This window comes from Roseovarius faecimaris (genome assembly GCF_009762325.1).
Classification (GTDB): Bacteria; Pseudomonadota; Alphaproteobacteria; order Rhodobacterales; family Rhodobacteraceae; genus Roseovarius; species Roseovarius faecimaris.
The window spans coordinates 2724072-2838777 of the sequence record NZ_CP034348.1; the positions used below are offsets into that span (position 1 = coordinate 2724072).

Below are 114706 nucleotides of genomic sequence, written 5' to 3' on the forward strand. Positions count from 1 at the left end.
GTAGGTCTCGGCATTCGCGGGGTCGAGCTGCGCCAACTCTTCGGCAATAGCGTCCAGCCAGACCCGCGCATTCGACGGGTCAAGCCACGCGTGGGTGTCATTGGCACCGTCATGGGCGTGCCCGTGATCATGGCCATGCCCGTGGTCGTCTTCCTCTGCGTGTTTGTCATGATCATGGCCTGCGTCATGGGCATGATCCTTGTCATGCGCGTGATCGTCATGGCCATGGTCCTCCTCATGGCCATGGTCCTCGTCATGGGCGTGATCGTCATGGCCGTGCTCTGCGTCATGCCCGTGCGCATCCTCATGCTCATGGCCCTCATGACCCTCGTGGCCCATCTGTCCGGCAATCTCAAAAGCCACGCCGTCGCGCCAGGGCAGAAGCTGCGTGCCCGGCACCTGCATCAGCGTCAGCCGCGCCGCGTCCTCAGCCACCGCGTCGAGCGCCTCTTCCAGCCAGGGGGCCAACTCCGGCCCCATCCACACGATCAGTTCGGCCTCCTGCAGGGCCCGTGCTTCGGAGGGGCGCATCGCGTGATGATGCGGCGAGGCATCCTGCGGCAGGATCAGGGCCGGCTCTCCCACCCCTTGCATCACCCGTGCGACCAGAGCATGTACCGGGGCAATATCCGCCGCCACATCCGGTGTCTCGGCGCGCGCCGCCGGGCTCATCCCGATACCAAGAACAACCGCACATGCAAAAACTGCCCTGATCATGTCATACCCTCTGCTCAGCCAGAATCATCTGCGCTGTTGCTATATGTTACTTTATAACATATCAACCCCGAGGACTCACCTGCCGGAGGCCCGCCATGGATCCGATCGGATTTGACCAGCACGACCACAAAAGTTGCATCACCAGCGGCCTCAGCGCGGTGGATCGCTATTGCGACGCGCGCGGGCTGCAGTTTACGCCCGTGCGGCGGCGGGTGCTCGAAATCCTGTTGCAGGAACACCGCGCCATGGGGGCCTATGACATCCTCGACATCCTGCGCGCCGAGGATCTGGGCTCGCAGCCGCCGGTGGCCTACCGCGCGCTCGACTTCCTCGTGCGGCATGGGTTTGCGCACAAGATCGAGCGGCTCAATGCCTTCATCGCCTGTGCGCATATGGGCCAGGATCACACCCCGGCCTTCCTGATCTGCCGAGGCTGCGATGCAGTTGCCGAAGCCCATGCCGACCCTGCAGGCGGGATGCTGGGCCGCGCCGCCGCCGAAAGCGGCTTTGCCATAGAACAAGCCGTGGTCGAGGCCCTTGGCCTCTGTCCCTCCTGCCAGGAAAAGGCCGCATGAGACTGATCGAAACAGAGGCCATGTCGGTCCAACTGGGCGGCCAGCGCGTCCTGCATCATGTGGATTTTCACATCGACCGGGGCGAGATCGTGACCATCGTCGGCCCCAACGGGTCGGGCAAATCCACGCTCTTGCGCGCCCTGATCGGCGCGGTTGCTATCGAGGGCCGACTGACCCGGGCACCGGGGCTCAGAATCGGCTATGTGCCGCAACAATTGCATATCGACCCCACCCTGCCCATCTCGGTGCATCGTTTCATGGGCCTGCCCCGCCGTCACAACCGCGCCCAGATCGACAACGCACTTGACCATGCGGGCCTGCCGCATCTGCGCGACCGGCAGATGACAGAGCTCTCGGGGGGGCAGTTTCAGCGCGTGCTGCTGGCGCGCGCCCTGATCGACGCGCCCGATCTTCTGATCCTCGACGAGGCCACGCAGGGGCTCGATCAGCCCGGCTCGGCGGCGTTTTACCGCCAGATCGAAGAGGTCCGCCGCGAGATGGGCTGCGCCGTACTGATGGTCAGCCACGAGCTGCATGTGGTGATGTCAGCCTCTGACCGGGTCATCTGCCTCAATGGCCATGTCTGTTGCGAAGGACAGCCCGAGCTTGTGGCCTCCGCCCCCGAATACCGCGCCCTGTTTGGCTCGGGCACACAAGGGGCGCTGGCGCTCTACCGGCATGATCATGACCACGATCACGCCCATCATGGCCACGGCTGCGCGCATGATCCGCTGCGGGAGACCCACGAAGATGCTTGATGATTTCCTGATCCGCGCTGCGCTGGCGGGGCTGGGCGTGGCGCTGGCCGCGGCCCCTCTGGGCTGTTTCGTGGTCTGGCGGCGGATGGCCTATTTCGGTGATGCCACGGCGCATGCCTCGATCCTCGGCGTGGCGCTGGCACTGGGGTTTTCGGTGTCGGTCTTCGCAGGCGCGCTCGGCGTGGCGCTCTTGATGGCGCTGACCGTCTCGGCGCTGTCGGGGCGCGGCTATGCGATGGACACTTTGCTGGGGGTGCTGGCACATTCCGCGCTCGCCTTCGGACTGGTGGCGGTGGCGCTGATCGACGGGATCCGCATTGACCTCATGGCCTATCTCTTTGGCGATATCCTGACCGTCAGCCGCACCGACCTTGCGGTGATCTGGGGCGGATCGGCACTGGTTCTGGGCGGGCTCGCCTGGCGCTGGCAGGCGCTGCTGACCGCAACGCTCAGCCCCGATCTGGCCCATGCCAGCGGGATCGACCCCAAGCGCGAGCAACTCGTGCTGACCGTGGCCCTGGCCGTTGTTGTTGCCGTGGCGATCAAGGTGGTGGGGGTGCTGCTGATCGCGGCCCTGCTGATCATCCCCGCCGCTGCCGCGCGGCCGCTGGCCAACACGCCTGAGCGGATGGCGGGCATCGCCGCAGGCATCGCGGCCTCCTCGGCGCTGCTGGGGGTGTGGCTCTCCTATCTTCAGGATACGCCAACCGGACCAACGATCGTATGCTGCGCCGCCGCGGCCTTCGCCTTTACCAGCGTTCTGAAGGCCGTGGGCGTCGCACGCTAAGCCTGCCAGGCGCGCTGATCGGGGATATGCAGGCGCAGCCGGTCGCCCAGGGCCAATGGGCCCGGGCGCTCGACCCAGGCGGTCACGCCGCGCTTGCCCTTCGCCGCCGGAAGAAACGCCTTGCCGTGGCCGGGCTTGTCCTTCTCGATCTCCTTGGCCGGATAGACACAAGGCCGGTTCTGCATGTCGATCACAAGGCAGGTCCCCGCCTCGTTCTGAAGCCGCGATGACGGCGGCACATGGCTGAAGTCGGGAATGCCCTCGATCACCAGCGTGGCCCCCAGCCATTCCGGGTCCAGCGCGTCAAGCCCGATCTCATCGGCGATCTCCTGCAATTCCTCGGCTGACAGCACCGAGAACTGGCGCACATTGGCGATTTCGGTGCCTTCGGGATACTGCGTCTTGACCCGCACACAAGAGGCGCGCGTGCGCCCCGAATGCAGCTCGCCTTCGATCCCCTCAAAGCTCAGATCAACCGACTGCAAGGCCTCCGAGCGGATATCGTCCCGGCCCGGAGCGACCCGGCCCAGCCAGGTGACGGTGGCATAATGATCGGTGGGTTTCAGCGCGGGCATGACCTGTCTCCAATGGGATAAACTGCAATGCGCCCACTGTCCGGCAGGCAGGCGGATGGGTCAATCCACTTTCCGTGATCGGGCGATCACCGGCGGGAATGGGTCAGATTGTCAGGGTAAAGAACATCCGCCGGAACGGGAACAGAACCGAGCCATCCTCGCGTACCGGATAGGCCGTGCGCATGACCTCTTCGTAGCGGGCAATCAGCTCGGCCTTTTCATCCGGTTCCAGCGCCTGCAGGATCGGACGGGCATACGTGCTCTCGGTATAGCGGCGCACCGGATGGCTCCCGGGTTCGGCCATGAGGCGCTGATAATACTCGGTCTCCCACAGGCGGAACTGACCCATCGGCGCGAGAAGCTCATCGTATTTCACCGGGGCCATGACCCCAGGCGTGCCCATCTTCTCGACCCGTCCCGGGAACATCTCCTCGACCAGGGTCAGCCAGACCCGGTGCGACGGCGCCTTGTTCTGATGCGGCATCTGCACGGCAAGCGTGCCCCCTTTGCCCAGCATCCGGGCCAGCTTGGGCAAAAGCTGTTCATGATGGCCAACCCAATGCAGCACGGCATTGGAGAAGATCAGACCCGGTGCGCGGCGCGGGTGCCAGTTGTCGATATCGGCCTGTTGCAGGGCGGAATATCCCTTGACCTGCCGGGCCTTCGCCAGCATCGCCGGTGAGGCATCCACCCCGACCAGCTCGCGCCCGCCCGCCCGTGCAGACAAGGCCTGAGCCAGCGCGCCGTTACCACAGCCCAGATCGACGATATCGCCCGCGCCCATCTGGCTGACCGCGTTGAGCAGGTCGAGCCCCGGGCGCAGGCGCAGGTCATGAAACCGGGCATAGGCGCTCGGGTTCCAGTCCCCGGATCTGACGGCTGTCCCGCTCACGCCGAGGGCTCGGGCTCCGGGCCGCCCTCTCCGAGGCCGGGATTGGATTTCGGCTTGGTCTTCGGAATCGCGGTGAGCGAGGGCGTATCGACCTTCTCGGGCGTACCCGCGTCGTTGCCGTCATCCTCTTCCGGCGGCTCTCCCCGGATCACGCGCTCGATCTCCTCGCCGGTCAGCGTCTCATACTCCAAGAGCCCCTGCGCCAGACGTTCCCAGTCGTCCTTGCGGTCCTCAAGGATCTTGTAGGCGCTCGCATAGGCCTCGTCGATCAGGCGCTTGACCTCTTCCTCGATCAGCTCCTTCGTGTGGGCCGAAATCGAGAAACCACCGGCGGCATTGCCCATATAACCTTCATGGGCCTGCTCATAATCGACATTGCCCACCTTGTCGGACATGCCCCAGCGCAGCACCATCGCGCGCGCCAGCCCGCTGGCCTGCTGAATGTCACCGGCAGGGCCGTTCGAGACGTCATCAGGCCCGTATTTCAGGATTTCTGCCGCCTTGCCCGCCATGGTCATGGCCAGCTTTTCCTCGCACTCGGATTTGTGCCAGTTCAGACGGTCGATCTCGGGCAGGCTGACCACCATCCCCAGCGCACCACCGCGCGGGATGATCGTGGCCTTGTAGACCGGGTCGCATTTGGGAAGGGTCAGACCCACGATGGCATGGCCCGCCTCGTGATAGGCGGTTTTTTCCTTCTGATCGTCGGTCAGCACCATCGAGCGGCGCTCGGCCCCCATCATGACCTTGTCCTTGGCATTCTCGAAGTCTTCCATCGTGACAAAGCGGCGGCCGACGCGGGCGGCCATCAGTGCGGCCTCATTCACCAGGTTCGCCAGATCCGCACCAGAGAAGCCGGGCGAGCCGCGGGCGATGATCCGCAGGTCCACATCCGGACCCAGCGGGGTCTTGCGGGCGTGCACACCAAGGATTTTCTCGCGGCCCTTGATATCGGGGTTCGGCACCGTGACCTGACGGTCAAACCGGCCCGGACGCAGCAGCGCGGGATCAAGCACATCCTTGCGGTTGGTGGCCGCGATGATGATCACGCCCTCATTCGCCTCGAACCCGTCCATTTCGACCAGAAGCTGGTTCAGCGTCTGCTCGCGCTCGTCATTGCCGCCGCCATAGCCGGCACCCCGGTGACGGCCCACGGCGTCGATCTCGTCGATAAAAACGATACACGGCGCGTTCTTCTTGGCCTGTTCGAACATGTCGCGCACACGGGACGCCCCGACACCTACGAACATTTCCACAAAGTCCGAGCCGGAAATGGTGAAGAACGGCACCCCCGCCTCGCCTGCAATCGCACGCGCCAGCAGGGTCTTACCAGTACCCGGAGGGCCGACAAGCAGCGCGCCCTTGGGGATCTTGCCACCAAGGCGGCTGAATTTCTGCGGGTTGCGGAGAAACTCGACGATCTCCTCCAGTTCTTCCTTGGCCTCGTCGATGCCCGCCACGTCGTCAAAGGTCACGCGGCCATGTTTCTCGGTCAGCATCTTGGCCTTGGATTTGCCAAAGCCCATCGCGCCGCCCCGGCCCCCGCCCTGCATGCGGTTCATGAAGTAGATCCACACACCGATCAGCAGCAGGAAGGGCAGCAGGCTCAACAGGAAGGTCTGGAAGCCCGATTGCTCCTGGCTTTCGGCGCTGACAGGCACGCCTTTTTCGATCAGCATCGGGGTCAGTTCGGCATCTTCGGGCTTGATGGTCACATAGTCCTTGCCATCCGAGCCGCGAAAGCGAACGCTTTCACCATCGATCGTGACCTGTTCGATATTGCCGGCATCCACCTGCTCGACAAAGTCGGAATATTTCACCGTCTGGCTTTGCAACGTGTTGCCCGACCCTGAAAACAGGTTGAACAGTGCCAGAATCAACAGGAACAGAACCAGCCAGAAGGCGAGATTGCGTGCGTTACCCAAGGAAAGTCTCCCATGACATCGGTCGGTGTTGCGTCTAACACAACGCCCTTGGCTCTTAAATAGAGATCATACCTCGTACTTCAATGCGATAATAGTGTGGCGGTAAAGCTGTCTTCCTCGCGCAATAATGTGGCAGACCATCCATTTGCCAGCCCGGCAAGCGGCGCTGCGATCAATTCCGTGCCCCGCCACACCGCGGGGCTGGCGATCAGGCTGGCAGACGGTCGGCCCGTTTCCTTGCGGTCCGGGCAGAGCGGCAGACCCGCCTCGCCCAGGGCCCCGATGTGCAGATCGTCCTGATGCGGCCCGTGCAACTGCCACCGACCGTCCCAGATCTCCGAGGTCGCGCAACGCGTCTCCGCCACCGCCTTCCACTCGCGGCAGATGCGCAAATGGGATGCGCGCGACAGGATAGAGCAGCCCTGCAAGGTCCGGTCCTTACCGTCACGGGCCTGTTCGATCAGATCACTCATGGCGGACCCGCGTGGCGGATATCCCTCATTCCCCACCCAGTTCAACGCGGCCAGCAGCAGCGCCCGCAAAATCTCGCCGGGCTGATCAAAAAGTGCGTCGCGCGCGAGCACCACATCGCCAGCATCGAATTGCACGATATCTTCAGCGGCCTTGCAGGCGCAGTTTCTCAGGGCCTCATCGGCCTCCCGCAGATTGCACGCCACGCTGGCCAGCGTCCCGGCGGAGATGCCAAGCGGTGCAAGCTCTTTCAGAATGGCCCGCGCGCGGGTGCGGTCATAGGCAGGGTCGTCATTTGTCGGGTCCTCAACCCAGTCCACACCGCGCCCGGTCAGCAGATCACGCAGCGACATACGGCTGACCGAAAGCAGCGGCCGGTGAAAGGTGACCCCGTCCACCACCCGGCGGGCCGTCATGGCCGACAAACCGCTCAGCCCGGCCTCTCGCGACAGGCGCATCAGAAAGGTCTCGGCCAGGTCGTCCGATGTGTGGCCCAGGGCGATATCGGATAACCGATGCTCCTTCGCCCATTGCGCGAGGGCCGCATATCGCCCGCGCCGGGCCATATCCATCACATTGCCCGCCTGGTCCGAAATCTCGATTCGCAGGGTGTTATGCGGCAGGTCGAGCCCGGCACACACCCGCGCGACCGCCTCGGCTTCCTGCGCGGCCTCGGGCCGAAGCCCGTGATCCACGGTCACCGCGCGCAACGCCGGGCCACCGGCCAACGCCCAGTCGTGCAGCAACGTCAGAAGACCCAGTGAATCGCTGCCCCCCGAGACAGCAACGCCAAGGCATTGAGGCATGTCAGGCGCAAAATGCGCCGCGATCTGTTGAAAGGCAGGCGTTGCGCCGCCGCTCACGGACATCCCAGGTTTTGCCGCGCCGATTGTGCTTCCAGCACCGCGTCAGAGCCCGGAAAACGCACCCCGACCTCGCTCAGCGTCACACAGGCTTCTTCGGTCTGACCCAACTGGCCCAGCGCACGGCCCAGATTATAAAGCGCATCGGCGGCCATCGGCCCCTCTGGCGCCGCACTGAACACATCGAGATAGGCCCGCGCGGCACCTGTCAGATCGCCCGCCCCTTCCAGGGCATCGCCGCGCATGATGCCGGCCTGATCGGTCAGCGGTCCGCCGGGGTAATTCGCACGGAATGCCGCAAACATCTCAGCCGCTTCGGCCCAGTTGCCCGCCGCCAGCGCCTCTTCGGCGCGATCAAAGTCGGCTTTCTCACCCACGGCCATCTCGACCGCCGGATCATCGGAGGGCTGCGTGATCGGCAACGCGCCTTCGCTGACCTCGACACCGCCCAGCGTCGTGCCCTCGCTCAACTGGCCGATGTCGCAATTGGCCTCCAGCTCACACAGGCGAAACTCCAGATCGCCGATCCGGTTGCTGCCATCCTTCACCACGCGGGCGATCCGCAGCTCCAGCTCCTCGGTCTTGGCGGTCAGCCGCGCCAGCTCGCTTTCGATCGTGTTGACCCGGTCGAGAAGGCTTTGGCCACCGGTCGCTGTGCCAGCTCCCCCCGTTGTGGACAGCTCGCGGTTAAGCTTCTGGACCTCAACGTAAAGCACCGACAGTTCCTGCCGGATATCGGCCAGCGTTTCGGTGGATTGCGCCGCCACCGCGACAGGCATGGCAACAAGGGCAATCACAAGACAGATAAAGCGGCGCATGATCGTCATTCCCGGCTTAGCTGGACGGGACGACCGAAACCACCGTCACGGCGCGGCGGTTTTTGGCATAGCAGCTTTCCTCGCTGCAGATCTCGATCGGCCGTTCCTTGCCATAGCTGACCACCTTGATCCGGTTGCCCGCCACACCGCGGCTGATCAGATAGTCCTGCACCGCCGCCGCCCGGCGCGCGCCCAGCGCAAGGTTGTACTGCCGCGTGCCCTGCTCGTCCGCGTGGCCTTCGATCAGTGCGTTATACTCCGGGTTGTTGGTCAGCCAGCTCGATTGCCCGTCAAGCGTTGCGCGGCCCGTCGGGCTCAGGGTGGACTGGTCCACCTCGAACAGCACCCGGTCACCCACGGTCTGCTGGAAATAAAGCGGTGATTTCGGATCCTGCGCCGAGCCCGGCACGATGCCCGCGTTGCTCCCGTTCAGGGTCACGTCGTTGGTGTCGTCGAACCGGCCTGCATTGGAACAGGCCGCAAGCGCCAGACCGGCGCTCAGGATCACGGCTTTGCTGAGAAGTTTCATGGTTTTGCCCCACTCATTGAATTTGGTTCTTGGTGTTGTCACATGCTCTGATGTCGTTCTATCACAGCCATCCCGACCATGCTCAAAAAAATATTAACCCGTCAGTTCTGCAAGGGCGACCAGGCCGGATCGCTCGCCCCGGTCGAGGTTGGCACCTGCCGCAGGTTACGCCCGGTGATGTCGACCGAATAAAGGCTGGCCCGGCCCTGCGCGCCCTGCGTCTCGCGGGTAAACATGATCACCCGACCGTTCGGAGCCCAGGTTGGCCCCTCATCGAGGAACGACGCGGTCAGAAGCCGCTCTTCGCTGCCATCCACGCGCATCACGCCGATATGGAACCGGCCCTTGGATTGCTTGGTAAAGGCGATGAGATCCCCGCGCGGCGACCACACCGGCGTGCCATAGCGGCCCTGCCCCTGGCTGATGCGCCGCGCCTCGCCGCCGCCAGCACTCATGATATAAAGCTGCGGAACACCTGACCGGTCGCTCTCAAACACGATCTGGCTGCCATCGGGGCTGAAACTTGGCGCGGTCTCGATCGAGGGCGTCACCGTCAGCCGCTCCGGCGCACCGCCGTCGATGGTCATGCGGTAGAGGTCCGTGTTGCCGCCCCGGGTCAGCGAATAGACCACCGTGCGCCCATCGGGGGCAAAGCGCGGGGCAAAGCTCATCGTGCCGTCCTGCGTGTCCAGCGCGCGTCGGCCAACCGAGGCCACATCCAGCACGTAAATCTTGGGAAAACCCGTCTCATAGCTTGTGTACAGCACCCGGTCGCCCGTGGGCGAGAAGCGCGGCGCCAGCACCAGCGACGAGCTGTCGGTCAGATACTGCACATTCGCGCCGTCATAATCCATGATCGCCAGACGCTTCTGGCGCGCGTCCTTCGGCCCGCTCTCGGCGACAAATACCACCCGGCTGTCGAAATACCCGCCCTCACCGGTGATCCGGGAATAGACCTGATCGGCCACCTTATGCGCGATCCGCCTCCAGCCGTCCTGCGTGCCCACCAATTGCAGCCCCTGGCCCAGCTCCTGCCCGGCAAAAACGTCATAAATACGGAACCGCACCACCAGCTTGCCCGCGTCATCCACGCTCACCGCGCCGCTGATCAGCGCCTGGGCGTTGATCGCCTTCCAGTCGGCATATTGCACCGGGCTGGAGAAGCTGGTGATCGTGCTGATGAAGGCATCCTTGGGGATCTCGCGAAAGAGGCCGGTGCCGGTCAGATCGTCCGAAATCACACGGGCGATTTTTTGCCCAAACTCGGCCCCGGCACTGTCATCCGACACAAAATCGGGCACCGCAAAAGGCAATGGCTCGATCACGCCTTCGGTGATCTCAATCCTCAGAGGGCCACTCTCCTGCGCCGCAGCAGGGCCAAAAAAGGCCGCGCCCCAAAGGGTTAGGGCAACAAGGAGAGTCAGTACACGTACCATCATTTGATCCTCATTTTCTCAGGATTGAAGGTCATTTCAATATCGCGCCAGTGATCGAACTTGTCGCGGGGAAGATTGAAGCCTGAAGACCCGCAACGGATAATCGCCCGCCGCGCGGCCTCAAAGGCCTGCCGGGCCGCCGTGCCGCTGCCGCCTTCCGACCCGATCATGCGGATCGTGCCGATATTGGGCTTGCCGTCCTCGGCCATCTGAACGCTCACCACCACAGTGGTCTGCAACGCCTCGGAACTGAGCGACCCCACGTTCCAGCATTTCTCCACCGCGACCCGGAGCGCATCCTTCTCGCCGGCGGTCAACGGCGGTCCGCTGGGCGCGCGCTGCGTCTCGCCGCCGCTGTTGCCCAGCGCCTCGGCCAGCGCGTCATTGACGGCGGTATCGGGTTGACTGCTCTCGGCGGGCTCTTCGGTTGGCTGCGGGCGGCTGGGCCGTGTCTTGGGCCGGACCGAACGCGTCGGGGCGGACTGCGCCGGCTCTTCGGCCTCGGTCACGATCTCGGTGGTGGCCTCTTCCTCGGCGCTCTGCTCGGTCTCCTCGCGGGGTATCTCCGCGGCCTCGTCCGGCGCGGTCTCGGGTTGGGTCACGTCGTCAATGCGCACATCCGGCTCGGGCTGGGCCACGGGCTCGGGCGCCACACGCTCTGCCGGGCGCGGCTGCGGGCGCACGGCGTCATCGGGCAAAAGCACCGCCACATCTTCCGACGGCGGCTCCAGCACGGGCGGATCATCCGACACCTCCGCCTCGGGCAGTGGCGCCGGTTCTGTCACCTCGGGCGTGTCGTCCACCGTGGCAGGCTCGGCCACTTCGGGCTCCACCTGCTCGGGGGCTGTGTCGGGTGTGGCGGCAATATCGGGGGTCTCTTCCTCGGGTTCAGGCGCTTCGGGCGTCACGATCTCCGAGGTCGCCTCAGGGCTTTGCTGCGGCGCGATCAGGGCGGCATATTCCTCGGACGAAATCGCCGTCACCTCGGTCACCTCGAACGGCAGCGGCTCGGCGGTGAAGACACCGCCAAGAATCGCCCAGCCGATCAGGCCGATATGGCCCGCGCCCGAGATATACTGCCCTGTATTCATCGCCTCCGGCTCAGCCGTCCTGCTCGTCGAGCGACGGCCCGCCGGTATCCGTCACCAACCCGATATTGGAGAACCCACCGCGGTTGAGCGCGCCCATCACCTGCATCACATCCGCATAGGGCACAGCCCCGTCGGCGCGCAGGAACACCCGGCTCCCCTCTCGCTCGGCGGCAATGGCGCGCAGCCGGTTCACCAGCTCGTCGCGGGCCACTTCGGTGGTCTGGATCATCACCACGCCGTCGGCGGTCACCGTCACGGTCAGCGGCTCTTCCTGCTCACCGGGCAGGGCGTTGGCTGCCGTCTTGGGCAGCTCGACCGGCACGCCCACCGTCATCAGCGGCGCGGCCACCATGAAAATGATCAGAAGCACAAGCATCACATCCACGAAGGGCGTGACGTTGATCTCCGACATCGGGCGGCTGCGGCCCCGACCCCTGCGGCGTCGGCTGCCTCCGTCCGATTTCTGAACGACACCGGCCCCCATCGCTCAGCTGTCCAACTGGCGGCTGAGGATCGTCGCGAACTCATCGGCAAAGGCCTCATAACCTGCCACGATCCGGTCCGCATCCGAGCTCAGCTTGTTGTAGAAAACCACCGCCGGGATCGCCGCAAGAAGGCCCAGGCCCGTGGCCAGAAGCGCCTCGGCGATGCCGGGTGCGACCACGGCAAGGTTGGTGCTTTGCTGCTCGGCGATCTCGATAAAGGCATTCATGATGCCCCAGACCGTCCCGAAGAGACCCACGAACGGCGCGGTGGAGCCGATTGTCGCCAGAACGGTCAGCCCGCTTTGCAGGCTCTCGCTTTCCTTCGCGATCGCCACATCCATCGACCGGTCGATCCGCGCCGTGGCCCCGGCGATCAGCCCGCCATCCTGCCGGTGACTGCGCCGCCATTCCATCATGCCCGCCGCAAACACCTTCTCAGACTGCCCGTCCGGATCGGGGCCGATCACGTCGAACAGCTCGTCCAGCGGCTCACCCGACCAGAACTTGCGGTCGAACACCTCGGCCTCACGCCGCGCTGCGCGGTAGACGATGAGCTTCTGAATGATGATCGACCAGCCCCAGAACGAGGCCACGGTCAGCATGATCATCACGAGTTTCACGATAAGGGTGGCGCGCTGAAATAGTGCCCACAGGGAGTAATCAAACTCCTGCGCCAGTGCCAGGGTTTCTGCTTCCATCTGCCTGCTCTTTTTGTGTTGGCCGGTGCGTTGCGGCCTTAATTGTAGGCAAAATAGCCTATTTAAAGGGGGAAAGCCAACATGAACCGCATCAGGGCAGCGAAAAACGCGTGCCTAGTGGACCATCTGGCGGATATTCGCCGGTAGGCGTACCGGCTGACCGGCTGCATTCAGACACACGATGGTAACAACCGCGCTGAACAGCAGCTGCCCGTCGCGGTGCAGTTCCTGCTCCATCACCAGACGCGCGCCACTCACGCTTTGCGTCCGCGTGGTCACGCTCAGCCGGTCGTCAAACCGCGCCGACGCGTGATAATCGGCCTCCACCCGGCGCACGGCGAACACCACGCCATCGTCGTCGCGCATGGCGTTCTGATCAATCCCCAACTGGCGCACCCAGTCGCTGCGCGCACGCTCTATGTATTTGAGGTAATTGGCATAATAGACAATGCCTGCCATATCGGTGTCTTCATAATAGACGCGGATGTCGAACTGGTGGCTCATAGGAAGACCCTACTGCGCGCGCATCGCGGGTGGCAAGCGCCGGAATGTGAGTATTTTGACCAGGAAGAAGCGGGGGTCAGCCGTTCGGAATGCAGGTGAAGGGATAACTCGCCAGGTCGGAATAGAGCGGGCCCTCGGGTGTCAGCTGCGAGGCATAAAGGCCCAGATGGCACGGAAAGAAAGGCGGCGCGCTAAACCCCGAGGCCGTGTTGAGAAATGCCGCAACACCGGATGCAAGGCCATCGGGTTGCTGATGCGGCAGCCGCGCGAGGGTGATATGCGGGCGGAAGCGTTCGCGCGGCAGATCGATCCCGGCACGGCGCACGCATGTGTGGACAGCGGCGCGCAGATCGACCAGCGGTTTGGTCTTGTCCAGCGCCGCAAAGATCAGGCGCGGCCTGCGCCCGCCAAACGCATCCAGCCCGGTGATGCGCAGCTCGGGCGCAGGCATGGCGATCTCCGACAGCGCCTCATGCAGTGCCTCAAGCCGCGTCTCGGGCTGATCGTCGAGAAAGGCGAGCGTCACATGCATGTTCTCGGAGGGCACATGGCGCCCATAGCGCAGCCCTGCCTGCACCTCTTCCAGCGCGTCGCGTACCTCTTCGGGCAAGGCGAGTGCCACAAAGGCCCGCATCACTTCAGCCGGTCCCAGAAGATTTCCAGATGCTTGTTGACGATCTCCTGATAGCGCCCGCTCTCGCGCAGCGCCTCAAGCCCGGCATTGATGCGATAGAGATGCGTCGTGCCACGCCAATGGGTCTTGGAAATGACCACATACAGGTTCTCGCGGCTCAGCGGCCGGTCGATGGGAACAACGCGACCGCGCAACCCCATAGTCACGATCTTGGTCGCCCCCAGAAAGACATTGACCGTCACCGCATCCACCTCGCCCTGCATCAGCGCCTCAAAGCAGGCCTCGGGGCTGTCGGGCTGTACCAGCGTGATCTTGCCTTCGGATAACCAGCGGCGATCCGCACGGTCCAGATCATGGGTGAAATACCCCGCCGGACGGCAGAGCGTTCGGCCCGGAATATCGGCATCGCTGTCATAGACCAGCGCGCTGTCCTCGCGCTTGAACAGCATGATCGGCAAATCCATCAGCGGCTCGGAAAAGTGAAACCGGGCGCAAAGCTCGTTTTCGGGCAGCTCTGTGCAATCCGGTTTCAGCCAGGGAAAGCCCATGTCATAGGTCTTGTCATCCAGAAGCGGAAACAGGTGCTGCCCCCAGTCACCCTCCCAGACCACCTCGTAGGGCACCGGCGACGGGCTGAGCTCAAGTGCGGCATTCACCAGCTCCGTCACCATGCCCTCCCCGGGCCAGCTTTTGTCGACAAAGGGCGCGTAATTCCCGCCGGTCAGCAGCACCATCCCGGCACCGGCCTGCCTGAGCGGCGTCGCATCCGGCTCCGCATGGTCCGCCGGGCAGGGAATATAGACATCCAGACCGGGCGCGAGGCTGTCGATCCCGCCCAGAGCATCCTGGTTGGAATAGTAGATCAACGTCCACTTCTCGCGGTCCTCGTAATGCTGCTCGGCAATGGAAAAAAGCGTATCGCCCGGCTGCACCTTGTAGGTGACATCGCAAAGCGCCAGCACCGCGCCGGGCCAGAGCAGACACATAAACGCCGCGATGCCAGATGCCACACGCATCAGAACTCTGCCCAGACGCGGGTCATATGGGTATCGATGATGTGTTGATAGACGCCGTTCTGCTTGATTGCGCGCAGCCCCTCATTGATCATGGTCAGTAGCGCATCCGCGTCCGGGTGGGTCTTGTGCACGAGCACATGCAACCCCTCGATGGCCAGCGGACGCGGCGCCACCTGCACCTTGTCCTTCAGGCCCAGATCCCTGATCGCCGCTCGTCCCGTGAATTCGTTAAGCACAACGCCATCCACCTCGCCCGCCACCAGCATCGCAAAGCAATCGGCCACCGCAACCGGCTGTTTCAGCACCACCTGCCCCTCCGAGAGCCAGCGCCGGTCCGGCCGGTCAAGCTGATGCGTGGCATAGCCCGCGGGACGGCACAGCGTCCTGCCGCGCATATCCGCATCCTCGTCATAACGCATCGGTGTCGCGCTGGAGACAAACAGGATCATCAGCATTTCAAACATCGGATCGGAAAACAGAAAATTGGCGCAGCGATACTCCTCCGGCGTGCTTTCGCAATCGGGCCGGATCCAGGGAAACCCCATATCCAGAAGCGCATTCGACAAAAGCGGCTCCAGATGAGAGCCCCATCCCTCAACCCAGTGGATCGCGTACCCCTGTGGCGGGTCCGCCTGCCTCATCGCTGCATTGACCACATCGGCGAGAATACCGCCATTGGGCAGATCCCTGTCGGTGAAGGGGGCATAATCCGACGCGGTCATCAGGTTGATCCTGCTCCGGGTCGCGGCGGTGCCGGGCTCGACTGTCAATGCCGCGCTGGTGGCGGTGACATTGCTCAGCGTGACGCCCCCGTCCAGCCCCGCCGGACGCCCGTCGATACAGCCCAGCCACAGGCGCATCCCGGCATGGATCCGATCCGGATCCTCACCGATCGCAGCAAGGTTGTTGGCATGGATCGCCGTCCACATCCCCGCGTTCTTGTAAAGCCGGTCCGCAATGAGCGAGAGGCTCTCGCCGCGCTTCACGGTATAGCTGCCACCACAGCCCTGCGCGGCCACGGGTGCTGCCAGACACGCCAGAACAGCAAAAATCAGGCCAGAAACGGTATGGCGCATACGTGTACCCCCAACATGTAGGGGGACTAAGGCCAAACTTGCCCTTTCGGTCAAGATCAGCGGCAAAGAAAAATGTGGATAACTTGGCCCCTGCGCGGCCGATTGCGGCAGCGGCGGAAAGGATCACAAGCTGCCGAGCGCCTGAACCCGGGCATAAAGGCGCAGCGCCTGGGATGCCTCCTGCGACATCGGTGGCAGGACGGGATCATACGCCGCGCGGATCACGTTTCCGATATCGGGGCGCAGGATCACCGGGCCACTTCCCGGCACCACGGCCAGCGGCGAGCTGTCGCGAAAGGCCATGTCCGACCATAGCAGGATGGTCTGAACGCTCTGGCTCAGGGCAAGGGTCTCGGCCGGTACCGCGCTCAGCTCTGCATCCATCCGCAGAAACACAAACGCCGCCTTGATCGCCCCGTCCTCGTCAAAGCGGAAAATCCGGTACTGATTGGCCTCCGCCGCTTTCAGCCTGTCCACCAGCGGCCCGAGATCGGGGATCAGCCGGTCGAGATCGGGCAGTTCGGTCAACTCGTCCCATTCGCGGAAGAAAAAGAGCATCAGGTTCGCACCCAGCTCCGGATCGGTTTCAGCCATGCTGTGCGATGCCAGCGCCACAACCGCCTCGATCGCGCCCTTGACGATCTCCAACGTGGCATCGTCGACGCCAAAGACGATCGGCGCAATCGGACGGCCCCAGCGGGCAAAGAGGAAATCGCCATCGGCACGGGTGAAGAGGGCTTCGATGTCGTCAGGGGTCATGTCACGGCTCCGGATGATCTGTGCGGCGGTATTGGACCAAGCAGACGCTCAGGTCCAGAGCACAGAAAATTCGTACGAATTTTCTCATCCCAAGATTTTTCGTACGAAAAATCTCACCCTTCCCCGCACGAATGTCGGCACTCACCCTTCGAAGAGATCGCTCTGCGGGGTCGGCCCCGGAGCGGCCAGCCCCAGATGCTGCCAGCCCCGCTGCGCCAGCATCCGCCCGCGTGGCGTGCGCTGGATCAGCCCCTGTTGCAACAGGAACGGCTCGATCACTTCCTCCAGCGCGTCCCGGCTTTCGCTGAGCGCCGCGCTCAGCGTCTCGATCCCGACCGGACCGCCCTGATACGCCTCCGCAATGAGCCGCAAATACCGCCGATCCGCCCCGTCGAGCCCCAGATGATCCACACCCAGCCGTGTCAGCGCGTTGTCGGCCAGCGCCTGCGTGATACGCCCGTCGCCTTCGACCACCGCGAAATCCACCACCCGCCGCAGCAAACGGCCCGCGATCCGCGGCGTGCCTCGTGATCGGCGCGCAATCTCCATCGCGCCCGCCTCCTCCGCCGGGGCCTGCATCAGCGCGGCATTGCGCGTGACAATCTCGTGCAACTCCTCGACCGTATAGAATTGCAGCCGGGTCGGTATGCCGAACCGGTCCCGCAGAGGCGTCGTCAGCAGGCCCAGCCGCGTCGTCGCTCCCACCAGAGTGAAGGGCTGCAACTCGATCCTCACCGTGCGCGCGGCAGGGCCCTCACCTATCACCAGATCAAGCTCGAAATCCTCAAGCGCCGGGTAAAGCACCTCCTCCACTGCCGGGTTCAGGCGGTGGATCTCGTCGATGAACAGAACATCATGTCGTTCCAGATTGGTCAGGATCGCAGCCAGATCCCCGGCCTTGGCCAGCACCGGCCCCGACGTCATGCGAAAGCCAACCCCAAGCTCGCGTGCCACGATCTGCGCCAATGTCGTCTTGCCCAGCCCTGGCGGGCCATGAAACAACGTGTGATCCATCGCCTCGCCACGCTGCCGCGCGGACTGGATGAACACCCGCAGGTTGGCCCGTGCCTCGGCCTGCCCGATGAAATCGTCCAGTGTCTGCGGCCGCAAGGCGCGATCGGCATCCTCGGGCAGCGGCTCCGGGCGCAGGGTGGGATCCGAACCAACCATCCCCTAGCCTTTCGGTGCCAGAAGTTTCAACGCGGCCCGGATCAGCCCACCCGTGTCGGCCTCGGGTGCCTCGCCCGCCGCCTGTGCGACCGCTCCCGCCGCCTCGCCCGGGGCGTATCCCAGATTGGTCAGCGCCGAAAGCGCCTCGGCCTGCGCGCTTGCGTTGCCCGGCGCTGCGGCCTGCGCCGGAACGGTCACAGGCTCAACCACTTCCGCGGCGCCGCTATCGTGAAGGGGTGCGGGGGTGGCGCCCATGGCCATCACCTCCGGTGCCTTGTCCTTCAGTTCCATCACCACGCGCTGCGCCGTCTTGGGACCAATCCCCTTGGCCGCCTTTACCGCGTTCCAGTCGCCCAATGCAATCGCGCGGCCCACCCCGTCGGGGCCCAGCGTGCCCAGGATCGCCAGGGACGCCTTCGCCCCGACCCCGTTGATCGACATCAGCAGACGGTGCCATTCCTTCTCGGTCAATGTGGTGAAGCCGAAAAGCTGCAGATTGTCCTCGCGCACCAGAAGGTCGGTATAAAGCGCCGTATGCTCCCCAATTCCGGGCAAGGCGGCCAGAGTGCGCTCTGAGCAATAGACCAGATACCCCACGCCGCGCACGTCGATCAGCACGTGATCGGACGCGCGATAGTCAATCCGTCCGGCGATACGGCCAATCATGCGCGCACCTGCCGCGCCGCTGTCACCTGCGGCGCGCGTGCGTGATGCGCGTGACAGATCGCAATAGCCAGCGCATCGGCCGCATCCGGCCCGGCCAGGTCCACCCCCGGCAACTGCACCTTGACCATATGCATCACCTGGGCCTTGTCCGCATGGCCCACGCCAACGACGGTTTTCTTGACCTTGTTCGGGGCATACTCCCCCACCTCCAGCCCGAATTGCGCAGGCACCAGCATGGCAATCCCGCGCGCCTGACCAAGCTTGAGCGTGGCCACGCCATCCTTGTTGACGAAGGTCTGTTCCACCGCGGCCATATCCGGCGCAAACCGGGTGAACACATCGCTCAGTTGCTGATGCAGGCGCAAGAGCCGCTCGGCCAAGCTGCCATCGCCCGAGGCACAGACCCCGTTTGCCACATGGCTGAGCCGGTTCCCGGAGATCTCCAGAACCCCCCATCCGAGGTATCGAAGCCCCGGGTCAATCCCGATCACCCGCATGTCCTGGCCCTGCTCGTTTCGCCCTTTTGCACATGGCTAGCACGAAACAAGAACAAACGCCAAGCAGAATGCGCCGACTTCAGGCCCCGCGCCTGTGGCAGATGCGCCACGCAGAACCGGTCCAAACGGGGAGGTGCGCCCGCTCAAATCCCATAAAAACATTGTTTTACAATAAGTTGCATAATTTGATCAGATATGCAATCGCTGCATAGTGGCTATGCGAAAATCTCTCCTTGTCAGGTTTCAGCCGCCCTCCTATCTGCCGCCTCAGAGAACGAAACGCGCAACTTCGCACCACTTGAAGGAATTCGAACTATGGCAGTCACAGACTTCGCCCGCAGCGCCGTCGCACCGGCTGGCCTTTTCGCCGGTCTGTTCGGCAAAATCGCAACCGTCTACACCGCATGGGCCACCGAGCGCCAGACCCGCGCTGCCCTGTCGCGCCTGTCGGACCGTGAACTGGAAGATATCGGCCTGTGCCGTGGCGACATCGATTTCGTGGCGCGCAGCCTCTGAACCGGAATACGCTGCGGCGATATCCGGCCCGGCCGGATGTGGCTGACGGACACGAAAAAGCCCTGCATCATACACTGATGCAGGGCTTTTGTTTTCCTGAGACCGTGATCGTTACTTCACAAAGGGACGGATCTGCTGCGCGATCGTCTGGCTTACCGCGTCGGGCTGCATGATGAAGGCCCCGGCTTGCTCCACGACCGACCCCTGAGAGAGCTGGGCCAGCCGCGTCTCGAATGTGCCTTCGCCCAGATGGGCCAGGATCACACCCTTGAACAAGAAGAAACCGAGAACCAGAAACGCGAGGCCTTTGATCGGGAACCCGCCTTCGCGGCGTTTCGGACGGAAGACGATCAGACCATCTTTGCCAACCTTACTGACATAGCCTTCAGCCAGGCGCTCCCGCTTCTCGCCAATCGACTTAAGGCGACGTTCAAATGTCTGGACGTTTGCCATCGCAGCGTTCCTTTCAACCCGGCCCCCACCGCGTTTCAATAAGGGGTAGGCATGAATTGTGGCGAAACTTAGGCAGGCGCCTCAAATTTGCTGCTTTTCATTTATTTTCAGACGGTTCTTTGCAGACTAAGCGTCGTCCAGTCACCAATCTCATCGCGACACGTCAGATTGTTTCCGGCACGTGTATAATGCTCAATCACCTCATCGGCCTGATCATTCAGAATCCCCGACAGAATCAATCTGCCGCCCGCCGCCAGATGCGTCGTGACATCCTCGGCCAGCAGAATCAGCGGCCCCTTGAGGATATTGGCGAAAATCAGATCATAGGGCGCCGCGGCATCCAGGTCAGGGTGGTCGAACCCTGCCGCCTCCAGGCAGTGCACCCGCCCGCTCAGCCCATTGGCCGCCACATTCGCCTGCGCCACCTCCACCGCGACCTCGTCAATGTCACTGGCGAGGATGCGCGCAGGCCAGACCCGCGCCGCCGCCATGGCCAGCACCGCGGTGCCGCAGCCCAGATCAAGCACCGTGCCCGCCTCGAACCCCTCCCCGATCATCCGGTCAAGCGCGCGCAGGCACCCCAGCGTCGTGCCATGATGACCGGTGCCAAAGGCCATCGAGGCTTCGATCAGAAGCGGCTCGGCCCCATCGGGCACCTTCTCCGCATCATGGCTCCCATAAACAAAGAAACGCCCCGCCTCGACCGGGGTCAGCTCGCGCTTGACATGCGCCACCCAGTCGGTTTCGGGCAGTTGCGAGACGACAAATCCGCGGGCCTCATAAAGCGCGGCCAGAAGCGCGAGCCCCGCCTCGTCCGGGGGGGCTTCGAAATAGCCGCCCACTTCCCAAAGGCCCGAGCCATCTTCCAGCTCGAACACCCCGACCCCTGTGGGCTCGGGCACCAGCCGCTCCATGGCGGCACCAAGCGCCTCGGCCGCCTCCTTGCCGATCAGCGTGGTCAGAGCAGTGAATGTAGGCATGGACGTTCCTTTATTTGGTCATTGAAACCCTGTTCTATTTGGTGCCAGATAGACTGGCAACGAGTGTTTGGTGTACGAGTGACAGGTCCCTCCAAAGGAAGTCGCCTCAGAAAGCAGGCATTCGTTCGGGCGGAGGGGGCTCTTGCGTCCTCCGCCTTTTTCGGCACCGGACAGGACCGCCTGAAACGGCCTATTCGGCAGGTGCAGGCACGAACCGGCTGAAGACGGTTTCATTGCCCGGCTCCGGGTGGCGCGGGATCATCAGCGCCAGCGTCAGCGAGATCACCGCCATTCCCGCCGCAAGGAAGAACACCGCCGCAGGCGACACCAGCCAGAGATAGCCAAGCAATGCAGGCAAGAAGACCGCCGCGATATGATTGATCGTAAAGGCCACGGCGGCGGTCGGGGCAATATCGCCCGGATCGGCAATCTTCTGGAAATAAGTCTTGAGCGCCAGTGCCAGCGCAAAGAGCATGTGGTCGATCACATAGAGCGTCGCGGCCAGCAGCACGCCCCAGCCGAAATAATAGAGACCGCCGTAAGCAAGGAACACGATCGCCAGCCCGATATATTCAAAGGCCAGCGTGTTGCGCTCACCAAAAACGAACACCGCCCGCCCCATCAGCGGGGCAAAGATCATGTTGGCCACAAGGTTGATCAGATAAAGGGCCGTGACCTCATGCACCTCGAAGCCGAACTTCTCGACCATCATGAACCCGGCAAAAACCACGAAAATCTGCCGCCGCGCGCCCGACATGAATTGAAGCGCATAATAGAGCCAGTAGCGCCGACGCAGGATCATCTTCTTGATTTGCGGGTTCGGAGCCTCGAATTGCGGATAGGCGGCAAGGCAGAAAAGAGCAACCAGCGCCGTGAACCCGCCAGAGGCGAGATAGACCATGTTATAGGTCAGTCCCAGGCTCTCCCACGTCAGTACGATCAGCAGGTAAACCACGAGTGTCGCCCCTGACCCCGCGGCAATCAACCATCCGAGCGTCTGCGGCGCACGGGCCTTGTCGATCCATTGCAGCTGCAGTGACTGGTTGACCGTCTCGTAATAGTGAAACCCGATCGAGCTGAGCATGGTGATGGTCAGAATACCGCCCATGGTGGGAAACCAGGCGGTGATCGCCGTCGCCACGCCCAGGAGCACCAGAGAGACCAGCCCGAGCACCTGCTCGCGCATGAAGATGATGATGGCGATGACCCCCACGGCGAGGAATCCGGGGATTTCCCGCACTGTATGCAGCCAGCCGATATCTGAGCCGTCGAAGCCCGCGACCTCGATGGTGAAATTGTTCAGCAGCGCCGACCAGGTGGAAAAGGCGACGGGCATCGCCATGGCCATAAGGAACAAAAGCGTCACCGGCCTGCGCCAGAACGGCTGGGTGTGGGCGTCGGCAAGATGAACGATGCGGGTCATGAAACCGGTCTACGCCCGTCGCAGGGAAATGGCGAGAAAGAACACGCGCCCTGCGGCCAAGAAAATTCGTACGAATTTTCTCCGTTAAAGATTTTTCGTACGAAAAATCTCAAACCAGCGCATCAGAAGAAACTCTGCGGATCAATATCGACTGTCAGCCGCACCTGTGTCGGCACCCGCACCTGTCCGATCCAGGCCACCACCGCACCTTGCAGGGCCACGCCCTTGGGCGCCTTGACCAGAAGCCGCACCCGATGGCGCCCTCGGATCCGGGCAATCGGCGCAGGTGCCGGGCCAAAGACCTGCGCACCCGCCTGCCGGAGCGGCGCATCCCGCCGCGCCAGCTCATTCCCCAGATCAAACACCTGCTGCATGTCAGGGCTGCTCAGGATGATCCCCGCCATGCGCCCGTAGGGCGGCACCCCGGCATGCCGCCGCTCCTCGGCCTCGGCCCGCCAGAAGCCCTCTTCATCGCCTGACAGAATAGCCCGGATCACCGGGTGCTCGGGCTGAAAGCTCTGCAGCATCGCAACACCCGCCTTCTCGGCCCGTCCGGCACGCCCCGCCACCTGCCGCATCAGTTGAAAGGTCCGTTCCGCGCCCCTCAAATCGGACCCTTGCAGGCCCAGATCGGCATCGATCACGCCAACCAGCGTGAGCAGCGGAAAATTATGCCCCTTGGCCACCAGTTGCGTGCCGATGATGATATCGGCCCCGCCCCCGGCGATCTGTACGATTTGCTCTTTCAAGGCCCTCGCGGTGCCGAACATATCCGAGGACAGCGTCGCGATCCGTGCCTCAGGAAACAGTTCCGCCGCCTCCTCGGCCAGCCGCTCCACCCCCGGACCCACGGCGGCCAGCCGGCCCTCTGCATCGCAAGATGGGCAGGTCTCGGGCATGGGGGCGGTCTCGCCGCATTGATGGCACATCAGCCGCTTCAGGAACCGGTGTTCCACCATCCGCGCATCGCAATGGGCACAGCCGATCTGATGCCCGCAGGCCCGGCACAGCGTCACCGGCGCATAGCCCCGCCGATTGAGGAACAAGAGCGCCTGCTCGCCCTTCTCAAGCCTGTCCGTCACCGCCCGCTGCAGGCTCGGCGAAATCCAGCGGTTCGAGGGCAGGCTTTCGGCGCGCATGTCGATGGCGCGCAGCTCCGGCAGTACCGCCGCGCCAAAGCGCGTCGGCAGATCGAGCCGTGCATATTTCCCCGCTTCGGCATTGCTCCAGCTTTCCAGGCTCGGCGTGGCCGAGGCCAGCACCACCTGCGCGCCGCAGATCGACGCGCGCAGCACCGCCATGTCGCGCGCATTGTAGAGCACCCCGTCCTCCTGCTTGTAGGAGGTGTCATGCTCCTCATCGACCACGATCAGCCCGAGGTCCTGAAACGGCAGGAACAGCGCCGAGCGCGCGCCCACCACCACCTGCGCCTCTCCCTGCCCGACCATTTTCCAGGTGCGGCGGCGTTCGGTCATGGTCACGCCGGAATGCCATTCGGCGGGGCGCGCGCCGAACCGGGCCTGCAACCGGGTCAGAAACTCTGCCGTCAGCGCGATCTCCGGCAGCAGCACCAGCGCCTGCCGACCCCGGCGCAGGCAGGCCGCCACCGCCTCCAGATAGACCTCCGTTTTGCCTGAACCGGTCACACCCCGCAGCAACGTTGTGCCATAGCTGTCCTGGCCGATGGCCTCGGCCAGCCGCGCCACCGCCGCGCCCTGCTCCTCGGTCAGTTCCTTGCCGGGCCGGTCCGGGTCAAGCCGCGCAAACGGCAGGTCGCGCGGGCTGTCCTCTTCGGCCACAACGCCCTGCGCCACCAGCCCCTTGACCACCGACGACGATACGCCCGCCTCCTCGCTCAGCTCCTTCAGGGTAAAGGCCAGCCCGCCATAGGCCTCCAGCACCTCCAGCACCTTCCGGCGCGCCGCGGTCTCGCGGTCCGGCTCCCGCTGCCCCAGCCGGTACACCTTGCGCATCGATGGCGGGTCGCTCAGCCCCGGCGCGCGGGTGGCCAGCCGCAGCATCGCAGGCAACGGGGTCAGCGTGTATTGCGCCGCCCGGATCAGGAAGCTCTGCATTTCCTCGCGCATCGGGGCCACGTCCAGCACCCGGATGATGCTGCGCGCCTTCTTGAGGTCAAAGCCGCCTTCGCCCGGCCCCCACACCACACCCAGCACCTTGCGCGGTCCCAGCGGCACCTCGACAAACGCGCCCATGTGGCAGCCGCCTTCAGGCGCCCGGTAATCCAGCGTGCCATCCAGCGGCTGCGTGGTCAGCACGGCCACCAGCTCGCCTTGATCGAAAAAGGGCGGCAATGCGGACAAGGGGGCGCAAGCTCCTCACTCGGGGGGTTTCTCAGGGTTGCTCTATGGGGTAAACGCTTGGAGGACAAACGCCAACCCGAGCCAGGATGCTGCCCCATGAAATTTTTTGTTGATACCGCCGAAGTCGATGAAATCGCCGAGCTGAATGACCTCGGCATGGTGGACGGGGTCACGACGAACCCGTCGCTGATCATGAAATCGGGCCGCGATATCCTCGAGGTGACCAAGGAAATCGCGGATATGGTCGATGGCCCGGTCTCGGCCGAGGTGGTGGCCACCGACGCTGACGCCATGATCGCCGAGGGCCGCAAACTGGCCAAGATCGCCGACAATATCGCCGTCAAGGTGCCGCTTACCTGGGACGGGCTGAAGGCGTGTAACGTGCTGACGAACGAGGGCAACATGGTCAACGTGACGCTCTGCTTCTCGGCCAACCAGGCGCTGCTGGCGGCCAAGGCGGGGGCCACATTCATCTCGCCCTTTATCGGACGTCTCGATGACATCAACCTCGACGGGATGGAGCTGATCTCGGATATCCGCCAGATCTACGACAATTACGGGTTCGAGACGCAAATCCTCGCCGCCTCGATTCGCACGGTCAACCACGCGTTCCAGTCGGCCATGATCGGCGCGGATGTGATGACCGCCCCGCCCAAGGTGATCAAGCAGATGGCAAGCCATGTGCTGACCGACAAGGGCCTTGAGGCGTTCCTCGCGGATTGGGAAAAGACCGGTCAGAAAATCCTTTAAGGCCGCATTGGCCGGGCGTCGCGGGCGCGTGCACCCGGCCACTGGCCACAGCCATCCGCCACCGCCGGACATGCGCGGGGTTTTGGCATCAACGCGGCCGACGGCCACGGGCGCGGACCGTGCGCATGTTGTCCAGCCGGTCCCTCGACCGGGTCAGCCCTTGGCAAGAAAGTCCGGCAGATCGTCCATGCCCACAACGTGGCAATAGATCATGTTGATGATCTCCAGCTCTTTTTCGTGCAACGCCATCGTTGCCGCCGCGCAGGCATCATGCACAACCACCACGCCGAAGCTTTCATCGGCCAGCGACCGCACCGTCGAGCTGACACACTGGTCGGTAAAAATGCCCGACACGATCACGTCCGTGATGCCGATATTATGCAGCATCAGGCGCAGATTGGTGCCGGTCAGCGCGCTGTCAGTGGTTTTGGTCACCACGATCTCATCGCCCTGCGGCGAGAGCTGCGGCACGAGCTGGCTGTCCTCGCGGTCCTTGGGCAGAAGCAGATAGTTGAACCCCGGCTTTTTCTGGCTGAGTGACCGGTCGCGGCCATCCTGGGTCTGACAGGCGATACGGGCAAAGATGACCTCGATCCCCTCGGCGCGGGCCCAGTCGAGCAGCTTTGCATTGTTCGGAATGACCGTGTTGTTCATCCGGTCATAGAAGGGCTGCCAGCGCGCGGCCTCGGCCGGATCCTCGTCAGGCTCCAGATAGGTGTTCTGGATATCGATAACCAGAAGGGCCGTGCGTTTCGGCTCCAGCACGATATCGTCCGGATCCTCGGCGGTCTCGTAATAGAAGCTGCGAAAGGCTTTCTTCCAGTCACTCATGATGCTCTCCTATGCGCCGATCCTGTCCATCCAGGCCTGCCCCAGCCGCGCCGTGGTGGCGGCGAAACCGGGGGCCAGCTCCTGTGGCTCAGGCGCTTCGATATGGCTGCCGATCCAGGCCAGAAGCGCCATGCGCCGCAACATCACGAACGTGTCGATCTCGGCCTCTTCCTCGGCGCTCATTTCCCGCACGGTGCGGTAGCCGCGCACCCAGGCCGCCTTGAGGTCGGGTATGCGCGGATCGTCCTCGATAAAACTGATGGCCGCGGCGAAGTCGTAGAGAAACCAGCCCCAACCGCAATCGTCGAAATCGATCAGGCGGGTGCCATTGCTGTCAATCAGAAGGTTGGCCAGCCGCATATCCGCATGGATCAGGTTGAACCGGTCGCTGGCCTTGCCAAACGCCCCGAGCCGCGCGCGAATGGTGGCCTCCACCTTTTCCAGCGTGGGGCGCACGCTGTCATCCACCTCCGGCGCGTCGCGCCAGTCCCCCCATGTGGGCGCCTCGCCAAAGACCGCGTCGACATCCCAGGTCAGCCGTTCGAAATTGTCGGGCTTCTGCCAGCGCAGCACATGCTCGTGACAGCGCGCGGCAATCGCGCCCAGCTCTTCATAGCCATCGGTCATATCGCCGCTTTCGTCCGGCGCTTCGCCCTCGACGAAATGGAACAGGACCATGTAACGCGGATCAGGCAGACCCTCGACATGCGCCTGCTGGATCGGATCGCCATTCTTGCCGATATAATAGCCGGGCGTCGTCACGACCTGTTCGGCATCCAGCGCCTGAAGCCAGTCCAGCTCGCATTCGATGGCGCGGTGCGAATGATAGTTTTCCCGGTGCACGCGCAGGACGGATTTGTGTCCGCCCGGCGCCTCGACCAGATAGGTCGCATTTTCCGACACGTTGATCAGGCGCGCCCGGGCCCCATCGGGCAGATCCCAAAGGGACAGGGACTGGTTCGCCAGTGTCTCCAGATACCCGAGCAACTCCTCCAGCGGCATATCGCTTCCGGCCATGATCTTCTCCTGCGCTGGTCTTCAGATTTCCTCGATCGCCTCAAGCGATTCCGGGATGATCTGCCCGCCATCCACGACGATCTGCTGACCGGTTATATAAGCGGCTTCGTCCGAGGCGAAAAACAGCGCCGCATTGCCGATATCCTCGACATCGCCCAGACGCTTGAGCGGAATCGAGGCCGCCATCGTGTCCAGATATTCCTGGCCAAGATCCTGCAGGCCCTCGGTATAGATATTGCCGGGCATCACGGCGTTGATCGTGGTGTTGTAGCGCGACAATTCCATCGCGGCGGTCTTGAGGAACCCAAGCTGGCCCGACTTCGACGCACCATAGTGGGACCACCCCGGAAAGCCCGTCACCGGCCCGGTGATCGACGAGGTCAGCACCACGCGGCCCTTGCCCGCCTTCTCGAAATGCGGGATCGACGCCTTCACGCACAGGAACGAGGATTTCAGGTTGGTGGCCATCACCTGATCCCATTCGGCGGGGTCCATATCGACCATCTTGGTCTGCGGAAACGCCCCGGCATTGGCGCACATCACATCCAGCCCCCCCTGCGCTTCGGCGGTGCTGTCCACCATCGCCTTGACCGACGCCCAGTCGGACACATCACAGGTTTCATAACGCACATCGCCGTCGATCTCGCTGGCGGCGGCTTTCAGGTCGGCTTCGTTCCGGGCGGCGATGGTCACCTTTGCCCCTTGCCGCGCGAACACCGTCGCGATGCCCCGGCCGATACCTTTGGAGCCGCCGGTGACGATGACGCTTTTGCCTTTGAGGGATGTAAGCATGGTGAAGTCCTCCGTGTTTTGATCTTGTGTTCCGTCTCGTGTTCAGTTCTGTGCCGCGCGGCTTTCCCGGTTCGCCCGGATCAGCCAGGCCACCGACAGGGCAATGAGGATCAGCAGGAAGGATCCCACGACCGACATCACGCCCAGCGTCGGCACAAGCGGCGAGTAGCCCGACACCATCTTGGCATAAAGCCATTCAGGCAGGGTACTGTCGGCGCCGGTGGTAAAAAGCGACAGCGGGAAATTGCCCCAACTCAGCAGGAAGGCAAAAAGCCCCGCCGACACCAGCCCGGGCGCCAGCAACGGCAGGGTGATCTCGCGCAGGATGGTCCAGGTCCCCGCCCCCATGTCACGCGCGGCCTCTTCGAGGGCCGGATCGAAACTATAGGCGCGGATGGCCACGATCAGCGTGGCAATCGGCGCGATCCAGACCAGATGCGCCACCACGGCGGTTTTCCAGCTAGGGATAATGCCAAGCGAGTTGAACCACATCAGAAGCGCCAACCCCAGCACCGTCTGCGGAAAGAAGATCGGCAACAGGATCAGTTTCTGGAACGTGGTCCGATACCGCCACTGATAGCGCGCAAAGGCCAGCGCGCCGAAAAACGCGATCACGACCGAGATGATGGTGACAAGCACGGCCACCGACAGCGACGTGGTCAGAAGCTCACGCACCGTCGAGCTTTCCAGCGCCTCGCCATACCATTTGGTCGAATACCGCTTGATCGGAAAACTCAAGTACCGCGCGCGCGACACCGAGGCGAAAGCAACCGATACCAATGGCAGGTAAAGAAAGAAGATGACCAGGATGCCATAGACATAAAGGGCGATACGGGTCGAACGCGAGGTGGGCATCAGCGCTTCCTCCCCATGATCGCGTCAAGATCGACCTTGCTCACACCAAACAGCGCAAGCCCCCCGATAATGACGATCAGGATCATCGACAGGGCCGACCCCAGCGGCCAGTTCTGCCCGAAGGTAAAGGCCGTTTCGATGTCATCGGCAATCGCGATCACCGCCTGCCCGCCAAGGATCTTGGATTCCGCCAGCGCCCCGGCGGCCAGCACGAAGCTCAGCAACGATCCCACGACAATCCCCGGCGCGGCCAGCGGCACCTCGATCTGCCAGAGCACCTGCCAGCGCGTTGCGCCCAGATCATAGGCCGCCTGCCGCGTGTCGTCGGGCACCATCGCGATGCCCTGCGCCAACGGGAACAGCATGAAGGGCAGATACACATAGACCAGCCCGAAAATGATGATCCCGACGCCATATAGCGGGCTGTCAAATCCGACGCCTGTCCAGGCGCGGAAATGGCCCTCGATCAGCCCGCCCTTCATCAGGGTCAGCACCCAGCCGAACAGGCGAATGTTCTCAGAGACAAAAAGGCTCATCACCACGGCGATGGTCAGCACCAGCGTGAACCGGCCAAAGACCTTGGCCATGCCATAGGCCAGGGGCCAGCTGATCAGCAGCAAGATGGCGGTGGAGGCCAGCGCCATCCCCAGCGACCACAGAAGCGACTTGTAATAGCCCTGCTTGAAAAACACCGAATAGGCCGAGAAATCCGGCATATTGGCCAGCGAAAACACCTTGGCCGGCATGATCGAGAACAGCGCCACCACCGCCATCGGCGCCAGAAACGAGGCGATCAGCACCACCGCCAGCGGCAGCGAGGAAAGAAAGCCGAGCTTGCGGTCCAGCGTGTTCATGCCGCATCCCCGATGAAATGGGTGACATCCGCGTTGAAACCGACGGCGACCGTATCGCCTTCATGCGCGTTCAGCCGGTCTTCGCGCAGCTTTTCAACCGTGACCATCCCCGAGGGGGTCTCAAGCTCGTACTGAATGCGCGATCCCAGCGCATATTCGCCATGCAGCTTGCCCGACAGGGTGAAGTCATAGTTTTCACCGGGGGCGGCAAAGCGCACATATTCAGGCCGGACCATCAACAGGCCATGTTGCCCCTGCGCCAGCGCATCCAGCCGGGTCCCCTCCCGGATCGTCAGGATATCGCTCGACAGCGCCCCAGACCCATCCGCGCTGAGTTCAAACAGGTTCACCTCGCCCATGAATTCAGCCACGAAGCGGCTGACAGGACGGCCATAGATTTCGTCCGCCACCGCGATCTGCTCGAACCGGCCATCCTTCATGATGGCGATCCGGTCCGACATCACCATCGCCTCTTCCAGCGAATGGGTGATGTAGACAAAGGTCTTGCCGGTGCGGGCGTGCAGGTCCTTCAGCTCCTTCTCCAGCGTCTTGCGCAGGCGGTAATCGAGCGCGGAAAGCGGCTCGTCGAAGAACAGGATTTCAGGATCAAACGCCAGCGCGCGGGCCAGCGCCACGCGCTGCCGCTCCCCGCCGGAACATTGCGAGATGCGTTTGTCATAATAGTCCCTCGGCAGGCGCAGCAGGTCCAGCAACTCCAGCGCCCGGGTCCGCCGCGCCGAGGGGTCTTCCTTGCGCAGCTTCAGGGGAAATTCGATATTCTGCCCAACCGACATATGCGGAAACAGGGCCAGCGACTGAAACACCATGCAGGTGGGCCGCAGGTTGGCCGGGGTCTGGTCGATCCGGTCGCCATTCAGAAGAATCTGGCCCGACGTGACGTCGTCCATGCCCACAAGCAGACGGATCAGCGTGGATTTGCCGCTGCCCGACGGCCCCACGATGGTAAAAAACTCGCCTTCGTTGATCTCCAGATCAATATTGTCCAGAGCGGTGAAATCGCCGAATTTCTTGACGATCGACTGAAGGCGCAAAAGGGCCTGTCCTGACATTCCCATCCCCAATGGCTTGAAGGTCTTTGTGGGACAGCCCCGGGCGCATTACCGCCCGGGGCCATCGGTCTTACGAACGACGCGCTTGCGTATAGATGTCGATCAGCGTGTCGTAGGAGGCGACCACCTGATAATCGAGCGAGCGGGCCATTTCCTCGGCCAGGCTGTCCATCTGGATGGCATCAAGCTCTTCAGAGTCGAACTTGCTCATCACGGCATCAGTGCCCATCTGCGTCACCGGGTTATAGGTGCCTTCGGTAAAGGCCACCGCCTTGGAAATTTCCGGATCCTGCACGAATTCCAGGAAATCCTCGGCCAGGCTGCTGGGATCGGGGTTGTTCACGACCGATGTCAGCTCGACCCAGACAACACCGCCCTTGCCGTCAACCGGCCCGGAATTGGGCGTGATGCCGCGCACATTCGTCGCCCCATCATAGCGTGCGGGCGACGCGGTGTAGGTGCCGCCGGTGAAATAGGCGTCGATCTCGCCATTGATCAGCGCGGTGTTCATCGCCACCAGATCGTCCGTCAGCAGTTTCGCCCCGCCAAAGATCGCGTTTGCGGTTTCGGTGAACTTGCCAATGTCGTCGCCCTCAACCGGCGCGAACGGGTTCAGCCCGGCGGTCAGGCACATGTGAATGACGTTCCAGTTGTCATAGGTCAGCACGCCAAACCGGTCCTTCATCGCCGGATCAAGGAACAGGTTCCAGCCCTGATCCTCGGCCATCTCGCGGCTGATCACGTCGGTGTTCACCACAAAGCTGAAGGGCCCATAGCGCTGCGGCATCCCGATCAGCTCGCCATCATCCGCAAAGGACAGCGGGTAATTCGCGAACTCCGGCAGCATCTTGTCGAAATAGGGCATGAACCGCTCTTTGTTCAGCGGCTTGATCAGCCCCTCGGGATACAGCTGATCGCGCGCCCAGGGCTGGTTCACGTTGATCAGATCCCAAACCGAGGTCTCGCCCGCGCGCAGCTTGTTGATCATGTCGGGATCGGACGTGCCGCTTTCGGCGCGCACGGTCGCGTCGGGATTGGCGCTCCGGAAGGGGCCAAGCACCTCGTCCGAGTTATAGCCTTCCCAGCACAGGATGTTCATCCGGTCCGCCCGCATCGCAAAGGCGGGGCTCAGCGGTCCTGCGGCAGCCAGACCCGCGAGCGCTGCGGTGCGGCCGACAAATTGCCGTCTGTTCAGTCTTGAAGTCATTTTCTTTCTCCTGTCGGTTTCGCGGGGGATGGACCCCCTTGGTTATTGCGCCCTGTTCAGGCAGAGCGGCCTTTGATTTTGCTCAAGGTTTCGGTGATCCTGTCCCTCGCGATTTCCATGTCCTTCACCGTCCCGGACATGAAAATCCGCCCCGACGCGCCCATCATCTGCACATCGTTGATCGTCGCGTTGGGGGCGGCTTTCTCCGCCTCGTTCGCCGCGACGCAGGCAAAGAGCGCGGGGGTCATCTCATAGATGAGCAACGCGACACCGGGCACCAGGATCGACCCGTCGCGCGACCGGTTCAGAATGATCGCATGCTGATCCGAGAGGTCCTCGATAATGTCGTGAAACAGGATCTTCGGGGCAAGCTGGTCGCTGGGTTTCGCCTTGATCCCCTTCAGGATCGCCTGCCCCGCCGCATCCAGATCGGCCATGTCGTCGGCATGCAGCTCCAGCAGGCCAAACTGGCGCTCTGTAAACAGGATGCCCGGCTCCATGTCCGGCGCCACCTTGAGCGCCAGATCGGTGATCCGGTGGATCGAGAGCGCCGGCGCCACCTCGATGATCAGCGAATTCTGGCCCCGGAACGGCGGATAGGCCCGCGCACGGGTGGGCGAGGACAGCCAGGCCGCGAATTGCGGCTGCAGATCCTCGATCGGCAGATAGACCCTCAGTTCCGTCATGTCCGGTGCAACCCCCACCTGCTTGCGGACCGCATCACTTTACAGCAGCCGCCGAAAAATGCTTGCCCAAATCGGCATGCGGGCGCGGAATAACGTGCACGGCCGTCACTTCGCCTATTTGTGAGGCAGCTTCCGCCCCCGCTTCGGTCGCGGCCTTGACCGCGCCCACATCGCCTTTGACGATGACCGAGACCAGCCCGCCGCCAACTTCGTTGCGCGCGACGATCTCGACATTGGCCGCCTTCACCATCGCGTCCGCGGCGGAAAGGGCAGGCACATAACCCTTGGTTTCGATCATTCCGATTGCTTGGTTAGCCATGAGTTTTATCCTTCATGAGTTATTTTCGGGATTTCGTTGGTGTTTCTTCATCGATGGAACCGATGATCAGTGCGTCGATGGGTGCGGTCTTGCCTGTAAAATAGGCAGCCGCGACCGACCCTTGGGTGATCAGAACCGCCTCGCCGGTATTGCAGCCCAACGGATCGTAGGCCACGAGATGCCCACCGCCATCGGTTTCCACCTCGAGCAACGCACCGCCAGGCACCGAATCCACCCGGCGCGAGGACCAGATCTTGCCGATGACTCGACCCTTAATCATGTCTCACTCCTTTCGATCCGTATGCCCCTGCGCCGCGCTTCGTCGCGCGCCAGAGGGGTCAGCCGGGATGTTTTGCCCAATCTGAGCGTCCGCGTACCGCCGGTCAGCGCGGCGATGTCGCGCTCGGTCACGAGCGGTTTGTCCAGAACGTCCGGCGCCTGCCGCGCGGGGGCCGTCACGATCGGGCCGCCCACCGGCCTGTAGGCCTCCAACTCGAAGCTGATCTCGCCGCGCGCCACCCGCGCCGCAAAACCGGGATCCGACGCACGGGCAACCAGATCCTGGGCAAATCGCGTCAGATCCGCGCCCGACGTGATGCGCACCCGCTCGCAGCTTGGCACATTCGCGGCTGGATTTTCCCGGCTGAGCGCAGCGATTTCCTCGCGCAGGATTGCGCGTATTTCGTCCCGTAGGCCCGACATTACACAGCCCCTGCATCACGAAGCGCGCTTTCAGCCGCGTTTCTGGCATTGCGCACATCGGCCTCGGTCCCGGCCAGATAAAGCCGTCCGTTGGCGCCGATCATGCGCATGTCGATCAGTTTCACATCCGCCTCTTTTTCCGCCTCGTTGCAGGCCAGAATGGCATAGGCGGCGGACTGGCATTCCAGCAGATAGATGCTGTCGCCGCCCAGAACCATCGAACCGAGCTTGTTTCGGTTCATCAGGAACGCGTGCTGGTCATCCACATTGGTCACAAGCTTGGAGGCAAGGATCTTTGGCGGCGCGACATCGTCCATTGTCTTGCCCAGGGCTTCGAGAATGGCCTGAGCACCGGAATGCACCTCCGCCGTCGAATGGGAATGAAACTGAAGCGTTCCGAACTGGCGCTCCACCACCAGAAGACCGGCGCGCACATCGGCGCTCTTGAGCACGATATCGGTCAGCGCCTCCACATCGAGGCCCGGTGCGATCTCGACGATCTGCGCGGCCATGCGCAGGCGCGGCAACGTTCCCCGCATCCAGGTCGCGATATAGGCCAGGGTCTGCGGCTGAAGCTGGTCGATAAAGATCGACGCCCGAAGATCCGTCATCAGACTTCTCCTTTCAGGCTGCGCAGCTCTTCCAGGATCAGACGCCGCAATTCATCGCGGGTGACATCGCCGGTGCCGCCTGTTTGCGGCGGCGGCGCCTGGACCTGCGTGGGCGTAGAGGGACGGTCCGACGACACCCGACTCAGGTCGACCCCGGCAAGATCGGCGGGCGCCTCCTTGGCATAGGCAATGCGCGTCCAGTGCACGAGGTGCTGCGGCCCCACATTTTCGCCAATCGACGACCGGCCCGCAAAGCCGGTGCCGATAGTGAAGGTCGGCGGCAGATGGGTCTCGAACCCCGCCGCGCCTTGCGAACAGGGCGCATTGACCACCACACGATACACCGGCATGTCCTGCGAGAACTCCACCAGGCGCGTACTGTCCTCGCCATGAAACGCTGCGGAATGGCCCGCGCCCCGGCGGGTCGTGTGCTTGGCGAAGGTCACCGCCTGTTCGAAATCCACCGCCGCCGTCAGGGTCAGCACCGGACAGAGTTTTTCACGGAACAGCAAATCGTCCTGTCCCGGCGTCGCAACGACGGGGACAAGCACCTTGGTGGAGGGGCTGACGCGAATGCCCGCCCGCTCGGCGATCCACTGCGCGCTCTTGCCGATCGCCTCCAGGGTAAAGCCATCGCCGCCAAACAGGTATTCGCGCAGCCGGTCGGTATCGGCCTCGTTGCACACATGCGCCCCGGCCGAGCGCAGCGCGCGCTCCATGTTGCCCCGGTTCGACTCCAGCGTGACGACGACGCTTTCATTGGTGCACAGCACCGAATTGTCAAAGCTCTTGCTCTCCACCAGGCATTTGGCCGCCGCATCCACCCGGGCCGACGGATCGACATAGGCCACCGCGTTGCCGGGCCCGACACCCAATGCCGGGTTGCCCGAGGAATAGGCCGCCCGCACCATCGCGGTGCCGCCGGTTGCGATGATCACATTGATCCGGTCCGACGACATGATGTCCTGCACCAGCGGGATCGACGGTTCCTCAACGCATTGGATCAGCCCCGAGGGCGCGCCCGCCGCCTCGGCCGCCGCCGCCAGATGTTGCGCCGCCTGCGCCGACACCTTCTTGGCCGCCGGATGCGGGCTGATCACGATGGCATTGCGGCTCAGCACCGCCAGCATGGCCTTGTAATATACGGTCGCCACCGGGTTGGTCGCCGGGGCCAGCGCGAACACCACACCGGCGGGCTTGGGCAGCTCGATGATCTTGCGCGCCGCGTCGATGCGCGGCGTCACCAGGTCCATATCGCGGTAGTAATCCAGCAGCTCATGGGTGCAGAGCCGGTTTTTCAGCGCCTTGTGCTCAACCACGCCATAGCCGGTTTCACTCACCGCCAGATCGGCGAACTCGCCCGCCCGGTCATACCCGGCCTTCGCCACCGCCTCGGCAATGGCCAGCACCGCCTCGCGGCTGAAACTCTTGTAATACCGCGCGGCCCAGGCGGCACGGCCCACCTTCATCCGGGCGCTCGACAGGGCCCGGTCGGGCACCGCAAGGCGCGGCGCGTCAAATGTCATATGTTCGCTCATGCTGCCCGCCGCCCCGATTTGAGAAGTTGACGGGCGCGCGGCATGGCGGCGTCAAACCGGTCCATGATCTCCTGGCAGGTATCCACATCCAGAACCACGCCCGGCTTGAATTGCAGCACCCGCTTGTCGAGCGACGAGAAGATCGCCCAGACGCCGTTTTCATACAGCGCCCGCGATACCGCCACGGCCCCTTCGGGATGGTCGAACTCCAGCCCCAGCACCACGCCCCGCTGGCGCACGCCGACGAAAATGTCGGAATGCCGGGCCATCATCTCCTGCATGCTCCGGGCGAAATACTCGGCCACGAAATGCACGTTCGAAATCACCTCGGGCCGTTGCAGCATCTCCATCACGTGATGGCCCACCAGACAGCCCAGCTCGGCCCCGCCCGAGGTCGAGATATGCGCCGCCCCGTCCTCGACCAGCCATTGACCGCATTCTTCCGTCACCAGGCAGGCGCTGATCGGATAGATACCGCCGCCCAGCCCCTTGCCGCACACAAAGATATCCGGCTGCAGCCCATAGCCCTGCCAGCCCCACATCACCCCGGTGCGCATCAGCCCGGTCTGCACCTCGTCCGAGATGAACTTGGCCCCGTATTTGTGGCACAGATCCTGACAGGTCTTCAGATACCCCTCCTCCGGCATGGGAAAACCATAGGTGGCCGGGATCGTCTCGATGATAAAGGCCGCAACGTCGCCGCCCTTCAGCACCTGCTCCAGCGCATCTGCGTCATTGAACGGCACCTGCACGAACTCATCCGGCTTGTCGGCCAGGAAGATCTTGGAAAACCGCTCGTCCCCGGTGGCGACCGACAGGCCCGAATGGCCGTGATAACCCTTGATGATCGACACGATCTTCTTGCGCTTGGTGGCATAACGCGCGGTCTTCAGCGCAATCTCCACCGCCTCCGCTCCGCCAGCGCCGAAAATGGCGTATTTCGTGTGCGGCGCGGTTTTGACCAGCTGCTCGGCAAAGGCCGCGCGGGCCACGGACGGGAACCAGTGATTGCCCATGTCAAAATAATCGAGGCCGGATTTCAGCACGTCGACAAGCTCGGGATGACGGTGGCCGAAATTGTAGGTGCCGCCGTTCAGATGCAGATCGATCAGCCGCTTGCCGGACATGTCATAGAGGAAATACCCCTCGCGCCGGTCAATCACCATCGGCGTACCGGCCTCGGTCCAGAAACTGACCTTGCCGGGGTTCCAGTATTCCGCCGCCTTCTGCATCAGCGACTCTTTCGAGTCGAAGGAAAAGTAACCGTAGTTGAACACGTGATTCCCCTTTGAAGCTGTTTAAATGCTACTCCATAATTTTTGCCTTACAACATTTTTTGTGGGACTTCGGGCAATTTTTTGTCGGAACTTCCGCTAAAATGGGTATACTTCCCAAAAAAGAGGCAACTCGAAAACGAAAATGTCTAAGAAAACTCAACGCCATGACCGGATATTGAGTGTGCTCGACGTCAATCCGTCGATTCGCGTGAATGAACTGGCAGACGAGTTGGGCGTCTCAACCGAAACCGTGCGGCGGGATCTGTCCGAACTGGACGAGACCGGCCGCATCAAACGCACCTATGGCGGTGCCGTCCTGACGAAAACATTCGAGCCTGCGCTTGCCGAACGCCTCAAGCTGCATATCGCGGCGCGCGAGGCCATCGCGAAACTGGCGGTAGAGCGTATCGGCGACGCCAACAGCCTGTTCGTCGGCGGCGGCGCGACGCTTCTGCATTTCGCCCGCGCCCTGCGCCAGATCGACCGCAAGATCACCGTTCTGACCCCGTCTTTCTCGATCGCGACCGAGCTGTCCACCAATCCGCTGATCGAGGTGATGACACTCCCCGGTATCGTGGAGCCCGCCGAAGGCATGGTCTTTGGCGGCGAAACACTCAAATTCATCGCGAAGTTCCGCACCCCCGTGACCGTGGTCGGGGCCTCGGGCGTGGACAGCCGCGGAGTAAGCGAGGCCCTGCTGAACGCGGCCCAGGTCTATGCGGCGATGATCGACAGCGCCGACGAAACGCTGGTACTGGCGGATAACTCCAAATTCGGCACCCGCTCACTGCAACAGATCACCACGCTCAAGCAAAACCTGTGCCTCGTGACCGAAAGGCCCCCGGACCCGCTGATCCGGCAGGCCGTCCAAACCAGCGGCGCCGAGCTGCTTTACCCGCAATCCACCAGACAACATTAGCCTGACGGGAGCTGAAACGCATGAGCCAGAGTTACGATGCAAACCGGTGGAAGCGTTTCGACGATTGGGATGCGCGGGCGCTGAGATTGGACAAGTTCGCGGTGGAAGACCCGGAAAACGGGTTTTCGGCCTTCCGCGGTGCCGCCGATCCGAAGCCGGGGCTGGGCATCAAAGGCGGCAAGGTCACGTCGATGGACGGCGTCGCCGCCAGGGATTTCGACCTGATCGACGCTTTCATCGCCACCTATCACATCGACCCCGACATCGCCGAAGAGGCGATGGCCATCCCCTCGGAACAGCTCGCCCGGATGCTGGTGGACATGAACGTGCCGCGCACCGAACTTACCCGCCTCGCCCGTGGGCTGACCCCCGCCAAGCTGGCCGAAACGGTGGCCCAGCTCAACGCGATGGAGCTGTCCTTTGCCTATTCCAAGATGCGCGCCCGGCAAAGCCCGGGCAATCAGGCCCATGTGACCAACGCCAAGGACGATCCGCTGCAACTGGCCGCCGATGCCGCCATCGCCGTGGCCCTGGGCTTTGACGAGATCGAAACCACCATGCGCGTCGCCCGCAATTCCTGGTCCAACGCGCTGGCCTGTTGCGTCGGCTCCGCCGTGGGGCGGGCCGGCACGCTCTTTCAATGTTCCTCCGAAGAGGCCGAAGAGCTCGAAATCGGCATGGCCGGCTTCACCTCCTACGCCGAAACGGTCTCGGTCTACGGCACCGAAAGCGCCTTTATCGACGGCGACGACACGCCCTGGTCCAAGGCCTGGCTCGCGGCCGCCTATGCCTCGCGCGGGATCAAGATGCGCTGCACCTCGGGTGCCGCCGCCGAATTGCTGATGGGCTTTCACGAGGCAAAATCGCTGCTCTATCTCGAAGCGCGCTGCCTCTGCCTGCAACGCGGCATGGGCTCGCAAGGCACCCAGAACGGCGGCATTGACGGCGCGCCCCTGGCCAGCTCGATGCCCGGCGGTGTGCGCGAATTGCTGGCGGAAAACCTTGTCGCGGTCTGGCTCGATCTGGAATGCGCCTCGGGCAACGATGCGCGCCATTCCGAATCCGACATGCGCGTCGCCGCCAAGGTCCTGCCCTACCTGATCGGCGGGTCCGACCTGATCTGCTCGGGCTTCGGGTCGATCCTGAAATACGACAATTCCTTCAACCCGTCCTCGTTCAACGGCGAGGAACTGGAGGAATTTCTGGTCCTGCAACGGGATTTCGAAGCCGATGGCGGCCTGACCGCGGTAGAGGACGCCCGCGCGCTGGACCTGCGCCGCCGGGCGATCGACGCGCTTTCGCATGTGCTGAAGGATCTCGGACTGGCCGAGGCAACCGAGGTCATGAAACGCTCTGTCGCCGTGGCCTCCGGCTCGAACGACACCCAAAGCTTCACCCCACGCGACGTGGCCCTGATCAGCGACAAGATCCACAGCCAGGGCATCACCGTGCTGGATGTCATCCGGTCGCTCCATCGCGGCGGGTTCCGGGACGAAGCGGAAAACCTGCTCTTTCTGGTCAAGCTGCGCGTCTCGGGCGATTATCTGCAAACCTCCGCCGTGGTGCGCGATGGCCGCGTGATCAGCGCCATCAACGACCCCAACGAATACACCGGCCCGGGCACCGGTCACCGACTGTCCGAGGAACGCCGGGCCGAGCTTGCCGCTATCCGCGAAGTGCTGGACCGCGAGGAAGTGCTGCGCGCCGAGGCCACCAGCGAAATGGGCGAGGCAAAGGCGATCCGCTATCAGACGATGGGGCCCGCCACGCCGGGCACCGATCCGCAGGAAATCGTGGTCGGCGTCAGCCCCGGCTTTGGCTCGAAAATCTTTCGCACCCTGGCCGGTCATCCGCTCAGTGCCGTCTTGCGCGCCCTCAAGGCCGGGATCGAACGTGGCGGCGGCACCATGCGGATCGTCCGGTTCTGGCACACGGCGGACACGTCCTTTCTGGGTCTCAGCGCCGCGCGGCTCTCCGGCTCGGGCCTGGGCATCGGCATCCAGTCGAAAGGCACCGCCGTCATTCACCAGAAAGACCGGCTGCCGCATAACAATCTCGAACTGTTCTCGAACGCCCCGATCACCACGCTCGACCATTACGAAGCGATGGGCTTCAACGCCACATCCTATGCGCAGGGTGTGTTGCCCGAACCCGTCGTCGTGCCGACGCGCGGCGAGGCTCTGGGCGCCCGCTTTCACCCCCGCGTTGCCCTGACCTATGCGATCGAAACCTCCATGACCGAAGATGGCGCCGCCCCCGAAAACCTGCAAATCACCTTTCTGGAAACATGACGATGTCCGACAAACCCCTGACAGCCCGCGATTATCCCGTTGCCGAAACCCGCCCGGAACAGGTGGCCGGCAGCCGAGGCAAACCGCTCTCCTCGCTCACGCTGGATGCCGTGATCGGCGGCGATGTCGACATCGAAGACCTGCGGATCACGCCGCAGGCCCTGTTACAGCAGGCACAGATCTCGCGCTCGGTGGGCCGCGCAGCCCTGGCAGAAAACTTCGAACGCGCCGCCGAAATGACGCGCCTGCCCCAGGATGAGGTCATGACGATCTATGAACTTCTGCGCCCCGGGCGGGCCGAGTCCAAAGACAGCCTGCTTGACGCAGCCAGCCGGATCCGGCGGGACCATGACGCGCAGCAACTGGCGGATTTCCTCGAAGAAGCCGCGCGGTTCTACGAACTGCGGGGGCTTTTCCGCAAAAGATACTAGAACGGCGCACCTTGCGGACACTTCGCCCGGGACAGATGGCCCATCCGCGCCGGGCGCATTGAGGCTTGCGGCATTTTAGTCAACCTCCGCCACCCATTGCCCAGAAAGCCCTTTGAAAATCCATGACAACGCGCGATAAAGGCGGCCAAATACGGCAAAAGACCGAGAAAACCATGAGCAGCAAGCCCCGGATGGAAGACAGCCTGCGTGAGCGTATCATCGCGCAACCGGATGTTATCCTTGAAGATCAAGACCTTATGCGCGCCCTGATCGCCGCGAACGAACGCGCGATGGGCGGCAATATCATCGATTTGCGTGGCATCGCCATGGACCGGCTCGAAAGCCGCCTGGACCGGCTTGAGGACACGCACCGCTCGGTCATTGCGGCCGCCTATGAAAACCTTGCCGGCACAAACCAGGTGCACCGCGCCATTCTGCGGATGCTCGACCCGGTGGAATTCGAAAGCTTCCTGAAGGATCTCGGCACGGATGTGGCCGCGATCCTGCGGGTGGACACGATCAAGCTGGTGCTGGAAACCGTACAGGATGGCGGCGACCCGGCGGTGAAGCGGCTGGGCGACGTGCTGTCGCTGGCCGAGCCCGGCTTCATCCAATCCTACCTCAGCGACGGGCGCGGCAACTCGGCCCGGCAGGTCACCCTGCGCCAGATCCACGAGGGCGACATGCGCATCTATGGCCGTGCGGCGGAATATATCCGCTCCGAGGCCTGCCTGATGCTCGATTTCGGCGAGGGCCGCCTGCCCGGCATGCTGGTCATGGGGGCCGAGGATCCGCACCAGTTCACCCCGCAGCAGGGCACCGACCTGCTGGCCTTTTTCGCGGGCGTGTTTGAACGGGCGATGCGCCGCTGGCTGTCATGATCTCGCCTGCCGCCCGCGATGCCCTGCAGGGCTGGCTCGACAGGCAGAAGGCACTCAAGGGCGCATCGGAAAACACGATCGACGCCTATGGCCGCGATGTGGCGGGGTTCCTCGCCTTCATGACCCGGCACAAGGGCGAGGCACAGGGGCTTGGCCCGCTGGCCCGGATCGGCGTCAGTGACATGCGCGCCTGGATGGCCCATACGCGCGGCCAGGATGTCGGCCCGCGCTCGCTCGCGCGCAAGCTTTCGGCGGTCAAGAGCTTCTACCGCTGGCTGTCCGAACGCGAGGGGTTCGAGCCCACCGCCGTGCTCTCCACCCGCTCTCCCAAATTCCAGCGCAAATTGCCCAGGCCCCTGGCCGAGGACGCCGCGCGCGAGATGATCGCCACGGTCGAGATGCAATCCGCGACCCCCTGGGTGGCGGCCCGCGATCAGGCGGTGGTGACATTGCTCTATGGCTGCGGGCTGCGCATCTCCGAAGCCCTCGGGCTGACCGGACGCGACATGCCCCTGGGCGAGGCGCTGCGGATCATCGGCAAGGGCGGCAAGGAGCGCGTGGTGCCGGTGATCCCTGCCGCGCAGGACGCGGTGGCGGCCTATCTGCGGCTCTGCCCCTATGAGCCCGCGCCCGACGATCCCGTGTTTCGCGGCGTGCGCGGCGGGCCGCTCAGCCCCCGCGCGGTGCAGAAAGTGGTCGAGCGCACGCGCCTGCAGCTTGGCCTGCCCGCTTCGGCCACGCCCCACGCCATGCGCCACAGCTTCGCCACGCATCTTCTGAACGCCGGCGGCGATCTTCGCGCCATTCAGGAGCTTCTCGGCCATGCGTCTCTGTCCACCACGCAAGCCTACACTGCGGTCGATACCGCGCGGCTCTGGGAGGTCTATCAACGTGCCCACCCCAAAGCGTGATTGCACATGGCTTCCGTTTCCGGCAAAAGCCCTGTCATGAGCCAGTCACTCAAAGCGTTATCCGTCCATCTGTTCACCGCCACAGGTGCTGTGTTTGCCATGCTGGCGATGCTGGCCGCGGTGGATGAGAACTGGAGCCTGATGTTCCTGTGGCTTGTGGTGGCCTTCGTGGTCGACGGGATCGACGGCCCCCTTGCGCGCCGCTACCACGTCCAGAAATACGCCCCCCGCATCGATGGCAATATCCTCGATATGATCATCGACTATCTGACCTATATCTTCATCCCGGCCTTTGCGCTGTTCAAATCCGGGCTGCTGCCGGGCTGGACGGGGTGGTTCGCCATCATCGTGATCACCTTCGCCAGCGCGCTGTATCTGGTCGATACCCGCATGAAAACGCTGGACAAATCCTTTTCCGGCTTCCCTGGCTGCTGGAACATGGTGGTGCTGGTGCTGTTCGCCATCGAGCCGAATTTCTGGATCAGTTTCACGCTTGTCGCGGTGCTGGCGGTGGCGATGTTCCTGCCGCTGAAATTCATCCATCCGGTGCGCACGAAGCGCTGGCGCGTCGTCTCGTTTCCGATGATGCTGGGCTGGATGTTCTTCGCCTTCTGGGCCGCCTGGGTCGACTTTCACCCCGAAAGCTGGGCGCATTGGGGGCTGATCATCACGACGGTCTACCTGCTCGGGGCAGGCATCGCGCAACAGATCATCCCGGAACGCCAGGACTTCTGAGGCAGAAAGAAAATTCGTACGAATTTTCTCTTCCCGCTCAGATCAGAAGTCCCGCCGCCTTTTCGTGCCGGAGCAGCCAGACCTTCGTCTCCACCCCACCCGCGCCGGAATAGCCGCCCAGCCCGTTCGCGCCAAGCACCCGGTGACAGGGGATGATGACCGGAATGGGATTGCCGCCACAGGCCCCGCCAATCGCCTGTGCCGGCACGCTCAGCTGCCGCGCCAGTTCGCCATAGGTGCGCGTTTCGCCGAACGGGATCGCCAGCATAGCCGCGCAGACCTCGCGCTGAAAATCCGAAGCCGTGACCCGCCAGGGCAAATCGAAATGCGTGAGCTCTCCGGCAAAATATGCCTTGAGCTGGGCCAGTGCTGCATCGATCTCGGGCGCGCCCGCCCCCGCGGCATGATCGCCCCAGCGCACCCCCGTGATACATCCGTCCTCGCTTGTCACCGTCAGCGGGCCGAGGGGGGTGTGAAGCGTCCCGGCAGCCATGCCGCTCATTCGCTGTTCAGCAGAACGGCCTCGACGCGCCGGTTCGCCTCGCGCCCGGCCCGGTCGAGATTTGGCGCAATCGGCGACAGGTACCCCATCCCTTCCGCATCGAGCTGCGCGCGCGGCACGCCATGCACGCTGACCAGCCGTTCCAGAACCGAGGCCGCCCGCCGTTTCGACAACGCGATATTCGGGGTCAGCCCGCCCACCGTGTCGGTATGGCCCACCAGCGCCACTCTGAGCCCCGGGTCGGATTTCAGAAACGCCGCCAGTGCGGTCAGCGACGCAAAAGGCCCCTCGCCCAGATCGGACGAACCCGACTGAAAATTCAGGTCACCCAAAATCACATGCCCCTGGTCACGCAGCGCCTGGGCCAAAGGCTGATCTGCCTCCGCGCGCGGCAACTGTACCCGCGCGTCGGCTGCCACGCTGACACCGCGGCCCCCCTGCGGGGCGACATGGATCACCTGGATATAGGCGGTCGTGCCGGAGCGGCTGATCAGCAGGCTGGCGTAGCTCTCGGCGGCGGCCTCCTCGCCCTTGCGCAGCGCCACGAAGCGATAGTCGAACAGGTCGACAAACATATCCGGCGCGGGCAGCACCCGGGTGCCGAAGCGAAAATCGAACCCGCCGCATTCCTGCCCCTCGCAATCGAGCAGCACCTGATACCCCGCCGCGGTAAGCTGATCGCGCAGCGGCGCGAGGATTTGCAGCGTGGTGATGGATTGCGCGGCCAGCCGCCAGGCCTGCAGCACGATCCGTCCCTCGACCTCCAGCACCGGCAGCGTGCCGTCGGCATACGGCCCGACCGGCATCAGATAGCTTCCGGCGGGCTCGCTCACCTCCCGGCTTAGCGTGGCATTCGTCGGCAGCGACAGCTCCAGCCCCTGCCCCGCGACAGGGCAGGCACATAAAGCCAGAGCGCCGAGCCAGCCCCGCATCGTTCAGCGCGCCTGACTGTGATAGTCCGGGTTCGGCTGCATCCCGGTGGCACTGGCCACGCGGTTGGACATGTTGAAAAAGCCCGCTACGCTGACGATGTCCCAGATATCGCGCTCCGAAAATCCCACGGCGCGCAGATGATCGCGGTCCGCCTCGCCGATGGCATGGCTTTCCTTGGTGACCTTTTCCGCAAAGCCAAGCATCGCGGTCTGCCGCGCATCCAGACCGGCGGCGCGCCAGTTCATCACCATCGCCTCGCCCAGTTCGGGCTTGCCCGACAATTGCCGCACCGCCGCGCCATGGGCCACCTGGCAATACCAGCAACGGTTGATCGAGCTGACCACAACCGCGATCATCTCGCGTTCCAGCTTGCTCAGACCGCTCTCGGCCAGCATCAGGTCGTTATACATCGCCGTAAAGCTGTTCAGCTTGTCGATATCGAACGCATAGGCCCGCAGCACATTGGGCACGAAGCCCAGCTTCTCGTCGCAGATATCGAAATATTTCTGCGTCGCCTCCGGCAGAGGATCGACCTGAGGCAGGTCAAGGGCGGTGGGGGGGTCAGTACTCATCTCGGCGCATCTTCCTTTATTCGGTAGTGATATGTTCCCACAAGGCGCATCCCGAGGGAAGTGTAGAGCGCATTCGCGCCCGTGTTGGCCTGCGTGCAGATGACCGACATATGCGTGCCGCCCTGGTCCGCTGCCCAGTGGGCCGCCTGGCGCATCATATGCCCGCCCAGCCCCTGTCCGCGATGGTCCGGCAGGATTTCCAGCGCGTGCACCATGGCCACCCCCCGGTGCAGGCCGACATACCCGGTGCCCGCCGGGCGCGCATTGAGCCGCCCGAACAGACCGGTCTTGGGGCCTTGCGCGCGGCGCATCACCTCCACGCGCGCAGGCCCGATCCCGCCGGCGGCCCAAATGTCGCGCATGATCGCCAGCGGCTCCCAGATGGTAAACGTGGTCACCTGCGGAAGAGGGTGTGCCGTCAGCGTCTCCATCGGGCAGGCATAGAGATTGACCGGGTCGATCACGTCATAGCCCGCCTCTGCAAGCAGCGCATCAAGCGCCTCTTCGCCGTCGCGGATCATGAACAGCGGCGGCTGATCCATGCCGCGCATGACCTCCTCGGCACGTGGCAGCTTGTCAGCCGTCACCGGCTGCCGCGCCGTGGCCGCCGAAACCCGTTTGCCGCCCCCCGCCCCGTCGCGAAAGGTGAACACCCCCTCCTCGAAGCGGCGCGCCGGCGGCCATGTCGCCTCGCAGACGTCATAGAGCTGCTGCACGCCCGGCATCATCCGGCAAAGGCCGCGTCGAGTTCGATCAGTGCCGCCTCGACCTGGGCGCCGTCATGGCCCCGGATCACGATCTGCGCACCGAACACGCCGTCCTGCTGAAACGGGTAGGAGCCGATGGACAAATCCGCATACCGTTCGGCCAGCTCGCCCAGCGGCCCGGCAATGTCGCCCTCTCCCCGGAAGATACGCCGCGACACCGAAACCAGCGGCGCGCCCCCGGTAAGCGTCGGCAAAACGCTGGCCACCATCGCCTCGAAAATCGTCGGCACCCCCGCCATGACATGCACGTTTTCCAAGGTGAAACCCGGCGCGGCGCTGATCGGGTTGTCGATCAGGCTTGCGCCCTCGGGAATACGCGCCATGCGCAGCCGCGCCGCATTCAGCTCCTGCCCCGCCCGCTCGTAATGCGCCGCCAGCACCGCGCGGGCATCCTCGCGCACATCGATCGGGCGGTCGAACGCGCGCGCCACGTTCTCGGCGGTGATGTCGTCATGGGTCGGCCCGATCCCGCCCGAGGTGAACAGGTGATCATAGGCAGCGCTCAGCGCCCGCACCGCCCCGGTGATGGCGTCCGGGTCGTCCGAGACCACGCGCACCTCCCTCAGGTCGATACCATGCTTGGCAAGCTCACAGGCAAGGTAATGCATATTGGCGTCGCGGGTGCGGCCCGAGAGGATCTCGTCGCCGATCACCAGCATGGCGGCGGTTGGGTTGGCCATGGCCCCCTCCTTGAATGCGTCTGGCCCTCGGTATAGGCCTGTCGCCATGCGCTTTCAAACCCCTCTTGCGCCCGCCCGTCTGATCCGCCGCTACAAGCGGTTCCTGGCCGATATCCGGCTTGAGGAGGACGGCCGCGAGGTCACCGCCCATTGTGCCAATCCAGGCTCGATGATGGGCCTTGCCGAGCCCGGCACCCGCATCTGGGTCGAACCCAATGACGACCCGAAGAAGAAGCTCAAATTCGGCTGGCGCCTGGTGGACCATGAGAACGGGCATTTCACCGGGGTGGATACGTCACTGCCCAACCGCGCGCTGAAAGACGCCATCCTTGCGCGTGGCATTGCCGAACTGGCGGCGTATGGCACCGTCCGGCCCGAGCAGAAATACGGGCAGAACAGCCGGATCGACTTCCTGTTGCAGCAGTCCGGCCTGCCCGACGCCTATGTCGAGGTGAAATCCGTCACCCTCTCGCGCCAGCCCGGTCTGGCCGAGTTTCCCGACAGCGTCACCGCGCGCGGGGCCAAACACCTCGCGGATCTGGCGGAAATGGCCCGCGCGGGCCACCGGGCCGTGCTCTTCTATCTGGTCCAGCGCACCGATTGCGCGCAGGTCAGCGTGGCAGGGGATATCGATCCGGCCTACCTCACCGCCTATGAGGCCGCCCGCGCCGCAGGCGTCGAGGTGATCGCCTACGGCACGCAGCTCTCTCCCCAAGCGGTGACACTGGGCCAGCGGCTCACCGTCCTGGGCTGACGCTCAGCTTTCGCCAAAACCCTTGGGGATGGGCAGCGGATCAAGCGTTTTGGCCCGTTTCTGCAAATGCCGCCCGATCACCACGCGGCTGATCTCGGTCGTTCCATCGACAATCCGCAGCATCTGGCTCAGCCGCGACAGCCGGTCCATCCCGTAGGGGGCAAGCAGCCCCATCCCGCCCAACACCTGCGTACAGATATTGGCCGCCTTCACCGCCGCATCGGGCACGAACCGCTTGGCATGCGCCGCCATCAGCGGGCCCTCCTCCGTGCCCAGCGCATTCGCCGCCGCCCGGTACAGCAAACGCGAGGCTTCCAGCTCGGTCGCCACATCGCCCAGCATCCATTGAATACCGTCCAGATCGAGGTTCTTGCCGCCGAACATTTTGCGGTTGGCCGAATAGGCAAGTGCCGTATCGAGTGCCGCCTGCATCAGACCGCAACACCCCGACGCGATTGAGACACGTGCAATATCGATCGCCATGAGCGAGCCTTGCAGGCCCTGGCCCACGGGCAGGATGATGTTGTCCTCGCTCACCACAACATCTCTCATGTACATCTCGGACAAGGGCAGGAACCGGTAAGACGGCGTGTCATAGCGCGGCCCGAAGCTCAGCCCCTCGGCATCCGCCGGAATGGCAATCATCGCCATATCCTTGTGGCCCGGCTGATCGGTGGTCTTGACCACGGTGAAATAGATATCGGCCTCGCCTGCCAGGCTGACCCAGGCCTTCGCGCCGTTGACCGTCCAGGTGCCATCGCCGTTGATCACCGCGCGTGAATACATGTTGGTCGCATCCGAGCCCGATTGCGGCTCGGTCAGGGCGAAATTGGCCAGCTTGCGGCCCGAGGTCAGCTCCCGCGCCCAGGACGTCTTGAACGGCTCGGTACCGAAACCACAGGCGGCATAGGTACAGATATTGTGCATCGACAGCGCGAAAGCATAGGCCCCATCACCGCGCCCCAGCTCTTCATAGACCCGGATACCCTCGCCCAGCGGCAGCCCCTGCCCGCCAAATTCTTCAGGCGCATAAAGTCCGGTCAGGCCAAGTGCGGCCGCTTTGTCCGACGCCTCGCGCGGCCAGACCCCGGCTGCGTTCCAGGCATCCACATTGGGTTTGATCACCTCCTCGCAATGCTGGCGGGCGGCGTCGAGAATGGTGTCGATCTTGCTGGTCATGACGGTGATTCCATCTTCTTTCAATTGTCCGACAATTGAATGTCAGACAATTGCATCCACCGCAATATTCATTTTTTCGAATATAATACGATCCCCGGCCTTTCCTCGACCGGACACCGTTCGCAATGTCGTCTGCCCTCTGGTTTTTCCATGTATTTGCGCCTAGATAGGGGCAGTGGGAAGTTAAACGGGGCTTAGGCGTGAACGAACACCAGGGACGCATGACACGAGACGGCATTCGCATTCATGAGGCGGATGGGTTTGCCGGAATGCACAAGGCCGGGCGGCTGGCGGCAGAGATCCTCGACCGGGTGGCCGATCATGTCTTTGTCGGACAGACCACCGGCGCGCTCGACAAGCTGATCGAGGGCATGGTGAATGACGCCGGTGCGACCTCGGCCACCATCGGCTACAAGGGTTATCAGCACGCCAGCTGCATCAGCGTGAATCATGTGGTCTGCCACGGCATCCCCGGCGACAAGGTTCTCAAGGACGGCGATATCCTGAACATCGACGTCACCGTGATCGTCGATGGCTGGTATGGCGACACCTCGCGGATGTTCGTCGCGGGCAAGCTGAACCGCAAGGCCGAGCGGCTGATCCAGGTCACGCATGACAGCCTGATGATCGGGATCGAGGCGGTGAAGCCCGGAAACACCTTCGGCGATATCGGCTTTGCCATCCAAAGCTTCGTCGAACGCCAGCGCATGTCGGTGGTGCGCGACTTCTGCGGGCACGGGCTGGGCACGGTGTTCCACGCGCCGCCCAACGTGCTGCATTACGGGCGCGCGGGCACCGGGCCGACGCTGGAAGAGGGGATGTTCTTCACCATCGAGCCGATGGTCAATCTGGGCCGTCCCGAAACGAAAATCCTCGCGGATGACTGGACAGCGGTGACCCGGGACAAATCGCTCTCTGCGCAGTTCGAGCATTCGATCGGGGTCACGTCGGACGGCTGCGAGATCTTCACCCTCTCACCCGCCGGCCGGTTCCACCCGACCTACACGTAAGCGCCGCCAGAATTTGCGCCAAATTCTGGGGCATTTTCTGTCTCAGAAAATGCGCCTGGATCAGCGGTTCGCGCCCGGCACCCAGAGCACATCGTCTTTCCCGTCGCTATTGGCCATCCGGCCCGCGCAGAAGAACCAGTCGCTCAGGCGGTTGAGGTATTTCACCGCCGCCGGGTTCACACTTTCCATCGTCGCCAGTTCCACCGCCAGCCGCTCGGCCCGGCGTGATACCGTCCGGCACAGATGCAGATGCGCCGCCAGCGCCGAACCTCCGGGCAGGATGAAACTCCTGAGCGGCTCCAGAACCGCCGTCATCGCGTCAATCTCGCTCTCCAGCCGGATCACCTGCGCGTCCGACATCCTGAGCGGCGGATACTCTGCTTCGGCATCCATCTCCATATCCGGGCGGCACAGATCGGCGCCCAGATCAAAAAGGTCATTCTGGATGCGCGCCAGGGCGGCGTCGACATCGCCCTCCGAATGCAGCCGCGCCAGACCCACCGTCGCGTTCACCTCGTCGACCGTTCCATAGGCATTCACCCGCATCGCGTGCTTGGCCACGCGTGCGCCATTGCCCAGCGCGGTCTCGCCCGCGTCCCCGGTCTTGGTGTAAATCTTGTTCAGCACCACCATAAATCAGCCCCCCGAGCGCATCCACAGAAACAGAAGGATCAACACCACCGCCAGCGCCTGCGCACCGATCCGCCACTGCATCATCTTGTTGGATTTCTTGGCCGATTCCAGATCGCCCTTGCCAAAATAGCTGATCCCGATGGCCAGGATCACCACCACCGCAATACAGGCGGCGGCCACGAGCAGAAACAGCGGGTCTTGCAGCATGTGTCATGTCCCTTCGCATACGCGTTGCCGGTGATGTAGTGGAGGCGGCGGGAAAAGCGAACCCTAAAAACGCCTCACGCCCGGCGCAGCACCCAGTCAAGCGCGCGTGTCGGCAGGATGCGGCGCAGCGTGCCCATGATATAGGTCGGCGTGGTCACATAATAGCGCGCCCGCGGACGGGACGATTCCAGCGCATGGACCAGCTTTTTCGTAACAGCGCTCGCGGGCAACTCGAACGGATCCGGCCCGCTGCTCTCATAAAGCCGCTTCTTCAGGCCCCGGCGATACTCCTCGGCGCGCGGCGACGCCTCCCAGTCGATCCAGCGCTCGAAATGCGCAATCGCGTTCTGCCGGATCTTCGACGTCACCGGTCCCGGCTCGATCAGGATGAAATGCAGCCCTGTGCCGTGCATCTCCACCCGCATCGTATCGGTCAGCGCCTCAAGCGCAAACTTGGTGCTGTTATACGCCCCGCGCCAGGGCAGCGTGACCAGCCCCAACACCGACGAGTTCTGCACCACACGCCCGTGCCCCTGCGCGCGCATCACCGGGATCACCCGGCGCGTCAGTTCATGCCAGCCAAAGAAATTCGCCTCGAATATCGCGCGCAGCGCATCTGTGGGCAGATCCTCCACCAGCCCCGGAGAGGCAAACGCCCCGTTGTTGAAAAGCGCATCCAGCCGCCCGCCCGTGGCCTCAAGCACCTCGGCAAGCCCCGCCTCGATCGTGGTGGTGTCCTGATAGTCGATCAACGGGCTCTCGAACCCTTCGGCGATCAGGCGCGCGCAATCTTCGGCCTTGCGGCAAGAGGCAAAGACCCGCCAGCCGCGCTCCCGCAGCCCATGCGCCGCGTCATAGCCGATCCCGGAGGAACAGCCGGTAATCAATACGGATTTCTCAGTCATGCGCGCGACACTGCCGTGCCTGCGCGCCGGATGCAATTGCCTTGCGGTCAGTTTGTCGTCGTGATCAGCCAATCGGCCATCCAGCCGATCTCACCGGTTTCCACTACTTCGAGCATGACCCAGCCATTGCCCGGCTCTTCCAGCACGGCAACGGACGACCCTTTGCCAAGCTGGCCAACCTTTTCAAAGTCGGTCCCCGGCCCCGCGCGCATATTGACCAGATCGCCGGTCACCTGCCGGATATCGCCCGTTGGCACGGTTATGACACTGTCCTCGGCCACGCTTTCGGGGATCGTGTAGGTCTCGCTCTGGCGCATCACATAGGTCTCCAGGCTAAAGACCTCCTCGCCGACAAAGCCGGTCGCCACGCTGTCGGGTTGCTCCCGCTCTGCCGTTACATCCGCGGCAATTGCATCTTCCACGGCCTCGTCGATGGCAGTGGTCGCCACCACCTCCGGCACCCGCTCGACCTTGGGCAGCTCCGAGTTGCTGTCATACTCGTTCGAGGCATTGACCGAGGCGAGCGTGATCTGAAACCGGCTGTCCTCATTGACCTTCAGGTCCGACAGGTTGGCCATGGCCCGGGTCACTTCCGCCATCGCCGCGCTGTCCCGCGCGCTGTCCTCAAGTCCGGCCACACGCACATCCGACGGCTCGGCAAGTTGCAGGCCCTGCACCTGAATCGAGTTTTGACCGGGCACGTAATCGCTGCCACCGCTGAGCTCGTAAAAGGCCACGGCCAGAAATGCAAAAGTCACCAACATAAAGCGCCACATCGCGCACACTCCCTGGCTACCACACGTCATAATGCGTTTCAGCTGAAACTCAACTGCGCCGACACGGCGCTCAGCTTCAGGTCAATCGGGTGTCCACAATACCCGATTCGCCCCTCGGCTTCATGGGAAAACCGGAAAAAACTTCCCACCGGCAACGCAGCGCGGATTTGGGGCCTGTGCCTGCACAAAGGGATTGTCGCCCCAAATCGGGGCTTGTATCACATCATCTATGAGTGATTTGGTCGACGACCCCAACATGGCGGTATCCGAACCGCTGCGCCGCGCCATCGGCGAGCGCTATCTGACCTATGCGCTCAGCACGATCATGCACCGCGCCCTGCCCGATGCCCGCGACGGGTTGAAGCCCGTGCACCGGCGCATCCTTTATGCGATGCACCGCCTGCGGCTTGCCTCAACCGGCAAGTTCCTCAAATCCGCCAAAATCTCCGGCGACACGATGGGCGATTTCCACCCCCACGGCGATGCGGCGATCTATGACGCCATGGCGCGGCTGGCTCAGGATTTCTCGGTCCGCTACCCGCTCGTGGATGGCCAGGGCAATTTCGGCAATATCGACGGCGACAACCCTGCCGCCTCTCGCTATACCGAAGCGCGGATGACAGCCGTGGCCGAGCTTCTGCTCAACGGTCTTGACGAAAACGCCGTCGATTTCCGCGACAATTACGATGGCCGGCTGACCGAACCTTCGGTCCTGCCCGCCGAGTTTCCGAACCTTCTGGCCAATGGCGCGTCAGGGATTGCCGTGGGCATGGCCACCAATATCCCGCCGCATAACGTGTCGGAACTGATCGACGCCTGCCTGCACCTGATCAAGACGCCTGACGCGCGCGACGACACGCTCTTGAAGTACGTGCCCGGCCCGGACTTCCCCACCGGCGGCGTCATTGTCGAGCCCGCTGAGAACATCACCCAGGCCTATCGCACCGGGCGCGGCTCGATGCGGCTGCGCTGCAAATGGAAGGTCGAAGATCTTGGCCGTGGCCAATGGCAGATCGTCGTCACCGAAATCCCCTATCAGGTGCAGAAATCCAAGCTGATCGAAAAGATCGCCGAACTGATCCAGCTCAAGAAAATCCCGATCCTCGCCGATGTCCGGGACGAAAGCGCCGATGACATCCGCCTGATCCTTGAGCCGCGCTCGAAGAATGTCGAACCCGATGTGCTCATGAACATGATGTTCCGCAACTCCGATCTGGAGGTGCGGTTCTCGCTCAACATGAACGTACTGATCGACGGGCTGACACCACGCGTTTGCTCAATGAAAGAGGTGCTGCGCGCCTTCCTCGATTTCCGCCGCGAGGTGCTCCTGCGCCGCTCAAAGCACCGGATGGACAAGATCGACCACCGGCTGGAAGTGCTGCAGGGCCTGATCACCGCCTTCCTGAACCTCGACCGCGTGATCGAGATCATCCGCTATGATGACGAGCCGAAGATTGCTCTGATGTACGAGGACTGGAGCCGCCCGCATCAGGCCACGCTCAGCCGGGCGATGCATGAGGCCGATTATGTCTCGCCGCTTGAAGGCGTGGATATGGACAGCCTCGTGCTCATCGCCGATGAAGAGGCGCGTGCCACCGGCGTGCTGGCCGAAAGCGACGAGAGCCGCGCCATACCGATGAGCTATGCAGGCCGCGAAAACGGTCTCTCGGACGTGCAGGCCGAGGCGATCCTCAACATGCGCCTGCGCTCCCTGCGGCGACTTGAGGAAGAGGCCCTGCTGCGCGAGCGTGACACCCTGATGGAAGAACGCGCCGGGCTCGAGGACCTGCTGGAAAGCGACGAACTGCAATGGCAGGCCATCGCGGATCAGCTCAGAGCGGTCAAGAAAACATTCGGCAAGGACACCGAGCAAGGCGCGCGCCGCACGCTGATCGAAGAAGCGGCCGAGGTCGAAGACGTGCCCCTTGAGGCGATGATCGACCGCGAACCGATCACCGTCGTCTGCTCGCAAATGGGCTGGATCCGCGCCATGACCGGCCATATCGACCTGACCCGCGAATTGAAATTCAAGGATGGCGACGCCCCACGCTTCATGTTCCACGCCGAAACCACGGACAAGCTTCTGGTCTTTGGCACCAACGGGCGGTTCTACACCGTTTCAGCCAGCAACCTGCCCGGCGGGCGCGGCATGGGCGAGCCTCTGCGCCTGATGGTCGATCTGCCCAACGAGGCCGAGATCGTGGATCTCTTCATCCACGCGCCCGGTCGCAAGCTTCTGGTGGCCTCCTCGGCGGGCGACGGGTTTGTCGTGCCCGAAGACGAGGTGCTGGCCCAGACCCGCACAGGCAAACAGGTGCTCAACGTCAAGGGCGAGGCCCGCGCGAAAGTCTGCAAACCAGTCTCGGGCGACACCGTGGCCTGCGTCGGCGAGAACCGCAAAGTGCTGCTCTTCGCGCTCTCCGAACTGCCCGAAATGGGCCGGGGCAAGGGCGTGCGGCTTCAGAAATACAAGGATGGCGGGCTATCTGACGCCACCACCTTCACCCTGGCCGACGGGCTCAGCTGGCTCGATCCCGCCGGGCGCACCCGCACCGAGACAGACCTGGCCGAATGGCAAGGCAAACGCGCCTCCGCCGGCCGCATGGCCCCGCGCGGTTTTCCTCGGGATAACCGGTTCACGTAAGACGGGCCTGCATGCACGATTGTGCCGAAGGCCCGGTGCGCTGATGTTGCTGCCGCTGACATCAAAACTGCCGCAGGACCATGGCCAGCCCCCGGGGTGGCGATCCTGTCAGGCGTTCCGGGGCACTTTATCCCCGCCACATCCGCGCGCAGAACGAGAGAGGCACCTAGCCCCGCCATATCGCCAGCCCTGGTAGGGGGGCTGGCGATGGGCCGGGCCGCTGCGCGGCTGTTAACCGGCCTGTGGGCCGCTGATCAATGACCGCTCAGGGCTCAATCCAGCGCGAAGGTCAGCCCGAAAGTCACCAGCCCGTCCAGCGTCCCGCCATCCGCCGGGATCAGCTGCACGAAGGCATTGCGATAACGCGTCTGCACGCCCACCAGCGGCACCGCGTCGCCGATGGAATGGTCGAACTGGTCGCCCTCTCCGGGATACCAGGCCAGCCCGCCAAACACACCCAGCTCAAACTCCGGCGCAATTTCAACGCCATAGCTCAGCGCGCCCAGCACCGAGATATCCTCATAGCTGTTGTAATACGCGCCCAGCGAATACCCCAGGGCGCTTTGCTGCCAGGTCAGGATCACACCGGGGTTGATCTCCTGAAAATCGCGGGTGGCATTGATATGATGACTGCCCAGAAGGATCGACACGCGATCCGGGTCGGCCTCGGCGGCCAGGGGCAAGGCGGCCAGCGCCAGGGCCATTCTCAGTGTCATTGCCGTGTCTCCTGCTCGGATGGCCCCTCTTTGACGGGGGCCCTTTCCTTTGCTCATAGGCGCTTAATCAGGCGATATTATGGCAGCTCACCCCGCCATTCCCGCCCCCCCTTTGCGAGACGGGCTGTCAGGCCCGGCGAGCGGCTCGGCCATCAGCCACACGCCCCCCTCGGGTCTGAGCGTCAGTATCTGCACCGGCTTCGGGTCTTTCCCGGGCACCGGTGTAAACCTGAACCGCGACAGAAGCGTCGCCAGAATGATCACCGCTTCCTGCAGCGCAAAACTGGCCCCGATGCAGATGCGCGGCCCGTCACCGAACGGCAGATAGGCATAGCGCTCTACCGCCTTGCGATCGGCAAACCGTTCCGGGCGGAACATGTTCGGCGCCTCCCACAGCCGCTCCGACCGGTGCAGCGCATAGATCGGGATGATGACGGTATCGCCGGGCAAAATCTCGCACCCGCAAAGCTCATCGCGCGCCTGCGCCGTGCGCGAGATCATCGCCGCCGGCGGATAAAGCCTCAGCGCCTCATCGGCGATCATCCGGATATACGGCAGCTTCGCCACATCCTCCCCCGCCGCCGCGCGCCCGCCAAGCACCGCCTGCGCCTCGCTGCGCGCCTTGTCCTGCACCTCCTGGTCATAGGCGACAAGATAGAGCGACCACGCCAGGGTCAGCGCCGTCGTCTCATGCCCCGCCACGATAAAGGTCAGCAGGTTATCGCGCAGCTCGGCGGTGTTCATCTGCCGCTTGGTCTCCGGGTCCTCCCCGGCCAGCAGCAGATCCAGAAGGTCCGGCACATCGCGCCCGCCCCGCAGACGCCGCGCCTCGACCGCCTCATCGGCCACCCGCTTCATCTCGGCCACCGCCTTGCCGGAAAAGACCCGCCCCGGGCGCGGCACCCAGTCGGGCAGACCCAGCATGTCAAACAGCGATATCCGCCCCGCGGCCTCGATGTAGTCGTCTATCGCACGGTGCACGGCCTCTGCATCCATCTGCCCGTCGCCGGAAAAGGTCACATCGCTGATCACGTCAAAGGTCGTGCGCACCATGTCCGCGGCCATATCGACCGCGCGGTCGCCTGCGGCGGCAATCCGCGTGCAGCTGCGCTCGGCCGCCTCGCCCATGATCGGGGCCAGGTTCATCACGTTGCGATGGGAAAAGACAGGCGCCGCCGCCCGCCTCTGCCAGCGCCAATGCGCCCCTTCGGCAATGAACAGACTGTCGCCGATCGCGGGCCTGAGCAGGTTCTTCGTGACCAGAGACTTTGGATAATTCTCAATATTTTCCAGCAGCATACGCCGGATCGCCCCCGGCTCCATCACCATATGCCAGCGCTTTCCGGTCCGCCCCGAAAGGATCGGGCGCCGTACCGCCTCATCGGGAATGATGTCGATCAGGTTCCGCCGCGAAGCCGCCAGCGAGGCAAAAAGCCCCATCGGTTCGGTATGCAGCGGCACAAAGACGGGCGGCGTTTCGCGGGGCATGGGCGGGCCTTTCAGGTCTGCCATTGATATAGGAAGCCGCCCGGGCGCGGGCAAATCGTTGCGCTCGGCCTGCCTTTTCGCTATCCGGGCGGGCAGATCATGCCTTGGGGGCCCCTATGACTCGACTGCTCGCGCTTTTTGCCACGCTCTGCCTGCTCGCGGCCTGCACCAACCCGAACGACCTCGATCAAGCGCCGGTCGATCTGGGCGATTTCCGGCTTGGCCATAACGTGGCCGTGGCCCCCAACATCACCAAGGGCCCCGCCTCGCGCGAGGCCAGCGCCGAGGAATGGATCGCCGCCATGCAGGCCGCGATTGACGAACGCTTCGGGCGCTATGAGGGCGACAAGCTCTATCATTTCGGCATCAGCATCGAAGGCTATGTGCTGGCCGTGCCCGGCGTGCCGGTCGTGGCCTCTCCCAAATCGGCCCTTATCATCCGGGTCACGCTCTGGGACGACGCAGCGCAGGCCAAGCTGAATGAAGAACCTGAACAGGTCACGATCATCGAAAGCTTTTCCGCCGACACCTGGATCGGCTCCGGCCTGACCCAGTCCAAGGAAAAGCAGATGGAGAACCTCACGCGCAACGCCGCCAAGCTCATCGAAAACTGGATGGTCCGGCAACGCGCCAAGCAAGGCTGGTTCGGCCCCGAGCCCATGGCCTCGCCAGACCCTCAGACCGACAGCGAGGCGCCGGTCGATCCCGAAGCCACCGGCACAGAGACCGGACCGACGGACGAAACGGAAGACAGCTGAAGCCAGCCAGGGCCGACGCCGCAGCACTCGTTTCTATTGTAGGGAATTGGCAGTGCAGGCAGTCTTGAGCTATCCAGTCTCGGAGCAATTTCCCTGAAAACAGGGAATTTACAGGGAAATTCTGCGAATATAGCCTGAAATTGGCGTGCCCCCTTCGGGTGGTCCGGTTTAATTGTTAGTGCATCGTGGGCCTCTGGTCCATTGGAACGATGCTTTTGGGCGCGGGTGGGCGGTAACCCAATGCGCTGTGGGGTCTGACCGTGCTGTAGTGGACGCGCCATTGCTCGATCAGGATTTGAGCCTCGCGTAAGGTATAGAAGATTTCGCCGTTGAGTAGCTCGTCGCGGAAACGGGCGTTGAAGCTTTCGCAATATCCATTCTCCCAAGGCGACCCTGGTTCGATGTAGGCCGTTTTTGCTCCGACGGCGGCGATCCAGTCTCGCACCTTCTGAGCGATAAATTCTGGTCCGTTGTCGGATCTTATCCACTCCGGCGGGCCACGCAGGATGAACAGGTCGGTCAGTGCATCCAGCACATCGGTTGAGTTGAGTTTGCGATCGACGCGGATCATCAGCGCCTCCCTGGTGTATTCGTCGATGATGTTGAGCGTTCGATAGACGCGCCCATCAGCGGTTCGATCCTGCACGAAGTCATAGGACCAAACGTGGTTCGGTCGTTCGGGCCTGAGACGCACGCATGATCCGTCGTTCAGCCAAAGCCGCCCTTTCTTCTTCTGTTTCTGTGGAACCTTCAGCCCTTCACGCCGCCATATCCGTTCAACCCGCTTATGATTCACACACCACCCAGCGTTGTTCAGCAAACCAGTGACCATGCGATACCCATAGCGCCCGTACTGGTCGGCCAGCTCAATGATGTCGTCGGTCAATCGCGCTTCATCAGCACGGCCTTGGGGGACCTTGCGCTGCGTCGATCGATGCTGCCCAAGTGCGCGGCAGGCGCGGCGTTCAGACACGCCAAGCTCCTGCCGCACATGGTCGACGCATTTCCGGCGACGCGAAGGGCTCAGAAGTTTCCCTTTGCGGCTTCCGTCAGGATGAGCTTATCCAAGGTCAAATCGGACACCGCTCGACGCAGCCTTTGGTTCTCTTTCTCCAGCTCTTTCAGACGGGCAAGCTGAGACCGCTGCATCCCGCCATAGAGCTTTCGCCATCGATAGAACGTCTGTTGCGTCACGCCGATTTGGCGCACTGCCTCGACAATCGTCGCGCCTTGCCCCTGCAGAACTTCAACCTGTCGAAGCTTCGAAACAATCTCTTCGGGCTTCTCTCGTTTTCCAGCCATCGCTGATCCTCCAATTTGCGGGATAATCTATCCCAGTTGGTGGACCACTTTCAGGGGGCTACTCCAAGCTTCAACACCGCGACCAGCATGGGGCGCCTGACGCTGAACATGTTGCTGAGCTTCGCCCAGTTCGAGCGCGAAGTGACCTCTGAGCGCATTCGCGACAAGATCGCCGCATCCAAGCGCAAGGGCATGTGGATGGGTGGGAATGTTCCGCTGGGCTACCAGGCAAATGGACGGACGCTGAAGATCGATGAGGCCGAGGCACATACGGTTCGCACCCTCTACGATCTCTATCAGAAACTGGGCTCTGTACGGGACCTGAAAAACCGCGCAGAAGCCATTGGCTTCAGGTCTCGCCGTCGCGAACGATCATGTGGGCGAGTGTCCGGGGGCATTCCGTTCGACCGCGGTCATCTCCATCATATTCTCAGCAATCCGATCTATGCCGGGCGAATCCGGCACAAGGGGCAGATCTATGATGGGCAGCATCCAGCCATCATCGATCCACAGGCGTGGGACAAGGTTCAGGAGCTGCTGCAAAGCGGCGCCACAATCTCACGCGGCACCAGGAAAAAAGCAGTCACTTCGCCGCTGGCTGGCAAGCTCTTTGATGAAACCGGTGATCGCCTGACGCCCAGCCACAGCCGGAAGAATGGCAAGAGATTGCGCTACTACGTCTCCCGACGGGTAATTGCGGGTGGCAGCAAAGAACATCCGGATGCCTGGCGGCTGCCCGCTGAACAGGTCGAGAGGGTACTGACCGAGCTGGTCAGACGCCATCTCGGAAAGCCGGATGCGGCGGCATCAGTGACACTGGGTGTGCCAGCGGCGGAGATCAAGGCGGTCGCCGGGAAACTGTCGGAGTGCATCAGTTCGGCTGACGGCTTGGATTTGATCGAACAGGTCTATCTGCAGCCAGGCGCGATAAGCGTTCAGCTGGACACGAAAGTTCTTGCAAATTGGCTGGGCTGCCTGCCAGGGCAGATCAACACATCGGCACTGACAATCGAAGCACCATTCCAGATGCGCAGGCGAGGTGTCGAGCTGAAACTGCATCTTGGCGATCCCGCGCCGGAGATCGACAAAACGCTGGTGCAGAATATCGCGAAGGGACGTCGCTGGTTGGCGATGATTGTTGATGGCAAGTCGTTCTCAGAAATCGCAGACAATGAGAACGTATCAACACGCCGCATCCAGGACATCGCCAATCTCGCACTGATCGCACCTGACATTCTGGATGCCATCACACTTGGCGAACAGCCCGATGGTCTCTCCACCGATTACCTGATCAAAACCCACTTTTCCGCTATCTGGTCAGAACAGCGCGCGCAGTTCGCCGCGCTCTGAAACTCCCTCTCCCAAACTCGTACCGCCGGAATCGCAAACAGAGACTTCGGCCCGAAATCGGCCCTGAAAGCACTCCGGATCGCGTCTCGCTACAAACCGCGGTACGCCAAGCGCCCGAAAACACGCGACAATGGCGGAACAAACCAGCAGTGTCTGAAATCTGGGAAGTGTTTGGCAGGGGCAGCAGGGTTCGAACCCGCGACCTACGGTTTTGGAGACCGTCGCTCTACCAGCTGAGCTATACCCCTATGGCCGGGGCTGAGGTTTACTCAGGCTCGCGGCGCATTGCAAGAGCCAAGAACGGAACAAAACCAATTCGTGACACCTCACCGGGGACGGGGCGCCCGGTGGCGTCGCCGCACCGCGGAATTTTGTACAAAACACCCCCCTGTTTTGTACAAAACGTACAAAATTCCGGGCCCGTTACGCCTCCATCCAGACATGTTCCAGATGCAGCTCGCGATAGGTCTCGCGGCTGAGGTTCTTCACCTTGCTTGTGTGATGTATTGTCTGGTTGCGCCAATAGGGCTGTATGATGATCCCCGCCTCGCGCAGAATCGTCTGCAGCCGCGCCATGATCCGCCGCCGTGCCTCCACATCCGGCAGGCCCACCGCGTCGTCCAGCAGCGCGTCGAACTCCGGGTCGCTGAACCCGGTTTCGTTCCAGGCCTGCCCGGATTTATATGCCAAAGCAAGGACTTGCACGCCCAAAGGCCGCCCACCCCAGCTGGTCGTGCTGAACGGGTACGAGGTCCAGGCGTTCCAGAACGTGTTGCCCGCGATGATCGTCCGGCGGATGTTGAACCCCGCTTCGCGCAGCTGCGCCCCGATGGCATCCGTCGTCACCGTACGCCAGTCCCCGTCGATGGACACAAGCTCGATCTCCACATCCGCAAGCCCCTCGGACCGCGCCATCTCCAGCGCCCTGGCCGGGTCCACCTCCGGCGGCGGCAGCTCCGCATATTCGGGATGAATGGGAGAAACATGATGATTTTCAGCAACTTGCCCATCGCCGTTGAGCCCCAGAACAAGCGTGATCTCATTATCCACGGCCATTTGAATCGCCCTGCGGAACCTCACGTTGTCAAACGGCGGCTCGTCCACCCGCATCCGCGCCACGATGGTGTTGGCGGTCGAGCGCACCTGCCGCTCCAGCCCCAGCGCGTCCATCACCTCGACAAAATCGGCGGGGGTTTCGTCATTGGCGTCAATCTCACCTGCGTCGAACGCGGCAACAATCGAAGTGGGATCGGCGCCATAGTCAATGAATTCAATGCCTTCCAGGGGCGCCTCTCCGCCCCACCAGCGTCCGTTCTCGCGCCGTTTCACCACCGCCTTGTGCCCGATCTCAAGCGACACAAGCTCAAACGGTCCTGTGCCGACAGGATCTTGCAGAAGGCTGGAGGTCTCGTCGAAACTGCGATGCACCATCAGCGCCGGATAATCCACCATCCCCGCGATAAGCGTGATATCCGGACGCATCAGATGAAGCCGCACCGTGCGCTCATCCACCTGTTCGACCGCCCCCTCGGCGGCTTTGCCTGTGGCCGGATCGATCAGCGCCAGCATCCGCGAAGCCATTGAATTTCCTTCGGATTTTGCGTCACACCACCGTGTGATATTGTGCACGATATCGTCAGAGGTGAAGCTGTCGCCATTGGTCCAGGTGACCCCTTCGCGCGCGGTCAGCGTATAGGTGCGCGCATCGTCCGAGACATGCCAGGCCTCCAGCAGCAGCGGCGCCAGGGTCGCGTCCTGCTCCCAGCGCACAAGCCCCTCGCAAAAGGTCCGCGCGATATTGCCCTGCTCCGACCAGGAAAACTTGCGCGGGTCGGTGATGTCCATCACCCGCCCGCCCAGCCGCAGCACACCGCCCTTGCGGGGCGTCGCCGCCTGCGCCTTGCCCGGCAGCGCCAGACCCAGCGCGCCATAGGCCGCTGCCGCGCTTGCGCCAAACGTGCTTGCCAGCGCCAGGAACTCCCGCCGGGCCAGCACCCCGGCCCGCACCTGCCCTGCCAGATCCCTTACAATCGGCCTCAGGCCGGATGTCTTGGTCATACGCGCGCTCTCCCCTTTGGCCGCAGCCTAGGCCGGTTTTGAAATCTTTGCCATCCGATTTGTGAAAACACGTGTGTTTGCAAGTGCTTCGCAAACCTGTAGACCGGTTAGAAACCAGAGAGGAGCATGTATGCCCGACGGAGTATCGATAGTCATTCCCGCCCGGAACGAGGCGGAAACCGTGGGCAAGGTCATCGCTTCGGTCATCAACATACCCTGCGTGCACGAGGTGCTCGTGGTCGACAACGCGTCCTGGGATGCCACCGCCGAGGTGTCGGCCAATGCCGGGGCAAAGGTGGTCGAAGAGCCCGAGCCGGGCCTTGGCCGTGCGCTCAAGACCGGCTTTGCCGCCGCCGCGCGGCCCTGGGTGATGAAAATCGACGCCGATCTTGCGAAGTTCGATCCAAACCTGGTCGAGCTTCTCGCCGAAGCGCGCGAACCCGATGTCGGCATGGTCAAAGGCCTCTGGCAGGACCCGAATGACGACCTGCCGATGACGCGGCTCCTGATCCTGCCGGCGATCAAGCTGATCTGCCCAGGGCTCAGCCATGTGCGTGCGCCGAATTCCGGGATCTACCTTTTCAACCGCGACTGTATCCAGCTTGGCACCCTCGCGGATAACAACTCCGCCGACATCGACGTGATGCTGCGCGTCCACGGCGCGGGGCAGTCGATTGTCGAGGTGGAGATCGGCGAGATTCAGCACGATCCGCGCAACACCCAGCATTACAACGCGATGGCCGAAAACATTCTTGCGCTCTTTTTGCGCCACCATGCCACCGCCGGGTCCGCAGAACTCTAACCGCTTTCATTGTTCCCCAAATACTCCAGGGGGTCTGGGGGACTGGTCCCCCAGGGCCTGCGTGGCCTGAACGCAATCCAACCGGTGTGGCACAGCCACTCGATCAGGTCACACGCCCTTGAAGTTGGCGCTGCCTTCCAGCCGAAGAGCCTCTTCCAGAGCCTGCTTCTCGGCGCGTTCCTTGCGGATGCGGCCAAACTGCGCCACGGCGATCCCGCCCAGGATGATCAGCCCGCCCGGGATCAGCCCCGCGCCCGGGTTTTCATCCAGCAGCACCATCGCGATGGTGATCGCGGCCAGCGGAGAGAAGGAGGTCGCCAATGCCACATCGCCGGACCGGGCGTATTTCAGCCCGAGGTTCCAGGCGAACTGGCCAATGACGATCACGATGATCGCATAGACCCAGATCCATTTCAGCACCACGGGCGCAAAGAGGTCCTGGAAATGGTCGGGCCCATAGAGATAGAGCGCGATGCTCATGTAGATCGCCGTCCCCAGAATGGTGCGGTAGATCGAGAAGATGCCAAGCGGCACTTCCTTCAGACCCACGCGCGTCACGATCGTGGAGGTGATGAAGGTGAGCGTGGCCACGAAGGCCGCAAGCTCGCCGACGCCCAGGCTGAACGTGGCCCCGTCGCCCTTCAGCCCGATGATCACCGCTGCACCGACAAGGGCGATGACACCGCCCAGAAAGGCCCAGCCGTCGAATTTTTCCTTCAGGATCAACGCCGCGGCCAGGATGAACAGGGGCGGATCAATGCGCCCGATCAGCACGACATTGGTCACCGTCGTGTGCTCCAGCGCAAAGAAGAAAAGCCCCGGCGTGACCGCCGAAGAGAGCACCGCCGACACCGTGAGAAGCATCCAGTCTTTCCGAGTGAGCTTGCGCAGATTGTCCCGGGTCCAGTCCTTGTGAAAGAAAAAGACCATCGGAATCAGAGAGATCAGCGAGCCCAATGCAAGCAGGTTGCAGAAGGTGATGGCATTGCGGCCCATCACCTGATGCACCTCACCGATCTGGGTCAGCAGCGTCACGATGGAGTTCGAAGAGGCATAGATCATTACGGCGACCCAGGCCAGCACCGCCCCGAAGAGCACATTCGACATCTGCTTGGGTGCGTCGCTCATGTTGGCCATGGTGATCCTCTCTCGCGAGCGTTCTCTTGCTTACCGGCGCGGTGGCTCCTTCCTTCGGTAGTGGTGGCATGCCATCGCCGCAATATATTTCATCGGTTTTGCCGTGCCTGTGATCCGACGCGCACGCAAACTGACCGAAACGTCAAAACTGTTTCAGCATTCGGGAATTGAAAAATGGCTGGAAAAATCGCAGGTTCCAAACGCCGGTCGGTCAGGCCGGGCTTGCAAGGATACTCGATGCTTTCGCCCAATCCACAACCCGCGCCGGCCTTTGTCACGATTTTCGACGACACATATGACCAGCCCGATTGCCGCGCGTATTTTCGCATGTTGCGGGCTCTGGGTTATTCGAACCACACCCATGCCGTGCCGGTCTTTCGCGCTGTTCTGGCCGAGCTTGCACGGGTGCGCGGCCTGAGCGCGCCGAAAGTGTTCGACTTCGCCAGCTCCTACGGGATCGTCTCGGCGCTGATGAAACACCAGGTCTCGGCAGGGGCGTTTCTCGACCGTTACGCAAGCGCAGCACTTGACGATCTGAGCCCCGATGAGATGCGCGCCTCTGATAGCGGATGGCTTGCCGAACTGCCGCGCAATCCCCTGCGGCCCAGTTTCAGCGGGATCGACGTGGCGGACAATGCCATCCGGTATGCCTGCGATGTCGGGCTGTTCGAGCAGGGATTTTCAGAAGATATCCAATCGGATGATCCCTCCCCCGCCCTTGCCGCGTGCCTGGCCGAGACGGATCTGATCGTCGAATGCGGCAGCGTGGCGCATCTTATGCCCGCAGCACTCGACCGGATGCTGACAGCGGCCACGCGCAAGCCCTGGCTAGTCACCTCTCCGGTGCGCGGGAACGAGCGAAAGGCCGCGTTCGAGATCATGCGCCATCATGGGCTGGTGGTCGAGACACTGGGGCTGCCCCCATTCCCGCATCGCCGCTTCGAGAGTGTGGACGAGCAGGCGCGCGCCATCGCGATTGCCCGGGCGGCGGGGCATGAAACCGCAGGGTTCGAGACCACCGGCGCGTTCTTTGCGCAGATCTACATCGCCCGGCCCGAAGCCGAAACAACCCCGATCAGCGCCTGGGCGGTCAACCCTGCTGAACTGCTGCAGGAGTAACGCGGCTTGCGCTCCTTTCTTTCGTACAAGCCCGGCCATGACGGTGCGGTGGCGCATATTCTGGACGGGCGGCTCGACTTTGCCATCGAGGCCGAGAAGGACAGCTTCCTGCGTCATGACTGGATCGGACCCGAGCAATATGTGGATACGCTGGCGCGGCTTGATGATGTGCCTGACGTGGTCTGTGTGAGCGGCTGGTCGAAGGGTTTCAACGATTTCAGCTGGTCCGTCGGTGCCGGATATTTCGGCACAGAGCCAGAGGGCATCATCACCCGGCCAACCCGTATGATGGGCCGCGATCTGGCCTATTTCTCCTCATCGCATGAGCGTTCCCATATCTGGGCCGCCTACGCGCTCAGCCCGTTTGAGCAGGGTCAACCCTGCTATTGCCTCACCTGGGAGGGGATGATCGGGCGGTTCTATCATATCGACGCCGGTCTCAACGTCACCGCCCTGCCCGAGGTGCTGAGCCATCCGGGCTATCGCTATGCCTTTGTCTATGCGCTGGCCGATCCGACATTTGCTGATACCGAGCGTTACCCTCGACTCAACGATGCGGGCAAGCTGATGGCGCTGGCGGCTTTTTACGACGGCTCGGCCCTGTCGGCAGAGGATGCGGCGTTGATCGAAACGTTGCTGAGCGCCCGCGATGTCGAGGCGGAGCTGAAGAAATCCCGCTTTGCCGATAACGGTCACTACAATGTCGGCGTGCGCGATCAGGGCTTCATGAATTTCGCCTGGCATTTTTCGCAGGCGCTCTTTGGTCGCTTTCAGGGCTTTGCGCGGGACAATCTGAAGCGCGGTTTGCCACTGCTCATCTCGGGCGGGTGCGGGCTGAATTGCGACTGGAACGCCGCCTGGCGTGCGTCGGGCCTGTTCTCGGACGTGTTCGTGCCGCCCTGCGCCAATGATACCGGTTCGGCCCTTGGTACGGCGGTGGATGCGATGCGGCATCACACGGGCCGGGCGAAACTGGAATGGTCGGTCTATGCAGGCCAGGCGTTCGAGGATGATATCGAGAGCGCCGAGGGCGTGTCGATCACACCTTTCGAGGCCACGCATCTGGCCCAACTCTTGCAGGCGGGCAAGGTGATCGGCCACGCCACGGGCCGGGCCGAGATGGGCCCACGCGCCCTTGGCAACCGGACGATCCTGGCCTCACCGCTGCTGGCTGAAAGCCTGACCCGCCTCAACACGATCAAGCGGCGTGAGAGCTATCGGCCCATCGCACCCATCGTCGCCGAAGGCTTCGCGCCCAAGGTGTTTTCGCCGGGCCTGCCCAGTCCTCATATGCTCTATTTCGACCGGCTGAGAACCGATGCGCTGCCCGCGATCACCCATGTGGACGGCTCGGCGCGGATCCAGACGGTGAATCCGGCCCAGAACGCCCGCATTTACGAGATCCTCACCGCCTTTGAGGCCGAGACGGGTTACGCTGTGCTGTGCAACACGTCGCTCAATTTCCTGGGGCGCGGCTTTATCAACAAAACCAGCGACTTGCTGCGCTATGCGCAGGAATTCAGCCTGGATGGCTTTGTCGCTGACGACCGGCTGTTCCTGCTGGACCGCTGATACCGGGCTATTTCTTTGCAGGCGTCGTGGTCTTGGCAGGCGTTGTTTTCGCCGGTGTTGTCTTGGCCGGCGTGGTCTTGGCAGGTGTCGTTTTCGCGGGGGTTGTCTTGGCCGGAGTGGTCTTTGGCGGATCGGGTGCCTTGGGCATCGTGACCGGCTTGGAGACCACACCATCCGCCGCTTTCTGAGAGGAGGTCGGACCAGACGGCGAGCTGCGCACCGGTGCCTGCGGGTTCAGGCTTGCCGCCTTGATCCGCGCGACCGAATCCTTCGCGGCCAGCTGGTTCAGCGGCAGGTAATCGGAGTGAAAATGCAGCTCCACATCGGCATTCATGTTGACCTGCTGGCTCATATCCTCGCGCTGGTGGGTCTGCTTGGTCGACACCACCCCGATCGAGTTGGTCATCGAGGCATTCACCCCCCAAGGCCCCGCACCAAAGCTCGCCCCGCCGGAGGAAGTATGGGCCATCTCGAACCGCCGGGCGCGGTTTTCCTCGGCCGCCGAATGGGCATCAATGGCGAAATTCATGCCCGCCTTGATCTTGCCGTGGTCGATCACGATCCGGTTCATGCCCAACGTTAGCAGGGACGCCAGCACCTTCTGGCGTTTGCGGGCAAGATAGGCGCGCACCTTGGGCAGAAGGCTCTCTTCGGGGTCATCGGGGGAGAGGCTCTGCGCCTCCTCGCCTTCCAGTTCCAGCATGGCGGCCACGTCTTCGGCCTTGGGCGCATCCTTGCCTTCGCGCAGCGTGACGACGGCGGTCCCCGTCGCGCTCTGATCGCCCCAGATGTCCTGTTGCGTGCCCAGCTCATAATTGTCGGGAAACTGCTGCACCAGCCAGACGCGCGCCTGATCGGGGCCGGTGTTCTGGCCGCTGTCGGCCGTGGCCGAGGTGACGCCTGCGATCATGTCGACATAGGCCTGCATCTGCTGGGCATTGGCGTCGATGAGACCCTTGAAAACACCATTCACCAGTTCTGTCACGAAGCGGGGAAAGGCAATGCCGTCAAGAGTTTGCTGGATCTGCTGGCCCACCTGGCGGTTGGCCTGCGGGGTGAAGTTCTTGGTGACGGCCTGTTCGGTGGCCAGAGGTTCGGGGGCGGCGGCCTCCTGTTCCTCGGCCAGAAGCATCAGCGAGGTATCGGTGAGCTGCACAAGGTCATGGGCCAGCACCCGGCGCTTCTCAAGCGGGAGCGCGGCATATTCCGGCGTGCGCTCAAGCAGGCCACGCACAGCGCTGCGCACCATCTGATGCCGCTCTTCGGCGGCGCTGGGAATCGGCGGAGGGGCGTCAAAAGCCATAGCTGCCATCCTCCTGCGAGGTGAGCAGGGAAAGCGTCGCCTCCAGCCAGGCCGTGCCTTGCGCCAGGATCGGATCGTTGCGTTCAAGGTGCAACAGGCCCACGCCGAAAAGGTCCGCGGCGCGTTCGCCCAGCCATCCGATCAGCGCCACGCCCGCGCGGGCACGCGCGAGGTGATTGCGCGCCGATGCCGAAACGCCAAGCGCATGGCGGCGCGGCTGCATCCCACCCCAGGCATTGGCTTGCGCCACCGCCTCCCACAGGCCGCGTGCACCAAGAGCCGCCTGGATATCCGGGGCTTTGAACAGGCTGATCACGGTACTGATCTGCTTGAGCGTTTCCTCGGCGATAAATCCCGTGGCCCCGCCGCCGCGCATCACAAGGTTTTCCGCGAGCCTGCGCGCCGCATTGCGGATCTGGCGCTGAGCCGTAGTCATCTGCCCGTGCAGGGGAGAGGTGTTGGCGTAATGGTGCATCGCCTCCGCCAGCGCCAGCATCGCCTCATCAAAGCCGGTATTGACCGCGTTTGGGGCGGCATAGGGTGCTGCATCCTTCGGGGCGGTGCCAAAGAGGCGCAGATAACTGGCATAGCGGTCATCCGTGGGCAGGCGACGCTCGTAATCGCGGTGGTATTGCATAAGCAGATCGGCAGAGGCTCCGGGGGCAAGCCGAAGCCCGCCCGAGGCATAGAGCCCGGCAAGGGTGGAGCCCGCCTTGAGCAGGCCGGTCTGTTCCAGCTCCAGCGCAAGATAGAGCGGCGCGATTGACCGCAGGATCGCGGCATCTTCGGGCCGGGCCAGCGGCGGGTCGGGCAGATCGGGCAGGCTGATCTGTGCCAGGCTGACCGCCAGCGGGCGCGCCAAGGCGAGCTGTTGCCCGGCGGCCTGCACCGCGGAAAGGAGCGCAAGGGCGTCCGCCTGCTCTCCGACCGTTGCGGCCTCATATACGGCCTGCGCCTGCATGTCAGGAACCGCCCGATCCGGATGTGTCAGAGCCCTGATTGTGCGCGGCGGGCGTTGTCGGCGTGGCATTGCCCTGAATGGCAGCGATCATCTCGGGCGAGGCGAGCGAGGACATGGGCAGGAAATCGGATTTGAAATTGACCCGCACATCGCCGGAAAGCTGTGCCTTCACAGCGGCTTGGGAGGTTGAGCGTTCGTCCAGAGACGACCCCACTGTGGTCACGTGGCTGTTGGATTTGGACGCGCCACCACCAAATCCGAAGAGCCCCCCGATCAGTGCACCGCCGCCAAAGGCCGAACCCGACCGGGACGTCTTGCGATCATAGGCCGAGGCCTTTGACTGGCGCGCCGCCACATCCGAAGCGCGCATGCCAAAGACCACCTTGGCCTTGATCTGCCCATCGGTCACGACAATGCGCGAGATCCCCATCATCACCATCGAGGCCAGAAGCTGCATCCGGCTTTTGGCCATGGCCATGCGCGCGCCACGCACCAGCGCGGCCTCGCTTTCAGCGTCGGAAATATCGGTGATGGGTTTCGCAAGCTCCAGATCCTGACTGACCGTCTTGAGCCGGGTTTCGGCACTGTCGCCCGAGACGGTGAGGCGGGGGCTGCCTCCGCCCTCGTCGCCAAAGCCGAAGCCACCTCCGCCGCCCCCGGTCGAAAGGCCGAACACATCCGGATAGCTTTCCACCAGCCAGTCGCGGGCGTTGTTCTCGGTGATGTTGTCGCGGGCGAAATCCGACACCGATTGGGACACCGATTTGAGCATTTCGGAATAGGCACGCATCTGGTCGATGGAGGAGGTGACGATTGCCTGGAACACATTCTCGATCAGACCGCCCACGAAAGCGGCGAAGTCCACATGCCCCACCAGTTCGCCAAACTGTTCGGTGCCCTGACGGATTGCGCCGCCTTCGAAATCCTCTCCGGCAAAGCCCTGATCCCCCCCGGCGCGCGCGGCCGTGTTTTTCACAGCTGTATCGGTGCCGCGCAACGGCTGGGCCAACGGGACATCGCCCGATTGCTCCTGGCTGAGAACGCCATCCGGATTGGCCATATAGCTGCCGATCTCGACCATGTTCCTGGCGATCTCGCGGCGTTCCTCGGGGGCAAGCTGGCCGAAGGCCTCAGTCCGGTCGAGAAGCTCACGCACCTTCGCGCGGGTGGCTTGAAGCGTTTTTTCGTCCGGGGCGGGCGGGGCGGTGTTCTGTGTCATCTGACCCTCCCGATCAAGCGCCGGTGCCGGTCTGTGTCTGGGTCTGGCCCTGCCCGTCATTCGGGGTCACGGCGGCGGTGCCAGGCGACCCCCTGGCGGCGCCCATCATCCCGGCGGCATCCTGGATCTGGTTCATCTGGAAGGTGCTGGCTAGCTGATCGAGGTTGACCACGTCGGTCTTGAAATTGATATCCACCGATCCGGCGAGCTGTGCCGCCGCTTCCAGCGCACCGACACTTTGGTCGGTGACCACCTCCTGCATCTCGATGACCGGCGTGTTGGAATACTGATAGCTTCCCTTGGACCAGCGGTCGCCCACCTTGCTGGTGCTTGAGACCGCGCCGTCCTTGTCTTTGGAGTACTCGTATTCGCTGGCATCCCGGCCATAGTCCCAGTCGCGTTTGGAGCTGATATTGCGCTGATCGCCATAGTCGTAATCGACCGCCCGGCGGTTGCGGCTGAACGTGTCCTGCGACCGGAAATTGTACATCACCTTGGCCGAGATGCGCCCGTCGGTGACGACGATCTTTTGCAGGCCCATCATCAGTGTCGTGGCCAGAAGGCGCTGACGCGACAGGGCCAGCTGCATCTCGGCGGCAGGCACGATGATCTGCTCCAGCGTCTCGGAACTCAGGTCGCGCGGTTTTTCGTCGAGTTTCAGCTCGCGCGCCACCCGGTCCGCCGCCTGATCCTCATCCACACCCTGTTTCACGGCGACCCGAGGCTCGCCCTTGCCCTCGCCAAAGAAGTCACCATCGGTGCTGATTTCAAAGAGATCGGGGAAGGTGTCGACGACGAAATCGCGGCCCTGATTGGGGGTGATGTTGTCGCGCGCAAACTCATCGACCGATTTGGCCACCGAGGCCACCATCTCGCCATAGGCCTGCATCTGCTTGATCGAAGCATCGACAATGGCGATGTAGACATTCTGAATGAGCCCGCCCACGAAATCGGTGAAGTTGACCGATTTGAGCAAAGCACCGGCCACATGCGCCCCTTCGCGGGCGGCTTCGGCGCGAAACGTGCTGTCGGATTGCCGGATGCGGTCTTCCATCGCGCGCGCCGGTGCCTGATCCTGCCTGTGGGGCGGGGCGGATGCGGCGGCGCCCAGCATTTCGGCGGGGGCCTGATCGCCGAGAAAGTGAAACACCTTCACCGTGTCATGCGCCACTTTCGTGCGTTCCTCCGGCGACAAATCGCGGAACGAAGCCGAACGGGTCAGCATATTGCGCACCTTCTCGCGGGTTTCGTTGAGCGAGACGATATCGGTGCCGGCCGGGGTGATCGGGGCGGCGGGGCTGGTCGTGTGATCCTGCGGGTGCATGGCGTGTCTCCGGTTGGGGCAGCGGGCGCCCGCGCGGGCACCCGTTCTGCCGGTGTTCAGTTCACGGGTTCGGCAATCTCAAAACCCATCGGGCGCAGGTAGAGGCTGACCTGGGCAGGGGTGCGGCGGGTGAGTTTGATCGACATGACCGAAAAGTCGCCGGGCAGGTCCGAGCCTTCGGGCGTGAAGGCCCCCATCCAATTGTCCAGCGCCCTGAGATGACGCGGACGTTCCGAAAGGCCCAGGCGCAGAAGCTCGACAAAGCTGTCGGGGATTTGCGGGATCGCGGCGATCAGAAGCTCGATCTTCACCTCTGGCCCGTCCTCGCCTGCGGTGATCCCCACTAGGACCGACCCGTCGGGTGCCTCAAACGTGCCTCCCAATGCCAGGCCGAACAGCCGGGTGAGCTGTGCCGTGGACCGCTCCATCCCAAACCCGTCGAGCAGGGGTTGGAACGCGTCGGTGCGCACCGGCCCGGTCACGCGGAAAGTGATGCGCTGACGGCCGGATGTCTGTCGGCAGGTGATGGTGGAAAACAGCGGACGAAGCTGCGGCATCGCGGCTTGTGCTTGCTCGACATAGCCCTTGAGCGGCTGGGTCAGACGGCTCAGGTGCCCGTCCTGCAACTCGTAATACGCCTTTGCGGCATAGAGCCCATCGCGGTCGAACCCGGCCCCCATCCAGGCGCCGAAGTTCAAACCGGCCCCGGTGGCGGTGCCGCGATGATCCTCGCTCACCCGGTCGAACCAATAGAGCGCCTCACGGCCGAAACAGGGGGCGATGAGCCCGCGCAACTGGCGGCTTGCCTCCTGCTTTTTCACCGCTGGAGAGCCGTGCGGGCCAAGCGGCTCCATCGTGAAGCGCAACCCGTAAGGCTCGCTTTCCGAAAAGGACGGCTCCAGCGGGGCGGCGCCGGGCGAAAGCGTGTTGCGGCCATAGCGCGCGTCGCCCTGTGGCAGGTCGAACGCCTCGTCAAAGGCCCGGCTCATATAGGCCGAGGGATCGACGGTGCCCATCTTCCGCGCAGCTGTGGACAGCCGCGAGCGGATCACGTTTGAGAGTTGGTCGGTCATGACAACCTCCTTTCAGCAAAGCCCGCGGGCTCAGTTCATCATCCGGCCATCGCCATTGGGCCTGCGCCCGTTATGGTCATGGCCGTTGCCCTGATGCTCGAAACCGAACGCGCCAAGGATTTCCTGCGCCGCTGGCGGCACACGCACCGGGGCTGTCGACGTGATCGCCGAGGGGCTGGCGGCCGCGTTGATCTCGACGATGTCGCTGCCCACGCCCTCAATGGCGAGCCATTGCTCACAGGCCGTGACAAGGTCGTAATCCGAGGGATCGTTGATCGCGTCATGGGTCTGGGATTTGCGCGGGTTCGACACCTCGGCTGGATTGATCAGCAATGAGCCCGGATCGCTGAGGGCGGCGGCGTGTTTCTCAAGCCAGCCGATAATCGCCGCACCTGCGTTCGCCTTGGTGCGTGCGCGGATCGTATTGACCGGCTGACCGAATTCCAGAACCGAGATCTGGTCGATCACCTGCCACATATCCCGCGCCGCGCCATAAAGCGCGCGGATTTCCGGACTGGAGAGCAGGTTGATATATTCCGAGATGTTCTTTTGCAGCTCGGAGGCCACGAACCAGGTGCCGCCGTAGCAATAGAGCGACAGGTTCGCCGCCAGGTCGAGCCCGGTCTTGCGCACCTGCTCCTGCGAGGGCACGAAATTGCCTTGTGTGGCAAAGAGGTTTTCGACCTGGTTCTTGCGATACCAGTCCGACACGGACGAGACGAAGCGCATCCACAACTCGTCGAAATTGCGGAACATCGTGCCGCCCATGCCATTGGGGTCGCCCGTGGCTGCGCCGAAGACGCGTGCATAGGTGTTGCGCCGTTCATAGGGGCTGATCCGGTCGGGGGTCTGGCGGATGTAGTGGTAGAGATATTCGCCCGCCGGTCCTTTCTCCAGAGGCAGCGCGCCGATCTGGAAAAGCTCGGCCAGCTTGTCGACGCTGTCAAACAGCCGCGCCTCGTCCATCATCGCCGCGAAATAGATCGCCTGTGCCGCTTCAAGATTGACCCGCTGCACCTCCTGCGCGGTTTCCTTTTCCAGATCGGGCAGGATGATCTGCTGGGTCGAGGTCACCTTCTCATTGGACGGGGCGAGCCGGTCATTGATCGCCGCGCGGATCTGCGTGGGCAGGCCGGGCGAGTCGGCGTTCAGGCCTTTCTTGATCAGCGTCTCGGTGACCGAGACCCAATCGGCGGCGCGCAATTGCCCGGTGCCGTTGATGTCTCCATCAAAGGCCATCGCATCGAGCACCGCGCGATAGAGGCCCAAATTCGTGTTGAATGACGCCACCGCGGCAGCCAATTCGTCATTGAACCTTTTCGACACGTTGCCGACATGGAATTTGGTCTCGCGGGGGTCATACTTCATGTGATCCAGCAGCCGGGGCGCGCCGATCCCGTCGCGGTGCAACATGCCCCAGGCCATAGCGATGCGCAGCTCAGCCTTGGATATCTGTCCGATATGATTGGCCTCGCCGCCAAACTGACCCTGATCGAGCACCGGCATGTTCGGATCATCGACGTAAGAAGCGAGTTCCTGTCTGAGCGTCAGGTAAAGATCTTCCAGCGCGTATCCCGGCGGGTTGGTCTCAAGGATCGTCTCCAGCATTTTCAGCTGGTGGTTTTCACCCGGCGTGATGGTGGCCTTCTCCTTGCGGCGCTCCAGTTCGCGCTTTGCATTGGCCAGGGCTTCTTCGGCAGTGTTTTGCGCCGCACGGGCGTCTGAGAAAATGAGCTTTGGCATTTTGGGGTCTCCTTCAGAATTCTGGGGGTGGCCGGGATCATTCGGCCCATCGGTTGAGGTGGGGGTGTCAGAGGCATTCGTCGCGGACCCGCCCCCCCCTGGATTTGAGGTGCCGCTTTCACCGGCGGGGTTTTTCGTGGCTTCGGTTTTTGACCGGGCGCTGCTGCTGCGCTTGCGGCCGGTGGACCGGGTGACCTTGGGGTCGGCGGATGCGTTGTCAGCCTCTGCCGTCTCCATCGCCGCGAGGTCATCGGCGAGCTTTGCCGCCGCGGCGTCCTGCACGTCCTTTTCGGGAAATGGCCGCAGGTCTTCGGCACGGGCGGCGGCATGCGCTTTGTCGGCAGCAGCCTCGGCTTCGGCCTTGGTTGGCTTGGCCGTCTTGCCGCGCCGGGCCGGTTGCCGGGTCGTCTTGGTGGCGGAGGGTTTGGGCTTACGTGCCATGCGATGCACTCCTTGCGTCAGCCGATTGCGGATCGGGGTGGTTGAGGGTGGTTGAGAGCGCCATCTGCTGATCCAGCATCGACAACGCACGGGGGATATTGAGGGTGCCCTGCCCGGACCCTTCGGGCGCGGTTCCGGACCAGGGGTCGCAGGAGGCGACCAGCAGGTCGCGCACCTTGGCCGAGGTCATGGGCCGGGCCATCTTGCGCGCGCGCGCCACGATCAGCGCGGCGGCCCCGGCAACGAAGGGCGCGGCAAAGCTGGTGCCGGTGACCCGGTGATAGCCGTCGATTGACGGGCAGAGCACACGCTCGCCCGGGGCCGAGAGGTCCACGTGATCCCCTTTGGTGGAAAAGGGGCTCGCCGCGCCCTCGCGGCCATGGCTGCCCACGGCAATCACGTCATCAGCGGCGGCGGGATAATACCGCTCGGTCTTGCCGGAGTTGCCGCTGGCGGCGACCATGACCGTGCCGCGCGCCAGCGCGTAGGAGGTCGTCGCTTCATGGGGCTTCGGATCGTCAGGCAGAAGGTCGCTCTCGGCGGTACCGAAGGAGCAGTTGAGCACCTTCGCCCCAAGGTCGACCGAACGCTTGATCGCGTAATCTATGTCAGACAGCGCGCCGAGCCCCACAACCCGTTCCTCGCGACGGCCGGGTTTGGCAGCGGAGGCCAGCACCCGGACCGGCATCAACGAATTGGTCCGTGTCAGCCCGGCGGGCATGTTCCGCCCCTGCCCGCCAATGATCGCCAGGCAAGCGGTGCCATGGGGGTTGCGGCCCTCATCGGGATCGGTGTCGCGCTCACCAAAGTCGCCGACCAGTTCCATGCCGGAACCCAGCTCGCTCTGGGCAAAATCCACCGCGTCAAAGCCCGCGCCGACGCGTCCCACAAGCTCGGCGTGGCGCATGGCGGCACCGGTGTCGAGCACGGCAACCGTGACCGCCGGATCGCCCGCCTCCAAGGCGCGGGCCGCATCCGCCCCGACGCGCTCCCACGGCCAGAGGTCATCTGGCGAGGGTGTGGCCGGGGTCATGCCCGCATCGGCGGCGGTCACGAAATAGTCCATCGACGCGGCGGTGACGACACCCAGCTGGCGCAGCGCGTCGACCGTTTCATCCAGCCGGACGATATCCGAGAACGTCGCCACATAGGTGCGCGACAGGCCCGAGGCATGTTCGACCATATCGAAGCTGTCCTGCCCCACTGCGGCGTCGTGCAGCCGCGCGATGGCGATATTCTCTCCGGGGATGCGCAGCACGCGGTCGACCGCGCCGTGTCCGGTCTCCGAGGCAGGGTCGAGGCCGAAGGCGCGCACGGCCGAGCGGGCCGGGATTTTCTCCACCCCCTCGCCCAGAGCCAGCGTGAAGATCAGCCGTCGGGGCGAGCAATAGGCGCGCGCGGTCGGGGCCCAGGGCATGGAGAGATGCGAAGCACTCATGCCCGGCCCTCCTGATGCAGATCGAAGGCCAGCGTGTCGGGCGCGCCCTCCTCCCAGTCCAGCGACAGCGCGCCCGAAAGGACCGGCCCGGGCGTGGCGATGGTCACCGCGTCATCGCGCAGCTCCAGCACCTCGGCGGGCGCGCCGTTGACCGTGACGCCCCGCAGCGCGCCTTGCCGGGTCAGGTTGCGCCCGGTGATCTTGAGCCGGTGACGCGCGGCCGGGTCCAGCGCCTGCACCTGCCCCGGATCGAGGGAAATACCGCTGACCGAATTGACCACCCGCTGATCGGCCACCTTCAGCGCCTGTTTGAGCCGGTCAGATGGCAGGCGCGAGAGGCGGCGCATCTCATGCTGACCGCCCTTGGCCTTGACCTTTTGCATGTCGGCCAGGTTGCGCACACCGATCCATTCCAGCCGCCGCGCCTCTTCCTCGGATAGCCCGTCGACCGCCTCGGCAATGGCGGGCTCTTCGGCTTCGAACTCCACGGCATGTTCTTCCAGCATGGGCCGGGTGACGGTGGTAAACCCGATCCTGAGCGTGCTCACCCCGGCCTCGCCCGGCAGGGCAGGCCGCACGCGGACCTCGGCGCTTTCGATGTCGATCACCGCGCGCATGTCCATCGCGAAATCCTTGACCGCGAAGTTGAGACCGGCGGTCTGGGACCGGAAATTCAGCGCCGATTGCGCGCGCTCAAGCTGGGTTGAGACGGCATTGAGCAGGTCTTCGAGTGGCAGGGCGGGCGTTGCGTCAGACATCGGCAGGACCCTCCAGGTCGAAGGTGACGGACATGCGCGCCACGGGCAGCGCGAGGTCGCGCGATTGCAGCGCATAAGGTGGGCGCGCAGTGATCTGCATCCCGGGGTCCAGGGCAAATTCCATGGGCAGCTCGGCAATGATCCGCTTCAGCTCGATCGGCGCATCCCCGGTCAGGGCGATGAGGCCCGAGGCGAGGTCAATCAGCGTATGGTCCAGCGATTGGCGGCTCATGTCTGACCTCCGTCGCTGGGCGCTTCGATCTGCACCGGCGTGGTGGTCACGCTTTGCGTGGTCTGGTCAGGCACGCGGCTCACCGGCGCATTCACCGTGCGGGCCGTGCGCTCCAGCAGGACCTTCTGCGCGTCAGACACAAAGCTGTCGAGCGGGACAGTCTCGGAGCCGAAAACGATCTTTACCTCGCCTTGCAGCTCTGCGGCGATGGCGGCATCGGACTGGGCGTTCACGGCGGTTGAAATCATCGCCTGAGCGGTGGGCGCCGAGAAGCCGGGGCGCGCCGACCAGCTTGACTGTTGCTGGGCGGGGTCCTGGCTTTGGGCGTAATGCACCAGCGCCTGATCGGCGGCCTTGGCGCGGATGCGGATGCGGGCGGAAATCTCGCCACGCTCCACCTTGACCTTGTGCATGCCCAGAAGCGCCATGGAGGCAAGCGTCCGCATCCGGTCTTCGCCCAGGCGCAAACGCGCCTGCGGGATAAGCTGTGTCTCGATCAGCTCTTCGCTGAGGTCTTCGCCATCGAGGTCATAATCCTCCAACCAGACAGGGGACGCGCCCCAATCACCGTCTTTCTGCCGCGGCACGACGCGCGGTTGTTCGGCAAGCGTCGTCGGCAGAACAAGCTGAAGATCGGCGGGATATTTCTCGATCAGCCAGTCGCGCACCTGGTTGGTCGACACATTATTGGCCGAGAAATCCTCGACCGTCTGCGCCAGCGAACTGACCAGCGACGCGAAGGCTTCCATCTGGCGGATCGAGCTGTCGACGATGGCGTCAAATGTGCCGTGAACCAGCGAAGCGACGAAAGAGGCGAAATCCAGCTCCTCGCTCATCGCACCGGCAGCGGCGGGCAAATCGGATACCGTCCGCAGCAGCGATTTTTGTCCGGCAGGGCCTATGGCTGCGGGGTCTTCGGCGGCAGGGGCCGGTGCGGCGGGCGCACCGTATCCGGTTTGCGGGCCGAGCATGGGCCGGGCGAAAATATCTGTTTCATAGGGGTCCGCGGGCGCCAGTGTTTGCGGTGACGCGGTCAACGCACCGCGCACCCGTTCGATCTTTGAGCGCAGCGCCTCACGTTCAGTCCCCGGCAAGGCCGCGAAGGCGGCGGATTGGCCCAGAGCGGCCTCGGCCTCTCCCAGCACGCGGGCGGCGGCATATGGATCGGCGGCATGGGTCATGAGGGCGCTCCGGCTGGGCGCGCGGGCTGCCAGTTCAGCAGTTGCTGGTTGCGCGCAAGATCCTGCAGGCGACGGCCTGAAATGGGTACTGCCTTGGCGAGGGCCGCCTGGAAGGCAGCAAGGGTTTCGGGCGGCGGTGTCAGCGCCTCGGCAAGTTTGGCAAGCCCGGCCTCGCGGCCACATTCGGTCAACACGTCCAGCGCCATGGCCAGGGCGGCCCCGTTCACCAGCGGCGGGTGCGCCAGCACGAGCCGCGCGGCGGGGGTCAGCATCTGCTCAACCGCGTATTCGTTTTGCGCGGCGGTGAACGCGGGCAGATCCCCGGCGGCGCTCAGCCTTGTCTTCCAATTGGCGCTCCAGAGCTCGGCCCCGTTCACAGGTGTCTTTCGGGCCTGTGCATCGCCGGCCAGAACCGCCGCCATGAGTGCCTGTTCCTGCTCGCCGAACACCTGCGAGACCCCCTGAGGATCACGCGCCCGGGCAAGGGCCAGCACCGCCCCCATGTCACCGGTATCGAGCCTTTGCCCCAGCATGCCGAAACGCACGCCTGCGGCGGTAGGATCCTCCCCGACATAGGCATAGCCGGCGGCGCCGGAGATGCCGCGCGCCACGATCTCGACAATCGGCAAAAGCATGGCGACAGGCAGGGCGGCCCGGCCCTGATCAGCCGTGTCGGCTGGCAGGGAGGCGGGTGGTTCAGAACCGGGCCGGGGCGCGGGGGGCGGATCGCCCGCCCGAGGCGCGGGATTTGGCGAGGTGGCGCGCTGCGCCGAAGAGCGGCCCACCTCCATCGGCAGGGCCACGCTCTGCGGCATGGGCTGCGTCGGCTCCGCCTTGGGTTGGCGGCGATACTCCAGCGGCATCGCCACGCTGGCCGGACTTTCCGCCTCCTGCGCGCCGACGGGCGCGCGGCGTTTCACTTCTGGCGGAAGAGTGCACCGGAGCGCTCCGTTCGGGTGCTGCCCCAACCCGCGGGCGCGGACGCGCTCGGCAGGCAGGGTGCAGGACATGGTGTGAGAGAAGCTCATTGCACCGCCCTCACGTTCTCTGGCGCGGGGTATAGGTCAGCGAGTTGTCGCTCAGCGTCTTCTGCCCGCCCACAACCCGGCTGTCCCAGGTGCCGTCACCGTAGAACTGGTAGATCACCGTCACATGATCGGAATTTGAGGCGGTCCACTGATAGGCATATTGCATCTTCACCTCAACGGCAGCGACCTGGTGGTTGGGATCGTCTATCGATTTGAAGGTCTGCAGAAGCGGGGTGATCTGCATCGTCACCAGCATGCCACCGGTCAGGTTGTCCTTGGTGTCATAGGGCTGTTTGTCGATGACGATGCCGCCGACACCGGCATTATTCCAACGGAACCGCAGATGGAAATGGGCATACATATCGCCCTGGAACGTGCCTTTGTATTCGGGGCTCTTGATTTCGATGAATGTCGTTTCCCCCATCGTATCGGGGGGGATGTTGTCGGGGATTGTCGGTGTTGGATGTTCGCCCGGGTTCAGCCAACCTTCCATCTTCTGCAGGTTCCAGGTGATGTCGCCATCCGAGCTTTTGAGTCCGGCGATCCCGGCACTCGTGGCCGTGCCCACAAGCGATGCGATGGCGACCCATGTGGCAGGTTCGACCATCGGCTCGGCATATGCCTGTTCCTGCGCATAATCGAGCGCGATGGCCTTGGTCCCGCCGGACAGCGCCCAGTCCCGCTTGCGCGGGGTCATCAGCACGCCGACATTCTCGAAATTCGTGTTGGGTTCACCCTCGTTACGGCTGCGGCGATGGACGCCGATGATTTGCATCTGCTCGTCGGCATCCTCATCTGTATCGTCATCGGGCATGATGAAGACGGGCGAGCCTGAAGTGCCCTTGAGGGTATGCAGGTTATAGGCGATGGCCTCACCCCCGGCGAGGGTGGAGCGGATGCGGTCAGCATCGAGATGCTGCTTGCCGTCACTTTTTGCGGTGGGCAGGAATTTCTGCCAGGCAAAGCCGCTGGACTTCTGCGCTCGGCTGCCACCGGCATAACCGCACACGGCAATCTTGGTGTCGCCGCGCGGCGAGAAATTGGCGATCTTGAAATACTTGCCATTTGGCGGGGCGACCGAAGTGCGGATCACCGCGATGTCATGGGCATCACCATTGGTGGTGTAATGCGGGTTGATCGTCCAGTCCGACTGGTTCACCGAGAAAGCAGCGAGCGCGTGCGCCGGATCAAGTGTGCCCCCGGCACCGTTCTTTGAATTCATGCCGACAAAAACGTCGATCTTGTAGGCTTCCTCGAAGGCGCTGTCCTCGGCCATGTTATGCGCCGCAGTCAGGATCAAACCCTCGCCAATATACGCTCCTGTCCCCAGAAACTGTGCTTCCTGGGTCGGATCCGCTTTACTGCGGGCATGCATCTGCAAGAGCACGATGGCGCTGAAGGGAAACTGCGCGGTGCTCGACACACCCGCGGTGAAATTCTTGTAGCGGCTCCAGGCGTTGCGCAGGGTGCGCAGCACATCGAGAGGATTGTAGCTGTCGAACTCAGGCAGGACATATTCAAGCGGGTCCGCCATCGGCCCGTTGCCGCCTCCGCCGCCGCCATAAGGCAGGGCCATTCCACCGCCCATCGGCTGCGCGGGCGGCTGTGCGGGCGGCGGCGGGGTGCCAAAGCCGTCATCATAGTCAAATGCGCCCGGCGGGTGCGTCTGGGCGGTCTGAGGCTGAGCCAATTGTGTGTTCTGATGCAGAAACTGTTGCGAAGTCATGGGGGATGTTCCTTCTGTTGTGGGCTCGGGCCTGGCAGGCCCCGGAGCGGGAGGGGAGGACGGCGCGGGAACGGACACAGCCGGAAGTGCCTGATGCGGATCGGGAAGGTCCCCGGCCCAGGCGGGCGTAACGGATGCCGCGGGGAGTGCCGCGCCGGTAAGCCCCGGCCGCCCGGCAAAACCGAACCTCTGGGTAATACCTGCGCCAGTGAAACCTTCGGCGGCGACATAGACGCTGTCGGCATCCGGGCGGATCACGGACAGGGCCACGCCGCCTGTTTCGGCATCGAACAGCGCGGCCCCCGCGTAAAGCCGCGCGCCACCGGACAGGGCGAGCAAGGTGGCGGGCGGGATATGCAGCACAGCACTGTCGCCAACCAACGGGAAGCGGGTCTTGAACGTGGCAAAGTTGGCCGGGCCGCGGCGTGGCTTTGCCTCGGGATCAAACAGCGCGGCATCGGTGGCCAAGGCCAGTTCGATCCAGTGCCGCGCCGACCGGGTGCGCGCGGGCACGCCGACGCGGCAACTGAGCGTCGGGCGCAGATCGCTGACCGACATGCGGGTGGGTTTCAGGGTGAAGCTCATCGCGCCACCTCATCGCTCGTATCTTCCTGCGGGGCGGCAGGGCTGATCAGATCGTCCATCAGGTTTGGCAGGTCGCTCAGCTTGTCGAACCGCGCCCCGGGATCGATCTGCCCGGCCTCGGCGGGATCGGCCGTCCAGATGACACCCGAAACGATTTGCTCGGAGGCCCGCAGACCCGGATCGCTGAGCCAGATCGACACGAGAAAGCGCCGGTTGCGCGGTGGAATATGCTGTGTCTCGTTTGACATGAAAGCCGCTGTGCCACGGCCCGCTCACGCGACTCTCACACAACTCTCTCACAGCGCTCACCCCGGTGTGAGACCTCGCCATCAGACACGAAAAAACCGCCGGGGTCTGCCCGGCGGTTTTGTTGTTTTTCCCGTCATGAACGGGGAGGCTGGCGGCGCTAACCCAGAAGTTTCTCGCGTGCGGCATCAAGGTGATCGAGCGCGGATTCGACCGCCTTGAACGACGGCCGCGTGAGCAGCACCCGGCGTTTGGCCTGCTTCGGCGCGTCAGGCGTGTCACGCGCGATCTTGAGCGCATCGATGGCGGCGGCCGTCTCCGGCGCCGGCGCCACGTCAAGCCGGTCCTTCAGCACACGCTGCAACACCTCATATTGCCGTTCCGCCGCCCGCACATCGTGACGGCGACCGTGCAGTTCGATCATCTGCCGGTGACCGCTTTCAAGCGTCGGATCGAGCATCAGCATCTTCTGCGCAACCTCGCTGACCCGGCCCCAGCGGCCCTGGGTCCGCAAGTGAACCAGAAGCGCCTCCAGAATAACGAGCAAACCCGAGCGCAGCGACTCGCGGGTGACGATGGACCAGTGATCCTGCGCGCCGGGCAGAAAATCCATGTTGCAGTGTCCGACACTCGCCAGAAGCGCCTGCATGTCGGCCTCGCTCGTGGCGCGACCGCTCATGACCTGCCGCGCGCGCTCGGACACCTGGACGATATCCGCGGCAAACTCGGGTTCGGCCTCATAAATCAGATAGGCCCGCTTGTTCAGCAGCGACGTGCCGGTGCCCCCGGCCTTGCGGATCAGGGTCCGCAGACGCCACAGCATTGTATTCAGCCGGTCGCGCGCGTTGTCCGGGTGATCGCCCTCCCACAGAATGTCGGCGATCCGGTCACGATCCACGGGCCGGTTGTGATGCAGCACCAAGACCGCGGCAAGCGCGCTCAGCCGCCCGTTCGGGATCGGGATCTTAGCCTCGGGGCCAGACACAAATGTGCCATCGAGAAATGTCCATTGCATATCAAAAATCTTCTGCTGAAAGGAAATCTGGAAACACCGCACAACTCAAGGGTGTGCCTGTTTGACAGACCTGTCAACTGACCCGTCTGCGGTTTTCACGGAACAAGCAACGCTTCGCCTGCACAATGTGGCACAACCGTGAAAATCGCAAAACACCGCCCGGCGCGGAACCCCTGCGTACTGTCGCATCTGCCGGATCAATGCCACCATCCGCGGTGTGACTGTTGCATTTTGTGCGACAGAAACAAATTTGCGCCCGGGTTTCGCCTCGGTTTTGCCATGATCCGCTTCTAGGTCCGCAGTATCTCCCACGGCGCAGGCTCTGCACGCTTGGCCTGTGGGCGCTTCATTGGATCAAAGTGCAAGGGTCGATGCGATGGGACGTCACACTGCTGAACAGCAAAATGAGAATCAGGATACGACCGAAGGTCTGATCCGCTCGATGATGGTCGAGCAGAAGGCCGAATCGAGCCGTGCCAGCCTTCCTGATCTGGCCCCGGTCGAACATGGCGAGTTTGACCGCCCTGCCGCCGCCAAAGAGCACAGCAAAGCGCGCAAGGCGACGGTGGCACCGCGCCGCCGCTCGACTGGCAGCATCCAGCACCTCAAAGCCAAGATCCTGGCCTATCGACCAACACGCTCTCATATCCTTTGGGCACTCGTGTTGCTGGTCGTGATCTGGAGCCCCTGGCTCATCCCCGGGCTGCTCTTCGTGGCATTCTGGGTCGCGCTGATCGCCTACCTGACGGTGGGATACGACCGGATGATGGAGTGGTTGAGCTCTGCGTGGTACAGGCTCGGCAAAGCGAACCCGGCTCTGATGGAGAAGCTGCGCACACGGGCCGACGCCTTCGCGCTGCGCTTCGATGCCTTCCTGGATCGTTTGCCGGAAAGCTGGGCAGAAAAACTGGCCCTGCCCGACATGTCGGCACAGCGGGCCGAGCAGGATGCTCTGGATGACCGGCCCGACCCGTTCGACCGCCTTAAAACACCGGAAGTCTATCGCGGCTGAGCCACAACAAGGCGCTGCGGAGCCGCATTTGCCCGTCGCCCCTTGAATTTGCGTGGATTGGCGCGTAAGTCGCGTCAGATCAGGTTTCAGCAAGAAGACAGCGCATCCATGGCACGCACCAACCCGCTTCAGTTCATCCAGCAAGTCCGCTCGGAGGTTTCCAAGGTCGTCTGGCCGACGCGGCGCGAGGTTTTCCTGACCACGGTGATGGTGCTGATCATGGCGACACTCACCGCGATCTTCTTCGCACTGGTCGATCTCATCATCCGCAGCGGGCTTCAGGGCGTGCTGAACATGTTCGGCTGAACACCCGAAGGCACGCATCACGTCGCGGAATTTTCTCCTCCGCTCCACTTGAATTGCGGGCCGAAGGGCGGTAGGACGCGACCAACTTCAGAAAATGGCGTGCGGCGAATCGAGTTGCGCGCCGCTTTTTTGTTTCGGGCAGCTCGCTGAAAGCCAGCGACAAACGCCCGGGATCGTTTGAAAAATCCGGGCGTGAGCCTGGGCAGACAAGGGCGAAGCAAAAGCGATGGCGAAACGGTGGTACTCGGTCAGTGTTCTCTCGAACTTCGAGAAAAAGATCGCTGAACAGATCAGAACATCGGTGGCCGAGCAGGGCCTGGAAGACGAGATCGACGAGGTTCTTGTTCCGACCGAAGAAGTGATCGAAGTGCGCCGCGGCAAGAAAGTGACCGCCGAGCGCCGCTTCATGCCGGGCTATGTGCTCGTGCATATGGAGATGTCGGACCGCGGCTATCACCTGATCAACTCGATCAACCGCGTCACCGGTTTCCTCGGCCCTCAGGGGCGCCCGATGCCGATGCGCGATGCCGAGGTGAACACCATCCTGAACCGCGTCCAGGAAGGCGAAGAAGCGCCGAAGCTGATGATCAGCTTCGAAGTGGGCGAGAAGGTCAAGGTCAACGACGGCCCGTTCGAGGATTTCGACGGCATGGTCGAGGAAGTGGACGACGACAACCAGCGCCTGAAGGTGACGGTGTCGATCTTTGGCCGGGAAACCCCGGTCGAGCTGGAATACACGCAGGTGACCAAGCAGGGCTGAGGCGCTGCAACGCGGGCCTGGCCCGGCTGTAGCGCCGCAGGGCGGTCATACAGGTGGCCCAACCGGGATCTTTCTTCTGCCGCCGGGCTGACGCGCTTTCAGAAACGCCCGCCCCTCACGTGGCGTGAGGCAGCGATAGGCCATCGGCCCATTCAACGGCGCGCGACCGGATCGTCTGATTGTACCATCGCCAAACAGCCGCTCCAGAAACCGCCGGTCACGCCGTGGCAGACCTCTCATCATCACGTGGCCCAGCAGCAGGCTCTCGGCCCAAACCCCATTGACCCGCACCGCATGGTGCGCACCCAGCGCGAAGTGATGCCAGGTGATCTGTCGCTGACCGCGCATCTGACGGATGCCGCGAAACCCAAGACAGGCCTTGGCGGGGATCAGAAGGTCTTCGTCCCCAGGCGCCCCAGCACAAAAGAGCAGGCGATGCTGGCCAGATACAATCAAATCTCGCCTGGCGTTCAACGTACCTTCAGGCACCAGAACCGGGCGGTCCGAATGATCCGCCCGGGTGAATACGACGCTGCGCCGACAGGCCCAGAGCACGGGCTGCGCCCCAACCTCACGCGTCAGCACATGATCGCCCGCGCCCAGCGTTTCAACCGCGCGCGGCCCGCCTGGACATTCCACCATCATACCGGGTGCGAAACAGGGGATGGTGCCGGGGTTTTCCTCGGTCTGCGTATAGTAGGTGGCGCCACCATCATCCGATTGCACCGATTCCCCGTTGCCCGCCGAAACCCCGACATAGGCAGGGGTTGTACCGGCCGCCGATCCGTTCACCGCCTCGAACGGGTCCGGGTGGAACGAGATGAACTGCTGTACCGTGCCGGTATCGTCGACGATGGCAACCGATACGCTGTCTGCCAGGCTTGGAAACCCCGAGACGTTCTTGTCGAACAGATAGACGTCGTGCCCGCCTTCGGTTGCGATGGATGCCGGAAAGCTCATCGTCGCGACATGCTGGCCGATGCCATCATACACTTCGATCTGCCAACCCGAAACATCGGTGTCGCGGTCAACCGCCACTTCGATGAAATCGACCACGACCGATCCCGAATAATGCGCTTCTGAGATGTAGGTCGACATGATGCAATCGGCCTCGGTAGCTCCACGCAGAACCGCCCGGCTTCCAATTGTGCGACCCGCGCTGAAACATCTTGCAGAAGAGAGTAAAGATCATGTTAGTCCACGCCGGACACGACAGGTGCGAAAGACGGTTGATCTCTGCCTCGCAAGTCTGTATGCCCCGCCCGTCGCCCTGAGGGGTGGCAAAGATACGTGGGAGGCGGCGGCTACGCGTAGACGCACCGGACCACGGGCAAACCCTGTCCCGCCATCGCGATGGCGCGGATGCTGTAACAAGGAGAAGGCCAATGGCCAAGAAACTCGCCGGGAAGATGAAGCTTCAGGTTCCCGCCGGTCAAGCGAACCCCTCCCCGCCGGTCGGTCCGGCGCTGGGTCAGCGCGGCATCAACATCATGGAATTCTGCAAGGCGTTCAACGCCAAGACGCAGGATATGGAGCCGGGCGCCCCCTGCCCCACCGTGATCACCTATTATCAGGACAAGTCCTTTGACATGGACATCAAGACGCCGCCCGCGTCCTATTACCTGAAAAAAGCGGCCAAGCTGAAATCCGGTTCGAAAACGCCGGGTCGCGACTCGATCGCCACCGTGTCCGCCAAGCAGCTGCGCGAGATCGCAGAAGCCAAGTGGAAAGACCTGAACGCAAACGACGTCGAAGCCGCGATGAAGATCATCGCCGGTTCCGCACGCTCCATGGGCATCGAGGTGAAGTAAGATGGCTAAGCTTGGAAAACGCACCCGCGCCGCCCGCGAAGCCTTTGCAGGCAAAGACAACGTCTCGGTGGAAGAAGCCGTCGCCCTGGTCAAGGGCAATGCCAACGCGAAGTTTGACGAAACAGTCGAGATCGCCATGTGCCTCGGCGTGGATCCGCGTCACGCAGACCAGATGGTCCGCGGTGTCGTCGGCCTGCCCAACGGCACCGGCAAGGACGTTCGCGTCGCTGTCTTCGCCCGTGGCCCCAAGGCCGATGAGGCCAAGGAAGCCGGAGCCGATATCGTCGGCGCCGAGGACCTGATGGAAACCGTGCAGGGCGGCAAGATCGAGTTCGATCGCTGCATCGCCACCCCCGACATGATGCCGATCGTCGGCCGTCTGGGCAAGGTGCTGGGCCCGCGCAACCTGATGCCGAACCCGAAAGTGGGTACGGTGACGATGGATGTCGCGGATGCCGTGAAAGCGGCCAAAGGCGGCGAAGTCCAGTTCAAGGTCGAGAAGGCCGGTGTGGTACATGCCGGTGTCGGCAAAGCGTCGTTTGACGAAGCCAAACTGGTGGAAAACGTCCGCGCCTTCATCGGGGCCGTGCAGAAAGCCAAGCCGTCGGGCTCGAAAGGCACCTACGTCAAGAAGATCTCGCTCAGCTCGACCATGGGCCCGGGCGTCAGCATCGACGTGGCCACCGCCGGCGAAGGCTGATCAGAGCCAGGTATTTCTAGGAAAAGGCGGGCCTGGTCCCGCCTTTTTCGTTTGAAGGGCATGGCCATTGACCGACGCAGGCAAAGATGGCCGGGCAATCCGGCCCTTCTCGGCGCCATGTCGTGCAAAAAGCGGCGAATTCGCCAAAAAACTTGGCCATGGGGCTTGGCAATCGCACTGCCGCGCTTTAGGGAAGCCGTAGCTTTAGAGCGCGTGATTCGTCTCGCGCTCTTTTGCGTTTCGTCCGAGACGGCGGGTTGGGGCCGATGGCCCCGTTAATTCCTGCCTGAGACGGGATCAAACCAGATTGACCGAAGGCTCTGCTCTTCGTGCGGTTCGGGTGTCCCGTTGTCGTAGGACCCAACCGCCGGAGCAATCCGGCAAGACTGAGCCGGAGGGAAACCTCCAAAACTGGAGAAGAACTGTGGATAGAGCCCAGAAAGAGAAAGTGGTCGAGGAACTCGGCCAAATCTTCGAAAGCTCTGGCGTCGTCGTGGTTGCCCACTACGCCGGTCTCACAGTTGCGGAAATGCAGGATCTGCGTGCACGCGCCCGTGAGGCGGATGCATCGGTTCGTGTTGCCAAGAACAGGCTCGCCAAGATCGCCCTGGATGGAAAGCCCTGCGCAAGCATTGCTGAACATCTGACGGGCATGACCGTTCTCACCTTTTCCGAAGACCCCGTGGCAGCCGCCAAGGTGTCGGAGAAATTCGCCAAGGATAACCAGAAATACGTAATCCTGGGCGGGGCAATGGGTGAGACGGCGCTGGACCGCGCCGGTGTCAAAGCCGTGTCCGAAATGCCGTCGCGCGAGGAGCTTATCGCTTCGATCGTCGGCTGCATCGGGGCACCCGCTTCGAACATCGCCGGGGCCATTGGCGCACCTGCTTCGAACATCGCGAGCATCCTTTCGACCATCGAAGAAAAGGCCGAAGCCGCATAACGCAACTGACTGGATCGGCGTCGGGTTGAAACATCGACGTTGGAACACATCTAAACGGAAAGAGCTGATACAATGGCTGATCTGAAAAAACTGGCTGAAGAGATCGTTGGTCTGACGCTTCTCGAAGCACAAGAACTGAAAACCATCCTGAAAGACGAGTACGGCATCGAGCCCGCCGCTGGCGGCGCTGTGATGGTGGCTGGTCCTGCTGGCGGCGACGACGCTGCTGGTGGCGGTGAAGAGCAAACCGAATTCGACGTCATCCTGAAGGCCGCTGGTGCCTCCAAGATCAACGTCATCAAAGAGGTTCGCGCCATCACCGGTCTGGGCCTGAAAGAAGCCAAAGAGCTGGTCGAAGCCGGCGGCAAAGCCGTCAAAGAAGGCGTCGACAAAGCCGAAGCAGAAGAGATCAAGGGCAAGCTGGAAGCAGCTGGCGCCGAAGTCGAACTGAAGTAATCGCGTCCGGGGCAACCCGGAAGATGATGCAGGCTGGGTCCGGAAATCCGGGCCCAGCCGAACCTGTCTCAGAGAGGCCCTTTCGCATCAGGGGCTTTTCTCAGGCGAGGTTCTAATGACCGGGAGGCCTCTGGTGGGACAGAGGCCAGGCATGGATCAGACCTCCCTCTCTCGGATGAGAGCGGTGCCGGGGCCCGACGGCATGCGCGCTCAGTGAGAAAAGAAAGGTGACCAGACATATGGCGCAGTCCTTTATTGGCCAGAAACGTTTGCGTAGATATTTCGGCAAGATCCGCGAAGTCCTGGAGATGCCGAACCTGATCGAGGTTCAGAAATCCTCGTACGATCTCTTCCTCAACTCCGGCGACCAGCCTCAGCCGATGGACGGCGAAGGAATCAAAGGCGTGTTCCAGTCGGTCTTTCCGATCAAGGATTTCAACGAGACGTCTGTGCTCGAATTCGTCGATTACGAGCTGGAAAAGCCGAAATACGACGTTGAGGAATGCATGCAGCGCGACATGACCTACAGCGCGCCGCTCAAGGTCACCCTGCGCCTGATCGTATTTGATGTCGACGAAGATACCGGCGCCAAATCCGTCAAGGATATCAAGGAACAAGACGTGTTCATGGGGGATATGCCCCTGATGACGCCGAACGGCACCTTTGTGGTGAACGGCACCGAGCGCGTGATCGTTTCCCAGATGCACCGGTCGCCCGGCGTGTTCTTTGACCATGACAAGGGCAAAACCCATGCCTCGGGCAAGCTGCTCTTTGCCTGCCGTATCATCCCCTATCGCGGCTCCTGGCTGGATTTCGAATTTGACGCCAAGGATATTGTCTTTGCGCGCATCGACCGCCGCCGCAAACTGCCTGTGACCACCCTGCTCTATGCGCTGGGTCTGGATCAGGAAGGCATCATGGATGCCTATTACGACACGGTCAGCTACAAGCTGAAAAAGAAAAAGGGCTGGGTCACCAAGTTCTTCCCCAACCGGGTGCGCGGCACTCGGCCGACTTATGATCTGGTGGATGCAAAATCGGGCGAAGTGATTGCCGAAGCGGGCAAAAAGGTCACCCCTCGTGCCGTGAAGCAGCTGATCGACGAAGGCAAAGTCACCGAGCTTCTGGTGCCCTACGAGCAAATCGCAGGCAAATTCGTCGCAAAAGATATCATCAACGAAGAAACCGGCGCGATCTATGTCGAGGCCGGGGACGAGTTGACCATCGAGTATGACAAGAATGGCGACATCATCGGCGGCACCGTGCAGGAGCTGATCGAAGCAGGCGTGACCGAAATCCCGGTGCTGGATATCGATAACGTCAATGTCGGCCCCTACATGCGCAACACCATGGCCGCCGACAAGAACATGAACCGCGAAACCGCGCTCATGGATATCTATCGCGTCATGCGCCCGGGTGAGCCGCCCACCGAAGAGGCCGCCTCGGCGCTCTTCGATACGCTGTTCTTCGATAGTGAACGTTACGACCTCAGCGCCGTGGGCCGCGTGAAAATGAACATGCGTCTGGCCCTCGACAAGCCTGACACCCAGCGCACGCTGGACCGCGAAGATATCGTGGCCTGTGTGAAGGCGCTGGTGGAGCTGCGCGACGGCAAGGGCGATGTGGACGATATCGACCACCTCGGCAACCGTCGGGTGCGTTCGGTTGGCGAACTGATGGAAAACCAGTACCGCGTCGGCCTTCTGCGCATGGAACGCGCGATCAAGGAGCGGATGTCGTCGGTCGAGATCGACACGGTGATGCCGCAGGACCTGATCAACGCCAAGCCGGCCGCAGCGGCCGTGCGCGAGTTCTTCGGCTCTTCGCAGCTCAGCCAGTTCATGGACCAGACCAACCCGCTCTCGGAAGTCACCCACAAACGCCGCCTGTCGGCGCTTGGGCCGGGTGGCCTGACCCGCGAACGCGCGGGATTTGAAGTGCGCGACGTGCACCCGACCCATTATGGCCGGATGTGCCCGATCGAAACGCCGGAAGGGCCCAATATTGGCCTGATCAACTCGCTCGCCACCTTCGCGCGGGTCAACAAGTACGGCTTTATCGAAACGCCCTATCGCAAGGTGGTGGACGGTCATGTGACCGATGAGGTTGAGTACCTCTCGGCCACAGAAGAGATGCGCCATACTGTTGCCCAGGCCAACGCGACACTTGATGAAAAAGGTAACTTCATCAACGACTTGGTCTCGACCCGTCAATCCGGCGAATACATGCTGGCCCCGCGCGAGAGCGTCGATCTGATCGACGTGTCGCCGAAACAGCTCGTGTCGGTCGCGGCCTCGCTCATCCCGTTCCTTGAGAATGACGACGCCAACCGCGCGCTGATGGGCTCGAACATGCAGCGGCAAGCCGTGCCGACCCTGCGATCGGAAGCCCCGCTGGTGGGCACCGGGATCGAGGGCGTCGTGGCCCGCGACTCGGGCGCGGCCATCCTGGCCAAACGCGCCGGTGTCATCGACCAGGTCGACGCCGCCCGCATCGTGATCCGCGCCACCGAAGATCTCGAAATCGGCGATCCCGGCGTGGACATCTACCGGATGCGCAAATTCCAGCGTTCGAACCAGAACACCTGTATCAACCAGCGCCCGCTGGTGAAGGTGGGTGACATGGTCCAGAAAGGCGAAGTGATCGCCGACGGTCCCTCGACCGATCTGGGCGAACTGGCGCTTGGCAAGAACGTGGTCACGGCCTTCATGCCGTGGAACGGGTACAACTTCGAGGATTCGATCCTGATCTCGGAGCGTGTGGCACGCGATGACGTGTTCACCTCCGTGCATATCGAGGAATTCGAAGTGGCCGCCCGCGACACCAAGCTGGGGCCGGAAGAGATCACCCGCGATATCCCGAACGTTGGCGAGGAAGCCCTGCGCAACCTCGACGAGGCGGGCATCGTCTATATCGGGGCCGATGTGGAGCCGGGCGATATCCTCGTTGGGAAAATCACGCCGAAGGGCGAAAGCCCGATGACGCCGGAAGAAAAGCTGCTGCGCGCCATCTTCGGTGAGAAGGCGTCGGATGTGCGCGATACCTCGCTTCGGGTGAAGCCGGGTGATTTCGGCACTGTGGTGGAAGTGCGTGTCTTCAACCGCCACGGGGTGGAGAAAGACGAGCGCGCGCTGCAGATCGAGCGTGAAGAGGTTGAACGCCTGGCCCGCGACCGCGATGACGAGCTGGCGATCCTTGACCGCAACATTTATGCGCGTCTCAAGTCGCTGATCCTCGGCAAAGTGGCCGTTAAAGGCCCGAAAGGCGTCAAGGCGAACTCGGACATCACCGAGGAGCTGCTGGAAACGCTGACCAAGGGCCAGTGGTGGCAGCTCGCGCTGAAAGACGAGAAGGATGCCCAGATCGTCGAGGCGCTGCACGACCAGTACGAGGCGCAGAAGCGCACTCTGGACGCCCGCTTTGAGGACAAGGTGGAGAAGGTGCGCCGCGGCGACGACCTGCCGCCGGGTGTGATGAAAATGGTCAAAGTATTCATCGCGGTGAAGCGCAAGCTGCAACCGGGTGACAAGATGGCCGGTCGTCACGGCAACAAGGGCGTGATCTCGAAAGTGGTGCCGATGGAGGATATGCCGTTCCTCGCGGACGGAACGCCGGTCGATTTCTGCCTCAACCCGCTCGGCGTGCCGAGCCGGATGAATGTCGGGCAGATCCTCGAGACCCACATGGGCTGGGCCGCGCGCGGTCTGGGCCTGAAGATCGACGAGGCCCTGCAGGAGTATCGCCGGTCCGGTGACCTGACGCCGGTACGCGAAGCCATGCGCATCGCCTATGGCGAAGATGTCTATGAAGAAGGCATTTCCGGCATGGATGAGGATCGCCTCGTGGAAGCGGCCAGCAACGTCACCAATGGCGTGCCGATCGCGACACCGGTCTTTGACGGCGCGAAGGAAGCGGACGTGAATGACGCACTGAAACGTGCGGGCTTTGACGAAAGCGGCCAGTCGATCCTGTTTGACGGGCGCACAGGCGAGCAGTTCAGCCGACCTGTAACGGTGGGTGTGAAATACCTGCTGAAGCTGCATCACCTTGTGGATGACAAGATCCACGCACGCTCAACCGGTCCGTACAGCCTCGTCACCCAGCAGCCGCTGGGCGGTAAGGCGCAGTTCGGCGGACAGCGTTTCGGGGAGATGGAGGTCTGGGCTCTGGAAGCTTACGGTGCCGCCTACACCCTGCAGGAAATGCTGACCGTGAAGTCGGATGACGTGGCAGGCCGGACCAAGGTCTATGAATCGATCGTCAAGGGCGAGGACAACTTTGAAGCGGGCGTGCCCGAGAGCTTCAACGTGCTTGTGAAAGAAGTCCGCGGCCTCGGCCTGAACATGGAACTCCTGGATGTGGAGGGCGACGAATAGGGCCTGAGAAAATTCGTACGAATTTTCTCGAATGAGATTTTTCGTACGAAAAATCTTGGCCCCCTGCCCTTCTCTCCTAACGATAGGAACCGAACATGAACCAGGAACTGACAAACAACCCGTTCAACCCGGTGGCTCCCACCAAGGTGTTTGACGAAATCAAGGTCTCGCTGGCCTCCCCTGAGCGTATCCTCAGCTGGTCCTATGGCGAGATCAAGAAGCCCGAGACGATCAACTACCGCACGTTCAAGCCCGAGCGTGACGGCCTCTTCTGCGCGCGTATCTTTGGCCCAATCAAGGATTACGAATGCCTTTGCGGCAAATACAAGCGGATGAAGTACCGCGGCGTTGTCTGCGAGAAATGCGGTGTGGAAGTCACGCTGCAAAAGGTCCGCCGCGAGCGTATGGGCCATATCGAACTGGCCGCCCCTTGCGCGCACATCTGGTTCCTCAAGTCGCTGCCTTCGCGCATCGGCCTGATGCTGGACATGACTCTGCGCGATCTTGAGCGGGTGCTCTACTTCGAGAACTATGTGGTGATCGAGCCGGGTCTGACCGACCTGAGCTATGGCCAGATGCTCTCGGAAGAAGAGTTCATGGACGCTCAGGACGCCTATGGCATGGATGCCTTTACCGCCAATATTGGCGCCGAAGCCATCCGCGAGATGCTCCAGAACATCGATCTGGAAGCCGAGGCCGAAAACCTGCGCGCCGAACTGGCCGAAGCCACGGGCGAGTTGAAACCCAAGAAGATCATCAAGCGCCTGAAGGTGGTTGAAAGCTTCCTGGAATCCGGCAACCGCCCGGAATGGATGGTCATGACCGTGATCCCGGTGATCCCGCCCGAACTGCGCCCGCTGGTGCCGCTGGACGGGGGCCGCTTTGCCACGTCGGATCTCAACGATCTCTATCGTCGCGTGATCAACCGGAACAACCGCCTCAAGCGGCTGATCGAGCTGCGCGCGCCCGATATCATCGTGCGTAACGAAAAGCGGATGCTGCAGGAATCGGTCGATGCCCTCTTTGACAACGGTCGTCGTGGCCGCGTCATCACCGGCGCCAACAAGCGCCCGCTGAAGTCGCTTTCCGACATGCTGAAAGGCAAGCAGGGCCGGTTCCGTCAGAACCTTCTGGGTAAGCGGGTCGACTTCTCGGGCCGGTCGGTCATCGTGACCGGGCCGGAACTGAAGCTGCACCAATGCGGCCTGCCCAAAAAGATGGCGCTCGAGCTGTTCAAGCCGTTCATCTATTCGCGGCTGGAAGCCAAGGGCATGTCCTCGACGGTCAAGCAAGCCAAGAAACTGGTCGAGAAAGAACGCCCCGAAGTGTGGGATATCCTCGATGAGGTGATCCGCGAGCACCCGGTTCTGCTGAACCGCGCGCCGACGCTGCACCGCTTGGGCATTCAGGCGTTTGAGCCCGTGCTGATCGAAGGCAAGGCCATTCAGCTGCACCCGCTGGTCTGTTCGGCCTTCAACGCCGACTTCGACGGTGACCAGATGGCCGTGCATGTGCCGCTGTCGCTCGAAGCCCAGTTGGAAGCACGCGTGCTGATGATGTCGACGAACAACGTTCTGTCGCCGGCCAACGGTGCACCGATCATCGTGCCGTCTCAGGACATGGTTCTCGGGCTCTATTACACCACCATCATGCGCGAAGGCATGAAGGGCGAAGGCATGGTCTTCTCCTCGGTGGAAGAGGTCCAGCATGCGCTCGACGCCGGCGAGGTGCATATGCACGCCAAAGTCACCGTGCGGATGAGCCAGATCGACGAAGAAGGCAACGAGGTGTTCAAACGGTTTGAGACCACGCCGGGCCGTGCCCGCCTTGGGGCTCTGATGCCGAAAAACTCCAAAGCGCCCTTCGATCTGGTCAACAAGCTTCTGCGCAAGAAGGAAGTGCAGAACGTGATCGACACGGTCTATCGCTACTGCGGTCAGAAGGAGAGCGTGATCTTCTGCGACCAGATCATGGGTATGGGCTTCAAGGAAGCGTTCCGCGCCGGGATTTCCTTTGGCAAGGACGACATGGTGATCCCGGATAACAAGTGGACCATCGTGGACGAGACCCGCGATCAGGTGAAAGGCTTCGAACAGCAGTATATGGACGGCCTGATCACCCAGGGCGAGAAGTACAACAAAGTGGTCGATGCCTGGTCGAAATGTAACGACCAGGTGACCGAAGCCATGATGGGCACGATCTCGGCTGAGAAGACGGACGAAAACGGCGCCGTGATGGAGCCGAACTCGGTCTACATGATGGCGCACTCCGGTGCCCGTGGCTCGGTCACGCAGATGAAACAGCTGGGCGGGATGCGCGGCCTGATGGCCAAGCCGAACGGCGACATCATCGAAACGCCGATCATCTCGAACTTCAAGGAAGGTCTGACCGTTCTTGAATACTTCAACTCGACCCACGGCGCCCGTAAGGGTCTGTCGGACACCGCTCTGAAAACGGCGAACTCGGGCTACCTGACCCGCCGTCTGGTGGACGTGGCGCAGGACTGCATCGTGCGCGAGCATGATTGCGGTACTGACCGTGCGATCACCGCAGAAGCGGCCGTGAGCGACGGTGAGGTTGTCGCCTCGCTGGCTGAGCGCATCCTGGGCCGGGTGACGGCGGATGACGTTCTGAACCCTGCCGATGACAGCCTGATCCTGCGCGCCGGTGAGCTCATCGACGAGCGTATGGCCGACGCGATCGAAGAGGCGGGCGTGCAATCCATGCGCATCCGCAGCCCGCTCACCTGTGAGGCCGAGGATGGCGTTTGCGCCATGTGCTATGGCCGTGACCTTGCACGCGGCACCATGGTGAACCAGGGCGAAGCGGTTGGCATTATCGCCGCCCAGTCCATCGGGGAGCCGGGCACGCAGCTGACGATGCGGACGTTCCACATCGGCGGTGTGGCGCAGGGTGGCCAGCAAAGCTTCCTCGAAGCGAGCCAGGAAGGCACCATCGCCTTCGAAAACGCGCAGCTTCTGGAAAACGCCAATGGCGAGATCCTGGTCATGGGCCGCAACATGAAGCTCAAGATCATGGGTGAAAAGGATGTGGAACTGGCCAGCCACAAGGTTGGCTATGGCTCGAAGCTGTTTGTCAAAGAGGGCGCGAAAGTGTCCCGCGGCGACAAACTCTTTGAGTGGGATCCCTACACCCTGCCGATCCTGGCCGAGAAATCGGGTACTGCGAAATTCGTGGACCTCGTGAGCGGCATTGCCGTGCGCGATGTGACCGACGATGCCACCGGCATGACCCAGAAGATCGTGATGGACTGGCGCGCGGCCCCCAAGGGCAACGAGCTCAAGCCCGAGATCCTGGTGGTCGGCTCTGATGGCGAACCGGTACGCAACGAAGCGGGCAACCCCGTGACCTACCCGATGTCGGTGGATGCGATCCTGTCGGTCGAAGACGGTCAGGACATCCATGCTGGTGACGTGGTCGCGCGTATTCCGCGCGAAGGTGCCAAGACCAAGGACATCACCGGTGGTCTGCCGCGTGTGGCTGAACTCTTTGAGGCGCGTCGCCCCAAGGATCACGCCATCATCGCCGAGATCGACGGCTATGTCCGCTATGGTCGCGACTACAAGAACAAGCGCCGGATCAGCATCGAGCCTGTCGATGACAGCCTGGAGCCCGTCGAATACATGGTGCCCAAGGGCAAGCACATCCCCGTTCAGGAAGGGGATTATGTCCAGAAAGGCGACTATATCATGGACGGCAACCCCGCGCCGCATGACATCCTGAGCATCATGGGTGTCGAGGCGCTGGCCGATTACATGATCGATGAGGTGCAGGATGTCTATCGTCTGCAGGGCGTGAAGATCAACGACAAGCATATCGAGGTTGTCGTGCGCCAGATGCTGCAGAAATGGGAAATCCTCGACAGCGGCGACACCACGCTTCTGAAAGGCGAGCACGTGGACAAGGCCGAGTTTGATGCCGCGAACGAGAAGGCGATTGCCAAAGGCGGCCGTGCCGCCCAGGGCGAGCCGATCCTTCTGGGTATCACCAAGGCCAGCCTGCAAACGCGGTCGTTCATCTCGGCGGCTTCGTTCCAGGAGACCACCCGCGTGCTGACCGAAGCCTCGGTACAAGGCAAGCGCGACAAGCTTGTCGGCCTGAAGGAAAACGTCATCGTTGGCCGCCTGATCCCTGCCGGGACCGGTGGTGCCACGCAGAAGATGCGCCACATCGCGCAGCAGCGTGACAACGTGGTGATCGAGGCGCGCCGGGAAGAAGCCGAAGCTGCGGCAGCTCTGGCCGCCCCGATGGATGATGACATCATTGGCGGCGACGAGTTCGACACTCTGGTCGAAACCCCGGAGAGCCGCGAAGACTGAACCGGCTGAAACCATCAAAAGGGCCTCGCCACACGCGGGGCCCTTTTTCTTTGCGCCTGCGATTTTCTGCGATGGAATCCGTTCAGAAAATTAGAAATTTCCAGCACACTGCGAAAACGCGACGTCGCGGGACGCAAATAGGGCGATTTTGCCCTGTTTCTTGAGGTAACAACCCTATATCACATCGCTGGAGTATTCATGAGAGTCGCGCAAATGGCGGCTCTTTCGTTAATTGAGGGAGATCCTGCCAATGAAGGTGCTCGTACCTGTCAAACGCGTGATCGACTATAACGTGAAGGTTCGCGTGAAAGCGGACGGATCGGGCGTCGATCTTGCCAATGTCAAAATGTCGATGAACCCGTTCGACGAAATTGCCGTCGAAGAGGCCATCCGTCTGAAAGAAGCGGGCAAGGCCGAGGAGGTCATCGCGGTCTCCATCGGTGTCAAGCAAAGCCAGGAAACCCTGCGCACAGCACTTGCCATGGGTGCCGACCGCGCGATCCTGATCGAGGCCGCCGACGACGTGCACACCGATATCGAGCCGCTGGCCGTCGCCAAACTGCTCAAGGCCGTGATCGACGAAGAGCAGCCCGGCCTCGTGCTGGCTGGCAAGCAGGCGATCGACAATGACATGAACGCCACCGGCCAGATGCTCTCGGCCCTGCTGGGCTGGTCGCAAGGCACCTTCGCTTCGGGGCTCGACATTGAAGGCGACAGCGCTGTTGTGACCCGTGAGGTTGATGGCGGCCTGCAAACGATCAAGGTGAAGATGCCCGCCATCATCACCGTTGACCTGCGCCTGAACGAGCCGCGCTATGCCTCGCTGCCCAACATCATGAAGGCCAAGAAAAAGCCGCTTGATGAGAAAACCGCCGCCGATTACGGCGTCGACGTCACCCCGCGTCTTGAGATCGTCAAGACCGAGGAGCCGGAAGCGCGCAAGGCAGGCGAAATCGTGGGCTCGGTGGACGAGCTTGTTGCAAAACTCAAAGAAGCGGGGGCTGTGTAATGGCTGTTCTTCTTCTCGCAGAAGTCACCGATGGTGAACTGGCAATGGACGCAACCGCCAAGGCGGTAACGGCGGCCAAACAACTGGGCGACGTGACGGTTCTGGCCGCAGGCGCCTCGGCCGCCGCAGCAGGCGAAGCCGCCGCCAAGATCGACGGCGTGTCCAAGGTGCTCGTAGCCGAAGACCCGTCGCTGGGTCATCGCCTGGCCGAGCCGACAGCGGCGCTGATCGTGTCGCTGGCTGGCGATTACGAGCATATCGTCGCTCCGGCCACCACCGACGCCAAGAACGTGCTGCCCCGCGTGGCGGCCCTTCTTGACGTGATGGTGATCTCGGATGCGTCCGGTGTGGTCGATGGCAACACCTTCGAGCGCCCGATCTATGCCGGCAACGCCGTGCAAACCGTGAAATCGTCGGATGCGAAAAAGGTTGTGTCCTTCCGGACGTCCACCTTCGACGCCGCAGGCGAAGGCGGCTCGGCGCCGGTCGAGACCATTGGCGCCGCTGAAAACCCCGGCCTGTCCGAATGGGTCGAGGACAAGGTGGCTGCAAGCGACCGCCCCGAGCTGACCTCGGCCGGTGTGGTTGTCTCCGGCGGTCGTGGCGTCGGTTCGGAAGAGAACTTCGCCCTGATCGAAAGCCTTGCTGACAAGCTGGGCGCGGCTGTGGGCGCCTCGCGTGCTGCGGTCGACTCAGGGTTCGCTCCGAACGACTGGCAGGTGGGTCAGACCGGCAAGGTCGTCGCACCCGACCTCTATGTCGCTGTCGGCATCTCGGGTGCCATTCAGCACCTTGCAGGTATGAAGGACTCGAAGATCATCGTTGCCATCAACAAGGACGAAGAAGCGCCCATCTTCCAGGTCGCTGATTATGGCCTCGTGGCGGATCTTTTCGATGCCGTGCCGGAACTGACTGAAAAACTGGGCTGAGCCTCAGCCTCGGACGATTGAGAGAGGGCCCGCCAATCAGGCGGGCCCTTTTTCATTGGAAAGCAGGGGCCCGAGCACCTGGACCAAGGCAACCGCCGCCTCTTCGTGCGCCAACGGCCCGAGCAATTCACTGGCCGCGCTCTCTTCCACCGGGGCAAAGATCATACCCTCCAGCCCCGCATCCCGCGCGCTTTGGCTCGCACGGACCTCCACGCATTGCGCCATCGGGCTGCGGATACTGTCGACCATCTGCTGGGTCACGAAAGCCGGATCAAGCGCCAGATCCGGCGCATTGCTATCCTCGCCCGGGCGACGCTTTGAAAACCACAAAAGCAGCACCTCCCGGTCGATTTTCCGCAGCAGCAGGCGCATCCGAGCCACCCACATGGTCTGAAGCTCCCGGCGTAGCGTTGCAAAGCGATCGGGGGCGATGCGTTGCAGATGGCTCAGCAAATGCCGCGTGAAATGAAACTCCGTAAAATCCACTTCGGGGAAGACATTACGCATCAGTTCGGACGGCCCCACGAACCGGTCGTTGCGACGCGGATGCACGGTATAGAACCGGTTCGACATGTTCTGCGCGCTCGGCAGTTGCAGCACGACCGCACTGGCCCGTTGCGCCCCGCGCAGCACGGCCGGATCGTTCAGGAACACATCGGCCCCCGCATTGGACCAGCCAAAATTCACACATGGAATATCAAGCGCCTGCTCCACCAGCGCTGGAAACGGGTGCTCCAGGAACTTGCCGAAAGTATCCGTCCCCCCCCAGGAACGCGATATACGGCTTTTTGAGGTCCCGCCTTGGACCACGGAAGAACAGTTTGGACCCTTCGTATGAACACAGATCATACTCCAGAGTGTCACCCACGAATTTTTCATATGCCATGTCACCCACCATAAAACGGTTTCGGCGCCTCCCTGAAACATCGCTCAGGGCCGAAACGCGCCCACCACAGTTCATTTGCCCCGTTTTTCACTGGCCTTCGCACGGCCTGTTTCCAAACGGTTCAGTCTCACCCATGAACGGTATCGCCGACAGGTCTTGAGAATTGACTAATGCTAAAATGCCGCATGAGTTTTAGAGGGATCGGCCTCTTGCGGGCGGGGCGCGCGCGGGCCTATGTTGGGCCAAATCGCTTCGAAAGGGCAGGCTGATGGACATTCAGAAGATCGGCGTGGTTGGCGCCGGGCAGATGGGCAACGGAATTGCGCATGTGCTGGCCGTGGCAGGCTATGACGTGTTGCTCAACGATCTGGATGCTGACGCACTTGAAAAGGCTCTGGCGACGATCGACAAGAACCTTGAACGCCAGGTCAGCCGCGGCAAGCTTGCCGAAGCCGACAAGGCGGCGGCGCTCAGCCGGATCACCACCACGCTTGACCTGCCCGAACTCGGGCAAACTGACCTCGTGATCGAAAGCGCGACCGAACGGGAGAGCGTGAAGCAGGCCATTTTCGAAACTCTCGTGCCGCATCTGGAGCCGCACACGATCCTGACCTCGAACACCTCTTCCATCTCGATCACGCGGCTCGCAAGCGGCACTGACCGGCCTGAGAAGTTCATGGGCTTTCACTTCATGAACCCGGTGCCGATCATGCAGCTGGTCGAACTGATCCGCGGGATTGCAACGGACAAAGAAACCTATGATGCCTGCCTGAAAGTCGTTGAAAAGCTTGGAAAAACAGCCGCTTCCGCCGAAGACTTCCCGGCCTTCATCGTGAACCGCATCCTGATGCCGATGATCAACGAAGCGGTCTATACGCTCTATGAGGGCGTCGGCAACGTCAACTCCATCGACCAGTCGATGAAGCTTGGAGCCAATCACCCTATGGGGCCACTTGAGCTTGCGGATTTTATCGGGCTCGATACCTGCCTTGCCATCATGAACGTGTTGCATGACGGGCTGGCGGACACCAAGTATCGCCCCTGCCCTCTGCTGACGAAATATGTCGAGGCCGGATGGCTGGGGCGCAAGACCGGGCGCGGTTTCTATGATTATCGCGGCGAGACGCCGGTTCCGACGCGGTAGGGCGCGCTCAGCCCTCGCCCAGAGACAGCGTATGTTCGCGCAGCCAGGCCATGAAGCCGCGCGGATCCGTTTCGAGCATCTTCATGCGCTCCTCACCGATCACCTTGCCCACCACCGGCTTTTGCGGTTTGTTGCAGCTTTTGACGACTTCATGCAGCAACAGCCCCTGGCGCAGCGTCGGGGAAATCCGATTGGCGACCTGATAGGCGCGGGAATTGTTGCCGGGAAAATAGATCGGCAAGACCTTTGCACCGGACCGGCGGATCATCTGCGCTGTAAACACGTTCCAGTCGCGCTCCAGAACCGGGCCGAACATGGTGTCGGAGGACGCAACGACGCCGGAGGGAAAAACTGAAATCAGCCCGCCTTCCTTGAGATGCGCCATGGCCTTGGCCCGCATCTCGACCGATTTGCGCTGTGCATCGGGTTCATGCGGGAACGGCACCGGGATCATGTAGGAGGCTGCAACCTCGTCAATCCCGGTCAGAAGCGCGCGGGTTAGGATCTTGTAATCGGTGCGCCTGCGCCCGATCAGATCGGCCAGGATCATCCCATCCACCAACCCGTGCGGATGATTGGCCACAGCCACGACAGGGCCATCGAGCGGGATATTGTCGAGCTCCGATTCCGGCGTGAGAAGGGGGATACCCATGGTATCGAGGGCCGCACGCCAGAAAGGTTGCCCCGTCGGCGCGCCTTTCTTCTCGAACGCGCGGATCATCTTCAGGATGGTCAGCTTACCCGTGAACCATTCGATCGTCCGGATGATCGTCGATGTCATCGGCGAGTCGAAGGAATTGGCATAGGTCAGGCTGCGTCGGTCATACTTGGTAAACGTGACCGTTTCGTCGGACTGCCCCTGGGCTTGATCCTGGACGCTGCCTACCACGTGTTTAAATCCTGTCCCCCGACGCGTGAGTGCGCGCCTCTACATGTCTTCGCCGAACTTGTCCGCCACGAGCGCTTCGATCGCATCGGCCAGCGCTTCGGCGTCGGTGCCCGACGTCTGCACGTCAATAGTCGTTCCGTGCGAGGCTGCCAACATCAAAAGCCCCATAATACTGTCGCCACCAGAAGATTGCCCGTTATGCGACACCTCTGCGTGAGCGTCAAACCCTTCGACAACCTCCACCAGCTTGGCCGCGGCGCGCGCATGCAAACCTTTGACATTCACGATTTTCAATTGTCGTGTGATGGTGTCACTCATGGTCGTGTCTGTCCCTGAAATCCTGCGCAGCTATTCCGCTGTCACGTTGTAACTGTCAATGTATTTGCGCCCCGCATCGAGCGCGGCACGCACCGCTTCGGGCAGTGCCTTGTCGCGCGATTTGGCCAGTTTGATCAGCATCGGCAGGTTGGCCCCATAGAGGATCCGGCGGTCCTCGGGCTGGCAGGCCTTCAGCGCCAGGTTCGAGGGTGAACCGCCAAAGATATCCGTCACGATCACCACACCGCTGCCCGTGTCCACCTGATCGGCTGCGGCACAGATCTCGGACTGTTTGGCGGCCCTGTCGTGATCGCGCTCGATCGACACCGCCACGATACCCACCTGCGGCCCCACCACATGCTGAACCGCACCCAGATATTCCTGGGCAAGTCCGCCGTGGGCTACTAGCACGATCCCGATCACCGCTGGGTCACTCCTTGGGCTGGCCGCCAGACGGACGATCCGCCGCCCGCTGCGCCGCGGCAAGCCTCTCCAGCTCGCGATGCCTAATTGACACCTGCCAGCCTTTGTTCGCAAGGGCTTTCGCTAAAGTTTCTGCAACTGCGACACTTCTGTGTTGCCCCCCTGTGCAGCCAAACCCGAGCGATAGGTAGGCCTTGCCCTCCGCCTCATAGGCGGGCAGCAGCAGCAGCGCCAGCCCGGTCACCTTCTCGGTAAAGGCTGCAAAGAGCGGATCAGCACCCACATAGGCCTGAACCGGCTCATCCCGCCCGTTCAGCGCACGCAGCTCCGGCTCCCAGTAGGGATTGCGCAGAAACCGGCAATCCAGCACCATATCGAGCCCGCGCGGCAGGCCACGCTTGTAGGAAAACGAGTGCAGCGAGACCGAGAGCCGCTGCGCCCCCTTGGGCGCAAACCATGTTTCCAGTTCGGAACGCAGATCATGCGGTGACATCTCGGACGTATCCACCAGGATATCCGCCCGCACGCGGATCGGGCCCAGCAGATCCAGCTCCCGCGCGATGCCCATGCCCGGCGTTTCTCCGGGCGAGAGCGGATGCCGGCGCCGGGTCTCGGAGAAACGCCGCAACAGGATGTCTTCGTGACAATCCAGATAGAGCACCTGCATGTTGCTGCCATCGGCACCGAAACGGTCAATCGCCTCGATCAGTGCCGTGGTCGAGAAATCCCGGTTGCGCACGTCGATGCCCAGCACCAGAGGCTTTTCCGGGGCAGGTCCATCAAGCAGACGCGGCAGAAGCGAAAGCGGCATGTTGTCGATCGCCTCAAAGCCCATATCCTCCAGCGCGCGGATCGCGGTGGACCGCCCCGCCCCGGACGGGCCGGTGACAAGGATCAACCGGCTGTTTGGTCGTTCTGCTATCTGCATGTCGTCCTTTTGCTCAGGCACAGCGCCCTCCCCGGAGATAGAGCAAAACCGCGGCAGGAAAATGCGGGCCGGGTGTATTCAGGACCAGCGGCAACGCGACACCCAGGATATCCTTGGTGCGATGCGGCGGCAAACGTTCCGTTTCAGTGCTGTCGAGGTCAATCACCAATTTCACCGGTGCCTGCCGACATGTCTCGGCCGCCAGAATACCCACGCCCCGCGCCTCGATCTGGCCCGATATGGCGGCAGGCGCCGACGCGGTCAACACCCCGTCAAATGAGGTCAGGCAGGTGCGGTCATCGGCGACAAGCTGTGCGCCCAGAGCCATCAGTTGCAGCGCAAGCGAGGATTTGCCCGAACCGGACGCGCCCAGGATCAACGCGCTCTGCCCGTTCAACGCCACGGCGCTGGCATGCCAGATCTCGGTGTTGGCCCCAGGCCGCGTCACCGTCAGACCGGCAGGCCGACGACGAACCGCGCCCCAAGAGGATCGGAGGTGATGTCGGCATCGGTCGGCCGGATATTCTCGGCCCAGATCACCCCGTCATGCGCCTCGATGATCTGTTTGGAAATCGCAAGGCCCAGCCCCGAATTGTTCCCAAAGTCGTTTTCAGGCCGATGGGAATAGAAGCGCTTGAAAATCTTGGTCAGGGCGACTTCGGGGATGCCCGGGCCGGTATCCTCGACCACAACCAGCACCCGATTGTCGCGTTTGCGGGCCCATACGCGGATTGCGTCGCCCTCTTCGCAAAAACTCATGGCGTTTGTGATCAGGTTGACAAAGACCTGCGCCACCCGTGCCTCAAGCCCCATCAGAACAATCGGCTTATCCGGGAAGTCGGTGATGAAATCGATACCCTTCTGGTTCGCTTCCTCGCCCAGATACTGCGAGAGGTTGCGCAGCATGGTCAGCAGGTCGAACGGCTCCTGCTCTTCCTTGACAAGCTCACTGTCGAGGCGCGAGGCGTTGGAAATGTCGCTGACAAGCCGGTCGAGGCGGCGCACGTCATGTTCGATCACTTCAAGCAGTTTCTGCCGTTGATCGTCACGCTTGGCCACATGCAAAGTGCCGACCGCCGAACGCAGAGAGGCCAGGGGGTTCTTGATCTCATGGGCCACATCGGCCGCGAATTGCTCATTGCTGTCGATGCGGTGGTAAAGCGCCGTGACCATGCCCCTGAGCGCCCCGCTGAGGCGGCCGATCTCATCTGGCCGGGCGGTCAGATCGGGAATACGAATGCGTCCACCGGCCTTGCCACGGTGCCGGTCTCCTCCGATCTCGGCAGCAGAGGCGAGGTCGGAAATGGGGTTCGAGATGGTCGAGGCCAGGATCAGGCTTAGCCCGATCGAAACAAGGGTGGCGATGATGAACATCTGCAAGACCCGCTCGCGCTCAGCGCGCACCAGGTTATCGATCTCACCAGACGCGCTGACCAGGGCGACAACGCCCACAGCGGTGCCATTCTGCAGGATCGGGGTGGCCACGGAAAAAATCGACTTACCCAAATTCTCGCCGGATGACACCTGTGTGCCCTGATCCAGCGTCGAGGCCACCATCGCGCGGGTGCTGTCTTCGAGGCTTATTTCCTCATGACTTCCCAAAAGCAGTGCAAACGGGGTCGATATCCCGTCCCAAACCTTTGACAGGGCATCGGAGATCACGGTCGGTCGTGGCTTGGAGGCGCCCGTGAGTTCACGGGTTCCTTCATATTGTCCGGCGAGCGTGCCATTGACGTCAAAGACGAATATCTCGACACCCTTGGGGATCGACACACGTTCCAGCGTGCCCATCACATCAACGCCATCCCCCGTCACCAGATTGACCGGCGCACCGCTGGGAAGCTGTGCTTCGAACACATCCGCCACCAGTTCCGCTTCACCGACCAGCGCGTTGGCACGTTGCAGGGCAAGCCCGTCGCGCGACGAGTTGAGATAAAGAATGCCCGCAACGAGGACGTTGAGGGCGATCAGGTTGAAGGTGACGATCTTGCGCGTAAGAGAGGATTTTCGGAGCGAAAACACCCCGCGGCCTTCGCGCGTCGCACGAAGTTCCTCTTCGACGACATTGTCCGGGGCAACGAAATCGTCGCCCAGGACAACATCCCCGCTTTTGCGGGACGCATGGTCGCGCATGTCAATCCCTTCGGCCAGCGCCATCAGTCTTCGTTGTACCTGTATCCGATACCATAAAGCGTCTCAATCGCCGAGAATTCCGGGTCGGCCATCCGCAGCTTCTTGCGCAGCCGCTTGATGTGGCTGTCGATGGTGCGATCGTCGACATAGACCTGGTCATCATAGGCGACATCCATAAGCTGATCGCGGCTTTTCACGAAGCCGGGGCGTTGCGCCAGCGCCTGAAGCAGCAGGAATTCGGTGACGGTAAGGGTCACGTCCTTGCCTTTCCAGGTAACTGCATGGCGCAACGGGTCCATCCGCAGCTCGCCGCGTTCGATCACCTTGGTTTCTTCGGTGGCCGGACCTTCATCGCCCGCAATCGCATCCTGCCTGCGCAGAAGCGCGCGGATACGTTCGACCAGAAGCCGTTGAGAGAAAGGCTTTTTCACGTAATCGTCAGCCCCCATGCGAAGACCGAGAACTTCATCGATCTCGTCATCCTTGGAGGTGAGGAAGATCACCGGCATCGACGTTTTCTGCCGCAGCCGCTGCAACAGATCCATCCCATCCATGCGCGGCATCTTGATATCCAGAACAGCCATATCGGGCAGTTTTTTGCTGAACGCATCAAACGCCTGCTGTCCGTCATTATAGGTTTCGACCTCGAAGCCTTCGGCCTCAAGCGTCATCGACACCGATGTCAGAATATTCCTGTCATCGTCCACGAGGGCGATTTTAGACATGCCTGTTTTCCTTGTACTGCTCTGTTTGCCTGCTTTTTTTCACCACTATCAGCATTTTTTCCCTTTACAATCAATCCTTATCTGCGAATCGCGGTCGCATTCCCTGCCAATTGAGACAAAAATCCCTTAGGATTGGCTGAATTTCCGGGCAAATCTGCCACATTTCGGGGCGGCAATCTGCCGAGCGCAAAACGTGATTGCGCTAACTTCGAGTTGATTGCGCTAACTGCGCCAAAGCGTCCTGTTCTTTCACAGAACCGTCATGTTATGAGGCGCGCAAACGGGCGGCTCGCCGGGTCTGAACGGAGCGGCATCGCCTCAGCAGGTCATGCATCGAGGAGCACACATTCATGACATCTGGACGGGTAAACCCGCAATTCCGGCTTGAAGATCAGGGCATCACTGGACTGGGCAATGTCCACTACAACATGATCGAGCCCGCGCTGATCGAAGCTGCCCTGCGCAATGGCGAAGGCCAGCTTGGCCAGGGCGGGACGTTCCTTGTGACCACCGGCAAATTCACCGGCCGTTCTCCCAAGGATAAGCACGTGGTCAAAACAGACAGCGTCGCCGACACGATCTGGTGGGAAAACAACGCGGAAATGAGCCCCGAAGGCTTCGATGCGCTTTACACCGACATGCTCGCCCATATGCAGGGCAAGGATTACTATGTGCAGGACCTGACCGGCGGCGCGGACCCCGCGCATTCGATCAAGGTGCGCATGATCACCGAACTGGCCTGGCACGGTCTCTTTATCCGTCACATGCTGCGTCGGCCCGATGCCGAAACGCTGGCGGATTTCGTCGCGGATTTCACGGTCATCAACTGCCCCAGCTTCCAGGCGGACCCGGCCAAGCATAACTGTCGTTCCGAGACGGTCATCGCGATGAATTTCGACCGCAAGATGATCCTGATCGGCGGTACGGAATACGCGGGGGAAAACAAGAAGTCGGTCTTTACCCTGCTGAATTACCTGCTGCCCGAAAAAGGCATCATGCCGATGCACTGCTCGGCCAACCATGCCAATAACAACCCGGTCGACACGGCCGTGTTCTTCGGCCTGTCCGGCACCGGCAAGACGACGCTTTCGGCCGACCCCAACCGCACGCTGATCGGCGACGATGAACATGGCTGGTCGGAGCGCGGCACCTTCAACTTCGAAGGCGGCTGCTATGCCAAGACGATCAACCTCGACCCCGAAGCCGAGCCCGAGATCTATGCGACCACGCGCAAATTCGGCACCGTGATCGAGAATATGGTCTTCGACGCCGACACGCTTGAGCTGGATTTCAAGGATGACAGCCTGACGGCGAACATGCGCTGTGCCTATCCGCTGGAATACATCTCCAACGCATCCAAAACGGCCATCGGCGGGCATCCCAAGAACATCATCATGCTGACCTGTGACGCCTTTGGCGTCTTGCCGCCGATTGCGCGGCTGACCCCGGCGCAGGCGATGTATCACTTCCTCAGTGGCTTCACCTCCAAGGTGGCAGGCACCGAGCGTGGCGTGACCGAACCCGAGCCCACCTTCTCCACCTGTTTCGGCGCGCCGTTCATGCCGCGTCGGCCCGAGGTCTATGGCAATCTGCTGCGCGAAAAGATCGCCAAGCACGGCGCCACCTGCTGGCTGGTCAACACCGGCTGGACCGGCGGCGCCTATGGCACCGGCTCGCGCATGCCCATCAAGGCCACCCGCGCGCTGCTGACTGCGGCGCTTGACGGCTCGCTCTCCAAGGTCGAATTCCGCAAGGATGAAAACTTCGGCTTTGAAGTGCCGGTCGAAGCGCCCGGCGTGCCGCCCGTGCTCCTGAACCCGCGCCGCACCTGGGACAAGCCCGACAGCTATGACCGTCAGGCCGCCAAGCTGGTGGCGATGTTCGCCGACAATTTCGAGCAATATGTGCCCTATATCGACGAGGATGTGAAAGCCGCAGCCATCGGCTGACACCTTTCTGATCTCAAATCCTTGTGAAGGCGCGTCCCCCGTGGCGCGCCTTTTCTTATGCCCGCAAGGATTACTGGGCGTATCCGGCCAATTTTCGCCGGTTTGACCCATATACGTTTTCAGTGGAGCCGCTCTCGAATTCGTGGGATAAACAGAGGTGAGGAACGGAGCAGAAAAAATTGGGGCCATCACGGATCAGGTCTTTGACTTGGGCGGCCGTCATAGCGGCTGTGGCTGGGTATGGCATGGCGACGGAGATCAGCCTCGACGCGCCAGGTTTTGATGAGACAGGAACAGGGTATCTCCGACAGGCTTCGCTGACCTTCGAGACGTTCAACACCCCCCAGACCACCGCACAGGATCTTGTTGCTGCGGCTCGTGCCGATTATGCGCGCATGGTCGGCGTGCTTTACGAGCTGGGGTATTACAGCGGCGTGGTGCAGATCCTCGTGGATGGGCGCGAGGCGGCCAGCATCTCTCCGCTGGCCTCGCCCGGCGAAATCGGGTCGATCAAGATCACCGTGTTGCCCGGGCCTGTGTTCACCTTCTCCAACACCGAACTGACACCGCTCTCACCGGCCACCGCCCTGCCCGAAGGCTTCACCCCGGGCAGCCAGGCCTTTGCGGGGCTGGTAAAGGACGCGGCCGATGAAGGTGTCGAGGGCTGGCGGCGGATTGGCCACGCCAAGGCCAAAGTGAGCGACCAGTCGATCACCGCCAATCACCGCTCAAACACGCTGAGCGCGCGCATCGTGATTGCGCCGGGCCCGCGCCTGACATTTGGCGCGTTGAACGTCGATCCGGTCAGCTCTGTCCGCGAGGACCGCGTGCGTGAGATTGCCGGATTGCCCACAGGCGATGTCTTTTCGCCCGAGGAGGTCGACAAGGCCGCCAAACGTCTGCGGCGGACAGGCGCGTTTCGCTCGGTGGTGCTGATCGAGGAAGAGGGGGTCGGCCCGGGCGACACCCAGCCCATTACGGCGCAACTCAGCGACGCCAAGCCGCGGCGGATCGGCTTTGGCGCCGAGATCTCTTCGCTCGAAGGGCTGGCGCTGAGCGGCTTCTGGCTGCATCGCAACCTTTTGGGGGGTGCGGAGCGCTTTCGGGTAGAAGCAGAGGCGAGCGGCATTGGCGGCGACACGGACGGCATCGACTACCGCTTTTCCACGCGGCTTGACCGGCCGGCGACGATCACACCCGACACGTCGCTTTATCTGCTCGCCGAGGTCGAACATCTGGACGAACCTGACTTCAACGAGACCAGCGCCCGCCTCGAAGGCGGCTTCAGCCATATCTTCTCGGACGACATGACCGGCGAAATCGGGATTGCCTACCAGTACACCGATGTGGATGACGATGCGGGCCAGCGCGAACTGGAGCATCTTCTGATGCCCGTGCGCCTGACCTATGACAACCGCGACGATCCGCTGGATGCGACCAAGGGCTATTATGCCGATGTGCAGCTCACTCCGTTCATCGGGATCGACACGAACGCCGCCGGGGCCAAGCTCTATGCCGATCTGCGCCACTATCGCAGTTTCGGCGAGGATGACGGGATCACCCTTGCCGCCCGCGTCCAGGCAGGATCCATCGCCGGGGCAAGCATCACCGATCTGCCGCCCGACATGCTGTTCTATTCCGGTGGGGCGGGCACTGTGAGGGGCCAGGGGTATCAGTCGCTATCGGTCGATCTCGGTGGCGGCAACAGTTTGGGCGGGCGCTCTTTCCTGGCCCTGTCCGCGGAAGTGCGCGCCGATCTCTTTACCGAATGGTCGGTTGTGGGCTTTGCCGATGCGGGCTTTATCGGACAGGATGCGCTCGGCCAGGTCAATGGGAACTGGCATTCGGGCGCGGGTGTTGGCGTGCGCTATGACACCGGGTTTGGCCCGATCCGCGTGGATGTGGCCACCCCGCTCGACAATGATGCGGGTAAGGATTTCGAACTCTATATCGGCATCGGGCAGGCCTTCTGATGCGGGTGCTGGCGCTTCTCTGTCTGGTCTTCAGCTTTGCTGCTCCGCTCTGGGCGCAGGAAGATGACAAGACCTATCTGGAAAACCTGCTGCAAGATGCGCTCTCGGGCGATGACCATCAGGTGCGTGTCACCGGCTTTCGCGGGGCGCTGTCGTCCGAGGCGACGCTCGACACCCTGACCATCGCCGACAAGGACGGCATCTGGCTGACCATGCGCGGGGCCACGCTGATCTGGTCGCGCTCCGCGCTGCTTGGCGGATATCTCGACGTGACCGAGCTGTCAGCGGCCGCGATCGAGGTCACCCGACTGCCGGAGAGCGAAGCCAGAATCACGACCGAGGACACCCAGGCAACCCGCTTTGCCCTTCCCGACCTGCCGGTCGCCGTCGACATCAAGAAGATCGCCGTAGAGAAGGTCACCCTTGCGCCCGACGTGATGGGCGAGGCGGCAACGCTCGCGCTTCTCGGGTCGATGTCTCTTAACGAAGGCGACGGCCGCGCTGCGCTGGATATCCGGCGGCTGGACCGAGACGACCAGATCACGCTGAACGCAGGCTTTTCCAACGCCAGCCGCATTCTCTCGCTCGATCTGGGCTTTGAAGAGGCACAGGGCGGTCTGGTCTCCTCGCTGCTGCGGATCCCCGAAAGCCCGTCGCTCTCGCTCAGCGTGGCGGGCGAAGCCCCGATTTCCGACTACACGGCCCGCATAGCGCTGACATCCGATGGCGCGCGGCGTTTTGGCGGGACTGTCGAAATCGCGGCCCTCTCCGCCGAGGTGGATGTGGGATATGGTTTCGGCGCCCGCCTGAGCGGCGATGTGCGCCCGCTATTCGTCAGGGATCTGCACCCGTTCTTTGGCGAGACATCCGCACTGGATTTACGGGGCAGCCTCTTTTCCAACGGGCGGCTGGTGCTCGAACAGCTCGATGTCAGCTCCGGCGCGCTGAACGTCACGAGCGAACTGGCGTTAGGCGCCGATAACCTGCCGGAACGCTTTGCCCTCTACGGCGAGATCGCCTCGACTGCTCCGGTGCGGCTGCCTTTGTCCGGCGATCCGACCGAAGTCACTTCCGCCGAATTTGCCGCAACCTATGACGCGGCCACCTCCGAAACCTGGACCGCCACGGCTGAAGTGTTTGGCCTCAAACGCCCTGACATCTCGGCCACGAGCCTGCGTTTGAACGGGGAGGGCACGATTGAAAGTCAGCCGCTCCGGCAAGTGACAGCCGATCTGCGCTTTGCGGCGCGCGGCCTCGCCCCGGCCGATCCGAAGCTGGCCAGGGCGCTCGGGCAGGAGGCCCAGGGACGGCTGACGATGAACTGGCAGGCCGATACGCCACTTGACATCACCGAACTGCTCCTGCGGGCGGGCGATACGGTCCTGCGGGCCAAAGGGGTGGTGCAGGGCCTTGAAGCCGGTTTTCAAACCGACGGCGAAGCGACCCTGATCTCGGAGGATCTGTCGCGCTTCGCGGGCTTTGCCGAGCGCCCGTTGACAGGCCGGGCCGAGGCCCAGGTGACAGGCCGCTTCACCCCGCTGAGCGGCGCATTCGATGTTCAGATGCAGGCAAACACCGATGAAATCGCAATTGCCGATCCTCGCATTGATCCGCTCTTGCAAGGGGCCGCGTCAATCCAGGTGGATGCCGTGCGCAACACCGAAGGCACCCGGTTGCGTGTTCTCAAACTCTGGAGCGATGCCGGAACGATCGTCGCCACCGGTCAACTTTCCCCGACCACCGGGCAGCTCACTATCGAAGCCGATCTTAACGAGGTATCGCAAATCGAGCCGCTGCTTGACGGTCCGGCCAGATTGCGCGGCGGTTTCACCTGGGCTGACGGAGAGGGTGTGACCATCACCAGGCTCAGCGCCGGATTGGCCGGGGCGCGGGTCACGGCAACCGGCTCGATTGATCCACAGGACGAGGCATTGCCGGTGGAGGGCAGCGTCACGCTCGATGTCGACGATCTGTCGCAATTCGGCGGGCTGATCGGGCGGCGGCTCGGAGGGGTTCTGAACGCCGAGCTTGCAGGCTCGGGCGAAGCCAACCGCGGCATCTGGGATGTCAGCGGAACAGTTGACGGATCCGGTTTCCGCTCCGGTATTCCCGAGCTGGACCGGCTGGTGGCAGGCGCAGTGTCGGCCGCGTTCTCCGGCCGGATCGGAGACACCGCACTTGAGCTGCGTTATCTCAAGCTGACCTCGCCCCAGCTTCTGGTGAACGCCGCGGGCGATGGGCCGGGTGCTCCGATCGCGGTCTCGGGGCGGCTTTCCGATCTGGGCCTGCTGGCCCCCGGTGTCTCAGGCCCCGCCACCGCCCGGGGCACCCTGACCCCGCGCGACAAACGGGGGCGCGAACTGGCCACGTCGCTGGATGCCACCGGCCCCGGCGGCACCTTGGCGGCAGTCTCCGGCACGATTTTCGATTATGGCAATCGCCTGGCGCTCAACCTTGCGGGCACGGCGCCGCTCAGCCTTGCCAACAGTTTCATCTCGCCCCGTTCGGTCCAGGGGGAGGCCCAGTTTGACCTTTCGCTGGATGGGCCGCCGCGCCTGTCCTCGCTTTCGGGCAACATCGCCTTTACCGGCGCACGCGCCGCACTGCCGACACTTAACATGGCCCTGAACAACCTCACCGGTGGGGCCGAACTGCGCCAGGGGCGCGCCGAAGTGGCCCTGACCGGGGATGCCGGGACTGGCGGTCAGTTTCAGGTGACCGGCCCGATCCAGCTTGTTCCGGGCTTTCCCGGGACTCTGGCGATCTCGCTCAATGCACTCGGTCTGTTCGATCCCACGCTCTATCAGACCACAGTCTCAGGAACGCTCAACGCCGCGGGAGAGCTGACAGGCGGTGCGCGGGTCGAGGGCACTGTTGCGCTGGGTCCGACCGAGCTGCGCGTGCCCTCCGGCAGTGGCACCATCGTTGGCACCTTGCCCGATATCAACCACATCAACGAGCCCGCCAGGGTACGCGAAACGCGCTCCCGCGCCGGGCTGATCAAGGCGATGAAGGCCTCCGCGGCGGTGTACCCGATCGACATCACAATCACCGCCCCCTCCCGCATCTTCGTGCGCGGGCGCGGGCTTGACGCGGAACTGGGCGGCAGTGTCCGCATCACTGGGACCACGGCGGATATGCAGCCCTCGGGCGTGTTCGAGCTGATCCGGGGACGGCTCGACATCCTTGGCAAGCGGCTGGTGCTGACCGAAGGGCTCATCGACCTTCGCGGCGCGCTCGATCCCTA

110 protein-coding genes and 1 tRNA gene (2 of these 111 only partly in view) are annotated in these 114706 nt (G+C 62.8%); 34 read left to right on the top strand and 77 right to left on the bottom strand.

Annotated elements, in window-relative coordinates; genetic code table 11:
- On the bottom strand, positions 1-717 hold the 5' portion of the coding sequence (locus EI983_RS13780; RefSeq protein ID WP_157707945.1) for a zinc ABC transporter substrate-binding protein. 408 nt of this gene lie to the left of the window's left edge; 717 of the gene's 1125 nt are visible here — the first part of the coding sequence; its start codon is at positions 715-717; the stop codon falls past the left edge of the window.
- Between the two features lie 95 nt (positions 718-812).
- Here EI983_RS13780 and EI983_RS13785 point away from each other — a divergent pair, with 95 nt between their 5' ends.
- From EI983_RS13785 to EI983_RS13795, 3 genes are read left to right on the top strand one after another with little or no spacing between them, the layout of a single operon-like run.
- Positions 813-1292 carry a transcriptional repressor gene (locus tag EI983_RS13785; RefSeq protein WP_157707946.1) on the top strand — a complete coding sequence of 160 codons (480 nt, stop codon included), beginning with the start codon at positions 813-815 and terminating at the stop codon, positions 1290-1292.
- Entirely contained in the window at positions 1289-2050 is a 762-nt protein-coding gene (locus EI983_RS13790) for a metal ABC transporter ATP-binding protein (RefSeq protein ID WP_157707947.1), read from the top strand. Before EI983_RS13785 ends, EI983_RS13790 begins: the two co-directional genes overlap by 4 nt.
- Positions 2043-2837 carry a metal ABC transporter permease gene (locus tag EI983_RS13795; RefSeq protein WP_157707948.1) on the top strand — a complete coding sequence of 265 codons (795 nt, stop codon included), beginning with the start codon at positions 2043-2045 and terminating at the stop codon, positions 2835-2837. Before EI983_RS13790 ends, EI983_RS13795 begins: the two co-directional genes overlap by 8 nt.
- On the opposite strand, the gene EI983_RS13800 is transcribed toward EI983_RS13795, so the two are convergent.
- The 18 genes from EI983_RS13800 to ruvC all read right to left on the bottom strand — a co-directional run bounded on the left by EI983_RS13800 (position 2834) and on the right by ruvC (position 18942).
- A complete protein-coding gene (locus EI983_RS13800; protein WP_157707949.1) occupies positions 2834-3412 on the bottom strand; it encodes an MOSC domain-containing protein in 579 nt (192 codons plus the stop codon). The genes EI983_RS13795 and EI983_RS13800 overlap by 4 nt on opposite strands.
- 103 nt (positions 3413-3515) lie before the next feature.
- Positions 3516-4196: a methyltransferase domain-containing protein gene (locus EI983_RS13805; protein WP_246162417.1), complete on the bottom strand. Its 681-nt coding sequence runs from the start codon at positions 4194-4196 to the stop codon at positions 3516-3518.
- Between the two features lie 104 nt (positions 4197-4300).
- Complete coding sequence (gene ftsH, locus EI983_RS13810; protein WP_157707950.1) at positions 4301-6229, bottom strand: ATP-dependent zinc metalloprotease FtsH; 1929 nt, start codon at positions 6227-6229, stop codon at positions 4301-4303.
- A gap of 80 nt (positions 6230-6309) precedes the next feature.
- On the bottom strand, positions 6310-7563 hold the full coding sequence (gene tilS / locus EI983_RS13815; RefSeq protein ID WP_246162186.1) for a tRNA lysidine(34) synthetase TilS: 1254 nt from the start codon (positions 7561-7563) through the stop codon (positions 6310-6312).
- Positions 7560-8381 (bottom strand): tol-pal system protein YbgF, encoded by an 822-nt coding sequence (gene ybgF / locus EI983_RS13820; RefSeq protein ID WP_157707952.1) that lies wholly within the window; start codon positions 8379-8381, stop codon positions 7560-7562. The genes tilS and ybgF overlap by 4 nt, the downstream gene beginning before the upstream one ends.
- Positions 8382-8397: 16 nt before the next feature.
- Positions 8398-8910, bottom strand: coding sequence for a peptidoglycan-associated lipoprotein Pal (pal, locus tag EI983_RS13825; protein ID WP_157707953.1), 513 nt, complete (start codon positions 8908-8910; stop codon positions 8398-8400).
- A 101-nt stretch (positions 8911-9011) separates the two neighbouring features.
- Positions 9012-10346: a Tol-Pal system beta propeller repeat protein TolB gene (gene tolB, locus EI983_RS13830; protein WP_425500906.1), complete on the bottom strand. Its 1335-nt coding sequence runs from the start codon at positions 10344-10346 to the stop codon at positions 9012-9014.
- Positions 10346-11437 carry an energy transducer TonB gene (locus EI983_RS13835; protein WP_157707955.1) on the bottom strand — a complete coding sequence of 364 codons (1092 nt, stop codon included), beginning with the start codon at positions 11435-11437 and terminating at the stop codon, positions 10346-10348. The genes tolB and EI983_RS13835 overlap by 1 nt, the downstream gene beginning before the upstream one ends.
- 10 nt (positions 11438-11447) lie before the next feature.
- Complete coding sequence (tolR, locus tag EI983_RS13840) at positions 11448-11921, bottom strand: protein TolR (RefSeq protein WP_157707956.1); 474 nt, start codon at positions 11919-11921, stop codon at positions 11448-11450.
- A 3-nt stretch (positions 11922-11924) separates the two neighbouring features.
- Complete coding sequence (tolQ, locus tag EI983_RS13845) at positions 11925-12620, bottom strand: protein TolQ (protein WP_157707957.1); 696 nt, start codon at positions 12618-12620, stop codon at positions 11925-11927.
- Between the two features lie 114 nt (positions 12621-12734).
- Positions 12735-13124 carry a tol-pal system-associated acyl-CoA thioesterase gene (gene ybgC / locus EI983_RS13850; RefSeq protein WP_157707958.1) on the bottom strand — a complete coding sequence of 130 codons (390 nt, stop codon included), beginning with the start codon at positions 13122-13124 and terminating at the stop codon, positions 12735-12737.
- A 76-nt stretch (positions 13125-13200) separates the two neighbouring features.
- Complete coding sequence (thpR, locus tag EI983_RS13855) at positions 13201-13758, bottom strand: RNA 2',3'-cyclic phosphodiesterase (protein ID WP_157709100.1); 558 nt, start codon at positions 13756-13758, stop codon at positions 13201-13203.
- Positions 13758-14774, bottom strand: coding sequence for a transporter substrate-binding domain-containing protein (locus tag EI983_RS13860; protein ID WP_157707959.1), 1017 nt, complete (start codon positions 14772-14774; stop codon positions 13758-13760). The genes thpR and EI983_RS13860 overlap by 1 nt, the downstream gene beginning before the upstream one ends.
- Positions 14774-15850 carry a transporter substrate-binding domain-containing protein gene (locus tag EI983_RS13865; protein ID WP_157707960.1) on the bottom strand — a complete coding sequence of 359 codons (1077 nt, stop codon included), beginning with the start codon at positions 15848-15850 and terminating at the stop codon, positions 14774-14776. Before EI983_RS13865 ends, EI983_RS13860 begins: the two co-directional genes overlap by 1 nt.
- A gap of 123 nt (positions 15851-15973) precedes the next feature.
- The gene (locus EI983_RS13870; protein ID WP_157707961.1) at positions 15974-16609 is read right to left on the bottom strand and encodes a hypothetical protein; all 636 of its coding nucleotides are present in this window, start codon (positions 16607-16609) and stop codon (positions 15974-15976) included.
- A gap of 141 nt (positions 16610-16750) precedes the next feature.
- A complete protein-coding gene (ruvB, locus tag EI983_RS13875; RefSeq protein WP_157707962.1) occupies positions 16751-17779 on the bottom strand; it encodes a Holliday junction branch migration DNA helicase RuvB in 1029 nt (342 codons plus the stop codon).
- Positions 17780-17782: 3 nt separating this feature from the next.
- Entirely contained in the window at positions 17783-18445 is a 663-nt protein-coding gene (gene ruvA, locus EI983_RS13880; protein ID WP_157707963.1) for a Holliday junction branch migration protein RuvA, read from the bottom strand.
- Positions 18442-18942, bottom strand: a complete 501-nt coding sequence (gene ruvC / locus EI983_RS13885) for a crossover junction endodeoxyribonuclease RuvC (RefSeq protein ID WP_157707964.1) — start codon at positions 18940-18942, stop codon at positions 18442-18444. The genes ruvA and ruvC overlap by 4 nt, the downstream gene beginning before the upstream one ends.
- Positions 18943-19257: 315 nt before the next feature.
- Between ruvC and EI983_RS13890 the strand changes: the two genes are divergently transcribed.
- Complete coding sequence (locus EI983_RS13890; RefSeq protein ID WP_157707965.1) at positions 19258-19458, top strand: DUF1127 domain-containing protein; 201 nt, start codon at positions 19258-19260, stop codon at positions 19456-19458.
- A 111-nt stretch (positions 19459-19569) separates the two neighbouring features.
- Here EI983_RS13890 and EI983_RS13895 read toward each other — a convergent pair whose 3' ends face one another.
- From EI983_RS13895 to EI983_RS13910, 4 genes are all read right to left on the bottom strand, one after another.
- Positions 19570-19911, bottom strand: coding sequence for a hypothetical protein (locus EI983_RS13895; protein ID WP_157707966.1), 342 nt, complete (start codon positions 19909-19911; stop codon positions 19570-19572).
- 107 nt (positions 19912-20018) lie between these two features.
- On the bottom strand, positions 20019-20891 hold the full coding sequence (locus EI983_RS13900) for a 50S ribosomal protein L11 methyltransferase (RefSeq protein WP_157707967.1): 873 nt from the start codon (positions 20889-20891) through the stop codon (positions 20019-20021).
- 190 nt (positions 20892-21081) lie between these two features.
- Entirely contained in the window at positions 21082-22314 is a 1233-nt protein-coding gene (locus EI983_RS13905) for an MFS transporter (protein ID WP_157707968.1), read from the bottom strand.
- A 122-nt stretch (positions 22315-22436) separates the two neighbouring features.
- Entirely contained in the window at positions 22437-24635 is a 2199-nt protein-coding gene (locus EI983_RS13910; RefSeq protein ID WP_425500867.1) for a primosomal protein N', read from the bottom strand.
- Positions 24636-24731: 96 nt separating this feature from the next.
- Between EI983_RS13910 and fsa the strand changes: the two genes are divergently transcribed.
- Positions 24732-25385, top strand: a complete 654-nt coding sequence (gene fsa, locus EI983_RS13915; RefSeq protein ID WP_157707969.1) for a fructose-6-phosphate aldolase — start codon at positions 24732-24734, stop codon at positions 25383-25385.
- A 153-nt stretch (positions 25386-25538) separates the two neighbouring features.
- On the opposite strand, the gene EI983_RS13920 is transcribed toward fsa, so the two are convergent.
- From EI983_RS13920 to EI983_RS13985, 14 genes are all read right to left on the bottom strand, one after another.
- Complete coding sequence (locus EI983_RS13920; protein WP_157707970.1) at positions 25539-26216, bottom strand: cysteine hydrolase family protein; 678 nt, start codon at positions 26214-26216, stop codon at positions 25539-25541.
- Between the two features lie 9 nt (positions 26217-26225).
- Entirely contained in the window at positions 26226-27233 is a 1008-nt protein-coding gene (locus EI983_RS13925) for a phosphotransferase enzyme family protein (protein ID WP_198389303.1), read from the bottom strand.
- 21 nt (positions 27234-27254) lie between these two features.
- Positions 27255-28025 (bottom strand): 3-oxoacyl-ACP reductase FabG, encoded by a 771-nt coding sequence (gene fabG / locus EI983_RS13930; RefSeq protein WP_157707971.1) that lies wholly within the window; start codon positions 28023-28025, stop codon positions 27255-27257.
- Positions 28026-28067: 42 nt separating this feature from the next.
- Positions 28068-28880, bottom strand: coding sequence for an ABC transporter permease (locus tag EI983_RS13935; RefSeq protein ID WP_157707972.1), 813 nt, complete (start codon positions 28878-28880; stop codon positions 28068-28070).
- Positions 28880-29734, bottom strand: a complete 855-nt coding sequence (locus EI983_RS13940) for an ABC transporter permease (RefSeq protein WP_157707973.1) — start codon at positions 29732-29734, stop codon at positions 28880-28882. Before EI983_RS13940 ends, EI983_RS13935 begins: the two co-directional genes overlap by 1 nt.
- Complete coding sequence (locus EI983_RS13945; protein WP_157707974.1) at positions 29731-30804, bottom strand: ABC transporter ATP-binding protein; 1074 nt, start codon at positions 30802-30804, stop codon at positions 29731-29733. Before EI983_RS13945 ends, EI983_RS13940 begins: the two co-directional genes overlap by 4 nt.
- A gap of 70 nt (positions 30805-30874) precedes the next feature.
- The gene (locus tag EI983_RS13950; protein WP_157707975.1) at positions 30875-32011 is read right to left on the bottom strand and encodes an ABC transporter substrate-binding protein; all 1137 of its coding nucleotides are present in this window, start codon (positions 32009-32011) and stop codon (positions 30875-30877) included.
- 56 nt (positions 32012-32067) lie between these two features.
- Positions 32068-32697 carry a microcompartment protein gene (locus EI983_RS13955; RefSeq protein ID WP_157707976.1) on the bottom strand — a complete coding sequence of 210 codons (630 nt, stop codon included), beginning with the start codon at positions 32695-32697 and terminating at the stop codon, positions 32068-32070.
- 34 nt (positions 32698-32731) lie between these two features.
- Positions 32732-33016, bottom strand: coding sequence for a BMC domain-containing protein (locus EI983_RS13960; RefSeq protein ID WP_157707977.1), 285 nt, complete (start codon positions 33014-33016; stop codon positions 32732-32734).
- Between the two features lie 19 nt (positions 33017-33035).
- Entirely contained in the window at positions 33036-33296 is a 261-nt protein-coding gene (locus EI983_RS13965) for a EutN/CcmL family microcompartment protein (protein WP_157707978.1), read from the bottom strand.
- Positions 33293-33718, bottom strand: coding sequence for a hypothetical protein (locus EI983_RS13970; protein WP_157707979.1), 426 nt, complete (start codon positions 33716-33718; stop codon positions 33293-33295). Before EI983_RS13970 ends, EI983_RS13965 begins: the two co-directional genes overlap by 4 nt.
- Positions 33718-34329, bottom strand: coding sequence for a BMC domain-containing protein (locus EI983_RS13975; protein WP_157707980.1), 612 nt, complete (start codon positions 34327-34329; stop codon positions 33718-33720). Before EI983_RS13975 ends, EI983_RS13970 begins: the two co-directional genes overlap by 1 nt.
- Positions 34329-35867 (bottom strand): aldehyde dehydrogenase family protein, encoded by a 1539-nt coding sequence (locus EI983_RS13980; protein WP_198389304.1) that lies wholly within the window; start codon positions 35865-35867, stop codon positions 34329-34331. The genes EI983_RS13975 and EI983_RS13980 overlap by 1 nt, the downstream gene beginning before the upstream one ends.
- Positions 35864-37144, bottom strand: a complete 1281-nt coding sequence (locus tag EI983_RS13985) for a class-III pyridoxal-phosphate-dependent aminotransferase (protein WP_157707982.1) — start codon at positions 37142-37144, stop codon at positions 35864-35866. The genes EI983_RS13980 and EI983_RS13985 overlap by 4 nt, the downstream gene beginning before the upstream one ends.
- 142 nt (positions 37145-37286) lie before the next feature.
- Between EI983_RS13985 and EI983_RS13990 the strand changes: the two genes are divergently transcribed.
- From EI983_RS13990 to EI983_RS14015, 6 genes are all read left to right on the top strand, one after another.
- Positions 37287-38063: a DeoR/GlpR family DNA-binding transcription regulator gene (locus EI983_RS13990; protein WP_157707983.1), complete on the top strand. Its 777-nt coding sequence runs from the start codon at positions 37287-37289 to the stop codon at positions 38061-38063.
- Between the two features lie 20 nt (positions 38064-38083).
- A complete protein-coding gene (locus tag EI983_RS13995; RefSeq protein ID WP_157707984.1) occupies positions 38084-40354 on the top strand; it encodes a propanediol/glycerol family dehydratase large subunit in 2271 nt (756 codons plus the stop codon).
- 2 nt (positions 40355-40356) lie between these two features.
- Positions 40357-40785, top strand: coding sequence for a diol dehydratase small subunit (locus EI983_RS14000; RefSeq protein WP_157707985.1), 429 nt, complete (start codon positions 40357-40359; stop codon positions 40783-40785).
- Positions 40786-40958: 173 nt separating this feature from the next.
- Positions 40959-41666, top strand: coding sequence for a DUF484 family protein (locus tag EI983_RS14005; RefSeq protein WP_157707986.1), 708 nt, complete (start codon positions 40959-40961; stop codon positions 41664-41666).
- Positions 41663-42577, top strand: a complete 915-nt coding sequence (locus EI983_RS14010) for a tyrosine recombinase XerC (RefSeq protein ID WP_157707987.1) — start codon at positions 41663-41665, stop codon at positions 42575-42577. Before EI983_RS14005 ends, EI983_RS14010 begins: the two co-directional genes overlap by 4 nt.
- Before the next feature lie 36 nt (positions 42578-42613).
- A complete protein-coding gene (locus tag EI983_RS14015; RefSeq protein WP_157707988.1) occupies positions 42614-43312 on the top strand; it encodes a CDP-alcohol phosphatidyltransferase family protein in 699 nt (232 codons plus the stop codon).
- A 37-nt stretch (positions 43313-43349) separates the two neighbouring features.
- On the opposite strand, the gene EI983_RS14020 is transcribed toward EI983_RS14015, so the two are convergent.
- The 5 genes from EI983_RS14020 to EI983_RS14040 are packed head-to-tail and all read right to left on the bottom strand — an operon-like array spanning position 43350 to position 46766.
- Entirely contained in the window at positions 43350-43805 is a 456-nt protein-coding gene (locus EI983_RS14020; protein WP_157709103.1) for a methylated-DNA--[protein]-cysteine S-methyltransferase, read from the bottom strand.
- 5 nt (positions 43806-43810) lie between these two features.
- Complete coding sequence (locus EI983_RS14025) at positions 43811-44746, bottom strand: OmpA family protein (protein ID WP_157707989.1); 936 nt, start codon at positions 44744-44746, stop codon at positions 43811-43813.
- 3 nt (positions 44747-44749) lie between these two features.
- Entirely contained in the window at positions 44750-45319 is a 570-nt protein-coding gene (locus EI983_RS14030; protein WP_157707990.1) for a peroxidase-related enzyme, read from the bottom strand.
- Positions 45316-46044, bottom strand: coding sequence for a GNAT family N-acetyltransferase (locus EI983_RS14035; RefSeq protein ID WP_246162419.1), 729 nt, complete (start codon positions 46042-46044; stop codon positions 45316-45318). Before EI983_RS14035 ends, EI983_RS14030 begins: the two co-directional genes overlap by 4 nt.
- On the bottom strand, positions 46044-46766 hold the full coding sequence (locus tag EI983_RS14040; RefSeq protein WP_157707992.1) for a competence/damage-inducible protein A: 723 nt from the start codon (positions 46764-46766) through the stop codon (positions 46044-46046). The genes EI983_RS14035 and EI983_RS14040 overlap by 1 nt, the downstream gene beginning before the upstream one ends.
- A 46-nt stretch (positions 46767-46812) precedes the next feature.
- Between EI983_RS14040 and sfsA the strand changes: the two genes are divergently transcribed.
- Entirely contained in the window at positions 46813-47520 is a 708-nt protein-coding gene (sfsA, locus tag EI983_RS14045; RefSeq protein WP_157707993.1) for a DNA/RNA nuclease SfsA, read from the top strand.
- 3 nt (positions 47521-47523) lie between these two features.
- Here sfsA and EI983_RS14050 read toward each other — a convergent pair whose 3' ends face one another.
- Positions 47524-48699 (bottom strand): acyl-CoA dehydrogenase family protein, encoded by a 1176-nt coding sequence (locus EI983_RS14050; protein ID WP_157707994.1) that lies wholly within the window; start codon positions 48697-48699, stop codon positions 47524-47526.
- Positions 48700-48920: 221 nt separating this feature from the next.
- Between EI983_RS14050 and map the strand changes: the two genes are divergently transcribed.
- Entirely contained in the window at positions 48921-49709 is a 789-nt protein-coding gene (gene map, locus EI983_RS14055; RefSeq protein ID WP_157707995.1) for a type I methionyl aminopeptidase, read from the top strand.
- A 60-nt stretch (positions 49710-49769) separates the two neighbouring features.
- Here the strand turns inward: map and EI983_RS14060 are convergent, their stop codons facing one another.
- From EI983_RS14060 to EI983_RS14075, 4 genes are all read right to left on the bottom strand, one after another.
- Positions 49770-50342, bottom strand: a complete 573-nt coding sequence (locus tag EI983_RS14060; RefSeq protein ID WP_157707996.1) for a cob(I)yrinic acid a,c-diamide adenosyltransferase — start codon at positions 50340-50342, stop codon at positions 49770-49772.
- Positions 50343-50345: 3 nt separating this feature from the next.
- Positions 50346-50549, bottom strand: coding sequence for a twin transmembrane helix small protein (locus tag EI983_RS14065; RefSeq protein WP_157707997.1), 204 nt, complete (start codon positions 50547-50549; stop codon positions 50346-50348).
- A gap of 74 nt (positions 50550-50623) precedes the next feature.
- Entirely contained in the window at positions 50624-51454 is an 831-nt protein-coding gene (locus EI983_RS14070) for an SDR family NAD(P)-dependent oxidoreductase (protein WP_157707998.1), read from the bottom strand.
- A gap of 47 nt (positions 51455-51501) precedes the next feature.
- Positions 51502-52230, bottom strand: a complete 729-nt coding sequence (locus EI983_RS14075; RefSeq protein WP_157707999.1) for an SH3 domain-containing protein — start codon at positions 52228-52230, stop codon at positions 51502-51504.
- Positions 52231-52459: 229 nt separating this feature from the next.
- Between EI983_RS14075 and EI983_RS14080 the strand changes: the two genes are divergently transcribed.
- Positions 52460-54874, top strand: a complete 2415-nt coding sequence (locus EI983_RS14080; RefSeq protein ID WP_157708000.1) for a DNA topoisomerase IV subunit A — start codon at positions 52460-52462, stop codon at positions 54872-54874.
- A 272-nt stretch (positions 54875-55146) separates the two neighbouring features.
- On the opposite strand, the gene EI983_RS14085 is transcribed toward EI983_RS14080, so the two are convergent.
- A complete protein-coding gene (locus EI983_RS14085; protein WP_157708001.1) occupies positions 55147-55590 on the bottom strand; it encodes a hypothetical protein in 444 nt (147 codons plus the stop codon).
- Between the two features lie 87 nt (positions 55591-55677).
- Complete coding sequence (locus EI983_RS14090; RefSeq protein ID WP_157709104.1) at positions 55678-57078, bottom strand: cytochrome P450; 1401 nt, start codon at positions 57076-57078, stop codon at positions 55678-55680.
- Positions 57079-57194: 116 nt separating this feature from the next.
- Here EI983_RS14090 and EI983_RS14095 point away from each other — a divergent pair, with 116 nt between their 5' ends.
- Entirely contained in the window at positions 57195-57836 is a 642-nt protein-coding gene (locus tag EI983_RS14095) for a hypothetical protein (RefSeq protein ID WP_157708002.1), read from the top strand.
- 175 nt (positions 57837-58011) lie between these two features.
- Here the strand turns inward: EI983_RS14095 and EI983_RS14100 are convergent.
- Positions 58012-59138 (bottom strand): IS3 family transposase gene (locus EI983_RS14100; RefSeq protein ID WP_157705713.1). Its coding sequence is split into 2 segments (ribosomal slippage): positions 58012-58874 and positions 58874-59138, totalling 1128 coding nucleotides; the frame shifts between segments, so codons are not numbered across the junction.
- A gap of 87 nt (positions 59139-59225) precedes the next feature.
- Here EI983_RS14100 and EI983_RS14105 point away from each other — a divergent pair.
- Positions 59226-60488 carry a recombinase family protein gene (locus EI983_RS14105; protein WP_157709105.1) on the top strand — a complete coding sequence of 421 codons (1263 nt, stop codon included), beginning with the start codon at positions 59226-59228 and terminating at the stop codon, positions 60486-60488.
- A gap of 172 nt (positions 60489-60660) precedes the next feature.
- Here the strand turns inward: EI983_RS14105 and EI983_RS14110 are convergent.
- Both EI983_RS14110 and EI983_RS14115 read right to left on the bottom strand, forming a co-directional pair.
- Positions 60661-60736: transfer RNA gene (locus EI983_RS14110), tRNA-Trp, on the bottom strand.
- A gap of 175 nt (positions 60737-60911) precedes the next feature.
- Complete coding sequence (locus EI983_RS14115) at positions 60912-62546, bottom strand: ABC transporter substrate-binding protein (protein WP_157708003.1); 1635 nt, start codon at positions 62544-62546, stop codon at positions 60912-60914.
- A gap of 130 nt (positions 62547-62676) precedes the next feature.
- On the opposite strand from EI983_RS14115, the gene EI983_RS14120 reads away from it, so the two are divergent.
- Complete coding sequence (locus tag EI983_RS14120; protein ID WP_157708004.1) at positions 62677-63348, top strand: glycosyltransferase; 672 nt, start codon at positions 62677-62679, stop codon at positions 63346-63348.
- Between the two features lie 108 nt (positions 63349-63456).
- Here EI983_RS14120 and EI983_RS14125 read toward each other — a convergent pair whose 3' ends face one another.
- On the bottom strand, positions 63457-64485 hold the full coding sequence (locus tag EI983_RS14125; RefSeq protein WP_246162188.1) for a DMT family transporter: 1029 nt from the start codon (positions 64483-64485) through the stop codon (positions 63457-63459).
- 174 nt (positions 64486-64659) lie between these two features.
- On the opposite strand from EI983_RS14125, the gene EI983_RS14130 reads away from it, so the two are divergent.
- Positions 64660-65604: a hypothetical protein gene (locus EI983_RS14130; RefSeq protein WP_246162190.1), complete on the top strand. Its 945-nt coding sequence runs from the start codon at positions 64660-64662 to the stop codon at positions 65602-65604.
- Between the two features lie 6 nt (positions 65605-65610).
- Positions 65611-67176, top strand: coding sequence for a carbamoyltransferase C-terminal domain-containing protein (locus EI983_RS14135; RefSeq protein WP_157708006.1), 1566 nt, complete (start codon positions 65611-65613; stop codon positions 67174-67176).
- A gap of 7 nt (positions 67177-67183) precedes the next feature.
- On the opposite strand, the gene EI983_RS19255 is transcribed toward EI983_RS14135, so the two are convergent.
- The 14 genes from EI983_RS19255 to EI983_RS14205 form a co-directional block, all read right to left on the bottom strand.
- The gene (locus tag EI983_RS19255; RefSeq protein WP_198389305.1) at positions 67184-68479 is read right to left on the bottom strand and encodes a hypothetical protein; all 1296 of its coding nucleotides are present in this window, start codon (positions 68477-68479) and stop codon (positions 67184-67186) included.
- Positions 68469-69440 carry a hypothetical protein gene (locus EI983_RS14145; RefSeq protein ID WP_157708007.1) on the bottom strand — a complete coding sequence of 324 codons (972 nt, stop codon included), beginning with the start codon at positions 69438-69440 and terminating at the stop codon, positions 68469-68471. Before EI983_RS14145 ends, EI983_RS19255 begins: the two co-directional genes overlap by 11 nt.
- A gap of 1 nt (position 69441) precedes the next feature.
- A complete protein-coding gene (locus EI983_RS14150) occupies positions 69442-70659 on the bottom strand; it encodes a hypothetical protein (protein WP_157708008.1) in 1218 nt (405 codons plus the stop codon).
- Between the two features lie 13 nt (positions 70660-70672).
- The gene (locus EI983_RS14155) at positions 70673-71983 is read right to left on the bottom strand and encodes a hypothetical protein (RefSeq protein ID WP_157708009.1); all 1311 of its coding nucleotides are present in this window, start codon (positions 71981-71983) and stop codon (positions 70673-70675) included.
- A gap of 56 nt (positions 71984-72039) precedes the next feature.
- A complete protein-coding gene (locus tag EI983_RS14160) occupies positions 72040-73056 on the bottom strand; it encodes a hypothetical protein (protein WP_157708010.1) in 1017 nt (338 codons plus the stop codon).
- Positions 73057-73086: 30 nt separating this feature from the next.
- A complete protein-coding gene (locus tag EI983_RS14165; RefSeq protein ID WP_157708011.1) occupies positions 73087-75240 on the bottom strand; it encodes a hypothetical protein in 2154 nt (717 codons plus the stop codon).
- The gene (locus EI983_RS14170; protein WP_157708012.1) at positions 75230-76678 is read right to left on the bottom strand and encodes a S8 family peptidase; all 1449 of its coding nucleotides are present in this window, start codon (positions 76676-76678) and stop codon (positions 75230-75232) included. Before EI983_RS14170 ends, EI983_RS14165 begins: the two co-directional genes overlap by 11 nt.
- The gene (locus EI983_RS14175; protein ID WP_157708013.1) at positions 76675-77436 is read right to left on the bottom strand and encodes a hypothetical protein; all 762 of its coding nucleotides are present in this window, start codon (positions 77434-77436) and stop codon (positions 76675-76677) included. Before EI983_RS14175 ends, EI983_RS14170 begins: the two co-directional genes overlap by 4 nt.
- Positions 77429-77668 carry a hypothetical protein gene (locus EI983_RS14180; protein WP_157708014.1) on the bottom strand — a complete coding sequence of 80 codons (240 nt, stop codon included), beginning with the start codon at positions 77666-77668 and terminating at the stop codon, positions 77429-77431. The genes EI983_RS14175 and EI983_RS14180 overlap by 8 nt, the downstream gene beginning before the upstream one ends.
- Entirely contained in the window at positions 77665-78849 is a 1185-nt protein-coding gene (locus EI983_RS14185; RefSeq protein ID WP_157708015.1) for a hypothetical protein, read from the bottom strand. The genes EI983_RS14180 and EI983_RS14185 overlap by 4 nt, the downstream gene beginning before the upstream one ends.
- Complete coding sequence (locus EI983_RS14190) at positions 78846-79877, bottom strand: hypothetical protein (RefSeq protein WP_157708016.1); 1032 nt, start codon at positions 79875-79877, stop codon at positions 78846-78848. The genes EI983_RS14185 and EI983_RS14190 overlap by 4 nt, the downstream gene beginning before the upstream one ends.
- Positions 79878-79887: 10 nt before the next feature.
- A complete protein-coding gene (locus EI983_RS14195) occupies positions 79888-82188 on the bottom strand; it encodes a trypsin-like serine peptidase (protein ID WP_157708017.1) in 2301 nt (766 codons plus the stop codon).
- Positions 82185-82436 (bottom strand): hypothetical protein, encoded by a 252-nt coding sequence (locus EI983_RS14200; RefSeq protein ID WP_157708018.1) that lies wholly within the window; start codon positions 82434-82436, stop codon positions 82185-82187. Before EI983_RS14200 ends, EI983_RS14195 begins: the two co-directional genes overlap by 4 nt.
- A gap of 158 nt (positions 82437-82594) precedes the next feature.
- Positions 82595-83449 carry an AfsR/SARP family transcriptional regulator gene (locus EI983_RS14205; protein WP_157708019.1) on the bottom strand — a complete coding sequence of 285 codons (855 nt, stop codon included), beginning with the start codon at positions 83447-83449 and terminating at the stop codon, positions 82595-82597.
- Positions 83450-83825: 376 nt separating this feature from the next.
- Here EI983_RS14205 and EI983_RS14210 point away from each other — a divergent pair, with 376 nt between their 5' ends.
- The 3 genes from EI983_RS14210 to nusG all read left to right on the top strand — a co-directional run bounded on the left by EI983_RS14210 (position 83826) and on the right by nusG (position 85527).
- Positions 83826-84461 (top strand): hypothetical protein, encoded by a 636-nt coding sequence (locus EI983_RS14210; RefSeq protein WP_157708020.1) that lies wholly within the window; start codon positions 83826-83828, stop codon positions 84459-84461.
- A gap of 108 nt (positions 84462-84569) precedes the next feature.
- A complete protein-coding gene (gene secE, locus EI983_RS14215; RefSeq protein WP_157708021.1) occupies positions 84570-84767 on the top strand; it encodes a preprotein translocase subunit SecE in 198 nt (65 codons plus the stop codon).
- A gap of 226 nt (positions 84768-84993) precedes the next feature.
- Entirely contained in the window at positions 84994-85527 is a 534-nt protein-coding gene (gene nusG / locus EI983_RS14220; RefSeq protein WP_157708022.1) for a transcription termination/antitermination protein NusG, read from the top strand.
- A gap of 45 nt (positions 85528-85572) precedes the next feature.
- On the opposite strand, the gene EI983_RS14225 is transcribed toward nusG, so the two are convergent.
- Positions 85573-86625 carry a Hint domain-containing protein gene (locus EI983_RS14225; RefSeq protein WP_157708023.1) on the bottom strand — a complete coding sequence of 351 codons (1053 nt, stop codon included), beginning with the start codon at positions 86623-86625 and terminating at the stop codon, positions 85573-85575.
- Between the two features lie 287 nt (positions 86626-86912).
- Here EI983_RS14225 and rplK point away from each other — a divergent pair, with 287 nt between their 5' ends.
- The 8 genes from rplK (at position 86913) to EI983_RS14265 (ending at position 100091) form a co-directional block, all read left to right on the top strand.
- Positions 86913-87338, top strand: coding sequence for a 50S ribosomal protein L11 (gene rplK / locus EI983_RS14230; RefSeq protein ID WP_157708024.1), 426 nt, complete (start codon positions 86913-86915; stop codon positions 87336-87338).
- Position 87339: 1 nt separating this feature from the next.
- Positions 87340-88038 (top strand): 50S ribosomal protein L1, encoded by a 699-nt coding sequence (gene rplA / locus EI983_RS14235; protein ID WP_157708025.1) that lies wholly within the window; start codon positions 87340-87342, stop codon positions 88036-88038.
- 424 nt (positions 88039-88462) lie between these two features.
- Positions 88463-88981, top strand: a complete 519-nt coding sequence (rplJ, locus tag EI983_RS14240) for a 50S ribosomal protein L10 (RefSeq protein WP_157708026.1) — start codon at positions 88463-88465, stop codon at positions 88979-88981.
- Between the two features lie 72 nt (positions 88982-89053).
- Positions 89054-89437, top strand: coding sequence for a 50S ribosomal protein L7/L12 (rplL, locus tag EI983_RS14245; RefSeq protein WP_157708027.1), 384 nt, complete (start codon positions 89054-89056; stop codon positions 89435-89437).
- 239 nt (positions 89438-89676) lie between these two features.
- A complete protein-coding gene (gene rpoB / locus EI983_RS14250; protein WP_157708028.1) occupies positions 89677-93813 on the top strand; it encodes a DNA-directed RNA polymerase subunit beta in 4137 nt (1378 codons plus the stop codon).
- A 95-nt stretch (positions 93814-93908) separates the two neighbouring features.
- Positions 93909-98153 (top strand): DNA-directed RNA polymerase subunit beta', encoded by a 4245-nt coding sequence (gene rpoC / locus EI983_RS14255; protein ID WP_157708029.1) that lies wholly within the window; start codon positions 93909-93911, stop codon positions 98151-98153.
- 250 nt (positions 98154-98403) lie between these two features.
- Positions 98404-99162, top strand: a complete 759-nt coding sequence (locus EI983_RS14260; protein ID WP_157708030.1) for an electron transfer flavoprotein subunit beta/FixA family protein — start codon at positions 98404-98406, stop codon at positions 99160-99162.
- Positions 99162-100091, top strand: a complete 930-nt coding sequence (locus tag EI983_RS14265; RefSeq protein WP_157708031.1) for an electron transfer flavoprotein subunit alpha/FixB family protein — start codon at positions 99162-99164, stop codon at positions 100089-100091. The genes EI983_RS14260 and EI983_RS14265 overlap by 1 nt, the downstream gene beginning before the upstream one ends.
- Positions 100092-100127: 36 nt before the next feature.
- Here EI983_RS14265 and EI983_RS14270 read toward each other — a convergent pair whose 3' ends face one another.
- Together EI983_RS14270 and EI983_RS19500 are read right to left on the bottom strand one after the other, a co-directional pair.
- Positions 100128-100778, bottom strand: a complete 651-nt coding sequence (locus EI983_RS14270) for a DUF6473 family protein (RefSeq protein WP_425500872.1) — start codon at positions 100776-100778, stop codon at positions 100128-100130.
- Between the two features lie 10 nt (positions 100779-100788).
- A complete protein-coding gene (locus EI983_RS19500) occupies positions 100789-101052 on the bottom strand; it encodes a DUF6473 family protein (protein WP_343038610.1) in 264 nt (87 codons plus the stop codon).
- 193 nt (positions 101053-101245) lie between these two features.
- Here EI983_RS19500 and EI983_RS14275 point away from each other — a divergent pair, with 193 nt between their 5' ends.
- On the top strand, positions 101246-102121 hold the full coding sequence (locus tag EI983_RS14275) for a 3-hydroxybutyryl-CoA dehydrogenase (protein WP_157708032.1): 876 nt from the start codon (positions 101246-101248) through the stop codon (positions 102119-102121).
- A 7-nt stretch (positions 102122-102128) separates the two neighbouring features.
- Here the strand turns inward: EI983_RS14275 and EI983_RS14280 are convergent, their stop codons facing one another.
- The 7 genes from EI983_RS14280 to EI983_RS14310 are packed head-to-tail and all read right to left on the bottom strand — an operon-like array spanning position 102129 to position 107537.
- A complete protein-coding gene (locus EI983_RS14280) occupies positions 102129-103010 on the bottom strand; it encodes a lysophospholipid acyltransferase family protein (RefSeq protein ID WP_157708033.1) in 882 nt (293 codons plus the stop codon).
- Between the two features lie 39 nt (positions 103011-103049).
- Complete coding sequence (locus tag EI983_RS14285; RefSeq protein WP_157708034.1) at positions 103050-103328, bottom strand: HPr family phosphocarrier protein; 279 nt, start codon at positions 103326-103328, stop codon at positions 103050-103052.
- A 30-nt stretch (positions 103329-103358) separates the two neighbouring features.
- Entirely contained in the window at positions 103359-103751 is a 393-nt protein-coding gene (locus EI983_RS14290) for a PTS sugar transporter subunit IIA (RefSeq protein ID WP_157708035.1), read from the bottom strand.
- A gap of 7 nt (positions 103752-103758) precedes the next feature.
- Positions 103759-104679: an RNase adapter RapZ gene (rapZ, locus tag EI983_RS14295; RefSeq protein WP_157709107.1), complete on the bottom strand. Its 921-nt coding sequence runs from the start codon at positions 104677-104679 to the stop codon at positions 103759-103761.
- Positions 104680-104692: 13 nt separating this feature from the next.
- Entirely contained in the window at positions 104693-105127 is a 435-nt protein-coding gene (locus tag EI983_RS14300) for an HPr kinase/phosphorylase (protein WP_157708036.1), read from the bottom strand.
- A gap of 2 nt (positions 105128-105129) precedes the next feature.
- A complete protein-coding gene (locus EI983_RS14305; RefSeq protein ID WP_157708037.1) occupies positions 105130-106836 on the bottom strand; it encodes a sensor histidine kinase in 1707 nt (568 codons plus the stop codon).
- Positions 106836-107537, bottom strand: coding sequence for a response regulator transcription factor (locus EI983_RS14310; protein ID WP_157708038.1), 702 nt, complete (start codon positions 107535-107537; stop codon positions 106836-106838). Before EI983_RS14310 ends, EI983_RS14305 begins: the two co-directional genes overlap by 1 nt.
- Before the next feature lie 350 nt (positions 107538-107887).
- Between EI983_RS14310 and EI983_RS14315 the strand changes: the two genes are divergently transcribed.
- From EI983_RS14315 to EI983_RS14325, 3 genes are all read left to right on the top strand, one after another.
- Positions 107888-109486, top strand: a complete 1599-nt coding sequence (locus tag EI983_RS14315; protein WP_157708039.1) for a phosphoenolpyruvate carboxykinase — start codon at positions 107888-107890, stop codon at positions 109484-109486.
- Positions 109487-109731: 245 nt separating this feature from the next.
- The gene (locus EI983_RS14320; RefSeq protein ID WP_246162192.1) at positions 109732-111459 is read left to right on the top strand and encodes an autotransporter assembly complex protein TamA; all 1728 of its coding nucleotides are present in this window, start codon (positions 109732-109734) and stop codon (positions 111457-111459) included.
- Positions 111459-114706 carry the 5' portion of a translocation/assembly module TamB domain-containing protein gene (locus tag EI983_RS14325; protein ID WP_157708041.1) on the top strand. It continues 475 nt past the right edge of the window, so the window shows 3248 of its 3723 coding nt (coding positions 1-3248); its start codon is at positions 111459-111461; its stop codon lies beyond the right edge, outside the window. Before EI983_RS14320 ends, EI983_RS14325 begins: the two co-directional genes overlap by 1 nt.

Excerpts from the sequence above, each read along its gene's own strand:
- EI983_RS14070 (WP_157707998.1), bottom strand. The coding sequence starts at position 51,454 with ATGACTGAGAAATCCGTATTGATTACCGGCTGTTCCTCCGGGATCGGC.
- EI983_RS14085 (WP_157708001.1), bottom strand. The coding sequence starts at position 55,590 with ATGACACTGAGAATGGCCCTGGCGCTGGCCGCCTTGCCCCTGGCCGCC.
- ybgC (WP_157707958.1), bottom strand. The coding sequence starts at position 13,124 with ATGAGCCACCAGTTCGACATCCGCGTCTATTATGAAGACACCGATATG.
- EI983_RS13950 (WP_157707975.1), bottom strand. The coding sequence starts at position 32,011 with ATGACTTCAAGACTGAACAGACGGCAATTTGTCGGCCGCACCGCAGCG.
- EI983_RS13955 (WP_157707976.1), bottom strand. The coding sequence starts at position 32,697 with ATGACGGAACTGAGGGTCTATCTGCCGATCGAGGATCTGCAGCCGCAA.
- EI983_RS14320 (WP_246162192.1), top strand. The coding sequence starts at position 109,732 with ATGGCGACGGAGATCAGCCTCGACGCGCCAGGTTTTGATGAGACAGGA.
- EI983_RS13970 (WP_157707979.1), bottom strand. The coding sequence starts at position 33,718 with ATGTCGGGCCTACGGGACGAAATACGCGCAATCCTGCGCGAGGAAATC.
- EI983_RS14160 (WP_157708010.1), bottom strand. The coding sequence starts at position 73,056 with ATGACCGACCAACTCTCAAACGTGATCCGCTCGCGGCTGTCCACAGCT.
- EI983_RS14265 (WP_157708031.1), top strand. The coding sequence starts at position 99,162 with ATGGCTGTTCTTCTTCTCGCAGAAGTCACCGATGGTGAACTGGCAATG.
- rapZ (WP_157709107.1), bottom strand. The coding sequence starts at position 104,679 with ATGCAGATAGCAGAACGACCAAACAGCCGGTTGATCCTTGTCACCGGC.
- EI983_RS14120 (WP_157708004.1), top strand. The coding sequence starts at position 62,677 with ATGCCCGACGGAGTATCGATAGTCATTCCCGCCCGGAACGAGGCGGAA.
- EI983_RS14185 (WP_157708015.1), bottom strand. The coding sequence starts at position 78,849 with ATGACCCATGCCGCCGATCCATATGCCGCCGCCCGCGTGCTGGGAGAG.
- EI983_RS14025 (WP_157707989.1), bottom strand. The coding sequence starts at position 44,746 with ATGCGGGGCTGGCTCGGCGCTCTGGCTTTATGTGCCTGCCCTGTCGCG.
- nusG (WP_157708022.1), top strand. The coding sequence starts at position 84,994 with ATGGCGAAACGGTGGTACTCGGTCAGTGTTCTCTCGAACTTCGAGAAA.
- EI983_RS14010 (WP_157707987.1), top strand. The coding sequence starts at position 41,663 with ATGATCTCGCCTGCCGCCCGCGATGCCCTGCAGGGCTGGCTCGACAGG.
- EI983_RS14225 (WP_157708023.1), bottom strand. The coding sequence starts at position 86,625 with ATGTCGACCTACATCTCAGAAGCGCATTATTCGGGATCGGTCGTGGTC.
- EI983_RS13935 (WP_157707972.1), bottom strand. The coding sequence starts at position 28,880 with ATGCCCACCTCGCGTTCGACCCGTATCGCCCTTTATGTCTATGGCATC.
- EI983_RS14115 (WP_157708003.1), bottom strand. The coding sequence starts at position 62,546 with ATGACCAAGACATCCGGCCTGAGGCCGATTGTAAGGGATCTGGCAGGG.
- EI983_RS13805 (WP_246162417.1), bottom strand. The coding sequence starts at position 4,196 with ATGGGCGCGGGCGATATCGTCGATCTGGGCTGTGGTAACGGCGCGCTG.
- EI983_RS13900 (WP_157707967.1), bottom strand. The coding sequence starts at position 20,891 with ATGCCTACATTCACTGCTCTGACCACGCTGATCGGCAAGGAGGCGGCC.
- pal (WP_157707953.1), bottom strand. The coding sequence starts at position 8,910 with ATGAAACTTCTCAGCAAAGCCGTGATCCTGAGCGCCGGTCTGGCGCTT.
- EI983_RS13940 (WP_157707973.1), bottom strand. The coding sequence starts at position 29,734 with ATGAACACGCTGGACCGCAAGCTCGGCTTTCTTTCCTCGCTGCCGCTG.
- EI983_RS14040 (WP_157707992.1), bottom strand. The coding sequence starts at position 46,766 with ATGGCCAACCCAACCGCCGCCATGCTGGTGATCGGCGACGAGATCCTC.
- EI983_RS14030 (WP_157707990.1), bottom strand. The coding sequence starts at position 45,319 with ATGAGTACTGACCCCCCCACCGCCCTTGACCTGCCTCAGGTCGATCCT.
- EI983_RS13975 (WP_157707980.1), bottom strand. The coding sequence starts at position 34,329 with ATGACGGATCTTCGGGCGTCGATCTTTATCGACCAGCTTCAGCCGCAG.
- EI983_RS19500 (WP_343038610.1), bottom strand. The coding sequence starts at position 101,052 with ATGAACTGTGGTGGGCGCGTTTCGGCCCTGAGCGATGTTTCAGGGAGG.
- EI983_RS13800 (WP_157707949.1), bottom strand. The coding sequence starts at position 3,412 with ATGCCCGCGCTGAAACCCACCGATCATTATGCCACCGTCACCTGGCTG.
- EI983_RS14260 (WP_157708030.1), top strand. The coding sequence starts at position 98,404 with ATGAAGGTGCTCGTACCTGTCAAACGCGTGATCGACTATAACGTGAAG.
- secE (WP_157708021.1), top strand. The coding sequence starts at position 84,570 with ATGGCACGCACCAACCCGCTTCAGTTCATCCAGCAAGTCCGCTCGGAG.
- EI983_RS13925 (WP_198389303.1), bottom strand. The coding sequence starts at position 27,233 with ATGGCCGGAAGCGATATGCCGCTGGAGGAGTTGCTCGGGTATCTGGAG.
- rplK (WP_157708024.1), top strand. The coding sequence starts at position 86,913 with ATGGCCAAGAAACTCGCCGGGAAGATGAAGCTTCAGGTTCCCGCCGGT.
- EI983_RS13995 (WP_157707984.1), top strand. The coding sequence starts at position 38,084 with ATGAGCCAGAGTTACGATGCAAACCGGTGGAAGCGTTTCGACGATTGG.
- EI983_RS13860 (WP_157707959.1), bottom strand. The coding sequence starts at position 14,774 with ATGCGTGTGGCATCTGGCATCGCGGCGTTTATGTGTCTGCTCTGGCCC.
- sfsA (WP_157707993.1), top strand. The coding sequence starts at position 46,813 with ATGCGCTTTCAAACCCCTCTTGCGCCCGCCCGTCTGATCCGCCGCTAC.
- ruvA (WP_157707963.1), bottom strand. The coding sequence starts at position 18,445 with ATGATTGGCCGTATCGCCGGACGGATTGACTATCGCGCGTCCGATCAC.
- EI983_RS14285 (WP_157708034.1), bottom strand. The coding sequence starts at position 103,328 with ATGAGTGACACCATCACACGACAATTGAAAATCGTGAATGTCAAAGGT.
- EI983_RS13965 (WP_157707978.1), bottom strand. The coding sequence starts at position 33,296 with ATGATTAAGGGTCGAGTCATCGGCAAGATCTGGTCCTCGCGCCGGGTG.
- EI983_RS13920 (WP_157707970.1), bottom strand. The coding sequence starts at position 26,216 with ATGAGTGACTGGAAGAAAGCCTTTCGCAGCTTCTATTACGAGACCGCC.
- tolB (WP_425500906.1), bottom strand. The coding sequence starts at position 10,346 with ATGGTACGTGTACTGACTCTCCTTGTTGCCCTAACCCTTTGGGGCGCG.
- EI983_RS14095 (WP_157708002.1), top strand. The coding sequence starts at position 57,195 with ATGACTCGACTGCTCGCGCTTTTTGCCACGCTCTGCCTGCTCGCGGCC.
- EI983_RS14315 (WP_157708039.1), top strand. The coding sequence starts at position 107,888 with ATGACATCTGGACGGGTAAACCCGCAATTCCGGCTTGAAGATCAGGGC.
- EI983_RS14155 (WP_157708009.1), bottom strand. The coding sequence starts at position 71,983 with ATGCACCCGCAGGATCACACGACCAGCCCCGCCGCCCCGATCACCCCG.
- EI983_RS14205 (WP_157708019.1), bottom strand. The coding sequence starts at position 83,449 with ATGCAATGGACATTTCTCGATGGCACATTTGTGTCTGGCCCCGAGGCT.
- EI983_RS14080 (WP_157708000.1), top strand. The coding sequence starts at position 52,460 with ATGAGTGATTTGGTCGACGACCCCAACATGGCGGTATCCGAACCGCTG.
- EI983_RS13905 (WP_157707968.1), bottom strand. The coding sequence starts at position 22,314 with ATGACCCGCATCGTTCATCTTGCCGACGCCCACACCCAGCCGTTCTGG.
- thpR (WP_157709100.1), bottom strand. The coding sequence starts at position 13,758 with ATGCGGGCCTTTGTGGCACTCGCCTTGCCCGAAGAGGTACGCGACGCG.
- EI983_RS13945 (WP_157707974.1), bottom strand. The coding sequence starts at position 30,804 with ATGTCAGGACAGGCCCTTTTGCGCCTTCAGTCGATCGTCAAGAAATTC.
- EI983_RS14130 (WP_246162190.1), top strand. The coding sequence starts at position 64,660 with ATGGCTGGAAAAATCGCAGGTTCCAAACGCCGGTCGGTCAGGCCGGGC.
- EI983_RS14000 (WP_157707985.1), top strand. The coding sequence starts at position 40,357 with ATGTCCGACAAACCCCTGACAGCCCGCGATTATCCCGTTGCCGAAACC.
- EI983_RS13790 (WP_157707947.1), top strand. The coding sequence starts at position 1,289 with ATGAGACTGATCGAAACAGAGGCCATGTCGGTCCAACTGGGCGGCCAG.
- EI983_RS14020 (WP_157709103.1), bottom strand. The coding sequence starts at position 43,805 with ATGGCTGCCGGGACGCTTCACACCCCCCTCGGCCCGCTGACGGTGACA.
- EI983_RS14075 (WP_157707999.1), bottom strand. The coding sequence starts at position 52,230 with ATGTGGCGCTTTATGTTGGTGACTTTTGCATTTCTGGCCGTGGCCTTT.
- EI983_RS13785 (WP_157707946.1), top strand. The coding sequence starts at position 813 with ATGGATCCGATCGGATTTGACCAGCACGACCACAAAAGTTGCATCACC.
- EI983_RS14275 (WP_157708032.1), top strand. The coding sequence starts at position 101,246 with ATGGACATTCAGAAGATCGGCGTGGTTGGCGCCGGGCAGATGGGCAAC.
- EI983_RS14190 (WP_157708016.1), bottom strand. The coding sequence starts at position 79,877 with ATGAGCTTCTCTCACACCATGTCCTGCACCCTGCCTGCCGAGCGCGTC.
- EI983_RS14200 (WP_157708018.1), bottom strand. The coding sequence starts at position 82,436 with ATGTCAAACGAGACACAGCATATTCCACCGCGCAACCGGCGCTTTCTC.
- EI983_RS13990 (WP_157707983.1), top strand. The coding sequence starts at position 37,287 with ATGTCTAAGAAAACTCAACGCCATGACCGGATATTGAGTGTGCTCGAC.
- EI983_RS13895 (WP_157707966.1), bottom strand. The coding sequence starts at position 19,911 with ATGGCAAACGTCCAGACATTTGAACGTCGCCTTAAGTCGATTGGCGAG.
- EI983_RS14090 (WP_157709104.1), bottom strand. The coding sequence starts at position 57,078 with ATGCCCCGCGAAACGCCGCCCGTCTTTGTGCCGCTGCATACCGAACCG.
- rplL (WP_157708027.1), top strand. The coding sequence starts at position 89,054 with ATGGCTGATCTGAAAAAACTGGCTGAAGAGATCGTTGGTCTGACGCTT.
- rpoC (WP_157708029.1), top strand. The coding sequence starts at position 93,909 with ATGAACCAGGAACTGACAAACAACCCGTTCAACCCGGTGGCTCCCACC.
- EI983_RS14165 (WP_157708011.1), bottom strand. The coding sequence starts at position 75,240 with ATGGCACGTAAGCCCAAACCCTCCGCCACCAAGACGACCCGGCAACCG.
- tolR (WP_157707956.1), bottom strand. The coding sequence starts at position 11,921 with ATGGGGGCCGGTGTCGTTCAGAAATCGGACGGAGGCAGCCGACGCCGC.
- EI983_RS14015 (WP_157707988.1), top strand. The coding sequence starts at position 42,614 with ATGAGCCAGTCACTCAAAGCGTTATCCGTCCATCTGTTCACCGCCACA.
- EI983_RS14005 (WP_157707986.1), top strand. The coding sequence starts at position 40,959 with ATGAGCAGCAAGCCCCGGATGGAAGACAGCCTGCGTGAGCGTATCATC.
- EI983_RS14180 (WP_157708014.1), bottom strand. The coding sequence starts at position 77,668 with ATGAGCCGCCAATCGCTGGACCATACGCTGATTGACCTCGCCTCGGGC.
- EI983_RS13960 (WP_157707977.1), bottom strand. The coding sequence starts at position 33,016 with ATGGCTAACCAAGCAATCGGAATGATCGAAACCAAGGGTTATGTGCCT.
- EI983_RS13835 (WP_157707955.1), bottom strand. The coding sequence starts at position 11,437 with ATGAATACAGGGCAGTATATCTCGGGCGCGGGCCATATCGGCCTGATC.
- EI983_RS14060 (WP_157707996.1), bottom strand. The coding sequence starts at position 50,342 with ATGGTGGTGCTGAACAAGATTTACACCAAGACCGGGGACGCGGGCGAG.
- EI983_RS13890 (WP_157707965.1), top strand. The coding sequence starts at position 19,258 with ATGGCAGTCACAGACTTCGCCCGCAGCGCCGTCGCACCGGCTGGCCTT.
- EI983_RS14050 (WP_157707994.1), bottom strand. The coding sequence starts at position 48,699 with ATGACCAGCAAGATCGACACCATTCTCGACGCCGCCCGCCAGCATTGC.
- map (WP_157707995.1), top strand. The coding sequence starts at position 48,921 with ATGACACGAGACGGCATTCGCATTCATGAGGCGGATGGGTTTGCCGGA.
- EI983_RS14125 (WP_246162188.1), bottom strand. The coding sequence starts at position 64,485 with ATGGCCAACATGAGCGACGCACCCAAGCAGATGTCGAATGTGCTCTTC.
- rpoB (WP_157708028.1), top strand. The coding sequence starts at position 89,677 with ATGGCGCAGTCCTTTATTGGCCAGAAACGTTTGCGTAGATATTTCGGC.
- EI983_RS14150 (WP_157708008.1), bottom strand. The coding sequence starts at position 70,659 with ATGACACAGAACACCGCCCCGCCCGCCCCGGACGAAAAAACGCTTCAA.
- ybgF (WP_157707952.1), bottom strand. The coding sequence starts at position 8,381 with ATGCGCCGCTTTATCTGTCTTGTGATTGCCCTTGTTGCCATGCCTGTC.
- EI983_RS14035 (WP_246162419.1), bottom strand. The coding sequence starts at position 46,044 with ATGCCGGGCGTGCAGCAGCTCTATGACGTCTGCGAGGCGACATGGCCG.
- EI983_RS14195 (WP_157708017.1), bottom strand. The coding sequence starts at position 82,188 with ATGAGCTTCACCCTGAAACCCACCCGCATGTCGGTCAGCGATCTGCGC.
- EI983_RS13865 (WP_157707960.1), bottom strand. The coding sequence starts at position 15,850 with ATGCGCCATACCGTTTCTGGCCTGATTTTTGCTGTTCTGGCGTGTCTG.
- EI983_RS14105 (WP_157709105.1), top strand. The coding sequence starts at position 59,226 with ATGGGGCGCCTGACGCTGAACATGTTGCTGAGCTTCGCCCAGTTCGAG.
- rplA (WP_157708025.1), top strand. The coding sequence starts at position 87,340 with ATGGCTAAGCTTGGAAAACGCACCCGCGCCGCCCGCGAAGCCTTTGCA.
- tolQ (WP_157707957.1), bottom strand. The coding sequence starts at position 12,620 with ATGGAAGCAGAAACCCTGGCACTGGCGCAGGAGTTTGATTACTCCCTG.
- EI983_RS14310 (WP_157708038.1), bottom strand. The coding sequence starts at position 107,537 with ATGTCTAAAATCGCCCTCGTGGACGATGACAGGAATATTCTGACATCG.
- EI983_RS14145 (WP_157708007.1), bottom strand. The coding sequence starts at position 69,440 with ATGCAGGCGCAGGCCGTATATGAGGCCGCAACGGTCGGAGAGCAGGCG.
- EI983_RS19255 (WP_198389305.1), bottom strand. The coding sequence starts at position 68,479 with ATGGCTTTTGACGCCCCTCCGCCGATTCCCAGCGCCGCCGAAGAGCGG.
- fabG (WP_157707971.1), bottom strand. The coding sequence starts at position 28,025 with ATGCTTACATCCCTCAAAGGCAAAAGCGTCATCGTCACCGGCGGCTCC.
- fsa (WP_157707969.1), top strand. The coding sequence starts at position 24,732 with ATGAAATTTTTTGTTGATACCGCCGAAGTCGATGAAATCGCCGAGCTG.
- ruvB (WP_157707962.1), bottom strand. The coding sequence starts at position 17,779 with ATGGTTGGTTCGGATCCCACCCTGCGCCCGGAGCCGCTGCCCGAGGAT.
- EI983_RS13870 (WP_157707961.1), bottom strand. The coding sequence starts at position 16,609 with ATGACCCCTGACGACATCGAAGCCCTCTTCACCCGTGCCGATGGCGAT.
- EI983_RS14065 (WP_157707997.1), bottom strand. The coding sequence starts at position 50,549 with ATGCTGCAAGACCCGCTGTTTCTGCTCGTGGCCGCCGCCTGTATTGCG.
- EI983_RS14175 (WP_157708013.1), bottom strand. The coding sequence starts at position 77,436 with ATGTCTGACGCAACGCCCGCCCTGCCACTCGAAGACCTGCTCAATGCC.
- EI983_RS14170 (WP_157708012.1), bottom strand. The coding sequence starts at position 76,678 with ATGAGTGCTTCGCATCTCTCCATGCCCTGGGCCCCGACCGCGCGCGCC.
- EI983_RS14210 (WP_157708020.1), top strand. The coding sequence starts at position 83,826 with ATGGGACGTCACACTGCTGAACAGCAAAATGAGAATCAGGATACGACC.
- EI983_RS14305 (WP_157708037.1), bottom strand. The coding sequence starts at position 106,836 with ATGGCGCTGGCCGAAGGGATTGACATGCGCGACCATGCGTCCCGCAAA.
- EI983_RS13795 (WP_157707948.1), top strand. The coding sequence starts at position 2,043 with ATGCTTGATGATTTCCTGATCCGCGCTGCGCTGGCGGGGCTGGGCGTG.
- ruvC (WP_157707964.1), bottom strand. The coding sequence starts at position 18,942 with ATGCGGGTGATCGGGATTGACCCGGGGCTTCGATACCTCGGATGGGGG.
- EI983_RS13980 (WP_198389304.1), bottom strand. The coding sequence starts at position 35,867 with ATGAGCGAACATATGACATTTGACGCGCCGCGCCTTGCGGTGCCCGAC.